This window comes from Streptomyces sp. NPDC006235, assembly GCF_040613735.1.
Taxonomy (GTDB): domain Bacteria; phylum Actinomycetota; class Actinomycetes; order Streptomycetales; family Streptomycetaceae; genus Streptomyces.
In genome coordinates, this window is the sequence record NZ_JBEXSR010000018.1 from 1 (window position 1) to 112665 (window position 112665).

The following is a 112665-nucleotide window of genomic DNA, read 5'->3' on the forward strand; positions in this document are numbered from 1 at the left end:
CGGCCGCGCTGCGGCTTGATACCGACCAGATGGGTCCACGCGGCCGGGATCCGCACCGAGCCGGCCCCGTCCGAGCCGAGCGCGGCGGGCACCAGACCGGCGGCGACCGCGGCGGCCGAGCCGCCCGAGGAACCACCCGGCGTATGGGCCGTGCTCCACGGATTGCGCGTGGCGCCGAAGGCCGGCCCCTCGGTGAAGGGCCACTGCCCGAACTCGCAGGTGTTGGTCTTGCCGACGATCACGGCCCCGGCCGCGCGCAGCCGCCGCACCGCCTCGCCGTCCTCGGCGACCGGCGGGAACTCCCCGCAGCAGCCGAAGGCGGTCGGCTCCCCGGCCACGTCCATGTCGTCCTTCACGGCGACGGGCACCCCGAGCAGCGGCAACCGCACACCCGCGGCGAGCTCCCGGTCGGCGGCCTCGGCCTCGGCGAGCGCCGCCTCGGCCCGGACGATCCGGAAGGCGTTGATGCTGCCCTGCGTCGCCTCGATCCGCGCCAGCGTCCGCTCGACCAGCGCCCGGGACGTCACATCCCCGGCGGCCAGCGCACGGGCGGTCTCCGCCAGGCCTGCGGGACGGTCGAGCGTCATACGGACACCTCCGGAAGCGACCTCTCTACCGAACGGTAACGTCCGATGGCCGGTGGCGGAACGCCGACGACAGGAGTGGAAACCCACCCACCGGCCACATGTACCTCACTGGGCTCATCCACTCCTGTTCAAACCATTGACGCCCCTCTGCCCCGCCCTTACTTTCTGATCCCTCACGCCTGATCGAGTTGCCGAACCTTGTTCGGTATATCGATCCCTGTGTCTCAGGGAGAGCCGCCCGTGACCTCACACCCCGCCGCCCCGTCCCGGCGTACGCTCCTGCGCGCCCTGGCCGTCCTGCCCGCCTCGGCGGTGCTGCTGGGCGAGGCCCCAGGACTGCTCGGCAGCGCCCTGGCCGCCGCGCCGCCGAACGGCTCGGCCACGCGCTACACGATCGTGCCGTTCCTCGACAGCAACGACGGCACGGTCAACGTCTACCAGTCGGACGACGCCACCGACTTCCGGCTGCTGCGCTCCTCCGCGTACACACCACCCGCGAACCGGATCCGCGACGCGAGCGTCATCAGACACACCGACGGCTACTACTACGTCACCTACACCACGCACACCTGGCAGGACACCAGCAGGACCATCGGCTTCGCCCGCAGCTCGGACCGCGTCAACTGGACGTTCCTGTACGACTACACCGTCCCCGTCGCGAACCTCTCCCGCGCCTGGGCACCTGAGTGGTTCGTCGACAGCGACGGCAGCGTCAGCGTCATCGTGTCCTGCTCCACCACGAACGACGAGTGGATCTTCACGCCGTATCTGCTGCGCGCCACGAACTCCTCTCTGACGGCGTGGAGTGCACCGGTCGCGCTCGCGGGCATCGGCGCCAACCACATCGACACGTTCATCGTGAAGATCGGCTCGACGTACCACGCCTTCCCGAAGAACGAGACGACGAAGTACATCGAGTACGCCACCGCCTCGAACCTCACCGGTCCGTACACGATCCGCAGGACGGGCGACTGGGCGGGCTGGGGCAGTTACCGTGAGGGCCCGGCCCTGGTGCGGCTCGACAACGGCGGCTGGCGCATCTTCTTCGACGGCTACGGCGACCACAGCTACTACTACTCCGACAGCTACGACACCTTCGCCACCTGGACGGCACCGGCCGCGCTCCCCGGCATCTCCGGCACGGCCCGGCACTTCACGGTCGTCAAGGAGACGGTCTCCGGCGGCCCGAGCCTCGCCCGCAACGCCACCCGCTCCTTCCGGTCGGCCAACTACTCGACCCGCTACTGGCAGCAGCAGTCCGCCCTCCTCAACCTGCCCGTGGTCAGCGGCTCCAGCACCACCGCCGAGAAGCAGGCCGCCACCTTCACGGTCGTCGCCGGCCTGGCCGACGCGAGTGGCTACTCCTTCCGCGACGCGGCCGGCAACTACCTGCGCCACTGGGACTTCCGCGCCCGCTTCGACCCGAACGACGGCACGAGCACGTTCGCCAAGGACGCCACGTTCGTCCTCCGGACCGGCACGGCATCGGGCGCCGTCCGCTTCGAGTCGTACAACTACCCCGGGCACTACCTGCGCCACTACGCCTACCAGCTCCGCGTGGAACGCGCCGACGGGACGGACCTGTTCCGGCAGGACAGCTCGTTCGTGCCGGTGGCTGCCTGGGCGTGACCTGCACCGCTGCTGACCTGGGCAATTGCGCTGGTGGTTTCGGAGTGCCTCTCTCCACTTCCCCGGATTCCCCAGGAGTTCCCGGCCGAGTGTGCACTAGTTGTGCACTCGCCCGGGGAGCGCAGCCCGCTTCTCGTGGGTGGGCCGACGGGACTTCGCGATGCAGGGCGGAGTCGACGGGCGTGTGTTCGTCGAGTCGCTGCTCCATCGCCACGATCGCCGCCTGTACCGGTCGGCCTCACTCGGCGACGGCGTACAACCCGTCGCCGTGCCCGGCCAGTCCCACCGCGGCCACGGCTCCCTGGTCGCGATCCGGATCACCGGCGGTGCATGGTTTCCAGAGCGGCGGCCAGTACGTGGGGATCGTGGTGGCCCTTGTAGACCGCGGGCGGTTTTCTGTCGAGGCCGAGGAGCTGGGCCACGGCTGTCCAGGCGGTGCGTACGGAATACTCGACGGTGAAGACCACGTCGTCGGGCACTTCGGTGAACTGGCCGATGAAGGCGAGGTTGACCGAGCCCTCGGGTACGACCTCGGGACGGTCGTCACGGCGGCGGGTCAGGAACTGGCTGGTGATGTACGGCATCTGGCAGGGCACGACGGTGGAGGTCTCGAGTACACGTGCCGCCACCGCGTCGTCGAAGGGCAGGTGGTGCAGGACCTCTTCGAGGATCTCCCGGCCGGAGCACATCGTCATCGGCTTGGGCGTGTGGTTGCCGGCGCGGCCGGGGCGCAGGCCGTAGCCCCACCAGACGGAGACGTCTTCGGGCTGGTCGCGGTAGACGGGCTGGCGGCCCGCGACGATGGTGAGCAGCCAGTTGGAGCCGGTGAACGTCATCGGCCCGCCCCGGCCGGTCTCCCGGCCGCTGAACTCCGCGAGCGCGTCCAGGAAGGCGGGGTCCTTGGTGGTGACGGTGAACGACTCCCAGCGGGACTCCTTGACGTGCTTGTCGAAGGCGTCGGGATTGCCGAAGTCGTCGCGGCCCCTGGCCAGCCGGTGCCAGAGCAGCCAGGCGTCCGAGTTCCGGGGAGGGGGCGGCGGAGCAGCGAAGTGGGAGCCGAGGGTGGTCGAGTCGGTCATGGAGCCGTTGGTCACCACGACCAGGTCCTCGGGGGCCACGTCGATCTGTTCGTCACGGCCTTCCCGGGTCAAGTAGATGCGCTTGACTGTCGTGGACCGGTGCCCCGGCGCGAAGTCGAGGTCGGTGACATGGCAGTGGGTGTGGACGGTGACGCCCCGTTCGTGGAGCCAGGTGGTCAGGGGGCGCACGACGGAGTCGTACTGGTTGTAGCGGGTGTGGTGGATGCCGGACAGGGTGGAGAACTCGGGGGCGAGGTGGATGAAGCGCCTGAGGTGGCGGCGGAACTCGATGGCGCTGTGCCAGGGCTGGAAGGCGAAGGTGGTGCACCACAGGAACCAGAAGTTCGTGGTGAAGAAGTGCTCGGAGAAGCAGTCGGTGATCCGCTTGCCGTCCAGGTGTCCCTCGGGTGTCACCAGGCAGCGGACCAGGTCCAGGCGGTCGCGCTCGGAGAAACCCATCGAGCTCACGTCGACGATCTTTCCGTCGCCGTCCACGAGCCGTGCGATGTCGTCCCAGGCGAAGTCCTCGTGTCCGGCGAGGATCTCCCGCGTCACGGACACCGAGGGGTCGTCGAGCGAGGGGATGCCGGACAACAGGTCGTACGTGCAGCGGTACTCGGCCTCGAACATCCTCCCGCCGCGCATGGTGTAGCCGGCGTCGGCCGTGCCGCCCGCGTCCAGGCTGCCGCCGATGTTCCGCTGCTCCTCGAAGAGGTGGATGTCCGCTCCGTCGAATCCGCCGTCGCGGATCAGGAACGTGGCCGCGGCCAGTGCCGCCATGCCGCTGCCCACCAGGTATGCCTTCGCCATCACACAACTCCTCGTTCTGGCCCGTTGAGCGGGAACCGCACGGTGTCAGCGTTTGCCGTGCCTGCGTGCGCCGTCAGTGGGCTGTTGGTCACTCACCGGGTCCGGACGGCCCCATCAGTCGTTCAGGCCGCCGGGCCGGGCAGCCACAGGTCGGGGCCGAAGACCTCGTAGCGGATGCTGCGCGCCGGGACGCCCGCGGCCAGCAACTGGCCGCGCACCTCCCGCATGAACGGCAGCGGCCCGCACAGGAACACCGTGGCGCCGTCGGGAAGTTCGATGTCGTCGAGGTTCATCAGGCCCTCGCGCGCATCGGGTTCCACCGGGCCGGGCTGCTCGTACCAGAAGACCGGGCGGGCACCCGGAAGTTGCCCGACCAGCTCGCCCGTCTCGGTGCGCAGGGCATGGTCGGCGGGGGAGCGGTCGGCGTGCAGCACCAGCACCGGCCGGGTCGAGCCGAGGGCGGCGAGATGCGCCAGGATGCTGGTCATGGGGGTGCCGCCGATGCCCGCGGAGACCAGGACGACCGGGGTGGTGGCGTCGGCCGGGTCGTCGAGGAAGACGTCTCCGAAGGGAGCCGAGAGGGTGAGTTCGTCTCCCTCGCGGACCTGGTCGTGCAACAGGTTGGAGACCTCGCCGTCCGGCGTGCCGGACGTGCCTGCGACCCGTTTGACGGTGATGCGCCGCAGATCCCCGCCCGGGTCGGACGACAGGCTGTACTGGCGCAGTTGGTGCACCCCGTCGGCCATCAGCACCCGTACGCTCACGTACTGGCCCGCCCGCGCCTGCGGTGCCGGCTGCCCGTCGGAGGGGCGGAGCAGGAAGGACACCACGTCGTCGGTTTCGCTGCGGCGCTCAACGACTGTCCACTGCCGCCAGATCTGCCCGGGCTCGACGCCCGCGTCCTGGTAGAGGCGGGCCTCCTGAGCGATCAGGGCGCCGGCCATCAGCCAGTACACCTCGTCCCACGCGGCCGCCACCTCGGGGGTGACCGCGTCGCCGAGGACCTCGGCTATCGCGCCGAACAGGTACTTGTGCACGATCGTGTACTGGTCGTCGGTGACCCCCACCGCGGCATGCTTGTGCGCGATACGGCTCAGCAGGGCGTCGGGCCGGACGTCCGGTTGCTCCAGCAACATCGTCGCGAAGGCCGCGATCGAGCCGGCCAGGGCGCGGCGCTGGGCTCCGCTGGCCTGGTTGCCACGGTTGAACATCCCGTCGAGCAGCTCCGGCCGGTCGCGGAACATGGCGCTGTAGAAGCGGGTGGTGATCTCGTCGAGGGCTCCGGCCACGGCGGGCAGGGTGGCGCGTACCACGGCGGCGGATTCTGTGGACAGCATGAAGACTCCCAGGCAGGCGGGGTGAGGTGGGATGAGCGCCGGAAGGAAAGGGCGACCGTCTTCTGTGTAGCAGGCACCGAACCGCGTTTCGGCGACGCTGGGCGAAGAAGGGCCGAACGGCCCCATCGATTCGGGCACAGCTGCCCCACGGGTCCCGCCGGGACCGGGCCGGATGGGCTGGGGACGACCTCCTGTCGGCCCTGTCCGCTGCCGCGGCGGGCGCGGTCGGCTGCGTCCGACGACGACGGCGTTCGCGGGCACTCCACAAGCGGCGGGTGGCTGAACATGGGGGCGTGGGCGGCCTACTGGTCGCGGCGCCACTCCCGGTACGCGGCTACGGCCGTCGGCAGTGTGGGGAAGATCCGCTCGGGGCCGACGGTGTCTGCGAGGCCGTACGCCGTCAGGTCGTCCAGCAGGTCCTGCTTGACGCGGGCGAGGGCGAAGACGATGCCCCGGTCGGTGAGTTCGCGGCGGAGTGCTTCGACGGCGTCCAGAGCGGTGATGTCCACCTCGACGTTGGCCTCGGTGTTGAGGACGAACCATCGGACCGGAACGGTCTGTTCGTCGACCGCGGTCAGGGCCCGGCGGTGGAAGTCCTCCGCGTTGGCGAAGAACAGCGGGGAGTCGTAGCGGTAGATCAGCAGGCCGGGGATGGTGCGGGCCTCGGGGTAATCGTCGATGTCGTGCATGCCGGCGACTCCGGGGACCAGTCCCTGGACGGCGTCGTGCGGGCGGGCGACCCTGGCGAGCAGCTCGGCCACGGACAGGCCGACGGCGACCAGTACCCCGTACAGGATGTCCAGGGCGAGGACCCCGGCGAGGCAGCCGAGTGCCAGCAGCAGTTCCCGGCGGCGGAAGGACGCCAGTCGCCGGAAGCCCGCCAGGTCGATCATGCGGATGGCCGCGTAGACGACGAGGGCGCCCAGCACGGCCTTCGGGGTGCGGGACAGCAGGGGACTGAGGAAGAGCAGCACCGCCAGGACGGCCGCGGCGGCGACGAGCGAGTACGCCTGGCTGCGGGCGCCGGAGGAGGAGGCGAGCGCGGTGCGGCTGGCGCTGCTGCTGACCGGGAAACCGTGCACCATGCCCGCCCCGACGTTGACGGCACCCATGGCCAGGAACTCCTGGTTGGTGTCCAGCGTGTCCGTGTCCGTGTCCGCGCCCGGGGACCGGTCGGCGAAGGCCCGCGCGGTGAGCGGGACCTGGCAGCGGATCCTGACCCGGCTCCAGTCCCTGGCCGACGCGAAGGGGGCGATCACGTGGGACCTGAGCGTCGACTCCACGGTGTGCCGCGCTCATCAGCATGCGGCTGGGGCCCGTAAGCAGGGCGACCTGCAGAAGGAACCGCCGGGCGGCATCTCCAACGAGCCCCATGATCACGGGCTGGGACGGTCGCGTGGCGGGTTCACCACCAAGCTGCGCCTGGCCGTCGAGCAGGGTCAGAAGCCCATGTCGATCGTGGTCACGGCAGGGCAGCGCGGGGACTCGACGCAGTTCGAACCGGTGCTGAAGAAGGTCCGCGTGCCCCGCATCGGACCGGGCCGGCCACGCGTACGCCCCGACCGCGTGCGGGCCGACAAGGCGTACGCCTCCCGTAAAAACCGCGCCTATCTGCGCCGCCGCGGAATCCGCTGCACCATCCCGGACAAGGCTGACCAGGCACGTAACCGCCGGAAGCTCGGCTCTCCCGGCGGCCGGCCCCCGCACTTCGACCTGGTCGACTACCGCGAGCGCCATGCGGTCGAGTGCGGGATCAACCGCCTCAAGAGACACCGTGCTGTCGCCACGCGATACGACAAGCTGGCGGTCCGCTACGAGGCGACCGTCCTCATAGCGGCCATCGGCGAATGGCTGTGACCAGCGCACATCAAACGCGTCCAGAACCAGCCCGCAGGCATGAAGGTGCTCTTCACTCCACGGCAGCGTTGAGGAGGATCTGCGCCAGCTCGCGCGGCTGGGAGAACATCGGCCAATGGCCGGTGTCCATCTTGGCCAGCCGCCAGTGCTTGCTGTTCAGCAGCTCGGCCACATCTTCGTCGGGCGCGGCGTCGTCGGGCTCGGCTCCCGGCATCACGCACAGGATGTATGTCGCCGGAAGTTCACCGAGCGGCCCCGCCAGGACAGCGGGCTCGGTCAGCGTGGCCCCCGGGTGAGGCGTCGAGCCACGCACGAGGCGTGCGATCTGCTCATCGGTGAGACCTTCGCCGTCGTAATGAGCAGCTGGCGCGAGCGGCCAGAACCCTCCGTTCTCGGCGATCGATGCCTCCACTGCCGCCCCGCCGTCCGGCCAGGCGGAGACAAACGACTCACCGTCAGTGGGAACGCTTGAGTCGACGAATACCACGCGGGCCAGTCGGTCGCCGATCCGCTCCGCGGCCTGACCGACCGGGATGCCCGAGTAACTATGACCCACCAGGACTACGTCACGCAGAGCCTGGCGTTCTACCTCGGCAACGATGTCCTGGACGTGAGTCGCTTGCCCTGCCGGTACACCCTGCTTGTCAGCAAGACCGGACAGCGTCAACGGATAGACGCCGTGGCCGGCCGCACGCAGATACGGCACCACCTCGCCCCACGCCCATGCCCCGAGCCGTGCACCGGCAACCAGCACGAAATTCACCATGCCCGCACCGTAGCCGGGCAGCCTGACGATCTTCTAGGAAATACTTTCGATACACGGCCTAGCCCGGCCAGGAAGTCGACCTTCACCGCGACTGGCTCCGACAAGCCCTCGCCGAACGAGGTGTCCGAGGTCTCGACGGCGTACGCCACCAGGTGGCGGGGCAGGCGGTTCACCTGCCGGGCCACCTCGACGGCCTCGCCGAGACCGTGCGGGCGCATCGTGCCGGGCCTCCAAAGTTCGACGGTGTTCAGCTCCAGTCGGTAGATGCGGCCTGGGTGGCTCGGGCGGGTGTGGGCGGGTTCCAGCACGACGGCGAGTTCGGCATGCTCCCACAGCCGTATGAGATGCCCCGGATCGATGTCGCTCTCCGCCAGGGCCGTGCCCGGAGGGAGCGGGCGGTCCGCCAGGTGCTCCCGCATTCGGGACAGCACCGCCCGGCCGATGCCGTCGTCATGCCGGTACCGGTCGCCGACGGCGACGACCGCGATGCGTGTGGAGACAGTCATGGTCCTCTCCCTCCACTGGTTTCTGTCTCCAGCGTGGGGGACGGGACCCGGGGTCGGTCAGGGCCGAACGACCGGCATGAGGCCCGGGCAGCCCGTAGTGGCAGGCGGCGGTCGGGCAGACGCTGAATCACCAGCCCCACGGTCTCCCGGAACGGTGTCCCCGGGCCGTACGTGCCCGTCGAGAGAATCCCTTGCCCGGCGCCGTCGACTCCGGATGCGTCAGCGGCCGCTGCGCCGGCTCACGCGCTTCCGTACGAGGCCTGCTGCGGGCGTTCCATCTCCACCTCTGGCAGTGGGGGCACTCAACCGGCAGCCCGTCTCTCGTCGCCCGCGGCGGCTCACGGACGTTGACCAGCGGGAAGCACATGCCGTCTCGGTCTTACGCAACCCGGGCTGGGTCTCGTGTCTCTGAGTCTCCGTTCCCGCGCGGCTGTGTTGCGCTGTCTTGCCGCGCGGCGATGACCATCCCAGCCGTCCATCCCGGCGCGCGGCCCCGCGGAGGGAGCTCGATCGCCCCCACAGGATGACCGCTGCGAGCCAGCAACCAGGAGATCAATGAGTTGGAATTCCACATGTCGCCGGTGCCCAGTTCATCGCGTCCCCAGGTCATGGTTGGGAAGGACGGAACCAGGTCCAGCACCCGCCGAACTTGATCAGCGTCTGTACTCAGGCACCGAGGGCTGGCCACGGCCTCAGCGACGTCCGGGATGCTCCCGTTGCGCCAACGCCGGACTTCATAGCGAAACAGGCGCGAGCGGCCCAGCTGCGGCAGTCCCACAGCCCCCTCGGCGACCACGCCCCGATCAGGTTCGTCCGTGCGCCACACGGGAGCCATCTCGATGGCGTAGCAGTCGGCTCCGAGTCGGACCTGCAGAGCAGAGTGATACAGGTCCAGCGATTCCCGGTGCTGGAGATGCGCGGCGATCGCCTCATACAGGCGGCCGTTCCATCGGACCAACCGCACACCGCCGGCACCCAACGGCAACCAATACAGCGTAATGAGGGCGCGGGTTCCCATTCCACTTGAGCGAAGGGCCGAGGCGGTGTTCATGACGGCCTCCGTACGGCAGCTCCCCTGGTCGTCCCACTCTCAAGTTAGGAGCCGGGGCTGGACCGTCGTAGAGGCCGAAAGGCCCGGATCGGTCACCGGATGGCCCAATAGCTCTTTGACGCCCGGTGTCACTCTTGACCGGCCTGCGCCCGGATCTTCAGGTTCGCGAACTGGCGCGTCTGCATGAACCAGTGGGCCGGTTCCCACAGCAGGAAATTGCCGATGGCTGCGAGCAGACCTGGTTTGGCGGCCGCATATCCGCTGACCACGAGCCGGCTGCGCCCGCCGTGGACTTCGTCGAGGAGAAAAGCCCACAGCGAATCGGTGTAGAGACGCGGGCGCGGTCCTTTCGTATCGAACGGACGACCCCGCAAGTCAAACGGTGCGCGCAGAGCGAAGAAACGTCCCGGCTCGAGGGCCGTCACCTCGAACCAGGTACTGCCGCTCGGCGTCGAAGCGAGATGGTCCCCCATCGAGATCTGCTGCCACTCCGGATGGATGCGCCTGGCGCTTGCGACGCCGCCGTTGTCAAGGCGGTCCCAGCTGTACCAGCCGGCACGATCGCACCCCATCTGGACGAGCCATGGCCAGACCTGCGATGGCGGTGCTTCGATTGTCACTGCCATCGTTGCCGTCCGTTTGCCGCCAGGAATGAGGTCAGCACCCGGGAAAGGTCGTCGCACTTCCTCATCCGTGGCCCCCCAACGGAGAAGCCGTGGCCGCACAAGGGATGCGTATGCAGCCACCGAGAGACCCAGAACAGCGAGGACTACGCGCGTCCCCGACCTCCCTGGCCGTTGGGCCGCGCGCCCCGCATCGCGGGCATGAGGACCTCGACGAGCCACACATCCATCATCGGCGCAACTTCGGAAGGACGCGACCCTGGCACGCATCCCTCGCGCTCGTCACGAGCCCCTTTGGACAGGAAGGGAACTACGGGTGCCGCGGCTGTTCAGGCACAACGGCGACCGGACAGGCGGAATGGGTCAGCGCCGCGTGGGTGACCCGGCCGAGGTGCAAACCGAAGTGCCCAGGGCGGCGCCGCGCACCCAGGACCAGCAGGTCGGCGTCATGAGAGGTGTCCAGGAGCACCTGACGGGCGGGACCCTCCACGGCACGCCTGTACAGCCGCACACCCGCCGGGGCTTCACGGAGCGCGGCTTCCAGGGCCTGCACCGCCCGCTCCTCACGTACGTGTGCCGGTTCTCCGACGAACCATGGGTGGTCCGTGGTCTCGTGCGCCGGGCGCCGCCAAGCGCGCACGGCCTCGAGTACGGCGCCGCGCCGCTCCGCTTCCTCAAGGGCGAATCGGATGACGTTCGCGCTTGCTGCCTCCTCGCCGACGCCGAGCGCGACACGGCCATGCGCGCCGGACCTGTCCCCGCCCTCGTGTCCGCCGCGGACCACGATCACCGGACAGTCGGCGAGGCCGGCCACGGTCAGGGTGACCGAGCCCTGCAGCAGCTCGGCGACGCCGCCGCGGTCCTGCGATCCCAGGATCAGCACGGACGCACGATGTGCCTCATGGATGAGAACGGGCACCGGCCCCTCGGGCACGACCTGGGTGTCGATCTTCATGTCTGGGACGCGCTGCCGGGCGCGATCGGCTGCGGCGAGTACGAGGACGTCGGTGAGCAGCTGCTCCCACCTCTCCTGTGCTGCGGGGAAGACGGCACGTTCGTAGCGTTCCCAGAGCGAGGCGTGCACCAGACGTAGCGGCACGCCGCGCAGGGCGGCCTCGTCGGCCGCCCAGTCCGCGGCCCGCAGGCTGGCTTCGGAGCCGTCCACGCCGACGACGATCGGCAGGTTCATCGTCCTCGTCCTTCCTCGGCGAACTGTTCGGCGCGGACGGGCACCCGCCTGCCTGGACCGCGAGCTCAGCGTTCTCCCACAGGCCCAGCAGCCTTCCCGGGTCGCCGACGAAAGTCTCCAGAACGGGGCCGGGTGGCAGCGGTCGGTCGGCCGTGCGCTCTTCGAGGCGCGCACTCACGGCCCAGCCCACGCCGTCGTCGTGACGGAGCTCGTTCCCGACCCCGATGACGACGATCCGGGAGGCGATGGACATCTTCTCGCCCCCTACTTCGGGCTACCAGATCATTGTGGGGCGCTCCGGATGGGCAGGGACATAGGCCGAACGGTCCCGGTCGGGGCCGGACAGCCCCTCCTACCCAGGCTGCCACCGGTGGGACGCTGAGAGTGGATGTGAAGGCTGCTCGTGTACGAGGCGGTGGGAACGATGACGCTGGAACTCCCCCTGGTCGTGGGCGTCGATGGATCGGACGGCAGCCTGATGGCGGTCGACTGGGCGGTGGACGAAGCCGCCCGGCACGGGCTTCCGCTGCGGCTGGTCTACGCCTCCCTCTGGGAACGCTACGAGGGCATCACACCGTCGGTCACTCTGGAACGCCCGTCGGAGCAGGTGATGGCCGACCACATTGTCGCCTCCGCGACGGAGCGCGCCATGCGGCGCAACCCTGATGCGAAGGTGACTACTGATGTCCTCCCGGCTGACGCGGTGGACGCGCTCCTGCACGAGGGGAACAACGCCACCGCCCTGGTCACGGGGTCGCGGGGCCGTAGCGAGCTGAAGGGACTGCTGCTCGGCTCCGTCGGCCTGGCCGTTGCCGCACGGGCGTACTGCCCGGTGATCGTGGTACGCGGCGACGAGGCCGGCGTGTCCGGCGGTCATGAGCGGATCCTCCTGGGCGCCGGGGACCCAACCAGCAGCGGGATCGCGGCGCGGTTCGCCGTCCGCGAGGCGGAGGTCCGCAGGTGCACGCTCGACGTGGTACGGGCATGGCGTTGCCCCGCACGTGAGACCGCCGACACGGCCGCGCCTGCCGAGGCACCGGCCCAGTACCACGAGGAGCAGGCCCGCACCCAGCTGGACGAGCTGCTGCGCGACGCGGTCGCCGATCACCCGGATGTGCGGGTGAGCCGTACGGCCACGGAGGGCCCGGCCCGCAAGGTGCTGGTACAGCGCTCGGCCGCGGCCGACCTCGTGATCATCGGGGCGCGTCGCAGGCATGGCCACTTCGGCCTGCAACTCGGCCGGGTGAGCCATACCCTGCTGCACCACGCGTACTGCCCGGTGGCGGTCGTTCCGCAGCTCGTCTAATCCTTGTCCTTGGGCCCACTCGTGAGGAGAGCAGTGATGACTGTTCGGTCCCCGGACGTGGTAGCACCTGTGCTGCGGGACGTCAGGGCGGTCGTGTTCGACACCGACGGCGTCATCATCGACTCCGCCCGGGTCCACGCGGCCGCGTGGAAGAGCGCCTTCGATGCTCATCTGGCAGACCAGGCGCCCGAGGACCCCGGACAGCGGCGCCCCTTCGACCCGCGCGACGACTACCTCCAGTACGTGGACGGCAGGTCACGGCTCGACGGCGCGGCCTCCTTCCTCACGTCACGCGGCCTCGATCCAACGGCCGCGACCGTCCGCGCCGTGGCGGAACACAAGGAGCGCCTGTTCACCGAGCGAGTGCGCGAACACGGCGTCGACGCATACCCCGGGACCGTACGGCTCGTGCGGGCCCTGCGCCGGGCCGGAGTGCCCCTCGCCGCGGCCTCCGCGTCCCGGCACGCCCGCGACCTGCTCACCCGGGCAGGCGTGCTGGACTTCTTCGACGTCCTGGTGGACGGGGGTGAGGCGGCCCGGCTGGGCCTCGCGGGCAAGCCGGCCCCTGACCTGTTCCTGGAGGCCGTCCGCCGGCTAGGCGTACCCGCTGACCGGGCTGCCGTCGTCGAGGACGCCCTGGCCGGCGTGGAGGCGGGCCGGCGCGGCGGGTTCACCCTGGTGGTCGGCGTGGACCGGGCCGCCGGTGCGGACACCGGGGCGCGGTTGCGGCGGCACGGCGCCGACATCGTCGTACGTGACCTGGCAGAGCTGCTCGAAGAGGGAGTACGGCGGTGACGTCCTGGACCTGGGAGTACGACGGCTACGAGCCCGCCGACGAACGCCTCAGGGAGTCGCTGTGCACCCTGGGCAACGGCTACCTCGCCACACGGGGGGCGCTGCCCGAGTGTGACGCCGATGACCTGCACTATCCGGGCACGTATGTGGCCGGCTGCTACAACCGGCTCACCTCCGAGGTCGCGGGCCGCCGAGTCGAGAACGAGGACATGGTCAACCTCCCCAACTGGCTGCCACTGCGCTTCCGCCTGGCGGGCGGGCGGTGGCTGACGCCGGAGACGGCTACCGTGCTCGACCACCGTCAGGTCCTCCAGCTGGACTCCGGACTGCTGGAGCGCCGCACCCGGTACGCGCTCGGCGAGGGGCGCGTGCTGTCCGTGCGGCAGCAGCGACTGGTGCACATGGCCGACCCGCACCTGGCGGCCCTGCGCACCGAGTTCACCGCCGAGGACTTCCACGGTGATCTGGAGGTCGAGGCCGCGCTCGATGGTGGTGTCATCAATGCCGGGGTGGCTCGCTACCGCGACCTGGACGGTCGCCATCTGACTCACGTGCACACTGGCACCGCCGTGCCCGGCACGGTGTGGCTGCGCTGCCGCACCCGCACCTCGGACATCCGCATCGGAATGGCCGCACGGCTCACGGCTCCGGCGCCGGTCACGGATGTGCACGAACCCCCGCGCGCCGTCCAGCGCCTCGTCCTGTCCCTGGCCCCCGGCCGTACAGCCACTGTCGACAAGACCATCGCCCTGCACACCTCCCGGGACCCGGCGATCAGCGACCCGCTGCAGGCCGCCATCGACCGGCTCGACGCGGCTCCCGGGTTCGACGACCTGCTCGCCCCGCACCTCACCGCCTGGGGCCAGCTGTGGCGCCGTGCCGAGCTCGACGTGCCCGGGGAAGCCGGCCGCATCCTGCGCCTGCACCTTTTTCACGTGCTGCAGACTCTCGCCCCGCACACGGCTGACCTGGACGTGGGTGTGCCTGCCCGCGGATTGCACGGAGAGGCCTATCGGGGGCACGTCTTCTGGGACGAACTCTTCGTGCTGCCGTATCTCAACCTGCATTTCCCCGAGGTGTCCCGCGCCCTGCTGCACTACCGGCACCGGCGCCTGGACCGCGCCCGCGCCTCGGCACGCGCGATCGGTCGCCGCGGCGCGCTGTATCCGTGGCAGAGCGGCAGCGACGGACGTGAGGAGACGCAGCGGCTGCACCTCAACCCGCGCTCGGGTCGCTGGCTGCCCGACCATTCCCATCTCCAGCATCACGTCGGGTCGGCCATCGCGTACAACGTGTGGCAGTACTACGAGTCCAGCGGGGACGCCGAGTTCCTGCACACCAAGGGTGCCGAAATGCTGCTGCAGATCGCCCGCTTCTGGGCCGACTCAGCCACCTGGGACGAGAACCTGGGACGGCACCGCATCCGGGGCGTGGTCGGGCCCGACGAGTACCACGAGGCCTACCCCGGCTCCGAGCGGCCCGGCCTGGACGACAACGCGTACACCAACGTCACGGCCGCCTGGGTGCTCACCCGCACCCTGGAGGTGCTGCGCACCCTGCCTGACCCCCGCCGCCGCGAACTCGCCGAACGCACCGGCCTGGACGACGGCGAGCTCGAACAGTGGGACCACATCTCCCGCACCCTCTACGTGCCCTTCCACGACGGCCTCATCAGCCAATTCCATGGGTACGACGATCTCGCCGAACTGGACTGGGACGACTACCGCAAGCGGTACGGCGACATCCGGCGGCTGGACCGGATCCTGGAGGCGGAGGGCGACACCGTCAATCGCTACAAGGCGTCCAAACAGGCCGACGTGCTGATGCTCGGCTATCTCTTCTCCCCCTCCGAACTCCAGGGCCTGTTCAGCCGGTTGGGTCACCGGCTGGATGAGGAGACATGGCTGCGCACCGTCGACTACTACCTGGCCCGTACCAGCCACGGCTCCACCCTCAGCGGCCTGGTCCACGGCTGGATTCTGTCCCGGGCCAGGCGCGCTGAGGCGTGGAAGTTCTGCCAGGAGGCGTTGCGTGGCGACATCGCTGATGTCCAGGGCGGCACCACCGGTGAGGGCATCCACCTCGGCGCCATGTCCGGCACCCTCGACCTTGTGCAACGCGGACTGACAGGCCTGGAGACCCGCGCCGGGGCGCTGTGGCTGAACCCGGTGCCGCTGCCGGAGCTGTCGTCGTACGGCTTCTCCATCCAGTACCAGGGCCATTGGGGCATACGGCTGCGGCTGACCAGTGGTCGGCTGGAGATCGCCGTACCGCCGTCCGATCTCCTGCCGATCGACATCCAACTGCCCGATCGCGCGGTCAGCGTCCAGCCGGGAGAGACGTGCCGGCTGCTGCTTCCCGACTGACGGCTACGCCCTCCGGCTGCCTCCCCTGCAGGGTCTCCGGAAACAATCTTGTCCTCCATTGACGTTATCGATCTTCGAGTCGAAGAGGGGAAGGTGTCGGGCCTGAAACTGTTCCACTCGACGGCCAGCGGCGTGATCGAGGCCGCGCCGCGTCTGGCTGAGGTCGAGGCGGATGTGCAGGGCCTCATCGAGGCCCACATGGAGGCGATGCTGGGGGTGCGATTTCTGGCGAGCGAGTACGTCATCGACTGTGCCGACGGCGGGCGGATCGACTCGCTGGGGATCGACGAGAACGGGCGCCGGTGGTCGTCGAGTACAAGCGCGGCACCGACGCCGGAGTGATCAACCAGATTCTCTATCAGATGTCCTGGCTGATGGCTCACAGGACGCCTTCCGGAGTCTGGTCCGTGAACGCGTCCCAGGTTCTGTGGAGCGCACCCCGGCTGATCTGTGTTGCCGGCGATTTCAACCCGCTTCGACGCTCACGCGGTACGCGAGCACCGACGCAGCATCGACCTGGTCCGCTACCGCTTCGGACTCATTGTGCACGCGCAGCGCTTTGCGTTCGCCTCGAAAGGGTGCACGCGATGTGCACGCGGCCCTGTGCGAGGCGCCTACTGCGCAGGTCAGCGCGGTGCCCAGAGAAGCCAGTACGTTCCCGGCAGGACAGTTCGTTCGTGCCGGTGGCTGTCCGGGCGCTGCTGACCTCGGCAATAATCTTCGCCCGCAGCGGCTCCAGTTTGCCGCGCACCGAGGCGTCCCGACCGCCGACCGGCGCGAGTGCCCGAAGCGCCCCGCACACGCAGGACCATGACCCGCGGTTCACGATGCACGCGTCTCAGCATCCCGCCCGGTCAACGACACCACGCAGGCTCCGTTACAGATCCCCGGCCGTAGTACGTGGACCTCGGCCGACGTAGGCGGCGGTTCCGGCGGCGGTGAGTACCGCTGCGACCACGGCCGCGGGTCGGCTGTCGGAGGCCTGTGTCTGCCAGGTCAGCGCCTCCCCCGCGGTGCCCGTGCCCGGGAACGCCGCCGCGCCGAGCGTCCACCCGAGAGGCAGGAACCACGAGCGAGCGGTGCCGACCGTGGCCGTCCCCAGGGCGGTCAGGCCCAGCAGGCCGGCCGCGTCGCGGACGACACATCCGAACGGCCCGAACCGCGTGCCGGTGAGCAGGGTGGCCGGCAGCAGCATGAGCACGCATCCCAGGGCCGCGGCCAGGTGGGACATCCGCAGCCACCCCCACGGCCTCGCCGCCGTGCGGTCCAGGGTGTCGTCGGGGCCCGAGAGCGTGGTGGTGGCGACGGCTACCAGGAGCAGGACCGTCAGGGCGAGTACGGTGCTGCTCACCTCGCCCCTGACGCTGAAGGCCGTCGCCAGCAGCCACGCGAGGGCAGTGCACGCGACGGCCGCGCCGAGCGCAGCCGGCACCTGGCGCGAGCGGACGTAGAGCGTCAGTCCTGTCATCGGGCGCCTCGGCTCAGGAGGTCGGTGGTGTCCTGGCACTTCTGGGCGGCCTGATAGACGGCGATGACCCGGGCTTCGGCCTCGGCTCGCGGCAGTGCCTGCAGTCCCTTCCAGAGCTTGACGGCGTCCGGGTCATCGAATTCGAGGCCCTCGGGACCGGCGGTCGGCTCCCGGTCGAGCAGCCAGTGGGCCGCTGCGGTGGCGACGGTGAAGTTCCGGTTGTCTCCGCAGCTGAGAGGGCCGGTGAACGCTCCGGTGAGCAGCGTCGGTTCGAGCCGTCCCGGGTGGGCGAGGTGACCGTGCTTGTCGACCGTGATACTCATCAGCGCGGTGTCGGCCCGCGACCTCGGTGACGTAGGAGGAGAGAACGTGGAGGTGTCCTCGTGTGCCTCGACGATTGATGTTTTCGTCAGGAGCTCCAATGCGTGCCGGGCCTTGGGGGTTACCTCGGGCAGCAACCCTTCGTGCGCCCGGCTGACGCAGACCCGTGGGGTGTCGTCGGTGCACACCAGTTCCTGGGCGACCGGATCGAGCGTCCCTTGGTCGTAGGCATCGCCGGTCGGCACGACCAGGGCCGTGGCCGTGGCCCCGATGGCCAGCGGCAGCAGCGCGGCGAACGCGAACTTACGGTTCTGGACGACGAAGAGCACGACGCCGGCCACCGCAACCGCGGCCATCCAGAGCGCCTGGGCGGCGCTGACTCCGCCGTCGACGGTGTCGTAGTCGCTGAACATGCTCATCCCCATGGCCGGGGAGAACGCCGCCGTGAATCCGCCGTCCGGAAGGGCGTGGGGCCCGATGATCAGTAGCGCGAAGCCGATCACGGCCAGCGCGGGTGCGGTGGCGAGCGCCGGCACCAGGCGTCCGACGGCCAACCCGAGCCAGACCGAGGCGATCATCGCGACCAGCCCGACGGCCACGACGAAAAACGCGGCCGGCGGCAGGTAGCGCGCCGTGTCGGCGATCCGTGGTGCCGCCGCGAGGAGCGTCACCAGGTAGGCGACGAGCACCGCCAGGGCCGTCGTGGCCAGGATCGGCACCACGCGCTGCGGTCTCGGGCGGGGCACGGCGGCGAGCAGTTCGGCGACGTTCGCCCGGTGCTCGCGGTAGGACTGCCAGGCGCCGGCGGCCATCGCAAGGGGCGAGAGAACCGCGAGGTATTCGCGCTGCGTCATGGCCAGCGCCATCCACCCCGTGGACCATCGCCCCGCGGTGGCGTGGAGGACGATCGCGCCGGCGACGGCGATCAGAAGCGCGGCGCCGAGGGCGGCCGAGCGCCGCAGTTCGATGCCGAGGATGCGGTTCATGCGTTGCTCCGGTGCTCGCGCAGGAGTGCGGAGTAGCCGCGCTCCGCGGGGCTGTCGCCCGCGTCGCCCCGCCCACCGCGGGCGATCAGGTCGTCGGGGGTGCCCTGGAAGAGGAGTCGGCCTTCGTTCATGAGGATGACGTCGGTGCAGGCAGCGACGACGTCCTCGACGAGGTGGGTGGAGACCAGGACACAGCTGTCGGCGCCGAGGTCACGCAGCAGGTCGCGGAAGTCGAGACGTTGTTCGGGGTCGAGTCCGACGGTGGGCTCGTCGAGCAGGAGCAGTTCGGGGTCGTTCACGATGGCCTGGGCGATGCCGGCCCGGCGCAGCATGCCGCCGGACAGCGTCTTCATCTTGGCGTCGGCCTTGGTGGTGAGACCCACCCGATCGATCGCGCGTTGTACGGCGTCGGGTATCGCCGCTTTGGGCATTTCCTTGAGCCAGGCCACGTACGCGACGAACTCGCGGACGGTGAACCGCGGGTAGAAGCCGAACTGCTGCGGCAGATACCCCAGTTTGCGACGCACCTCGCGCAGGTCGGCACGGCCGTCCACCTCCGCGCCGAGCAGCGTCAATGAGCCGCCGGCGGGCTTGACGACGGTGGACAGCGCGCGCATCAGCGTGGTCTTGCCGGCGCCGTTCGGGCCGAGCACACCGTGCACGCCGGGAGTCAGCGTCAAGTCGAGTCCGTCGACGGCCAGGTGCCGGTCGGCCCGGACACGCAGTTCTTTCGCGTGGACGAGCCAGGGATGAAGGGTGGGAGCCGTTTCGGCAGCACGCACCGCTCGCATGGGTCTCTCCTGTTGATCCTGTAGATCCTGTTGATGGGGGTCAGTTGCCACTGGTCAGGCGGCGGAAGTGCGTGGCGGCGAGCGGTGTGATCGCTGCAAGGGCCACGGTGGCCACCACCCAGCCGGCGGTGCTGCCCGGCTGCAGTACCGGGGACAGGGACTGGGCCGCCACACTCGGCAGCAGGACTGCCGCGGACCAGACCACCGCGAGTCCGATCGCCGCGCGCCGTACGCCGATGAGGGCGCCGAGCACGAGGGTGGCCCCCGTGAACGCCAGGCACGGCAGCAGGGTGAGGGCCAGCGAGGTTCCGGTGCTCACACCCGCCACCAGCAATGCCGGAACCACGACGACGAGCACCGCGAGCGTCCGCCGCAGCACCATGGCCAGGCCGGCTGCCGGTGTGGTGGCGATCAGTTCCCACGCGGGGTCGATCCGCCGGCTCCAGGCCACCGCGACGCCGGGCAGCGGAGCCACCGGGGCCAGCAGCAGCACGAGCGACGGCAGGCTCGGCTCGGCGGAGTCCAGGAGTACGCCACAACCCAGCACCGCGACGGTCACCGCGAGCCAGGGCAGCAGCGTCCACGCGAGCCAGCGTCGGTGCACGGCCGCTGCTGGTGTGCGTTGACGGGTCGGCGACGGGCTCGCTTCGATCGCCTGGCCGAGCGAGACGGCGACACGGTCGAGCAGATCCGTCGTGGCAGGGGTGGCCTTGGCGGCCAGTGACTCACGGCAGTGGGCGCACGCGTCGAGATGGACCTCGATCGACCAGAGCGCGGCGTCGTCGAGTCCGTGCCCGCCGTTCGCGTAGCCGGCCAGGATCGCGGTGGTGGGATGAGTCATGAGAGCGCCTTCCGCAACGCGATCCGAGCCCGCCGCGCGCGGGTTTTCACCGTGCCCTCCGGCATACCGAGCAGCACCGCCGTCTGACGGACCGACAGGTCATCGAGCACCGTCGCCTGCAGCACCTGCCGCAACTCCGGTGGCAGCCGCAGCAGCGCCTGTTCGAAGTTCTGGTCGACGCGGTTCGCCATCACCTCGTCCTCGGCGGCCGGCGCGGTCGTGTCGAGCAGGGCAACCGTCGGCACCCGCTCCTGCCGGGCGCGTCGGCGGAACGCGTCGACGAGACGGTTCGCGGCGATCGTCCAGAGCCAGCCGACCGCACTGCCCTCGGTCACGGAGCCCGCATAGCTGCCGGCCGCACGCCAGACCGCCAGGTAGGTCTCCTGGAGCACGTCGGCGACGACGTCGTCGTCGGCGCAGCGGCGGCGGAGCCGCACCGCCAACCAGGGCGAAGTGCGCCGGTACAACTCGTCGAACGCTGCCCGGTCACCACCGGCGACGCGACGCACGAGTTCTGCCTCGTCGAGGTCTGCCATCCCTTTCACGATCAGCGAGACGAAACGACCGTCCATTCAGGTTCTCGGACGCTTCGGCGGCTACCGCAAGCAACAGCGCTTTACGCCGAGCACGAGGTCGTCCAAGTCGCCGACCGGTCCGAATCGCACCGTGGGCAGCTGCCCTGGATCGCCTCGCGTACGCGGCCCCCGCGCTCGCCGGCGTCGTTACCGGGCGCCAAGTCGACCCTCACTGTGCAGGGGTTCGCCGAATTCACCGAAGTCGTCGGCCTCGACGACAGCGCCTCCGGCGCCGACCCGGCCGTGGTCACTGGTTACAAGGCCGCACGGCTTCGCCCACCTCGAGAACTGGCGGGTGACGGTCTCTTCGAGGCCGAGGAGCGGGCGGTCCCGGGGGCGCCGGGCGCGCCGGACGTCGCCCTGCTGATCTGCCGGCCCGCCGGGGTGACCGAGCCATGCCCGGTCGTCTGCGGCATCCACGGCGGCGGCATGGTGACCGGCACCCACCGGCTGGGGGTTCCCCTCGACTGGGCCGAGGAGTGGGCCCTGGTCGTGGCGTCCGTCGAGTACCGGCTCGCTCCCGAGCATCCGCACCCGGCTCCGGTGGAGGACTGCTACGCGGGCCTGCTGTGGACGGCCGAGCACGCGAAGGAGTTCGGCGACGACCCCGATCGCCTCATCCTCGCGGGCGGTAGCGCGGGCGGTAGCGCGGGCGGGGGCTCGCCGCCGCGGCGGCGCTGCCGGCCCGCGACCGGGGCGGCCCGCGCGCGATCGGCCGGATGCCGATGTGCCCGATGCCCGACGACCGGAACGACACCCCGTCCGCCTACCAGATGGCGGGCCTGGGCGTGTTCGACCGCACGTCCCACGAGACCGGGTGGAGCGCGCTGCTGGGCGAAGCGCGTGGCGCGGCAGACGTCTCGCCCTACGCCGCGCCCGCTCGCGCGGACGACCTGTCCGGACTTCCCCCGGCGTTCATCGACGTGGGCTCGGCGGAGACCTTCCGCGACGAGGACGTCACCTGCGCGAGCCGCATCTGACAGGCGCGTGGCATCGCCGAGTCGCATGTGTGGCCGGGCGGATTCCGCGGGTTCGACAGCCTGGTACCCGAAGCGGCCCCCGCGCGGCCGCGCTGCGCTGGCTGCGCCGGATCCTGGGAGAAACCGCACAGACCGGCTGAGGGCTCCTTGGCGTCGCGGGCCTACACCGGAGGCGGAGCGGTGGTCCGTCGCGGCACGAGAGAGGGAGAGAGCTTGACCTGTACCGATGATTTCCCGCGGTCGGCGATCCGCTCCAGGAGGAGGCGCGCGGCGTTCCCGCCGATCTCGCGGCCCGCCTGGTCGACGCTCGTGAGGGAGATCGGGCCGAAGGAGGCGAAGGTCGTGTTGTCGTAACCGGCCACCGATACGTCGCCCGGCACCGACAACCCCGCTTCGGCGAAGGCCTCCAGCACCCCCATGGCGACGATGTCCGCACCGGCGAAGACGGCCGTGGGCCGCAGAGGCCGCGCGAGCAGCTGCCTGGCGCCCTCGTAACCGCCCTGTTGGGTGTAGCTGGTGGAGACGACATCGATCTCCTCCGCGAGACCGAGGGCTCGCATGGCGCGCCGATAACCGTCCGCGCGCTGGGCGTTGGGCATCTCCTCGCTACGGGTCGGGTCGGTCTCGTGGTGCTCGATGTGGGCGATCCGGCGATGACCGAGGTCGACGAGGTGACCTACGAGCATGGACGCGCCCGCCACGTCGTCGTCCGTCACGGTGTCGTACACCGGGGAGTGCCCGTGGCGGCCGACGACCACGGTCGGTACGGCGGAGGCGATGTGCTCGAGCCGGGCACGCGACGACACGGGGGCGATCAGGATGATGCCGTCCATCCCACGGTCGATCATGGCTTCCGTGACGCGTGCCTCCGCCTGCTCGTCGTTGCAGCCGCCGGGCCCCAGGAAGACCTGGTAGTCGGTGTCCGCGAGCCGGCCGGTGATCCCGTCGAGGATCTCGGGGAAGAAGGGGTTGCGGATGTCGGGCAGCATCACGCCGATGGTGTACGTCTGGCCGCGTAGGCCGCGAGCGGCCGCGAGCGGCCGGTAGCCCAGCTCGTCGATCGCCCGGCGCACCTTCGCACGCATCTCGGGGCTGGCTCCGTAGGCGTTGCGCAGCACCTTGGAGACCGCCGTCGTGGACACCTGGGCGTGACGCGCGACGTCGACGATCGTGACGCGGCGGGGCGGTGCCGGCGGTTCCATGCCAGTGCCCTCCGGTGAATGGGGAACGTTGCCGGAGAGTGTACGGATCGAGCCACGGCCAGGTAAGGCAGCCGCGTGCTCTTCCCGTTCCGTCGTCGCGGATCGAGCACTGGTCCTACGGAACAGCTGCGCAGCGTGCGCAGCATCTTGACGTCGTGCGGGACGCTCTCTAGGGTCTGGCAGCACCCTTCGGGAAACGTTACCCACGAGCTGGTTCCAGGGCGTTCGACCCCGGCACCCCACCACATCCATCCAGACGCGGACCGGCCGGCGGCCGCACGGCGCCGAGTCGACCGAAACCCTGATCGCGCCACTGTTTGAAACGTTTCAAGGAAGAGGTCCGCCTGTGACCCTCGCCCCGCACGAGCACCTGCCGGACCACGACCGCATGCCCCGCACGGCGCAGGTGGTCAGGGTGCCGCGCAGCCCCAGCGCCAGGCCGCCCTGGTGGTTCGCCGCTCCCGCGCTGCTGCTGTTCGCCTTCGTCGTCCTGGTGCCGAGTGCTCGCGGTGTGTACTACGCCTTCACCGACTGGGACGGCCTGGACCCCGACTTCTCCTTCGTCGGTCTGGACAACTTCGCCGCCATGGTCAACGACGCCGACGCCGTGCAGGCCGTCTGGCACACCCTGCTGATCGCCGTGTCGATCACGGTCGTCCAGAACGCGCTGGGACTGCTACTGGCCCTCGGGGTCAACACGGCCATCAAGTCCCGGAACGTGCTCAGGGTGTTCCTGTTCGCGCCGGCCGTGATCACCCCGATCGTGACCGCGTACCTGTGGCGTAACCTGCTCGGCCCGCAGGGCGCGGTCAACAGCCTGCTGGGTGCCGTGGGGCTGGACGGCTGGCGGCAGGACTGGCTGGGCAGCCCGAGGCTCGCGCTGTGGGCCGTGGTCGCGGTCATCGTGTGGCAGTTCGCGGGTTACTCCATGGTCATCTTCCTGGCCGGACTCCAGTCGGTGCCCAAGGAGATCCACGAAGCGGCGGCGATCGACGGCGCCGGCCCCGTACGGCGTTTCTGGTCGGTGACCCGGCCGCTGCTGGCTCCGGCGCTCACCATCAACCTGATGCTGTCGATCATCGGGGGGATCAAGCTGTTCGACCAGGTCTACGCGCTGACCGGCGGCGGACCGGGGCACGCTACCGACACCATTTCCACGCTGATCTACAAGGACGCCTTCACCTTGGGCGAGTTCGGCTACAGCATCGCTCTCGCGGTGGTGCTGACGATCATCGTCGCGGTCGTTTCCACCGGGCAGTACCTCGTGCTGTCCCGCAACGAGAGGGCCATGTCATGAACCGCTATCGCCCCCGCACACTCGCCCTGGAACTGGCGATGATCGCCGCCGCCCTGTTCGTCGGCTTCCCGGTGTACGTCCTGGTCAACCTCGCCGTACGGCCGGCCTCGGACACCTCGTCACCCATCGCGCCGACGGCTTCGCCGACCCTGGACAACTTCACGCAGGCCTGGCAGCAGGGCGCGCTCGGCGGAGCCCTCGCCAACAGCGTGCTGGTGACGGCGTGCAGCGTCGCCGTCGTGCTGGCCGTCTCGTCCCTCGCCGCGTATCCGCTGGCCCGCGTCGCGGCCCGCTGGTCCCGGGGAACGTACCTGCTGATCCTCCTCGGTCTCGTGCTGCCCTTCCAGCTCGCCTCGCTGCCGCTTTACCAGACCATGCGCGACATGGGCCTGCTCGGCACCCCATGGGCACTGGTCCTCTTCTACTCCGGCCTCCAAGTGCCGTTCACCGTCTTCCTCTACACCGGCTTCCTGCGCGCCCTGCCCCGCGACTTCGAGGACGCCGCCCTGATCGACGGCTGCACACCTCTGCAGGGCTTCCGGTACGTGGTGCTGCCGATGCTCAAGCCGGTCACCGTGACGGCGCTGGTGCTCAACGCGGTCGCGGTGTGGAACGACTTCTTCACTCCGCTGCTGTACCTGAGCGGCAGCGCCCGGCAGACCATGCCGGTCGCGATCGCCGGGTTCGTCGGCCAGTACGTCACCGACTGGAACCTCATCTTCGCCGCACTCGTCATCAGCATCCTGCCCGTCCTGATCGTCTACTTCCTGCTGCAGCGCAGCATCATCAACGGCTTCGCGGGCGGGCTGCGGGGATGATCACGCACTTCCCGACCCTCACGTACGGCCGCGGCCGTTCCTCCCAGGGAGACATCATGAAGACACGCATACCGACGGTCCTTCTGGCCGCTGTGACGGCCGGTGCCGTTCTGACCGCCTGCGGCGGCGGCACCAAGGCCACAGGCTCCGGCGGCGGATCCAAGACGCTGACCCTGGCCTCGATCGACCAGGGCTCCGTCGAGGACGTCGTCAAGGCCTTCGAGAAGGCCAACCCGGGCGTCAAGGTCCGCTACACCACCAGCGGTGCCGACCAGTACCAGCAGCAGATCCGCACCCAGCTCTCCTCGGGCACCGCACCCGACGTGATGTCGGTCTGGCCGGGCGACGGCAACCCCGGCGCCACCCACGTCCTGGCCAAGCCCGGCTATCTGCGGGATCTCTCGGACCAGCCCTGGGCCGCCAAGATGCCCGAGGCGATCAAGACCGTCGCCCGGTACGACGGCAAGACCTACACCGCGATCTTCGGGCAGAACGGCATCGGAGCCATCTACAACCAGCAGGCCATGGACAAGGCCGGGCTCACCCCGCCCGGCACGTGGAGCGAACTGCTGGACTTCTGCAAGGCCGCGAAGGCCAAGGGAACTCCCGCCTTCGCGCTGGGCAACCAGGACAACTGGGTGACCCAGCTCGTCCTGTACGCGCTGGTCGCCACGACCGTCTACGGTCCCGACCGCGACTTCGACAAGAAGATGCAGGCCGGTCAGGCCACCTTCGCCAAGTCGCCGTGGACCACCGCCCTGGGCAAGTACCTGACGATGGAGAAGACCGGCTGCTTCCAGCAGAACCCCCTGGGCACCAACTACGAGGCCAGCCAGCAGCTCGCCGCCTCCGGCAAGACGCTCGGCATCGTCCAGGGCAACTGGGTGATCGCCCTCCTCAAGGGGAAGAACCCCAAGGGCACCTTCACCTTCAAGGCGCTGCCGGCCACCGACGACCCCTCCGCGACCCTCATCCCGGCCGCGGCGGGCGCCGGCTACGGCGTCAACGCCAAGACGAAGAACGAGGACCTGGCGCTGAAGTTCGTGAACTTCGTGATGTCGCCCGAGGGCATGAACCTGTTCGCCAAGAAGCAGGGCAGTCTTCCCTCCCTGCCCGACACGGGCTATGCGGTCGACCCGTCCCTGACCGAACTCGCCACGTTCGTCAAGGCGAACCGCACCGTGCCGTTCATGGACCAGCTGTGGCCCAACGCCAAGGTCCAGCAGACCATGCTCAGCGGCCTTCAGGAAATCTTCAGCGGCCAGTCCACCCCCGACAAGCTCCTCAAGGAAATGGACGCCGACTACCGAGCCGGCAGCTGAACAGGTGGTCGGCTGCATGGCGGGGCCGGCCGTGGCCGGGTCCCCGGTGGAGCCGGCTCACGCCCAGGAGGAGGGCGACAGGCACGGAGCGAGGCTGGTGGACCCCATGGGCGGGCCTGCCCTGGCCGTCGCAGGCGTACCCGTCGCTGGTGGTGCCGTGGGAGGACGCCTCCACCCGGGCCGAGGAACTCACCTGCACCCCCGTGCCGTTCGACCACCCCCTGTGGGTCGTGTACTCCTCGGGCCCCACCGGCCTGCCCAAGGGCATCGTCCACGGCCACGGCGGCGTCCTGCTGGAGCACCTGAAGACCCTCGGCCTGCACTCCGACCTGGGCCCCGGCGACCGCCTCCTGTGGTACACCACCACCCACTGGATGATGTGGAACCTGGTCGCCTCCACCCTCCTGACGGGCGCCACGACGTGCACCTACGACGGCAGCCCGGCGCCCTTCGCCAAGCCCGACGTCCTGTGGGAGCTGGCCGCGCGCCACCGCGTGACCGTCTTCGGCACCAGCCCCCAGTACCTGCTGGGCATGGCCAAGTTCAGCATCGACCCCTCGGCGCACGACCTGTCGTCGGTCCGGGTGGTCGGCCGCACCGGCTTAGCCCGGCCGGCCTGCGCCTACCCCTGGGTCCGACGCCACGTCGGCGACCACGTCCTGCTCGCCTCCATCAGCGGCGGCACGGACGTGGTGTCCGGCTTCGCCGGCAGCGCGCCCAACACACCTGTCTGGGCAGGAGAGTTGTCGGCGCCCCACCTGGGCGTGGCACTGGCCGCGTACGACGCCGAGGGCTTCCCGGTCGTGGACCAGGTGGGCGAGCTGGTCGTCACCCGCCCGATGCCGTCGATGCCGCTGTACTTCTGGAACGACCCCGACGGCACCCGCTACCGCGATGCCTACTTCTCCACCTACCCCGGGGTGTGGCGGCACGGCGACTGGATCACCGTCACGGGACACGGCTCCGTGATCGTCCACGGCCGCTCCGACAGCACCTTGAACCGCAACGGCGTACGCCTGGGCAGCGCCGACATCCACGACGTCGTCGAACGCCTCCCCGAGATCCCGAGGCCCTCGTCATCGGCGCGGAGGAACCCGACGGCGGCTACTGGATGCCGCTGTTCGTGGTCCTCGCCGCCGGGGTGACCCTGGACGACCCGCTCCGCGAGAAGATCAAGGAGGCGATCCGGGCCGGTGCCTCACCCCGCCACGTCCCCGACGAGATCCTCGAAGTCCCCGGCATCCCGCACACCCGCACCGGCAAGAAGCTCGAAGTCCCCGTCAAGCGCCTCCTCCAGGGCGCCCCGGCCGAGCAGGTGGTCAACGCCGCGACGGTGGACGCCGCCGACCTGATCGACCACTACGCCCGGCTGGGCGCCGAACGCCGGGGGCGGTCGGTGTGACGACCGCGCAGATCCGCGGTGCCGTTCATGCGTCAGGCGGCAGCGCACCTGGGCATGTCGCCGGGCCTCTACCGCTTCGTCGGCATCTTGGAAGTGGCCGGAGCCGCCGCCCGTGCGGGCCCTGCCCGCCGCCGTACCGGTCCTGACGGCGGTGGCGTACGCAGGGAAGGCGTGCTGCGGTCAGCCCAGCAGACGCAGGGAGATGGACTTGATGAAGCGGAAGTCCTGTCCGCTCCCGGCACGCACGGCTCCGACCAGGAGACCGACGAGCCCGGCCAGGAGGTAACAGAACACCAGGTACATCGGCAGTGGCTGGGTCTGCGGGTAGGACGGCGGCAGCCCGATCAGGGCCGAGATCGGGGCGCCGCCGAGGATCGCCAGGAACGCGGTCAGACCGAAGTTCGCCGCGTGCGTGGCGTGCTCCCGGGTCCACGGGTTCCCGGACCGCGACCGGATGGCCAGCGGGACCAGCCAGATCACGAAGATCCCGACGCATGTGAAGCCCACGAGCGCCGCACCCGGATACGACCGCACCGCTCCCGTCCGGCTGCCGGTCCGCTCCACCATGACGCCCTCCTGCTTCTCGACGGCCACTGTCCTACCGCCGACGGCCCGGGACCGGTCCCGCGAGCAGCCCGCACCACATCACGAAGATCCCCTCGGGCGGCACAGCGGGAGCGGCTGCGACCACCCCGGTCCTCCGTTACGTCATCGTCGTGGCCGTGACATCGGCACTGACGGGTGGACGACCCGCAGCCGACGGGAGGCTGAGCACCATGGTGAGGCCACCGCCCGGTGTGTCCTCGGCGTCGAGGGTGCCGCCCATCGTCTCCGCGAAGCCGCGTGCCACGGCCAGGCCGAGGCCGACGCCGGCGCCGCGCGGGGCGTCGCCGTACCGCTGGAAGGGCTCGAAGATACGGGCCTTGGCCTCGTCGGGGACGCCCGGACCACGGTCCACCACGCGGATCTCCACCCGGTCGGTGATGGCGCTCGCGGAGACCAGCACCGGCTTACCGGGCGGGCTGTACTTGACCGCGTTCTCGACGATGTTGGCGACCGATCGTTCCAGCAGCCCCGGGTCCACGGAGACCATCGGCAGCGTCTCCGGGAGATCCAGCTCCACGGTCTCCTCGGGGTCCGGTATGCCGCCAAGCGCCATCGGCACCACCTCGTCCAGGTTGATCTCCCGGATCAGAGGAGCGACGGTGCCGGTCTGCACCCGGGACATGTCGAGGAGGTTGCCCACGAGGTGGTCCAGGCGGTCTGAACCGTCTTCGATCCCGGCGAGGAGTTCGGCCTGGTCCTCCTCGGACCAGTCGACGTCGTCGGACCGGAGCGAGGTGACCGCGGCCTTGATCGCGGCCAGAGGCGTGCGCAGGTCGTGGCTGACGGCGGCCAACAGGGCGGTGCGGATGCGGTTGCCTTCGGCCAGTTCCTTGGCCTGGTCGGCCTGGTGCTGCAGGCGTTGCCGGTCCAGGACGACGGCGGCCTGGGCGGCGAATGCCGCGAGCACCCGGCGGTCCTCGGCCGGCAGGACGCGGCCGGACAGGGCGAGGGTCATGTGATCGCCGACGGGCATGTCGACGTCGGCGTCCTCAGGGCGCGTCATCGGGCGGCTGTCTCCGACGGCGGCCGTGACCGTCCACGGGGCGACATCCGATTCCCGTTCCATCAGCGCGACGGAGTCCATGCTGAAGGTCTCGCGGACTCGTTCCAGCAGTGCCTCCAGACTGGTCTCGCCGCGCAGCACACTGCCCGCCAGGAAGGAGAGGATCTCCGCCTCGGCCCGGAGCCGGGCCGCCTGGTGCGTACGACGGGCCGCCAGGTCGACGACCGAGGCGACGGAGACGCCGACCGCGAAGAACACGGCGATGGCGACGATGTTCTCCGGATCGGAGATCGTCCAGGTGTGGACTGGCGGCGTGAAGAACCAGTTGAGCAGCACCGAGCCGGCAGTCGCGGAGGCCAGGGCGGGCAGGAGCCCGCCGAGCAGGGCGGCCTCGACCGTCAGGGCCAGGAACAGCAGCACGTCGCTGGTCAGGTCCGGCCCGGTGCCGATGTGCGTGAGGGCGAAGGCGAGCAGGAGCGGGCCGAGTACGCCGACCAGCCACCCCCAGATGATGCGGGCCCGGCCCAGCCGGGCACCGCGCGCGATCGGCAGTCCGCGGCCCTTGGCCACCTCGTCGTGGGTGACGATGTGGACGTCCAGGTCCGGGCCGGACTCGCGGGCCACGAGGGCGCTCACGCCGGGGCCGAACATGTACTGCCAGGACCGGCGGCGGCTGGCGCCGAGCACTATCTGGGTCGCGTTCACCCCGCGCGCGAAGTCCAGCAGAGCGGTCGGGATGTCGTCACCGACGACATGGTGGAAGGTGCCGCCCAGGTCCTCCACCAGGGTGCGCTGGACGGCCAGCTCCTTGGGCGAGGCCGACGTCAGGCCGTCGCTGCGCGCGATGTAGACGGCCAGCACCTCGCCACCGGCGCCCTTCTCGGCCAGGCGTGCGGCGCGGCGGATCAGCGTACGCCCCTCGGGACCGCCCGTGAGACCGACCACGATCCGCTCGCGCGATCCCCAGATCTTCGAGACGCCGTGCTCGCCCCTGTACTGCTGCAGGTATTCGTCCACCCGGTCGGCCACCCACAGCAGCGCCAGCTCCCGCAGGGCGGTGAGGTTGCCGGGCCGGAAGTAGTTGGAAAGGGCCGCGTCGATCTTGTCCGGCTTGTAGATGTTGCCGTGCGCCATCCGGCGGCGCAGCGCCTCGGGTGACATGTCGACCAGTTCGATCTGGCCGGCCCGGCGTACCACCTCGTCGGGAACCGTCTCCTGCTGCCGTACGCCCGTGATCGACTCGACGACGTCGCCCAGCGACTCCAGGTGCTGGATGTTCACCGTCGAGACGACGTCGATGCCCGCCTCGAGCAGTTCCTCGACGTCCTGCCACCGCTTGCCGTTACGGGAGCCGGGGATGTTCGTGTGGGCGAGTTCGTCCACGAGCGCCACCTGCGGGCGGCGGACGAGGACGGCGTCGACGTCCATCTCCGTGAACGTCGTGCCCCGGTACTCCAGCTGCTTCCTCGGTACCTGCTCCAGGCCGTGCAGCATCACCTCGGTGCGTGGCCGGTCGTGGTGCTCGACGAAGGCGACCACGCAGTCGGTGCCCCGCTCGATACGGCGGTGGGCTTCGGAAGCATGGCGTAGGTCTTGCCGACGCCGGGTGCCGCGCCGAGGTAGATCCGAAGCTTGCCACGTGCCATGGTCTGGTCTCTGGGCTTCCTTGCGAAGGTGGATTCGGGGAGGTGGTCAGGCCTCGAAGCGGTAACCCATGCCCGGCTCGGTGATCAGGTAGTGCGGGTGGGAAGGGTCCGTTTGGAGCTTGCGCCGGAGCTGGGCCATGTACACCCGAAGATAGTTCGTCCTGTTTCCTGAGGACGGTCCCCAGACCTCCTGCAGGAGCTGCTTCTGCGTGACCAGACGGCCCGGGTTGGTCACCAGGAGCTCCAGCAGTTGCCATTCGGTCGGGGTGAGCCTGAGGTCGCTGCCGTGCCGGGTGGCCTTCTTCGCGAGCAGGCCGATGGTGAAGTCGTCCGTCTCCACCAGCGTCGTCCCGGGAGCGAGCCGGCCGTCCTCGGCGCGGCGCACGGCGGCCCGCAGACGCGCCAGGAGTTCGTCCATGCCGAACGGCTTGGTGATGTAGTCGTCGGCACCCGCGTCCAGGGCTGCGACCTTCTCCTCGGAGGCGCGGTGTGCGGCCTCCCTGTCAGGTCCCGGCCAGTTCCCTGAGCGCGATGTCGAGTTCGAGGACGTTTGCCGGCCTCCTTCGCGGCCGACGTACCGGTGTTCATCGCCACACCGACATCGGCCTGGGCGAGCGCCGGGGCGTCGTTGGTGCCGTCGCCGGTCATGGCGACCAGCTTGCCGCCCGCCTGCTCGCGTTTGATGAGGGCCATCTTGTCCTCGGGGGTGGCCTCGGCGAGGAAGTCGTCGACACCGGCCTCCTCCGCGATGGCCTTGGCGGTCAGCGGACGGTGTCGGTCTTGGCCTTGCGCAGCGTCTCGGCCTGGGCCTTGCCGGGGCCCTCGGCGACCGCCTCCGCCAGGTTGGCGAAGAGGACGGTCAGCCACAGCCAGGCGGTGATGACCCAGCCGAACCAGTCGCCCGGGTGCCTGACAGCCAGCGCCGGGCCCTTGCCGCAGGGCGGCGCCCTGGGGCGCACAGGTCAGACCTCGTTGCCGGGCCAGCCGAGCAGCCGGGCGCCGATGACGGCGGTCTGCAGGGTGTAGCGGTGGACGGGGTCGGCCGGGTTCGTGCCGGTGAGCTTGTGGATGCGTTCCAGGCGGTAGGTCAGGGCCCGCACGCTGAGGCGCAGGCGGCGTGCCGCCTCGGCCGCGACGCATCCGGAGTCGAAGTACGCGGTGAGGGTGTCGAGGAGGGGCTGGGCGCCGCCGCGCGCGGCTTGGAGCGGGCCGAGGGCGTTGTGCACGAGGTCGGCCATGGCCTGCCGGTCGCGGGTGAGGACGGGGTAGACGAGCAGGTCGGCGGAGCGCAGCACCGGCTCCTCGAGTTCCAGGCGGTCCGCCAGGTCGAGGGCGTTGAGGGCCTCCTCGTAGGAGTGGACGACCCCGCCGGCGCCGGGGTGGGCGCGGCCGAGGGCGACCCGGCCACCGTCGGTGGCCGCGTGTGCCTGCTTGGCGAAGAAGGCGAGCACGTCGTCCTGGTCACCGGGCGCGATGCAGACCAGGCGGCCGTCCTTGGTGGTGAGCAGGATGCGGCGCTCTCCGAACCGGGCGACCAGGGCGCTCTCCACGTGCCGGGTCGCCGGGTGGGTGTCGTCGACCGGCGTGGCGCCCTGGGCGACGGCGACCGCGTGGGCGCGGGAGAGGAGCAGGCCGAAGCGTTCCGCCCGTTCGGCCAGGCGTCCGAGGTCACTTCGGCCGTAGAGCAGGTCGTCGATGAACTCCCGCCGCGCGGCCTCTTCCTGTCTCACCGCGAGTTTCTGGGACCGTTCGTATCCTTCGGCGAAGGCGTCCACCGCCTGCTCCACGGCGGCGAGCACGAGGTCGGCTCCCGCGGGCGACAGGGCGGGCGAGAGCTCGCGGGCCGCGGACAGATGCCGGCGGACCAGGAGACGCAGTCCCAGGCCCGCCTCCGCGGCGCGTTCTCCCCGGGCACGCAGGGACTCCAGCTCGTTCCGGGTGAGGCGGCGGCCCGTGGCACAGACGTCGGCCAGGATCCCGGCATAGCCTTCCAGGTACTCCTCGGGTATGGCTGACCGGGTCACGCGTCCTCCTCGATGCTCGTGCTCCGCCGGCGTTCCCCACGCACAGCGGACCAGAGTGACAGACGTCCGGCCGCACCCACTTCGCATCTCGCCGAATGCCGCCCGCACGTCATGGCTGATGCCGCGGCCACCGCGGGCTGCCGTCGATCGACGTCGGGCGGCACCACGTCTCCTGGTTCGGCCGCTGAATGGACGGCAGCGCCGTCCGCGGCAATCGCTCCGGGGCGGGGCCCGGCGGCTCGATGCCGCGCGGGCCCTTGTGCCGGCTGCCTGCTCAGCCGATCTGGACCTTTCCGTTGGCCTCGGCGGCGGCCGGCGCGGTCGAGGGCTGGACGTCGCCACTGCGCTGAGTGATGCTCTTCAGCAGCTCGGCGAGGTCGACTCCCGTGGTCGAGCTGAGGAGTTCGACGCCCTGGGCCACGTTGTCGGCGACGGTGCGGGACAGCCGGCTCGCGCCGTCGGTGGAGATGATCGTCATCTTGTCCACCGCGCTGAGCGGCTCGGACGCCTTCGCGACCACCTGCGGCAGCACCTCGACGAGCATCTGCAGCACGGCCGCGTCGCCGTACTGGGAGAAGGCGTCGGCCTTCTTCCGCATCGCCTCGGCCTCGGCCTCACCCTTGGCGCCGATCGCCGCCGCCTCGGCCTCGCCCTCCAGCCGCACCGCCTCGGCGATCGCCGCACGCCGGGACCGCTCGGCCTCGCCCTGCTTGAGACCCTCGATCGCGTGCGCCTCGGCCAGCGCGCTGCGCTGCTGCTTCTCGCCCTCACCCGTGAGCCGGGACCGCTCGGCCTCCGCCTGTGCGGCGGCGATGGCGGCCAGCCGCTCCGCCTCGGCCTGCTTCACGCGGGCCACGCGCCTGGCCTCCGCCTCCTGCTCGGCGGCGTAGCGCTGGGCGTCGGCGGGCTTGCGGACCTGGGTGTCGAGCTGCCGGTCGGTCAGTTCGGCCTGCCGCTCGGCGACCTTCTCCTGCTGGGCGAGGATCTCCTGCTGGCGTGCGGCCTCCGCCAGTGGGCCGGCGGCCGCCGCCCGGGCCGCGGCCTCGTCGGTCTCGGCCTTGATCTCGGCCTGCTTGAGGTAGAACGTCCGCTGGGCGATCGCGATCTCCTCCTCGGCCTTCAGCCGCGCCTGCTCGGCCGCGCGCCGGGCCACCGCCTCGGCGATGTCGGCCTCCTGCTTGGCGCGGGCGGCCTCGGGCCGGCCGAGGTCCTCGAGGTAGGAGCCCTCGGTGGTGATGTCCTGGATCTGGAAGGCGTCCAGCACCAGGCCCTGCCCGGACAGGCTCGCCTCCGCCTCCTCCGCCACCTGTCCGGCGAACGCGGCCCGGTCGCGGATGATGTCCTCCACCGACATCCGGCCCACAATGGCGCGCAGCGCGCCGGAGAGTACCTCCTGGGTGAAGCCGACGATGCCGTCCTGCTGCATCAGGAACCGCTGCGCGGCGGCGCGGATGGCGTCCTCGGTGCCGCCGACCTTGACGATGGCGACGCCCTCCAGGTTGGCTTTCACACCGCGCAGGGTGACCGCGCCGCGCACCGCGACGGGGATGTGCCGCGAGGACAGGTCGAGGATGAACCTCTGCTGCACGAACGGCACGACGAACACGCCGCCGCCGACCACGACCTTCTGGCCGCTGTTGTCGGTGAACACCCGCCCGGTCTCCGGATCGGTGGCCTTCTTGCCGCGCCGCCCGGTGACGATGAACGCCTCGCTGGGACCGGCGACCTTGTAACGGCTGACGACGACCAGCGCGATCAGCACGAGGAGTACGAAGACTCCTCCCACCGCGATGGCAACAGAGCTCATGGTGATGTCCCCTCAGCCCTCCCTGAGGACGGCGTTCGGTAAAAGGATGTGTGGATGAGAACGGCACGGTCGTGCCGGGTGCCGGGTGCCGGGTGCCGGGTGCCGGGTGCCGGGTGCGGGAAAGGAGGACGGTGTCGCCGGGTCAGCGTTCGACGGGGCGTACGGACACCGCCGACTGCGACAGCGCCTGCTCGATCCAGATGTCGGCTCCCCGGGCCACGGCAACCGGGCTCTTGGCCGCGAACTTCATCGGCTGCCCGGCCAAGTGCACCAGGACCTCGCCGTAGCCCTCGGCGGGGATCGCGGTCACCACCGAGCCGGATGCGCCGATCAAGTCGGCGTCACGCGGAGCGGCGCCGGAAGAGTCACGCATCAGAGCCCGGCTGAGCCGGTAGGTGAACCAGCCGGTGAGGACACCGGCCGGCACCCCGATCACCGCGGCTCCCACCGGGCCCAGCCCGGTTGCCCCCATGACGATCGCCCCGGCGAAACCGAACATGGACACGAACCCGGCGACCACTGGCAGCGACAGCATCCCGTCGAGCAGGCCGTCCACCACGGCGACTCCGTCGAGCAGTCCTTCGAGTACGCCGTCGAGAACGAACGACAGGGCAAGGAGGACGACCCCCGCTATGCCGAGCCCCAGAAACCAGGCCATCCGCGCACACCGCCTCTCCTTGCCCTCCCCCGTTGTCGCAGGCATCGTCACACGCGGGCACCGGGCAGGACATTGCCTGATTCCGGCAATCTTTACGCGGTTTTGATGCCGCATCCCGAACAGTCGGGCCGTCGACCCGCGAAGCCCTGTCGACACTCTGTGACGCCGCGTCAGGAACCTGTACCGTTCCCAGCGGTGTGCCGGGAAGTCTGGTCGGCGATCTTGACGGAAGAAGGCGGAGCAGCTTCGCCGAACGGGGGTCCCGACGTGGTGCTCATGACGGTCTTCGGAGCGGTCCTAGGTGCGGTACGCGCCCCTGCGCGGCTCCTCCTCCGCCTGAGCCGGGGGAGCCGTACGGCATGATCACATTCCCTCGGCCCGCGCCTGGCGTCCCGCGTCCGGGCCACATGATCGTGTGCGGGGACGACGCGCTCGCCGAGCGGCTGGCCGCCGAACTCGCCACGGTGTACCGGGAGCGGGTCACTCTGGTCGTACCGCCCTCCCGGCGGCCCGGCGCCACCACCGGAAGGGCGCGCGCCGCCACGCTGCTCGGCCGGATACAGGCCGCCATGAACCGCACGGAGGACTCGACCGATCCCGGCGCGACCGGCACAGCCCGTATCGTCGAGACCGCCGTCCTCGACGAAGCCGCCCTGGCCGAGATGGGGGTGCGTGAGGCCGCCGCGCTGGCGCTCGTGCATGACGACGACGAGACCAACATCCACGCCGCGCTGGCCGCCCGCCGCCTCAACCCCCGGCTGCGCCTGGTCATCCGGCTCTACAACCGCAAGCTCGGCCAGCACCTGGAAGAACTGCTCGACCAGGCCGCCACCCTCGCCGTCCCCGGCCTGGACCCCGAGGCCCTGGACACCTCCACCACCGTCCTGTCGGACGCCGACACCGCGGCACCCGCACTCGCGGCCACCGCCGTCGCGGGCACCAGCAAGGTCGTCCAGGCCGCCGGTCTGCTGCTGCGCGCCGTGGAACGCACTCCACCCGGTCACGGCCGGGTCGCCGATCCAGGCCTGTGCACCCTGGCCCTGCTGTCGTCGACCACCAACGACCCGGCCGGAGCGGAAGGTTCGGACGCCAGCGGCCGGGAGGCGCCGATTCTGCTCCCGGACGACGACACGGTCGCGGGCGCCACCGGGCGCGGCACGGTGGTCCTCGAAACCGTCACCCACACCGCCGCCGGTTCCGCACCGCGACGGCTGGCGGGGCGCGGACTGCCGCTGGGCTCCCTGTTCTCGCGGCGGCTGCGCTGGTCACTGGCCGGGCTCCTGGGCTGCGTCCTGGGGGTGGCCGTCGCCACCTGGCTGACCACCGGGCACCACCCGCTGCACGCCGCCTACCTCACCTTGCTCGACCTCTTCGCGATCGGCGACCCGGCCCTCGACGAGCCCACCGCGCGTCAGGTGCTCCAACTCCTCGCCGGACTGGCCGGCCTGCTGCTGATGCCCGTCCTGCTCGCGGCCGCCCTGGAGGCGCTCGGCACGTTCCGCACGGCCTCCGCGCTGCGCCGGCCACCCCGCGGCCTGTCCGGCCACGTCGTCCTGGTCGGCCTGGGCAAGGTCGGCACCCGGGTGCTGGCCCGTCTGCGGGAGCTCGACATCCCCGTGGTGTGTGTCGAGGAGGACCCGGAAGCGCGGGGCATCCCGCTCGCCCGCCGACTGCGCGTTCCCACCGTCCTCGGCGACGCCACCCAGGAGGGCGTGCTGGAGGCCGCAAAAGTCCACCGGGCGCACTCCCTGCTGGCCCTCACCAGCCACGACACCACCAACCTCGAATCCGCCCTGTACGCACGTTCCGTCAAACCGGACCTGCGGGTGGCGCTGCGCCTGTACGACGACGCCTTCGCCACCGCTGTCTACCGCACCCTGCGCACCGCCCACCCGCGCGCCCTCACCCGCAGCCGCAGCGTCTCCACTCTCGCGGCACCCGCCTTCGCCGGGGCCATGATGGGCCGCCAGATCCTCGGGGCCATACCCGTCGAACGCCGCGTCCTGCTCTTCGCCGCCCTCGGTGTCGCCGGGCACCCGCAGTTGGAAGGGCGCACCATCGCCGAGTCGTTCCGTCCCGGTAAGTGGCGCGTTCTGGCGCTGGACACGGCCGAACCGGGCGAGCGGCTGCCGGACCTCGCCGCCACGCCGGCGCACCACGGTGCCGACCGTCCCGGCGGACTCGTATGGGACTTGCACCCCGGCTATGTCCTGCGGCCCGAAGACCGCGTGGTACTCGCCGCGACGCGCCAGGGCCTGGCCGAACTCCTGGGCCGGCAGCCACGGATGGGGGCGCGAACCGACGCCAGATGAGGGGGCCGATGTCTGCGCTAGGCAAGCCGTTGCACTCCGGGCTGCCTGGGAGGGTCTCCCGCTGCGGGCGGGGATCCTCGCGAGCCGGTGGAGGCGGAGCAGGCCGCCGGGGCGTCCCGGATCTTGAGTCTGCGGGTCCCTGGTGCACCGCGGTGAAGTCGAGTCGGCGAACGGTGCAGGATCGCCGTCAGCCGCCCCCGGCCGGGCCCCAGCGGCATCGTGCGGTCCTACCAGGAGGCCCGCAGAGTGATCCGGTCCGCCCCCGGTGGGTACAGAGTCACACATGAGCCAGTGGTCGCCGGCGCCACATGAGGGATACCTGCCGATCGAGGACCACGGCCTGATCGGCGACGGCCGGGGGTGTGCCCTGGTGGGCCGCGACGGCGCCATCAGCTTCATGTGCGTCCCCCGGTTCGACGCCCCGCCCCTGTTCTGCTCGCTGCTCGACCGGCACCGCGGCGGTTCCTTCCTGCTGGCACCAGAGGGACTGTGGCTGAGCCGCCAGCACTACATCGAGGACACCGGCGTCCTCGTGACAGAACCGCGTGCGGACACCGGAGTCGTCGAGATCACCGACGCGTTCCTCCTGCGACCAGGTGCGCGGTTGGAGGTGGACGCCCCCGTCGGCACGGGAGAGCTGGTCCGGCACGCGCGCGTCACACAAGGCTCTGTCGATCTGGCCGTGGCGGTACTGCCGCGGGGTGAAACCCACGTCGAGCGTCAGGCCGCGGGCTGGCACCTGACGTGCCCCCGGCAAGCTCTGAAGCTGCACCTGACCGCCTCGCGGCCACTGCCCGGTCCCCGGTGCACCCTGTCCCTGAACCAGGGCGAGGACCTCTGGTCCCGTATGCGCTGGAGTGAACGACGGGGAGCCGACTCGGGACGATCAGTCTCCCGGGCCGTCGCGGTGCTCTTCATGCTCGCCGTCATCAACATCATCGGCTTGTACCTCCTCGCACCGGTCGTCAAGCGGGAACTCGCCTCCTTCCTGGAGTTCGTCCGCGCCCGCAACGCCGGTGAGACCACCGATGGCGACGAAGACCAGGAGTCGGTGAAGACCACCGCCCAGACCTGAGCGCATCCGCCGCCAAGGCCTGGCGGCCGCCCTGGCCGAAGCCGCCTACACCCCCCGCTGACCCCGGCTCGACCTGGGCTAACGTATGCCCTCCCGAACTAAGGAACGGAACACGGCATGGCGCACCAGGGGTGGGGACCGCAGGGGCCGAACGGGCCGCAAGGACCGTACGGCCCGCAGGGGCCATTCGGTCCCTACGGCTGGGGCGGCTGGCAGCCGCCACCGCCCAGACCGGGCGTGATACCGCTGGCACCGCTCGGGCTCGGGGCCGTCTACAGCGGTGCCTTCTCGACGATAGGGCGGTACGCGCGGCAGTTGTTCGGCGCGATGGGCGCGGGCCTCGCCCTGCTCTTCGCCGCGGCGGCCGGCGCGTTCGGGCTGGCCTACCTCAGCGTCGAGGACGACTGGCAGGTGCTGATCCACGCCGACGAACCGACCTGGGCCATGGTCAGCCCGATCCTGATCTCCGTCGTGGTGGCGTACGTGGTGGTCATGCTGCTCACGCTGCTGGTGAACTCGTTCCTCTCCGCTGTCAGCCCGGTGGTCCTGGAACACGCCGTGCTGGGCCGGCGCACCACCTTCGGTGCGGTATGGCGCCGCGCTTGGTCCCGTACACCGTCGGTGCTCGGCGTCATGCTCCTCATGTATCTGCTGATCGCGATCCCGATCGCCCTCTTCTTCCTGGTCTGGATCAGCCTGATCGCCCTGCTGGTGGCGGCCGAGAGCCCGCTGATGGCGCCGGGGCTCGTGTTCTTGCTCGGGCTGCTGATCCTGCCCTTGGTGATGTGGCTGGTGGTGTCCTTCTCGTTCGCGCCCGCCGCCGCGGTCCTTGAGTCGGCCGGCCCGATCACCGCGCTGAAGCGCTCGTTCCGGCTGGTCCGCGGTGCCTGGTGGCGCACGTTCGGCATCCTGTTGCTCACCTGGGTCATGGTGGCCGTCGGAGGGTGGATCGTGCAGATCCCGCTGCTGTTCGCTGGTCCCCAGCCCTCGTACGACGCCTACGGCCCGTACGACCAACCGCCCGCCGACGTAGGCGAGTTCTTCACCAAGATGTACGGCGACGCGCTGCCCGGCCTGTGGACCTATCTGGTCCTCACCGTCGTCGTCACGCTGGTGGTCCAGCTGTTCGCCACCGCCTTCACACAGCTGGTCAGCACTCTGCTCTACATCGACCAGCGCATCCGCCGCGAAGGCCTCGGCGAGAGCCTGGCCCGGGCGGCCGACCACCAGTAGACCGGCACACGGAGGCCCAGGAGGTACTCGGCGGCCCCGTCGACTGCGGGCGAATGCGCGCGGGGCGAGCCGTCGGCGAAGTGCCGTCGCCAGTCTCACTGGAGCCACCCGCAGGACCAGGGTCTGCCGGCGTCCACGCGGGAGGGGCTTGGCGTAGTAGGGGCGGCCGAGCCGGGACGGGCGGAACCAGGAGGTGCCGGCCAGTCCGCCCAGGTGCGGGACGACGGCCGTCTCCTCCGTCTCGTCCGCGTGGAGGGTGATCGCCCACAGCCCTGGCGGCAGCGTACGGACCGGGAGCCGGGCGGTGAAGCCGGTGCTGTTTCCGTCCGCTGAGCAGTGCACGGGCACCTCGTACACCGAGCCGGATGCGTCTTCCGCGCGCAGGGTGATGGCTCCTGGCTGACGCGTGGCTCGGCCGGCCAGGCACCCGGTGACGATCAGTGTGCCGCGTGCGGACCTGTCCCAGACGGTCCCGGTGACATGGCACGCCTGAGGGAACTGGTTCTCGTCCGGCCGAACGTCCAGGGACAAGGCGTCGTCCGGGCTGAAGAAAGGCCGTACGACGGTGTGCCGGTGCCGGGACCTGCCGGCCACCGCTCGCCGAGCCGGGCTCGTCCTCGCGCCGCGCGCACCCTGAGGTGACTGCCGGAGTTTCACCGTCCGGCTGACTCCCTGCGCGCGTACGTCCAGGAAGAACTCCCAGACACCCGGATCCAACGGGTCGCCTCCGGCCACCGTGCCCAGGTCAGCCGAGTGTCGGGGTCGACGGTGGCGACGTGCTCGATGTAGGCGTGGCCGGCGAGACGGAGAACACCGCCGTCCCCCTGCCAGGCCGCTTCGGCCAGCTCGGTGTGGACCGGGAGCCGGTCTGTGGCGTCGAAGCAGTCGTCCGGGACTGCCCTGGCCGGGTCCCGGAAGAAGGGGTGGCACCAGTAGACGCGGCCCTTGTCGACCAAGTATCCGCGCCCGGCGTCCTCCTTCGCACAACGGGCCACGGCCATCAGGTCGTCGTACCGGTCGGTGCGCAGGAGGTGGATCAGCAGGCGGTCGGGCGGGGAGATCTGCTGGAAGACGCAGTCCGTCACGTAGGACGGTGCCCAGCGCCGGAACTCCGGGTAGAAACGCTCGCGGGCCTCCTGTTCGCCTTCCTGTGGCAGCAGGGCGCGAAGGGGGCCGCAGAGCTCCCATTCCACATGGCGGCGCATGATGCGGTCCCGCCGTGGCCGGGTTCGACACAGCGGGTGACGGTGTCGAAACACAGCCGGGTACCGTCCATGCGGTGGGTGAGGCCGGCGGCGGTGCGGGTGAGGTTGTTGCCGTTCTCCCGGTCGCGGCTGTAGTAGCAGTCGTAGTCGGCCACTACGGAAACACCGTCGGCATTGAGGTAGGCGGCGGCCGTGAAGGGCTTGTCCTCGCAGTTGCGGTACGGCGGGAACCTCAGGTGGAGGCGCTCGATGAGTGAGCGGCGGAAAAGCTTCCTGCAGCCCAGAGTGCGGTAGGCGTGGGACGAGAAGACATAGGTTCTGGGCTGGTTGTGCTGGAAGACGGCCGTGGGGACCGCCCGGCCACCCACCGACACCATCTTGCCGAGTGCGACGTCGGTGCCGTTCTCGTCCGCCATCGCGACCATGCGGCGCAGCGCGTCCGGACCCAGGCAGTCGTCCGAGTCGAGGAAGAACACGTAGTCCCCGCGGGCGATGTCCAGACCGGTGTTGCGGGGGCCTCCGGCTCCTCCGCTGTTGGGCTGGTGCACGACGCGCAGGGCAGGGCAGGTGCGCCCGAGCCTGTCCAGCTCGGGACCGGTGCCGTCGGTCGAGCCGTCGTCGACCGCGATGATCTCGATCTTGTCGAGCCCCATGGTCTGCTCCATGGCGGACGTCACGCACGTGGTCAGCTCCGGCATGGAGTTGTAGGCGGGGATGATCACGCTGACACGCGGAGGATCCGCAGGGGGCTTGGTGGCTCCGGGGCACTGGGGCACGCGCTCCTCCTCGACCACAGTGCGGAAGCGAGGAACCTCGTCCTCGGCCCACCGTAAGGTGGCAGGCCCGCGATCTCCCGTCGGTCTGGGCGCGGAAAGACGCTGCGCCAGGGGGATGGGCAGGCACTGCCCAGGTACGAGCGCCGTCGGCAGGCTGAAAGACCGTGCCCGAGCCCTGCGCTGACCGGGTGACACCCGGCCGGACGAGGGCAGGCGGTCGGCCAGAGCTGGAGAGGAGAAGGCGGTGGCGGGCGCCTTGGCTAATCTGCACGCGTGACCACCGACCTCACCCTCCTGCCGCGTGTCGCCCATCGCGGACGGGAGATCACCGCGCCCCGGCTCCGCGGCCTCCTCGCGCTGCTCGCCGGCGACCTGCGCACGGGCTGCAGCACCGAGCGCCTGGTGGCGGGGCTGTGGCCGGACCAGTTGCCCGAGCGGCCGGCGAAGGCGGTGCAGGTCCTCGTGTCCAGGGCGCGGGCACAGCTGGGCGCCGACGTCATCGCGAACACGCCGACCGGATACCGGCTCACCCTCGCCGAGGACCAGGTCGACAGCTCCGCCCTGCTGCTGCACGCCGCCGCGAGCGCGGACCGGGCCAGGGCCGGGGACCACGCCGGATCGCTGGCCGCGGCCGAGGCCGGACTCGCGCTGTGGGAGGGCACACCTGAGGAGACCGGTGACACCGAGGACCCCGTGGCCGTGTTGCGCGCCGAGCGTGCCCCCGTCCGCGGCACGCTCGTGCGCGCGCGGGCGCTCGCGCTCGCCCGCCTCGGACGGCACGCGGAGGCGGCCGGGCCGCTGGCCGTGGCAGCCGCGGAGCATCCCCGTGACGAGGAGGTACTCGTCGAGCTGCTGCGCGTCGAGGCCGCGACGGCGGGCCCGTCCGCCGCGCTGGCGCGGTACGAGGCGTACCGCCGTGAGCTGCGCGAGACGCTCGGCACGGACCCTGGCCCCGGGCTCAAGGCCGTACAGCGGGAGCTGCTGCGCGGCGAGGCGCCTGTGGTCAGGCACGGCGTACCGCACGAGCCGAACCCGCTGCTCGGCCGGGACGAGGACATCGCGGAGGTGGAGCGGCTGCTGCGGGCTTCCCGTGCCGTCACGGTCGTCGGCCCCGGTGGCCTCGGCAAGACCCGGCTCGCGCACGCCGTCAGCCGCCGGGCCGAGCAGCCGGTGGTGTACTTCGTGCCGCTCGCCGGCGTCACCGCGGACGAGGACGTGGCCACGGAGGTGGCCTCCGCGCTCGGCGCGGGCGAGAGGCGGCCCGGCGCCGTGGGCGGCCACACCCCGGCCGACCCGGTGTCCGGCATCCTCGGCGTGCTCGGCTCCGGGCCCGCTCTGCTGGCGCTGGACAACTGCGAGCAGGTCGTTCGGGGCGCCGCCGGCCTCGTACGGGCCCTGGTCTCGTCCTCGAAGGACCTGCGGGTGCTCGCCACCAGCCGGGCCCCGCTCGGCCTCACGTCGGAGGCGGTGTACGCGCTGCCGGAGCTCGGGCTCGACACCTCGGTCGAGCTGTTCACCCAGCGGGCCCGGGCCGCCAGGACCGGTGTGGAGCTGCCACCGGACGCGGTGGCCGAGCTGTGCCGCCACCTCGACGGGCTGCCGCTCGCCGTGGAGTTGGCCGCGGCCCGGGTGCGGGCGCTGTCGGTACCGGAGATCGCCCGCCGCCTCGGCGACCGGTTCGCGCTGCTGCGGGGCGGGGCACGGGACGCGCCGGAACGCCACCGCACACTGCACGCGGTCGTGGAGTGGAGCTGGAACCTCCTCGACGAGGAGGCCAGGGCGGCGATGCGCGTGCTGTCCGTGTTCCCCGGTGGCTTCTCCGGTGAGGCGGCGGAGCAGGTGCTCGGCGAGGACGCGCTGTTCCTGCTGGAGCAGTTGGCCGATCAGTCGCTGCTCACCGTCGCCGAGACTCCGGTCGGCGTGCGGTTCCGGATGCTGGAGACCGTACGGGAGTTCAGCGCGGCCCGGCGCGCGGAGGCGGGTGCGGAGGAAGAGACCATCGGCCGGTTTCTCGCCTGGGCGCGGGACTTCGGGGCCGCGCACCACGACTGGCTCTTCCGCTCGGAACCGCTGACCGCCTGGGAGCTGATCAGAGCCGAGCAGGACAACCTCGTCCTGGCCCTGCGGCACGCCCTGGCCCGTACGGACAACCCCACCACCGCCGCTCTCACGGCCGTCCTCGCCGCCCTGTGGTCCACCGGCTCCCACTACCCCCGCCTCGTCACCCTCGCCGCGGACACCGGCCCGCCGCTGTCGCACTACCACCCCGCGCCCGAATACGTCGAAGTCGCCCGCGCCGCCGCGGTGTTCTGCACGGCGAACCTGTTCATGGGCTACGGCCCGGTCGCCGTACGCCATCTCGTCACCCTCAGGCGGCTGCCCCCGGCCCCGCCGGACACGCTGGTGCGGGCCATCGCCCTGGTGCTGAGCACGGTCCCTGAGATGCTGCCGCCCGACTACGAAGCGCTGCAGAAGCTGTGCGACAGCGAGCAGCCGCTGCTCGCCGGCATCGCCGAGTGCGTCGCCACCTACGTCTGGGAGTCGGAGCAGGACATCGACCGCGCGCTCGCCTCGGCTCGCCGGATCATCGCCGAACTGACGCCGGTCGACAACCCGTTCCTCCAGCTCATGGGCCACGCCCGGCTGAGCGAGCTGTGCATGCAGACACAGCAGGGCGAGGAAGCGTACGGGCACCTCAAAGCGGCGCTCGAGGTGCTGCCGCGACTCGGCGACGAGCACGACCTCATCGGCGTCCGCTGGGGCCTCGTCCTCGCCTGCCTCCAGCGCGGCGACCCCGACGAGGCCGAGTACTGGCTGCGGCAGGCGGAGGGCGCCGGCACCACGCAGCAGGACAGCTACGGCATGGACCTTTTCGGGCGCGCCGAGATCGCGCTCGCCCGCGGACTGACGGAGGTCGGGCTCGGCTTGTGGCGCAGCGCCGTTCAGCCGCTGCCCGCGGTCGGCTCGGTACACGGCGGCGACCCCTTCTTCGACCGGTGGGTGCTGCAGATCCTGTCGGCGGCCGTGACGGCGCACGCGCACGCCGGCCGTCTCGAACTGGTCCCGGAGCCGGTCGACCGGCTCCGGCAGGGGGTGCGAGCCCTGCTCGCCGGTCCGCCCGGATCGCCCATGGAGTTCCCGGTGCTCGGGACGGTGCTGCACGCGCTCGGCATGGCGGGGCTCGCGTCCGGCGACGCCACCGCCGTACGGATGATCGCGCTGGCCGAACGGCTGCGGGTGATGCGCGACTTCCAGCCGACGATGTCGGCGGACCGCGCCCGGAAGGCGGCGGAGGAGGCCGACAGGGCGGCGTACGCCGACGCGGTGTCGGAGTACGCCGCCCTGGGGCGGGACGAGTTGCGGGAGGCGGCCCGCGCGGTCATGGCGGTTACTTCGGGTCGCGGTTGAACAGGGAGGTCGACCAGCGGTAGCCGAGCGCGGTCAGGCCGACGCACCAGACGAGCGCGATCCACCAGTTGTCGCCGATCTCGGTGCCGAGCAGCAGGCCGCGCAGGGTCTCGATGGCCGGCGTGAACGGCTGGTACTCGGCGACCGGCTGGAACCAGCCCGGGATCGCGTCGATGGGGACGAAGGCGCTGGAGATGAGCGGCAGCAGGATCAGCGGGTATGTCATGTTACTGGCCGCCTCGGGGTTCGGGCTGGCCATGCCCATCCCGACCGCGATCCAGGTGAGCGCCAGGGTGAACAGCGCGATCAGTCCGAACGCCGCCAGCCACTCCAGAGCCGTGGCGTCCCGGGACCTGAAGCCGATGGCCACGGCGATGGCACCGACCAGGACCAGGCTGGCGAGCACCTGCAGCACGCTGCCGACGACGTGCCCGACGAGCACGGACCCGCGGTAGACCGCCATCGTACGGAAGCGGGCGATGAGGCCCTCGGTCATGTCCATGGACACGGCGATCGCGGCCCCGACCACGGTGGAGCCGATGGTCATCATCAGCAGGCCCGGGACGAGATAGGCGATGTAGTCCGAGCGGTCGGCGCCGCCGCCACCGATGCCCTCGCTCATCACGCCTCCGAAGACGTAGACGAAGAGCAACAGCAGCATGATCGGCGTGAGCAGCAGGTTCAGGGTGAGGGACGGGTAGCGCCGCGCGTGCAGGAGGTTGCGGCGCAGCATCGTGGAGGAGTCGCGGACGGCGAGGGAGAGGGCGCTCATCGGACGGTCTCCTTGGGCTGGTCGGGGACGGTGGTGCCGCCGGTCAGGGCGAAGAACACGTCGTCGAGGTCGGGGGTGTGCACGGTCAGTTCGTCCGCCTCGACGCCGGCGGAGTCCAGCCAGTCGAGGATGGAGCGCAGTTCGCGCTGACTGCCGCCGCTGGGGATCTGCAGCGACAGCGCCTCGTCGTCCCTGGTGGTCTCGCGCAGGGCGACGGCGGCGGACCGGTACGCGGCCGGGTCGGTGAACCGCAGCCGCACGTGCCCGCCCGGGACGAGCCGCTTCAGCTCGTCGGCGCTCCCCTCGGCGGCGAGCTTGCCGTCGCTGAGCACCGCGATGCGGTCGGCGAGTTCGTCGGCCTCCTCCAGGTACTGGGTGGTGAGGAAGACGGTGACGCCGCCGGAGACCAGCTCGCGGATGATGCCCCACATGGTGTGGCGGCTGCGGGGGTCGAGGCCGGTGGTCGGCTCGTCGAGGAAGATGATCCGCGGGTCGCCGACCAGTGTCATGGCGATGTCGAGGCGGCGCTTCATGCCACCCGAGTACGTGGAGACGGGCTTCTTCGCCGCCTCCACCAGGTCGAAGCGCTCGAGGAGTTCGGCCGCGGTACGGCGGCCCTCGCTGCGGGAGAGGTGGTGCAGGTCCGCCATGAGGAGCATGTTCTCCTCACCGGTGATCAGCCCGTCCACGGCGGAGAACTGCCCGGTGACACCGATCGCGGCCCGGACCGCCTGCGGCGTGGTGGCCAGGTTATGGCCGCCGACGTGCAGTTCGCCGGCGTCGGCGGTGATGAGGGTGGAGAGGATCTTCACGGCGGTGGTCTTGCCGGCGCCGTTCGGACCGAGCAGGGAGAACACGGTGCCCGTCGGCACCGCCAGGTCGATGCCGTCGAGGACCGTCTTGTCCCCGTACGCCTTGCGCAGCCCCTTGGCCGCGATGGCGAGTGAGCGTGATGTCGTCGTCATGCCGCAGAGGTTGCGGCAGGGCGCATTCAGCCCGGTTTCAGGGCGCTTTCAGCCCCCTGAAACCGGGCCACGGGAGTCCGGGATCAGTAGCCGTAGATCATCTTGTAGGCGACCTCGGGGAGGAACTGACCGGCCGAGGAGCCGCCTCCGACACCGCAGTTGCCGTCGGACTCGCCCGGAACCTTGATCCACAAGAGCATCTCGGCGCCTCCGCCCAGCTGGGTGGGGGTGCCGATGCGGCGGCCCGAGGGGTTGCACCACTGGCCGTCGGAGCCGTTGCCGTTGCGGCTGGTGTCCACGACGAACGGCTTGGTGTAGCCGTAGCGGGCGCTCAGTTCACGGTTGACCGCGTTGCCGTAGGCGGTGTTCTCGGCGGTGGCGATGTAGTTGGAGATGTTGAGCGAGAAGCCGTGGGCCTGTCGGAGCCCGGCTTCGTGGAGGCGTCGGGCCATGGTCGCCGCGTCGGCCCAGCGCGGATTGCCGGCGTCCATGTAGACCCAGGTGTTGGGGGCCTGGCGGTTGAACTCGGCGAGGGCGCCGGTGAGCATGCTCTCGCGTTCGTCGATCTGGGCCTGGGTCATGCAGCCGTAGTCCCCGAGGGAGTCCGGCTCCAGGATGACGACGGCCGGGCGGTTGGCGATACCGCCGGCGAACTGGGCGATCCAGCTCCGGTAGGCGGAGGGCGAGGCGGCCCCGCCCGCGGAGTGGCCGCCGCAGTAGTCGCGGTTGTAGATGTTGTAGGCGACGAGGAGGGGGAGCTTGTCGACGCGGTCCGCCGCTCCCGCGTACCCGCCCGTGGCGGTGCCGATGGTGCCGCTCCAGGAGCCGAACCAGCGGGCCATCGGGGTGTTGGCGATGGAGGCGTTGATGGCGGCGGCTCGGCCGTCACCGGGGTTCGCGGCGGTCCACCTCTTCGCGCTGGAGTCGGGGTCCACGTAGAACCCGCTGGTCATGCTGGTCGGGTCGGCGGCGTGGGCGGACGGTGCGGCGGCGAACGCCAGCGGCAGAGCGAGCAGCGCTGCGGCCAAGGCGCGGAGTCTGCGCATGACTGAACCTCGATTTCCTGGCAGGGGGACGTCGCACGCCCTGGTCCCGAGCGTGCGACCTGAGCAGGAGCGGTGTTACGACCGGATCTTGGGAGCGCTCCCATTGGAAGCGGTCCCAGCAGCACTGGAAAGTCGTCGGGGCGTGTTCGGTATGGTGTTGCGGGGTAGTTGAGGTGTCAAGAGCTGATGCTCAATGCGATTCGTATGGCGAGAACACGCCTCAATGAAGCCGTGGACTGGAAGCGGTCCCAGCCTTCTGGAGGTCGAGGACTCTCCCTGGGGGAAGGGCTCGTGGTCCATGGCACACGACGCGCCGCGCCGGCAGCCGACGCTCGATGAGGTAGCCGAACGCGCCGGTGTCTCCCGCTCCGTGGCCTCCCGCGCCCTCAACAACGCTCCGCATGTCAGCCGTGCCAAACGGGAGGCGGTCGAACGAGCTGTCCGGCAACTCGGTTATGTGCCCAACCCGGCCGCCCGTGCCCTGGCCACGCGTCAGACGGGAGCGGCCGCCCTGGTCGTCTCCGGGGAGGATCCGTCGATCTTCGCGGATCCGTTCTACGCCCAGGTGATCGTGGGGGCGTCGACCGCTCTGGAGGAGGCCGATCTGCATCTGATGCTGTGTCTGGCCGCTTCCGACCGGGGCCGCAAGCGGGTGGAGGAGCTCTTCCGGACCAAGGGCGCCGACGGTGTCATGCTGATGGCGCTGCGCGAGGACGATCCGCTGGCCGGTATCGCCGAGGAGGCGGAAATGCCCGTCGTGTTCGGAGGGCGCCCGGTCGGTTCGACTCCCCGGTGGTACGTGGACGTCGACAACGTCGGCGGAGCGCGCGAGGCGACCGAGTACCTGGTGTCACGCGGCCGGACCCGCGTGGCCGCGATCTGCGGGCGTATGGACACCGAGGCCGGGCGTGCCCGGTACCGCGGCTACCGGGACGCCTTGCTGGCAGCCGGCCTCGATCCGCTGCCGCCGCAGGAGGGGGACTTCACCGAGCCCAGTGGAGCCGCCGCCATGGCCGTCCTGCTGGCACATCATCCCGACCTGGACGGGGTGTTCGCCGCCAACGACAACATGGCGGCGGGCGCGCTGCGCACGTTGCGCTCGGCCGGCCGGGCGGTCCCGGCCGACGTCGCTGTGGTCGGCTTCGACGACCTGACCGTCGCCCAGGTCGCCGATCCGCCCCTCACCACCGTCCACCAGCCCATAGCCGCTCTCGGGCGGGAGATGGCGCGCATGCTCGTCACGGTCGTCAACGGACACGACCCCACCCCGTTGATCCTGCCCACGCGGCTGGTCGTCCGGTCGAGCGCCTGACGAGGCGCGTGTCGTTCAGTCGTCGTAGGTGTGGAAGCCCCGGCCGCTCTTGCGGCCGAGGTGGCCCGCCGCGACCATGCGGCGCAGGAGGGCGGGCGGGGCGTACAGCGGCTCCTTGAACTCCTCGTACATCGACTCGGCCACGGCCTGGGCGGTGTCGAGGCCGATGAGGTCGAGCAGCCGCAACGGCCCCATGGGGTGGGCGCATCCGAGTTCCATGCCCCGGTCGATGTCCTCCGGCCGCGCGGCGCCCGACTCCACCATCCGTACCGCGCTGAGCAGGTAGGGCACGAGGAGGGCGTTGACGACGAAGCCGGAGCGGTCGGGCGCCTGGATGGCCTGCTTGCCCAGCTGCTCGGCGAAGCCGCGGGTGCGCCGCACGGTGTCCGCGCTGGTGGTGAGGGCGGGAATGAGCTCCACCAGCTGCTGCACGGGCACGGGGTTGAAGAAGTGCATGCCGATGACCTGTGCGGGCCGCTCGGTGACGACCGCGAGATCGACGATGGGGATGGAGGAGGTGTTGGTGGCCAGGACCGCCGCCGGGTCTTCGACCACCTTGTCGAGGGTGCGCAGGACGTCCGTCTTGATGTCACGGTTCTCGGCGACCGCCTCGACGACGAACTGGCGGTCGGCCAAGTCGCTGAGGTCGTGGGTGAAGGACAGCCTGGCGAGGGCCTGGTCCCGCTGCTCCTCGCCGAGCTTGCCGCGCCGTACACCTCGGTCGAGCGAGGCGGTGAGCCGGCGGCGGCCCGCGTCGAGCGCGTCCGGCGTGGCCTCGGCGACTCGGACGTCGATGCCGCTGCGGGCCGCGACTTCGGCGATACCGGAGCCCATGAGGCCGCATCCGACCACGCCGAGACGAGTAACGGGATCCATCTGAGGTCCTATCTGCTGGGTCGCTGCGGGGTGGCTTCCGGGGACTTACGGACACGCCCTACGGGGGCTGGGTCAGACGTTGCGGCGGTACTGGCCGCCCACCTCGAAGAAGGCCTCGGTGATCTGCTGGAGCGAGCAGACCCGCGTGGCGTCCATGAGTACGGCGAAGACGTTGTCGCCGCTCGTCGCCGCGTGCTTGAGAGCGGCCAGGGCGGCGTGGGCCCGGTCGCGGTGGCCGGTGTGGAAGTCGCGCACGCGCTCCAGCTGGGACTGCTTCTCCTCCTCGGTGGCCCGGGCGAGTTCCAGCTCCTGAGGCCGGCTGTCGCCCCCGGGGCGGAGGAAGGTGTTGACGCCGATGATGGGCAGGGAGCCGTCGTGCTTGCGCTGCTCGTACAGCATCGACTCGTCCTGGATGCGGCCCCGCTGGTAGCCGGTCTCCATCGCGCCCAGCACGCCGCCGCGCTCGCTGATCCGCTCGAACTCCTGGAGGACGGCCTCCTCCACCAGGTCGGTGAGTTCGTCGATGATGAACGATCCCTGGAGGGGGTTCTCGTTCATCGCCAGGCCCCACTCGCGGTTGATGACGAGCTGGATCGCCAGCGCCCGCCGCACCGACTCCTCGGACGGGGTGGTGACGGCCTCGTCGTAGGCGTTGGTGTGCAGCGAGTTCGCGTTGTCGTAGATGGCCGTGAGGGCCTGCAGGGTGGTGCGGATGTCGTTGAAGTCCATCTCCTGGGCGTGCAGGGAGCGTCCGGAGGTCTGGACGTGGTACTTCAGCTTCTGGCTGCGCTCGTTGGCCCCGTACTTCTCCTTCATCGCGACGGCCCAGACGCGGCGGGCGACCCGGCCGAGGACGGAGTACTCGGGGTCCATGCCGTTGGAGAAGAAGAACGACAGGTTCGGGGCGAAGTCGTCGATGTGCATACCCCGGGCGAGGTAGGCCTCGACGTAGGTGAAGCCGTTGGCGAGGGTGAAGGCGAGCTGGCTGATGGGGTTCGCGCCGGCTTCGGCGATGTGGTAGCCGGAGATGGACACGGAGTAGAAGTTGCGGACCTTGTGGGCGATGAACCACTCCTGGATGTCGGCCATCATCCGCAGCGAGAACTCGGTGGAGAACAGGCACGTGTTCTGGCCCTGGTCCTCCTTGAGGATGTCGGCCTGCACTGTGCCGCGTACGTTCGCGAGCGCGTGGGCCCGCAGCTCGGCTGCCTCCTCGGGCGACGGGTCACGGCCCTCGGCGGCTCGGAACTTCTCCGTCTGCTGGTCTATCGCGGTGTTGAGGAAGAACGCCAGGATCGTCGGCGCGGGGCCGTTGATGGTCATGGAGACCGAGGTCGTGGGTGAGGTCAGGTCGAAGCCGTCGTAGAGGGCCTTCATGTCCGCGAGCGTGGCCACCGACACCCCGGACGTGCCGACCTTGCCGTAGATGTCGGGGCGTTCGTCCGGGTCGCGGCCGTAGAGCGTGACCGAGTCGAAGGCGGTGGACAGGCGGGTGGCCGGCTGGCCCTCGGAGAGCAGCTTGAAGCGCCGGTTCGTACGGAACGGATCGCCCTCACCGGCGAACATCCGCGCCGGGTCCTCGCCGTCGCGTTTGAAGGGGAACACCCCTGCCGTGAAGGGGAAGTAGCCGGGCAGGTTCTCCCCGCGCCAGAACCGCACCAGCTCCCCGTGGTCGGTGAAGCGGGGCAGGGCGACGCGCGGGACCTTGTTGCCGGACAGGGACTCGCGGTTCAGCTTGGTGCGGATCTCCCGGTCCCGGACCTTCACCACCTGCTCGTCCCCGGAGTAGGAGGCGATGACGGCGGGCCAGTTCCCGATCTGCTCCGTGATCTGGTGCGGGAGCCGCTTGCGGGCGTCGTCGAGGAGTGAGTCCACGTTCGCGGCGTCCGAGCCGGCCTCGACGAGCTCGTCCCTGACGGCCTCCAGGCGCTGCAGCCGCCTGGCCGCCTCGGCCAGTCGCGTGGTCTCGGCGTGGTACGCGCGGACCGTGTCGGTGATCTCGGCGAGGTAGCGCACCCGGCCCGCGGGGACCACCTGCCGGATGCCGGAGGAGTGGCGTACCGCGACCGGTGCCAGCGCGCCCTCGGACAGCGGCAGGCCCTTCTCGGCCAGGCCCGTCTTCAGGTGCTGGTAGAGCGCGGTGACACCGTCGTCGTTGAACGTCGCCGCCGAGGTGCCGTACACCGGCATGTCCTCGGGCCGCTTGCCGAACGCCTCACGGTTGCGGACCAGTTGGCGGCCCACGTCGCGCAGCGCGTCCTGTGCGCCGCGCCGCTCGAACTTGTTGATCGCCACGACGTCGGCGAAGTCGAGCATGTCGATCTTCTCCAGCTGCGAGGCGGCACCGAACTCCGGTGTCATCACGTACAGCGAGGTGTCGACGAACGGCACGATCGCCGCGTCGCCCTGGCCGATGCCCGGCGTCTCCACGATCACCAGGTCGAACCCGGCGGCCTTGGCCACGTCGATGACGTCGGACAGGTGCTCGGGCAGCTCGCGACTGCCACGGGTGGCCAGGCTGCGGAAGAAGACCCGGCTGCCGTCCAGGGAGTTCATGCGGATCCGGTCACCGAGCAGTGCCCCGCCGCCGCGGCGGCGGGTCGGGTCGACCGCGATCACGGCGATCCGCAGCTTGTCCTGCTGGTCGAGGCGGAAGCGGCGCACCAGCTCGTCCGTCAGTGACGACTTGCCCGAGCCGCCCGTGCCGGTGATGCCGAGCACCGGCATGACCCGTGCCTTGGCCGTGGCCCGCAGCCGCGCCAGGAGATCCGGGGGCAGCTTGCCCAGTTCCGCGCCGGTGATGGCGCGGGCGATCGCGAACCGGTCGCCCGCCAGCACGGCGGACGCGTCGGCCGGCTTGCCGTCCCAGAGGTCGAAGTCGCAGTCCTTCACGACCGAGTTGACCATCCCGGCCAGACCCATCCGCTGCCCGTCCTCGGGGGAGAAGATGGTCACGCCGCTGGCGCGCAGCCGGGCGATCTCCTCGGGCACGATGACGCCGCCTCCGCCGCCCACCACACGGATGTGGTCGGCTCCCGCCGCGCGCAGCGACTCGACCAGGTACTCGAAGTACTCCACGTGCCCGCCCTGGTACGACGAGACGGCGACACCGTGGGCGTCCTCCTCCAGAGCGGCGTCGACGACCTCCCGCACCGACCGGTTGTGTCCGAGGTGGATCACCTCGGCGCCCTGGGACTGGAAGATGCGCCGCATGATGTTGATCGACGCGTCATGCCCGTCGAACAGAGCCGAAGCCGTGACCAGACGGACGGGGTGCACGGGTCGGTGCAGATCGCTCATGGGGGCCTTCCCGGACGGGGCGGGGGTACTGCCGACAGAAGAGATACTAGGACGTCCTAGTAAATTGCAGGGAGTGATCGCCGTCACAGATCCAGGACGAGGCGGGTCCCGCACGAGCGGGAGACGCAGATGAGCATGGTGTCGCCGGCGGCCCGCTCGTCCTCGGTCAGCAGCGAGTCGCGGTGGTCGGGCTTGCCGTCGAGCACGTCGGTCTCGCAGGTGCCGCACGTGCCTTCCCGGCAGGAGAAGTTGACCGTGACACCGGCCTGCTCCACGGTTTCGAGCACCGAGCGGTCCGCCGGCACGGTGAGGGTGAGCCCGGACCGGGCGAGCTCCACCTCGAAGGCCTCGGCCTGGCCGGCCGCGTCCGTGCGTACCGGAGCGAACCGCTCGACGCCCAGCGTGCCGGGAGGCCAGTGCGCGCACTGTTCCTGCACCGCCTGCAACAGCGGCTCGGGACCGCAGGCGTGCACCAGCGTGCCCTCCTCGGGTACGCCGAGGTGGGCCGAGAGGTCCAGCAGGCCGTACTCGTCCTGCGGACGGACGAGGACCCGGTCGCCGTGCGGGGCCAGGCGGTTCAGGAACGCCATGGAGGTACGGGTGCGTCCGCCGTACAGCAGGCGCCAGTCGGCCCCCGCGGCCTCGGCGGCCTCCACCATCGGGAGGATGGGCGTGATGCCGACGCCGCCGGCGATGAACAGGTGGCGAGCGGCGGGCCGCAGCGGGAAGTTGTTCCGCGGTCCGCGCACCCGCACGGCGGCGCCTTCGCGCAGGTGGTCGTGGACGTACGCGGAGCCTCCGCGGCCGTGCGGCTCGCGCAGCACGGCGATCTGCCAGGAGTCGCGCGCGGCCGGGTCTCCGCACAGGGAGTACTGACGGATCAGGCCCCCGTCGTCACCGTTCAGGAGTACGTCGATGTGGGCGCCCGGTGTCCAGGCGGGGAGCATCCCGCCGTCGGGGCGGCGCAGCGTGAGGGAGACGACGTCGTCGGCGGCGAGGGCACGGGCCGCCACGACAAGGGTCGTGTCGACCGAAGTCAGCTGGACGTTCATGATGATTCGGCTCCGGGTTCAGTCCTGGGTCGGCACATGCAGCAACAGCGCGTCGCCCTGGCCGCCGCCCCCGCACAGGGCCGCCGCTCCGCTGCCGCCTCCGCGCCGCCGCAGTTCGGCCGCGAGAGTCAGCACCAGCCGGGCCCCGGTCATGCCGACCGGGTGCCCGAGCGCGATCGCTCCGCCGTTGACGTTCACCTTGTCGAGAGGGAGGTCCAGCTCCCGTACGGAGGCCAGGGCCACTCCGGCGAACGCCTCGTTGATCTCGAACAGGTCCAGGTCGGCGGCCTTCAGCCGGCCGTCCCGGGACAGCGCGTCGCGGACCGCGCCGGCCGGCTGGACGAGCAGCGAGGGGTCCGGGCCGGCGACCGTGCCGTAGGCGCCGATCTCGGCGAGCGGGGTCAGGCCCTCGAACCGGGCGCGCTCCGCGCTCATCACGACGACGACCGCGGCGCCGTCGGAGAGCTGTGAGGAGTTGCCCGCGGTGATGGTGCCCTCGCCGGAGAAGGCGGGCCTCAGGCGCCCGAGGCTCTCGGCGGTGCTTCCCGGCCGCACGCCCTCGTCGGTGTCCACCACCGTCTCGCCCCGGCGTCCCGCCACGGTGACGGGGGTGATCTCCTCGGACAACGCCCCCGACTCCTGGGCGCGGGCGGCCCGTTGATGGGACAGCGCGCTGTACTCGTCCTGCTCCTCGCGGGTCAGGGCGTACGGCCGCTGGTAGCGCTCGGTGGCCGCGCCCATGGAGACGCCGTCGAAGGCGCAGACGAGGGCGTCGCGGTCGAGGGCGTCCTCCGCCGCGGCCGAGCCGTACTTCCAGCCGGTGCGCGCCCCGCGCAGCAGGTGCGGGGCGTCCGACATGGACTCCATGCCACCGGCGACGACCACCTCGTGGCGGCCGGAGGCGATCATGAGGTCGGCCAGGGCGATGGCGTGCAGACCGGACAGGCAGAGCTTGTTGACGGTGCTCGCGGGGACGGAGAACGGAATGCCGGCGCGGACCGCCGCCTGCCGTGCCGAGTTGGGGCCGGCGCCGGCCTGCACGACATGACCCATGACGACGGCTTCCACCGCCGCCGGGTCCAGACGGGCGGCGGCCAGTGCCGAGCCGATGGCGTGGGCGCCGAGGTCGACCGCGGACACGGTGCTCAGGGCACCCGCCAGCCTGCCGATGGGCGTCCTTGCTCCGGCGACGATGACGGATCCGGGCATGCCGGGACCTCCTGGGATGTGGGGCGGAGTCAGGCGACCGCGTCGACGGCGCGTTCGGCGACCATGTGGGCCGTCTCGTTCACCGAGTGCAGGACGATCCGGCCGCCGGGCATGCGCCGCACCCGGCTGACGGACGTGTAGTCGGGGTGGAACCAGAACATCGTGGGCAGGCCGAGCACCGTCGCCAGATAGGTGTTGGTGATGCCGCCGTGGCACACGACCCCGACCCGCCCTCCGGGATGGGCGTCGAGGATGGTGTCCATGGCCCGCGCGGCACGGGCGCGGAAGGCGTCCCAGTCCAGCTCGGGCACGAAGTCCTCGTAACGCCCCTCGGCGAGCGCCGCCGCCCGGGGATCGTCCGCGCCGATCTGCTCCGGCGGCATGTAGGGCTGCGTCACGTCGGTGTCCCACTCGCGCAGGTCGTCGAGGACGGTGGCGGTCATGCCGGTGAGGCGCTCCAGGGGTGCCACGGTCTCGCGGGCACGCCGGTACGGGCTGGAGTACAGGGCGTCGACGTCCTCGTGCACGAGCCAGGCGGCGAGGCGTTCGGCCTGGGCGGTGCCCTCCGGTGACAGCCGGGGGTCGAACACGCCCGCCAGGGGGAGGCCGTGCCGGATGAGGAGGAGTTCGGTCATGGGTGGTCCTTACTGGGGGAGCCCGGCTCAGCCGGCGATGGTGCGTTCGGAGCGCCAGTACGGGCGGCGCATCGCGCGTTTGTCGAGCTTGCCCATGGCGTTGCGCAGCAGCTCGGGGACGAACTCGTACGACTTCGGGCACTTGTGGGCGGCGAGGTGCTCGCGGCAGAACCGGTCCAGCTCATCGGCCGGCGGCTCGTCCGCCGCCACCACGACCAGCGCCCGCAGTGACTCACCGAAGTCCGGGTCGGGCACGCCGACGACCGCGACCTCGGCGACCGCCGGGTGCCGCCGCAGGACCGCCTCGCTCTCGGCCGGGTACAGGTTCACGCCGCCGGAGACCACCACGTCCGCGGCCCGGTCGGTGATGAAGATGTAGCCGTCGGCGTCGACGTAGCCGATGTCGCCGAGCGTGAAGACGCCGGGGGAGAGATAGGCGGACCGGGTCTTGTCCGGGTCCGCGTGATAGCGGACGCCCTGGTCGTCGGGGGCCCGGAAGGCCAGCAGTCCGCGTTCGCCGGGCGGCAGCCGCCGGCCGTCGTCATCGGTGACCAGGACCTCGAACGGGGCCCGGACGCGCCCGACCGAACCCGGGTGCGCCAGCCATTCGCTGCTGCTGATGCGGGCCACCGTCCCCGCCTCGCTGGCACCGTACGACTCGGTCAGCACCGGACCGAACCACTCGATCATGGCCCGCTTCACATCCGGCGGACACGCGGAGCCCGTGTGGGACACCTGCCGCAGGCTGGAGACGTCGTACCGGGCGCGGACCTCCTCCGGGAGGGCGAGCAGCCGCTGGAAGTGGGTGGGCACCATGACCGTCGAGGAGACCCGCCACCTCTGGACCCGGCTGAGGAACGTCTCCCCGTCGTATCTGCCGAGGACCACCACGGGCTGACCGGCCGCCAGGTGCCGCAGCGAGGTCAGCGGCGCGTTGTGCTGGAGCGGGCCGCACACCAGGTGCGGACCCGGCGGGAAGCCTGGCCGGGCGGACATCGCGGCGAGGTAAGCGGCGCTGTCGGCGACCGGGCCGCTCACCCAGCGCACCTCGGTGCCGCGCGCCCGACCGGTGGTGCCCGAGGTGTAGACGAGTGGAGGCCGGGCGGGCCGGTCCGTCGGGACGGCACGTCCGGCCGGCGCGGCCGCCAGCCACAGGTCCCAGTCGAAGGCGTGCCCGGCGGCCGGCGTTGCGTGCGTCACCAGGGGCAGGCCCAGTTCCCGGGCCGCGTCCAGCGCGGCACCCGCCCCGGCGGGGCCGGCGACGATCGCGGTCACGCCCGCGTCGATGATCTGGTCGACGAGTTCGCCCGAGGTGAGGTTCCGGGACGTGGCCACGGTCCCGACCCCGGCTCGCAGGCCGGCCAGATGGGCGACCAGTGTCGGGATCGCGTTGTCCCCGAGGACGGCGATCCGGTCGTCCGGGCCGGGCGCGAACTCCAGCAGCCGCGCCGCCGCCCGTGCCACCTGGTCGGCGAGGCCCGACCAGGACAGCACGCCCAGGTCGTCCACCAGGGCGGGCTCCTCGGGTGTCTCCTGGGCGCGACGGTCGAGTGGCAGCAGCGACATGGCTCCTCCGGCGGCTCATCGGCCCTCTCCCGATTCGAGGGGAGAGGTGATGCGGAGACTGTAGCGTTTATCAAGAAAGTACGGAACACTCTGATCCCGAGCTGAGGTGTTCCCGCATGCTCAAGGGGTCTGGCAAGGACACTTTGCCGCCACCGTTACTGAATCTTTCGTCTGGTAAGTGCTCGAGGAGGAGTCATGCCGCAGCCCGATCCGGACGCATGGCGCACGCAGGTGCGGCAGTGGCTGGCCGGTGTGCTCGAACCGGCACGGGCGCCGGAGTCCGCCGGAGAAGACGCCGATCTCGCCGTGTTCCACAACCTCCCCGAGGCCGAGGAACGCCTGCTGCTGGAGCGCTGCCGCGCCTACCAGCGGGCCCGCTTCGACGCCGGCTACCAGGCGCTGACCCTCCCCGCGGACAGGGGCGGCGCGGGCCTGACCGCCGCCCACGTGGCCGCCTTCGCCGAGGAGGAGTCCGCCTTCGAGGTGCCGCCCTCCACCGAGCTGATCAGCGTCACCGTGCGCCTGGTCGCGATGGCCGTCTCCCTCTTCGGGACGGAAGAGCAACTCCGCGACCACGCACGCGCGTTCCTGCGCACCGACCTGCTGGCCTGCCAGCTCTTCAGCGAGCCGGGTGCCGGGTCCGACCTCGCCGCCCTGCGCACCCGCGCCCGGCAGGTAGACGAGGGCGAGTGGATGATCGACGGCCAGAAGGTGTGGACCTCGGGCGCCCAGTTCGCCGACTACGGCCTGCTGCTCGCGCGCACCGACCCGGACGTCGTCAAACAGGCCGGCATCACCGCTTTCCTGGTCCCGATGGACGCCCGGGGCGTGGAGATCCGCCCCATCCGGCAGATGAGCGGCGGCGCCTCCTTCAACGAGGTGTTCCTCAGCGGCGTACGCGTCCCGGACCGGCTCCGGATCGGACGGCCGGGCCAGGGCTGGGAGGTCGCCACCACCACCCTCGCCTTCGAACGGACCGCCTCCGGGAGCGGCAACCGCCGCAAGGGCGGCACCTTTGCGGACGTGCTCGCGCTCGCCCGCTCCCTCGACCGCACCTCGGACCCGCTGGTCCGCCAGCGGCTCGCCGACCTGTACGTACGGGCCGCGCTGCGCGCGGCCACCGTGGACCGCGTCGCCAGGACGAGCGCGGCCGGCGGACGGCCGGGTCCCGAGGCATCGTTGACCAAGCTCATGGCCTCCGACCTGCTCACCCGCACGGGACAGGTCGCCGCCGAGCTGATGGGGGCGCGCATCAGCGCCGACACCGGGGAACCGGGCACCTTCGCCTGGACACAGCACCTGCTCGGCGCCCCCGGTTACCGGCTGGCCGGAGGCACCGACCAGATCCAGCGCAACCTGATCGGCGAACGCGTGCTGAAGCTGCCACCGGAGCCGCGGGCGGACCGGGCGCCGTTCTCGCAGCTTCCCGGCAACTGAGCCACCGCGACGGTTTTCGGCAATCACAAAGGAGTGACATCGATGGATCTGGGACTGACAGGCGCGAAAGCGCTGGTGACCGGCGCGAGCCGGGGCATCGGCCGGGCGATCGCCGGAACCCTCGCGGCCGAGGGCTGCGCACTGGCCCTCTGCGCCCGGGGCGAGGAAGGGCTGGCCAAGGCCGCCGCCGAACTGCGCGGCGAGGGGGCCACGGTCTTCGCCGAACCGGTCGACGTCACCGACCCCGCCGCCCTCGCGGGTTTCGTGGAGCGGGCGGCCGGTGAACTCGGCGGCCTGGACCTGCTGGTGTCCAACGTGTCGGCGGGCAATGTGAAGGGCCCCGAGTCCTGGGAGGCCAGTCTGCGCGGCGACCTGATCCCGTTCGCGGGACTCGTCGAGGCGGCTCTTCCGCATCTGGAGGCCTCCGACCGGGCCGCCGTCGTGGCCATCGGCACCACCAACGCCTCCGACACCGCGCGTCCGGCCGGAGCGAACTCCTACTCCGCGCTCAAGGCGGCCGTCGTCCAGCACGCCTCGGCCCTCGCCCACTCCGTCGCGCCGAAGGGCATCCGCGTCAACACCGTCTCGCCCGGCCCGATCGACTTCCCCGGCGGCGCCTGGGAGACCATCCGCACCAGCCGCCCGGAGGTGTACGAGGAGGTCCTCGCCAAGCTGCCGATCGGCCGCTACGGCACCGCTGAGGATGTGGCCGCGGCGGTGGCGTTCCTGCTCGGGCGGACCGGCTCCTTCTGCGTCGGGGTCAACCTCGTGGTGGACGGCGGGCTGCTCACCCGCGTCCAGTACTGAGCCGTGGCGGGCCCGGCCGGCCGTCTGGACGCCGTGCTGGTCTGCGGCGGCCGCTGGCACGACTTCGACCACGCGCGGCTGCGGCTGCTGGAACTGCTCGGCGAGCATCCGCAGGTGCGCACCACGGTGTACCAGGACTACGACTGCCTGGCCGCCCTCGACAGGGCGGACCTGCTGGTCACCTACACCTGCGACGTCCGGCCCCGCCCGGCACAACGGGCCGCGCTGGCGCGGTTCGTCGAGCGGGGCGGGCGCTGGCTCGCCCTGCACGGCACCAACGCGGTGATCGAGCCGTCGGCGGGCAAGGGCCCGCGGCTGTTCACGACTCCACGGCTGCTCGGGGAACTGGCCGAGGTGCTCGGCAGCCAGTTCCTGGCCCACCCGCCGATCGAGCCGTACGAGGTGCGGGTGACCCGGCCCGAGCACCCGCTGGTCGCCGGGATCGGACCGTTCACGGTCACCGACGAGCTGTACGTCTGCGAGCTGCACGGCGAACTGGAGGTGCTGCTGCACGCCGAGTACACGGGGCCGTGCCGCGGTTTCGCCGAGGGCGACACGGCGGCCCTCGACCGCGCGCCCCGGCCGGTGCTGTACCTCAAGCGGCACGGCCGCGGCGAGGTCTGCTACTTCACCCTCGGCCACTGCCGGGGCCGCTACGACGTGCAGGACCTCGGCGTGGACGACACCGGGCGCGTGGACGTGGGGCCCTGGAGGACGCCGGAGTTCCTGACGGTGCTCCGGCGCTGTGTGGAGCGGACGGTGGGCGGGAAAAGACCGGCCCGGTGACGCGCGGGCCGGGAGTGGCTGTCCGACCTGCGGATCGTCATGGACGGGACCTGGCAGCAGGCGTACCGTGCCTCCGCACGCGCTCTATCGCGGGCCTTTTCGTACTCCGCCCGTGGGGGGCCACCGTCATGTCTGCATCCAATGAACTCCGTCCGCGTCGCATGCTGCCGAACGGCACGCCACGCTCGGTGCGCGGCCTGCTGGCAGCGGCGTCGGTGTCGCTCGCGATCGTCGCCCTGAGCGATGTCCTCGCCGTCTTCGCCGGAGCCCGGATCTACCTGCTCATCGACGAGGACCAGGGATTCGCCGCCGCTCCCCAGCAAAGGCTGGACGCCGCGTACTCGCTGTACCAGACAGCCGGCAACGTTCAGGGCATCGTGTTCCTGCCCTGCGCGGTCCTCTTCATCGCCTGGTTCTTCTCGACGCGCCGCAACACCGGGCTGCTGGCACCCGATCGGTTCCGTAAGGGCCCGGGCTGGGCCATCGGGGGCTGGCTCATCCCCCTGGCGAACTTCTGGCTGCCGTACCGCATCGCCGTCGACATGTGGGGTGCCGCATCACCCCTGCCCGCCGACGGGGAACCGTACCGGGCAGGGATCTGGCCCGTGAACCTGTGGTGGGGCCTGCTCGTTTCCAGCTCGCTGTACGGCCTGTACGCCTCGTCGCGATACGAGAGCGCAGAGACTCCCACGCAGATCCGGGCCGCGGTGATGCAGTACATGGCAGCGGATGTCCTGGACCTGGCCGCTGCCGTGGCCGCGGTGTACTTCGCCGTCCGCCTGACGTCCATGCACTGGCTGAAGGTGACCGCGAGCAGCCCTTACAGGGCGTGAGGCGACGAGGCGTGCGGCAGTACCACCGCGCGGCCGTCGATCTCGCCGGCGTGCAGGCGCTCGTACGCCTCGGGCGCCTGTTCCAGTGTGAAGGTCTCGACGTGGGACGACACGAGACCCTGGCGTGCCAGCTCCAGGACCTCCATGAGTTCCGTCCGGCTGCCCCAGTAGGGGAAGGAGGCCGACACCTCGAACGGCAGGCCGCCCCCGAAGCCGACGGCCAGCGTGCCCCCGCCGAGGCCGACGACCGTGACATCACCCGCCACCGCCACCGACGCGGCGGCCACGGTCAGGGTCGCCTCGGCCCCGACGAAGTCCAGGACGACCTGTGCTCCCGTACCGCCGGTGAGTCCGCGGATCCGTGCGGCCGCCTCGCCGTCGGAGAGGAGCGTGTCGTGCGCGCCGACTTCGCGGGCCAGCTCCAGTTTCTCCTTGCTCACGTCGAGGGCGATCACCCGGGCCGGTGTCAGTGCGCGCAGCAGCTGCACGGCGAGATGGCCCAGGCCGCCGACGCCGATGACCACCGCCGTGCTGCCGGGCAGCAGCTTCGGCAGCGACCCGCGGAGCGCGTGATACGGGGTCAGCCCGGCGTCCGTGAGGGGCGCGGCCTGCACCGGGTCGAGTCCGTTCAGCGGCACCAGGTGCCGGGGCGAGTCCACCAGCATGTACTCCGCCAGGGCACCGGGTGAGCCGAGCCCCGGCGGCAGGATGCCGAGCCCGGCGGCGTGCGGGCAGCAGTTCTCCTTGCCCTCGGCGCACGGGTGGCAGCGCCCGCAGCCCCACGGGCCGTACACCGCCACCGCCTCGCCCTCCGTCACGTCGGTGACACCGGCGCCCAGCGCCGCCACCGTGCCGACGCCCTCATGACCGAGGGTCATCGGCAGGGAGTAGGGGAACTGCTCCTCGGGCCAGCCCATCACCGCCAGATCGGAGTGGCAGAGCCCGGCCGCCGTCACCTTCAACAGCACCTGGCCCGGGCCGGGTTCGGGTACCGGGACTTCCACGACCTCGGGAGCGTGCCCCACCTGCCGGTACTGAAGTGCCTTCATCATCAGGTCTCCTTGCTGGTGATCGGGTCGGGCCGGGTTTTCGCCCGGCGGCGCAGCACGGTGGGCAGGGCGATCCGGCCGCCCGTGAGGACCAGCGCCACGATGAGGACCGAGCCGGTGAACAGGCTCGCGGCCCACTGCGCGCTGGTGGCGAGCCCGAGTCCGGTGATGCCGGTGCCGAGCAGCAGAACGGCTAGGACCGTGCCCCAGGCGTTGAAGCGGCCCGCGCGCAACTGGGTCGCGCCGACGAAGGCGGCGGCGTAGGCCGACAGCAGGTACGGGGTGCCCGCTGTCGGTGAACCGGAGCCGACCGAGGCCGTGAAGACGACGCCGGCGAAGCCGGACAGCAGCGCGGAGGCCACCAGGGTCAGGAAGCGCAGCCGGTCGGTGCGCACCCCTTGCAGCCGGGCCGCGTCGGCGTTGAATCCGGTCGCGTACAACCGGCGCCCGGTGGCGGTGTGTTCCAGCAGGAACCAGATGGCGAGGGCGGCGAGCAGCAGATACAGCACCGGCAGGGTGACGCCGCCGGCGTCCAGCTGGGCGATGCTCGCGAACGGCTCGGCGAGCAGCCGCACACCGGTGATCGAGCTGTCGTTGGTGACCATGGTGATCAGGGACTGGATCAGCGCGCCGGTGGCCAGGGTGGCGATGAACGAGTCGACGCGCAGGACCACGACCACGATGCCGTTGACGACCCCGACCAGCAGTGCGGCGGTCATCGCCAGGGCGATGGCCGTGCCGGGTCCGAGCCCGGCGGAGACCATGAAGTGGGCGGTCAGCACGCTGGTGAGCGACATGGTGAAGGCGATGGAGAGGTCGAAGACGCGTGCGGCCAGCGGCGGTACGACGCTGAGTGCGACCAGGCCCGCCACGGCGTTGCCGTTCAGTACCTGCTTGACGGTGATCATGGTCGGGAACGTGTCCGGCGCCCACACGGTGAAGAGCACGACGATGACCAGCCACACGTACACGGCGCCGATGGTGCGGAACGACAGGGCGGCCGCCGCCCGTCGGGCCCATGTCCCCGGTACGCGCACCGCGGGTCTCTCCGGTGCGGACGGCGGGACCTCCGCCGCTCGGGTCGGGGTGGACGTCATGTCAGTCGGTTCCTTCCAGGGCTCATGTCACTCGGTTCCTTCCATGGCGTGCACGAGCGCGGGCTCGGTGATGTCCCGGCCGCTGATCTCCCGTGCGATCCGGCCGTTCCGCACCACCAGGACGCGGGTGCACAGCGCGAGCAGGTCATGCGTGTCGGAGGAGGACACGAGGACGCCCATGCCCTCGTCGGACTGACGCTCTATCAGGTCGTACAGCTGAAGGCGGGTGGCGATGTCCACGCCCGCCGTGGGTTCGCACAGCGCCAGCACCGGCGGCCGCCCGGCCAGACAGCGGGCCATGACGACCTTCTGCTGGTTGCCGCCGCTCAGCGTGGTGATCCGGGCCCCGGGCCCGGCCGTTCGCACCCCGACCCGCCGGATCCAGTCCTGCGTCAGGGCGGACTCGCGGCGTCGGCGCAACCGCCCGGACCGGGAGCGCAGCCGGTCCAGGAGCGGCAGGGTGAGGTTCTCGCCGACCGAGAAGTCGCCGATCACTCCCTCGCCCGCCCGGTCCGCCGGGACCAGGGGAAGACCCAGGCCGCTCGCGTCACGCGCCTCGGTCCACCGCTCGGAGCGTTCCGGCAGCCGCAGCCTGCCGCTCACCCGCCCGGCATGCGCCCCGCACACCGCGTACGGCACGATCTCGTGGCCGGAGCCGACCAGCCCGGTGATGCCCAGGCGCTCGCCCCCGGCCAGGTCGAAGTCGACTCCTCGCAGGGGCCCGGCCCACAGGTCGCGGACCTCCAGCACGGGGTTGGTCGGGCCGGAGCGGGATGCCGGACGGTGGGTGGTCTCCATGTCCTCGCCCGCCATCAGCTCCGCCAGCAGACGCGGAGTGAGCTCGGCGACCGGGCGGGTGGCGATCCGGCGCCCGCCGCGGATCACGGTGACCCGGTCGGCGAGCGCGAAGATCTCGTCCATCCGGTGCGAGACGTACAGGACACCGGCGCCGGCGTCGCGGACCTCCCGCACGATGTCGAAGAGGCGGGCCACCTCGCCGGGCGGGAGCACGGCGGTGGGTTCGTCGAGCACCAGGACCCCGCGGCGGCCCTCCCAGCCCTGCAGCGCGGCGGCGATGGCCACCACCGTGCGCTGGACGGGGGTCGCCGTCATCAGGGGCCTGCGTACGTCGATGCCGAGGCCGAACCTTTCGACGAGGGCGCTCGTCCGCCGCTCCATCTCCGGCCAGCGGATGTTGCCGAACGCTGTGCGGGCGAAGCCATGGCTGAGCGCGAGGTTGTCGATGGCGCTCAACTCGCCCACCAGCCCCAGCTCCTGATGGACGAAACGGAGCCGGTCGTGGCGGGACGCCGCGACCTGACCGAGGCCGAAGGGCTCGCCGTCGAGTTCGGCCACCGCACCGGGCTCGGCATGGTGGTAGCCGGCGAGGATCTTGATCAGAGTGGACTTGCCGGAGCCGTTGGGCCCGATCAGGGCGTGGATCTCGCCGGGCATGACCTCGAGGTCGACGTCCTGCAGCGCCTGGGTGCCGCCGAATCTCTTCGACAGGGCGGCCACCCGCAGCACCGGCCCGGTCAACTCAGTCCCCACAGCGCCTTGAACTGCTTCTCGTAGTCCTCGACGATCGGGAAGTCGCCGTCGGCGGAGGGCAGGTTGTCCTTGGTGACGAGCATGTTGGGCAGCGCCGCCTTCTGGTCCACGGCCATGGGCTGCCCGGTGAAGTGCCGGGCGAGCGCGTCGGCCTGGAGCCAGGCCGTCTCGTGCGAGTTCAGCGCCATCGCGCCGTCGGTGAGACCGCCCTGGATGTACTGGTAGTTCTGCGCGTCACCGACGTTGACGACGATGTGCTTGCCGGTGATCCCGGCGGTCTTCAGCGCGGCCGGCACGCCCACGTTGAGCAGGCCCAGGGAGAAGACGACATGGGTCACCTTCGGGTGCGACCGGAGGTACGACACCACGCGGTCCGGCATGTCCTTGCCCACCGCGGTGATCGGCACGTCGACGTTGTCGAGCGCGCAACCCTCGCACCACTCCTTGTACTTGGCCGCGAAGGAGTCCTTGACGGGCTTGAGGATCGTGTAGGCCGGCAGATCGAAGTAGACGGTGTCCGCCTTGGCGCCACTGTTCGACACCACCCATGAGGCGAGCATCTCGCCCTGGACACCGACGTCCTTCGGCCCGTTCTTCAGCAGGGAGATGCCGTCGCCCGCCACGTCGTCGGCGTTCGACTGGATGACGGGGATGCCGGCCGCCTTCAGCTGTGCCAGCTGCTTGGCGTAGACGGCACGGGGGAAACCGGAGGCGACGACGGCGTCCGGCTTGTCGCGCACGGCCTGTTCGTAGGCGGCCTGGACGGACTCCGGGGTGCCCTGGGTGGCGATCTGCTTGACCTGCCAGCCGAGTTCCTTCGCGGCCTCGGTGAAGAAGTCGGCGAGGTCCTTGCAGGACTGGACGCCGCAGAGGATGAAGTCGATCTTCTTGCCCTTGGGGATCGGCTTGCCCACCGGCTCGGTCACGGAGATCGTGGCCGGGCGCTCGGAGTGCTTCGCCAGGGCTGCGCGGGCCGCCGTCAGGCCGGGGGAGCCGGGCGCCCCCGCCTGTGTCGAGTCGGCGGCCGGAGTGGTCCCGGTGCCGCATGCCGCGAGGGCGAGCAGGGCGGTGACGGGGAGGGTCGCGGTGATGGCGCGGCGGACCGCGCGACGGGGTCTGGAACTCATCGTTGAGCGCTCCCGTGGTGTGACGGAGAAACTTATGAGGCACTACAGTCTCAAGTGGGTCGGAGTGTGACATGCCCCGGCGTGCTTGGGGAGAGGGTTGCCGCAACATATTCCGGAATACCGGTGCGAAACTGCGGTGACCTCGGCAGGTCCGGAGATCGTCCACCGGCACGAGTGTTGCTCCCGGTGGTATCCGGTAACTACACTCAATCTAAAGTTTCTGCCGGAGGAGAGATGATGGACGAAACGTCGGAGCCGGCCACGGCACGGTGCCCCGGGCCCAGCGTCCAGGACTACCTCGACCAGGACAGCCGCCCCGTTCCCCCCGCCCTGCGGTACGAGCGGAACGACTACCTCGGCAGCGAGGACATCGACACCGCCCGTTTCACCTCCCGCGAGTGGGCCGAACGCGAGATGCGGCAGGTCTGGCGGCGCGTCTGGCAGTTCGCCTGCCTGGAGAGCGAGATCCCCGAGGTCGGCGACCACGAGGTCTACGAGATCGGCGACGACTCCCTCATCGTCGTGCGCACGGCACCCGACGAGATCCGCGCCTACGTCAACGTCTGTCTGCACCGAGGCCGCAAACTGCGCACCGGCGGCGGCAACGTCAGCGAGTTCCGCTGCTCGTTCCACGGCTTCACCTGGAACCTCGACGGCACGATGCAGACCCCGCCCTGCGCCTGGGACTTCCCGCACGTCACCCCGGAGAAGTTCGCCCTCCCCGAGGCCCAGGTGGCGACCTGGCGCGGTTTCGTCTTCATCAACATGGACCCGTACGCCGAGTCCTTCGACAGCTACCGCGGCACCTTCGACGACTACTACATCTGGCCGCTGGAGAACCGCTACAAGTCGCTGCACATCGCCAAGGTGCTGCCCTGCAACTGGAAGGTCGCGCAGGACGCGTTCATCGAGTCCTTTCACGTGATCGCCACGCATCCGCAGATGCTGACGTGGCTCGCCGACGCCAACTCGCAGTACGACGTCATGGCGGACCAGCCGAACTGGAACCGGATGATCAACATCCAGGGCGCGCCCAGCCCGCACGTGGCGGACTCCGTCACGGAGGAGGACGTCCTGGAGACCTTCTACGACTCGCGCTCGTTCTACGCCGCCGCCCAGGGACGTGACCTGGTGATGCAGGAGGGTGACGCACTGCCGGCGATCCCGCCCGGCGGCACCGCCCGTCAGGTCCTCGCCGCGCGGATGCGCGAACAACTGGCGGCCACCTCGCAGCAGGACTTCTCGGAGACACCCGACACCGAGCTGCTGGACGCCATCAACTACCTGCTGTTCCCCAACTTCAATCCCTGGGGCGGCGCCAAGTCGAACATCATCTACCGGTTCCGGCCCCACGGCCTCGACCCGGACTCCTGCACCGCCGAGATCATCTTCATGTCGTCCCCGAAGCGGCCCGGCGAGACGCCGCCCCCGGCGAAGATCCGCTGGGTGCCTCAGGACACGCTCTTCGCAGACATCCCCGAACTCGGCGTGCTCGGGCCCGTCTTCGACCAGGACTGCGAGAACCTGCCCTACGTCCAGCAGGGCCTGAAGGCGATGCGCAAGCCGGGCATCACCCTGGCGAACTACCAGGAGAGCCGTATCCGCCACTTCAACCAGACGCTCGACCAGTGGATGAGCAAGTGACCCACCGGGTGGCGGTCATGCCCTCCGGCGTCGAGCTCGAAGTCCTCGACGGCGAGGATCTGTTCACCGCCGCCGGGCGGCTCGGCTACCGCTGGCCCACCGTCTGCGGCGGCAAGGGGACCTGCCGCACCTGCTTCGTCCAGGTCGAGGAGGGCGCCGAGAACTGTTCCCCCGTGGGCCCGCTGGAACGCGAGGGCATCGAGGCCCTGCGCAGACCGGTGGACGGCCTGACCCGGCTCGCCTGCCGGCTCCGGGTCGAGGGCCCGGTGACCGTGACCAAGCGCGGCGTACGCCGCCGAGTGCAGGAGTGAGGCCCCATGTCCAACCTCTCCAAGCAAGTGATCCACCCACTGACCGGCCATGTGTACCGGCTCACCGAGGACGGACTGGTCGAGGTGACCGATCCCAGGACAGGGGTGCGGGGCGTCTTCGACTTCCAGGCCCGGTGGCAGTCGGGCGAACTGCGCCACGCCGACCTCCAGATGGCCGGCTGGGTCGGCCGCCTCGCCCAGCGGCGCACCACCCCGCAGCCGGAGGAGTGACCTCATGACGCCCCGTACCACCCGAGTGGTCTGCCTGGCGCGCCGGCCCGACGGAGAACCGCTCCCCGGTGACTTCCTGGTCGAGGAGCGCCCGCTGCCGGCCCTGGGGGAGGGGCAGCTGCTCGTCCGCAACCTCTACATGAGCGTCGACCCGTCCATGCGCGGGCGGCTGTCGACCACCGAGAAGCACTACACGCACAACTTCACCCCCGGCTCGCCGCTCGACGGCCGTGCGCTCGGTGTCGTGGAGGAGAGCCGCTGCGTCTCGGTGCCGCCGGGCACGTACGTACGTCATCAACTCGGCTGGCGGGAGAGGGCCGTGATCGACGCGGTGTCCGTCGACGGCGCCGGCCGCATCGACCCGGACCTGGCGCCGCTGCCCACCTGGCTGGGCCTGCTCGGCCAGACCGGATTCACCGCGTACGTCGGCCTGACCCGTGTCGCGCGGCTGCGGCCGGGCGACACCGTCTTCGTGTCGGCGGCGGCCGGCGCCGTCGGCACCGCCGCTGGCCAGTTCGCCCGTCTGCTGGGCGCGGACCGCGTCGTCGGGACCGCCGGAGGGCCGGACAAGTGCGCCCTGCTGGTGAAGGAGTTCGGCTACGACGCGGCCGCGGACTACCGGACCGAGCCGGTGCGCGACGCGCTGGCGCGGCTGGCACCCGACGGCATCGACGTGTACTTCGACAACGTCGGCGGTGAGCAGCTCGCCGCCGCTCTGAACGCGCTGCGCACCGGTGGCCGGGTCGCCCTGTGCGGCATGATGTCGCAGTTCGGCGGCGCGGGACGGACCGTGGACATCAACCAGTTGATCCAGGCGGTCCTCAAGCGGCTGACGCTGTCCGGGTTCATCGTCCGTGACCACGAGGACCTGCGGCCGGAGTTCGAGCAGCGGGTCGCGGGCTGGCTCACCGAGGGCCGGATCACCGCGCGCGAGACGGTCGTCGACGGCCTGGAGAACGCCGCGGGTGCGCTGCTGTCCCTGCTGGACGGCGGCAACGTCGGGAAGATGCTGGTGCGGCTGGACGGGTCTCCCTGAAGGCGCGCTCAGCGCATGGGATGTGACGCGGCGACGGTGTGGGCCGTCAGGGAGACCCCGACCCGGGTCAGCCCCGCGACGGCCGTCCGGAAGTCCTTGATGTGCGGGGTGGTGAAGTGCTCGTCGAGGGCCTGCCGCGACGTCCAGTGCTCGTACACCCGGATACGCCGCTCGTCCTCGGGATCGGCTGTCATCGCGTAGTCCAGACAGCCGGTTTCCTCCTCGCGGGTACGCCGGCCTAGCTCCACGAGGGCCGCCAACATGGTCTCGCGGTCGCGGGGTTCGTAGTCCATCCAGCCGGAGACGATGATTTCCTCAGCCATGGTGGTCCTTCCCTGGTCGTGCCCGCGGGCCCGTCGCTCCGGTGCAGGGAAGCGACGGGCCCGCGGAGTTCTCAGATGCCGAGCGGCGCGGGAACACTGTCGACGGTGACCGTGCCCCGCTCACCGTCGACCGTGATCACCATGCCGTCCCGCAGCCGTCGCGTTCCGCCCTCGACGGAGATGACGGCCGGGATGCCCAGCTCACGGCAGACCACCACGGCGTGGCTGTTGAGCGCGCCCACGTCCACGACGGCCGCGCCGGCCACCAGGAACAGCGGGGTCCAGGCCGCGTCCGTGATCGGCGCGACCAGCACCTCGCCGGGCTCCAGTGCCTCGCAGGAAGCCGGGTCGGTGACCACGCGCACCCTGCCGGTGTACGTGCCGTGGCTGCCGCCCACACCGCCGAGCACATCGCCCTCGACGGCCGCCTCGGTCCGCTCCTCGGCGCGGCGCGGCCAGGTGTCGATCTCGGTCTGCGCGTCGTCGGCGACGAAGAACGGCGGTTCCAGCTCGTGCAGACCCGCGTACTCCTCCAGCCGCCGCGCGATGACCGGGCCGAAGGACTCCGGAGCGGTGACGTAGTCGTCGAGCTCGGTGTCCAGCAGCATCATCACGTCCTCGGGCCGGGCGAAGAGCCCCGCCTCGACACCGCGGCGGCCGAGCTCCCGTACGGCCATGCGGATCTCGTTGACGACGGTGACGCAGTTCGCCTTGGTGCGCTCGCGGGCCGGGATCCACACCTGGGAGGCGTGCATCCCGGCGTCGAACATCGGCTGCGCCTCCTCGGGCAGCACGGCCCGGATCTCCCGCGCCGTCCGCTCGCGCCCCTCGGTCAGCCGTGTGCGCCGGGCCGCCGGGGAGTCGTCGTCGGGGCTGTGCCGGATCCGGTCGACCAGGGCCAGTGCCTGGACGGGCGACGCCTCCCAGGACAGCGCGTGGATGTCCCACTCGTTGGGACCGCGGTCGCCGGACTCCGCGAGGAACGCCTCGAAGGAGTCACGGAACGTCTTCACATCGCCGGTTGCGGCGTCGAGTGCCCGCTCCACCGCGGCCGGACCCCGGTCGAAGAGCGCGCTCAGTTCGGCCGAGGCCGCCACCTGGCGGGAGAGTGCCCACAGCCCGGTCGACGGGGAGGCGGAGTCGACGTCGCCCAGACCGCCGATCAGGTCGAGCATGGCGCCGGGGCGGTCCGCGCTCGCGCACAGTGGGCCGAGGATCGCCGGCCCGACGGACGCGGGCAGCGACGACTCGACGTGCCGCTGGAACGTCGTCTCCACCTCGTCCAGCAACGACCGTACGTGCGCCACGAGTTCGGCGTCGGACAGCTTCGCCGGCTCGGGTCGCGAGCGGCGCAGGGCGCGCAGGCGCTCCCGGTCGGCGTCGGCCTCCGGGAAGGAGGTCTGGCCGAGCATCCGCTGGAGCGTCGCGCCCGCCTTGGCGGTCAGCTCCTCGTCCTGGTCGTCCGGGTGCGCCAGGTACACCGGCGTGTCGGAGCGCTGACCGACGAAGGCCGCGTCGATCTGGTCCGCCGTCTGCCCCATGCGGATACCGAACAGCCGCATGTGGGACAGGTTCAGGTAGAAGTGGCCGCCGAACATGCCGACGAACGGCGGCCGGGGGCCGGCCACCTCCTCCTCGCGGTAGATGCCGAACCCGACGAAGCCGCGACGCCAGCCCTGCAGGCCCCGTCCCCAGACCAGGGTCCAGCCCAGCGGGCTGGCGGGTTCCGGCAGGGTCTCGCCCGCGTTGGCCCGGGTGTAGTGCGGCAGCCGCTCACTGCGCTGCCAGTCCGTGATCCAGCTCTTCATGACCGAGGTCTCCCGCTGTCCGTACCCGCGCCTACCACTGCGCTGTTCCGCCGTCGACGCTGATCAGCGTGCCGGTGATACCCGCCCCCGCCTCGCTCGCGAGCAGTGAGGCGACCGCCGCGATCTGCTCCACCGTGGTGATCTTCTTGGTGGCGGCGTGCTCGGCGAAGCGGCTCAGCCAGTCCTCGTAGGAGATGCCCTCGGCCTCCGCGGCGGCGGGACCCGCGGCCCGCATGAGGTCGGTGTCGACGGCGCCGGGGCAGATGGCGTTGCAGGTGATGCCCTGGGTGCCGTACTCGAAGGCGGTCGCCTTGGTCAGGCCGTGGATGGCGTGTTTGTTGGTGATGTAGTGGCTGATCGCGGGCTTGTTGGCCTGCTTGCCCTCCACCGAGGAGATGTTGATGATGCGGCCCCAGCCGCCCTCCAGCATCTTCGGCAGGGCCCGGCGGGTGCCGTAGAAGTAGCCGTTGACGTTCAGGTTGAGGGCGTTGTGCCACGCCTCGTCGCTGAGCTGGTGGATCGGGGCGAAGCCGGAGCTGCCGCCGACGTTGTTGACCCAGATGTCGAGCCTGCCGAAGCGCTCGGCGGCGAAGTCGGCGAGGCCCTCGATGTCCTCCTGGCTGTTGGCGTCGCAGGGGTGGAAGACGGCCCGGTCCCCGGCGTCCATCTCCTCCAGGGCCTGCTTGCCCTTGACCTCGCTCCGGCCGCTGACGACGACCGTGGCGCCGTCGGCCAGGAAGGCCTCGGCGATGGCGCGGCCGATGCTGCGCGTGCTGCCCGTGATCACCGCGACACGTCCGTCGAGGCTGCCCGTAGCCACCATGGTGTTCTCCCGCGAGTCTGGTTGGTTGCTCACCTGGCGGCTCTGTGGGGTGCTGTGTCCAGGTGCTGATGGATGGTGCGGTGGAAGTGCTGGAGTCCGGGCTCGTTGCGTCCGAAGACGAAGTCGGTCCCGTCGAGGGCCTTCAGGCCCTGCTGGACTCCGTAGGTGGTCGCGTAGTCCTCGTCGCGGACCACCTCGTGGAACCACGCGCCGAACCGGTCGGCGGCCTCGCGCTCCTCCTCGGTGACCGCAGGGTCCCGCAGCAGGATGATCTGCTGGGTCACCGACTCGGTCGCCGTCCGGGGGAGCACCAGGGAGACGGCGATCTTCTGGCGCCAGCCGCCCGCGATCGCCAGGCCCGGGAAGAGCCAGTAGATGGGCCCGACACAGTCCCCGGGATCACGCTGGTCCGGCGGCAGCTCGACCGCCTGCGCGATGGGGCGCAGGGCCGGTGCGATGCGCTGGTGAGGGCCCCAGGTGTCGTGGGCCATCATGTTCGAGAGGTTCGTCTCGAACACGGTCTTCGGGTGCAGCGAGGCGAAGTGGTACGTCTCCAGGTACCCGTCGAGGGTGACCTTCCAGTTGGGACTGGTCAGCTCGCTGGTGGCGTAGTGGTGGCACTCCGCCAGCCGGAGGCCCTCCAGCAGGGGCTGCAGGTCGCCCAGCCAGGCGTCCAGGTCGGGCTCGGCCGCCGGATCCAGCGAGACGAAGACGATGCCCGCGCGCTCCCCGGCCGGGAGCCGGACGAGACTTCGGCCCTCACGCGGAACCTCCCCGAAGGTCTTCTCCGCGTACACGCCCCGCAGCTCCCCGGCGAGGTCGTACGACCACGAGTGGTACGGGCAGGTGAGCCGCTTCGACACCCCGCAGCCGGGTTCGATGAGCTTGGCTCCCCGGTGCCGGCAGGCGTTGATCATCGCGTGCACGGTGCCCTGGCGGTCACGGGTGATCAGCACGGGGATGCCGAGCACGTCGATCGCCTTGTAGGTGTTCGGCCCGGGAAGCTCGCTGGACATGGCGAGCGGCAGGGGGACGCTGCGGTGCACGGCGTCGGTCTCGCGCTGCCAGCGGCCGGCGTCGAGGTAGTTGGCGACGGGTTCCGTCCACTGGCCGTCCGCCTCGTGCGTCGTGTTGTCGCGGTAGTGCGTCATCACACGCTCGACGAGTTCGGCGGCCTCCCGCCGCATCGTCAGGGACGCCGCGTCGGTGGACCGGTCCCGGCTGATCCACGACGCGTACTCGGGAGCCGAGGGGGCCGAGGGGGCCGAGGGGCCTGAGATCGACGACCTGGGCGGCCCGGCGTCTGTCTCCCGAATCTCCGGCGAACTGGTTTGGACCACGATGTCCTCACATCCTCCCAGCCGCGAGCCGGTGACCGGCTTCTGAACGCGACAGCTGGGCTGTGTCCGAAACGACAACAGGACTTAGTGTGGTCTGTCAATAGAAAGTGCCGAAGTTGCCGCTCAGTGTCCCGTGGGGGTGGGTGCGATGGTCACGACCCTGCCGTTCGAGGTGGGCGTGGTGGTGCGGGACCTGGAGCTGATGGAGCGCTTCTACTGCGACGTGCTCGGCTGCCGCGCCGAGCGCCGCTCGGGCGTACCGCAGGCCGTCGGCGGTCCGGCAGGGCTCGGCGGCGAGCTGGTGGTCACCTGGCTGCGGGTGCCCTCCGGCGGGTGCGTCAAGTTGATCCTTCCCCGGTCGGCCCCGGTGCCGGTCCACGCGATGGCCCCGCCGGCCGGACGCCTTGGGCTGTCCTGTCTGACCTTCCATCTCGACGACATGGACCCTGTGGTGGCGGCGCTGCCGTCCGCGGGTGTCCGGCCGCTGTCGGACCCGGTCGTGGTCCTGACCCGCGGTCGGCGGATCAGCTTCTGGGCCGATCCGGAGGGCAATGTCGTGGAGTTGGTGGACGCGCGTGCCGACGACCCCGGCCCGGGTCATAGTAATTAGAGACACTGTTCAGTAAGGTGCCCCTGCTGGTTACTGTAGACCGGCACAAGTAAGTCCGATTGCTTGGCAACCTCCCTCGGACGAAGGGGCGGACGGTGGCTCAACGAGTGTCAACGGCGTCGAAGAAAACCGCGCAGGTCAGCGCGCCGGTCATCAAGGACCTGCACGAGCGCATGGTGCGCATCCGGCTGTTCGAGACCGAGGCGGGAAAACTCATGGAGGCCGGCAAACTGCCCGGCTTCCTGCACCTGTATGTCGGCCAGGAAGCCGTCGCCGCCGGTGTGATGGCGGCCCTGCGCGACGACGACCAGATCACCTCCACCCACCGCGGCCACGGGCACGCCGTGGCCAAGGGCGTCGGCTTCCGCGCGATGTACGCCGAGCTGTACGGCCGGGTCACCGGCGCCTGCCTCGGCCGCGGCGGCAGCATGCACATCAACGACCTCACCCGCGGCATGCTCGGCGCCAACGGCATCGTCGGGGCCGGTGTCCCCATCGCCGTGGGCGCGGCCTTCGCCGCCCGGTACAAGGGCGAGGACAACGTCGCCGTGACCTTCTTCGGTGACGGCGCCACCAACATCGGCGCCTGGCACGAGGGCGCCAACATGGCCGCGATCCTCGGCCTGCCCGTGGTCTTCGTCTGTGAGAACAACGGCTACGCGGAGTTCACGCCGCAGTCCGCGCACATGCTGCTCACCGATGTCGCCGACCGCGCCGCCGCCTACGGCATGCCCAGCGTGATAGTCGACGGCATGGACGCGGTCGCCGTCCACCGGGCCGCCGCCGAAGCCGTGGAGCGGGCCCGGGCGGGCGCGGGCCCGATGATGATCGAGGCCAAGACCTACCGCTTCTTCGACCACCAGGGTGTCAAGGGCTTGCGTCACCCCTACCGCTCCGACGAGGAGGTCGCGCAGTGGAAGACGCGTGACCCCATCGACCTGCTGGAGGCCCGGGCCGTCGCCGACGGCACCGCGACCCGTGCCGAGCTGGACGACGTATGGCAGCGCACGCGCGACGAGATCGCCGAGGCCATCGCGTACGCCGAGGCGAGCCCGCTGCCCGACCCCGCCGACCTGCTGCTCAACGTCTACTCGGGATGACCGCCATGACCACCACCACCGAGGCACCGGCCGTCACTCCGGTCGCCGCCCCCCGCAAGCTGTCCTACGTCAAGGCCTTCAACGAGGGGCTCGCCCAGGCCATGCGCGAGGACGAGAACGTCTTCGTCGCCGGTGAGGACGTGGCCGGATACGGCGGCGTCTTCCGCATGTTCGACAACCTGCTCGACGAGTTCGGCCCCCGCCGCATGATCGACACCCCGATCTCCGAAGCCGCCCTGGTCGGCCTCGGCGTGGGAGCCGCCGCCCGGGGCCTGCGGCCCGTCGTCGACCTGATGTTCATGGACTTCATCGGCGTCTGCCTCGACCAGATCGTCAACCAGGCCGCCAAGATGAAGTACATGTTCGGTGGCGCGCTGTCCGTGCCGCTCACCATCACCACCGCCTCCGGAGCGGGCCTCGGCGCCGCCGCCCAGCACAGCCAGAGCCTTGAGGCCTGGCTGGCCCACGTGCCCGGCCTCAAGGTGGTGATGCCGTCCGACGCGTACACCGCCAAGGGCCTGACCGTCTCGGCCATCAGGGACGACAACCCGGTCGTCATCATGCTCAACAAGGTCCTGCTCGGCAGCATCAGCGAGGTGCCCGAGGAGATCTACGGCATCCCGCTGGGCCAGGCGCACACCGCCCGGCACGGCTCCGACGTCACGGTGATCGCCTTGGGCCGCATGGTGGGGGAGGCCCTCGCGGCGGCCGAAGAACTGGCGGCCGAGGGCGTGGAGATCGAGGTGATCGACCCCCGCAGCGTGCAGCCGCTGGACACGGAGACGATGTTCGCCTCCGTCCGCCGTACCAACCGGGTGCTCGTGGTGCACGAGGCCGTCACCTTCGGCGGGCTCGGCGCGGAGATCGCCGCGCAGATCCAGGACGCCGCCTTCGACTACCTGGACGCGCCGGTCCTGCGCATCGGCGCCCCCTTCTCCCCGGTGCCCTTCTCCCCGGTCCTGGAGAAGGCGTACGTGCCCGATCGCGCCCGCATCGCCCAGGGCTGCCGGCGTCTTCTCGAAAGGGTGTGACCGGCATGGCGGTCGAGGTTCTGCTGCCGAAGATCGGTCTGACCATGCAGGAAGGCACGATCGACGAATGGCTCGTGCCGGTCGGCGCGGCCGTCGCGGAGGGCGACGCCCTGCTGAGGCTGGCGACAGACAAGGTCGACGTGGACGTCGAGGCGGAGGCCGGGGGACTGTTCCACCCGGTGGTCCCGGCGGGCGTCACCGTCCCCACCGGCGCCCTCATCGGCTGGCTGCTGGCCGAGGGCGAGCAGCCACCGGGCCCGGCGGGTACGCCGATGCCGGCCGGGTCCGGGGCTGGTGCGTCTCTGCCCGCGCTCGACGACACCGACGCCGGCGCTGCTCCCGCGGTGCCCTGCGCCAACGGCACCGCCGGCCGGCTTCTGTCCTCACCCAACGCCCGGCGGGTCGCCACCGCTACCGACGTCGAGCTCACCGCCGTACGCGGCACGGGACCCGGCGGACGGATCGTCTCCGAGGACGTGGAGGAGTTCCTCGAGGCCCTCCCCGGTGACCTCGGCACGCCGGTCCCGCCGGGCGGCACCTCCTCCTCGCCGCTGGTCCGCAAGCTGGCCAAGGAACGGGGCATCGACCTCTCCGAGGTGAACGGCACCGGCCCGGGCGGCCGGATCCGCCGCTCCGACCTCGACGCCCTCACCCCGGCACTTCCCCACAGGGACGCGGCCACTCCCCACCGGGGCGCGGCCCCCCGGCCCGGCGACGTCCTCCCGCTCACCGGCATGCGCGGCACCATCGCCCGCAGGATGCACGCCAGCCTCCAGGAGATGGCACAGCTGACGCATGGCTACGAGGTGCGGATGGACGCCGTGGTGTCCCTGCGGGACCGGCTCAAGGAGGAGTGGGCCGACAGCGATCTGCCGGTGCCGAGCATCAACGACTTCCTGCTGAAGGCCGCGGCCCTGGCCCTGCGCGAGCACCCGCTGCTCAACGCGACGGTGCGGGAGGACGGCATCCATCTGCTCGACGGCGTCCACCTGGGCTTCGCCGTGGCCGTTCCGGGCGGCCTCATGGTCCCCGTGATCGAGGATGCCGTCCAGCTGCCGTTGCCCGAGATGGCCCGCCGGTCCAGGGGCCTGGCCCAGGCCGCGCGCGACGGGCGGATCTCCCCCGCGCAACTGGAAGGGGCCACCTTCACCGTCACCTCGCTCGGCGGATACGGCGTCGACTTCTTCACCCCGGTGATCAACCCCGGCAATGTCGCGATCCTCGGGGTGGGCAGGCTCAGGGACGGCGTCGAGTGGGAGGACGACCGGCCGCTGCGGACGCGGGTGCTCACCCTGAGCCTCACCTTCGATCACCGTGCCGTCGACGGGGCACCCGCGGCCGAATACCTGCGCACGGTCGGTGACTTGCTGCGCAGGCCCCTCCGGCTGCTGGTGTGATCCGCCGGACAGCCCCTCAGGTCGCCGGGTCGGCGATCCGCTCCGCGAGGGCGCCGACCTCGCGGACGAACGAGCGGTGCCCCAGCGACCGGTACACGTCGTCGCCCCGGACCTGTGAGATCGCCGCGGTCTCCAGCAGCGCCAGCAGGCCCAGCCCGATCACCGCAGCCTCGGCGTCGGTGACGGACGTGCGGGCCTTGCGGATCAGCCGCACCAGCTCGTCCAGCAACTCGCTGCGGCTCTCCTGGCGCAGCGCTTCCGCCTCCTGGCTCATGCCGGCCGACGACACGAAGAACACCGTGGCGGCGGAACGGTGTTCGCCCAGCCAGGCCAGGAGCGTGGTGACCGCCGCGCCGATGTCCGACCCGGGTTCATGGGCCTCCGTCAGCGCCTGCAACTGCTCGCGCAGTGCGGTGGCGAACGCCCGCATCCCCTCGGCCAGGACCTGGTCCTTGGAGGAGAAGTGGTAGTACACCGCCGCCGAGGTCATCTCCGCGCGCGCGGCGATGTCGGCCACCGTCACCTCGTCCGGCGGCTGGGTGGCGAACAGCTCGGTGGCTGCTTCGATCACCCACTGCTTGCGCGACGGACGGTGAGCGGCGCGGGTTCCGGAGGTCGTCATGGTGTCAAGTATGCCGGGCGGCGAGTGTCCCGTAAGCCCACACGCAGCAGGAATTACTCTGCCGGCCGGTTGGAGTTACTGGATAGCATGGGCAGTACACAGGGCCCTCGGACGCGGGGTCACGGCAGCCGGCAGGGAGCATGATGGCCACCACGAAGAACGGCAAGCAGCCCGCCCACCGACCCTCGCGGCGGCAGCACATCATCACCGCCGCCGTGCGGGTGTTCGGCCGCAACGGCTTCGCGGAGACCAGCATCCAGGACATCGCGGACGAGGCCGAGGTGGTGCCCACGGCCGTCTACTACCACTTCGACGGCAAGGAGGAGCTGCTCGAACTCGCCATGCGTCGCGTGTTCGACCAGCTGAACGCAGTCGTGGAGGCGGCCCGTCCGGAGTCCGAGCCGGGTGACGCGGAGGGGCTGATCCGCGTCATCGACGCCGTGTGGGACTGGGTGGAGCAGAACCCGGACGAGGCCCGCCTGTACCAGGTCCAGGTCGCCTCGGCCAACGGCAGCGTCAAGGTGCTGCGGGACGAGTTCGAGCAGCGGCACATCCAGCGTGGCTACGACTATCTCCCCGAGGGCACCACCCGCAGCCCCCGGGCGGCGAAGGTACGGCACGCCTCACAGGCGCTCGCGGTCCGCACCCTGATCAGTACGACCATGCTCGTCACCGCGCTGCGGGCGGAGGGGGGACCGCTGTCCCAGTTGCCCTCCCGCTCCGTGCTGGAGGCGGTCAGGGAGCTGGCCCTGCGCATCGTCGCCACCGAGCAGAAACCGGCGAAGTCGGCGAAAGCGGCGAAGTCGGCGAAGTCCGCGAAAGCGGCGAAGTCTGCCGAGCCTGCCGCGTCCCGGACCTGAGGCGGTTCACCAGGCCAGTGGGCGGAGGGACCGCCCATGCCGCTGCGCGTCCAGCCGGGGTCGGCGGCGTTGACCAGGACGCCCGTACCGGACAGCTCGGCGGCGAACATACGGGTCAGGGCGTTGAGCGCCGTCTTGGAGATCCGGTAGGCGGGACGCCCACCCGAGTCCATCAGCGCCAGCGAACCGTACGAGCTGGTGACGTTCACGACCCGCCCGTAGCCGGCTTCCACCATGCCCGGGACGACGGCCTGCGCCACCCGCCAGGCGCCGGTGAAGTTGGTGTCCAGCGTGGCGTGCAGGACGTCCTCGTCGACGTAAGGCGGCCGCAGGTCCCCGTCCAGCGACACTCCGGCGTTGTTCACCAGCACGTCGATGCCGCCGGTCAGCTCACTCGCTTGCCGGACCGCTTCGGCGACGCTCCGCGCGGACGTCACGTCCAGGGCCAGCGGCACCGCCGCCGGGCCGATGGCACGGCACGCCTCCTCCGGCGGCCTCCGGATTCCGCGCCGCGACCAGGACCCGCAGCCCCCGGTCCGCGAGCTGCCGGCCGATCTCCAGCCCGATTCCCCGTGCCCCGCCCGTGACGAGCGCCGTTCTGCCGTCGTGCCGCATGGCGGTGTCCGCCCTTTCACACCGTGAGGACCGAGCAGGCGCTGATCCCTGGCGCCCCGTAGACATGGGTGAAGCCCACTCGGGGCGCGCCGGGCACCTGCAGACCAGGCGCCCGGCCCTGCAACTGCCGTACGACCTCGTGGAACTGACGCAGCCCGGAGGCGCCGACGGGCTCCCCGCCGGCCAGACAGCCGCCGTCGGTGTTGACCGGGATGCGGCCCGAGGGATCGGTGTCCCCCGCGGCCAGCAGTGCCTCCTGCTCGCCGTGGCCGCACAGCCCGGTCTCCGCCAGGTGGATCAGCTCCGAGCCGCTGTCGGTGTCCTGCAACTGGGCCACCTGGACGTCCGCGGGACCCAGCCCCGCCGTACGGAAGACCGCCTCCGCGGCGTCCACGCTGGGGCTGCGGTGCGGCCCCGGCGGCAGCCAGGGCGAGAACACCTCGAACGAACCGAACCGCCGGGTCCTGAAGGCCAGTGACGCGAGCCTGACCGGCCGTTCGCACAGGTCGAACGCGCGGTCGCCGAGCGCCAGCACCAGCGCGGCCGCGCCCTGTCCGGGCGAACAGAACATGTACTGCGTGAGCGGGGGACTGACCTCGGCGGAGTCCAGGATCTCCTGCTCCGTCAGCGGCTTGCGCCGCCAGGCCAGTGGGTGGTGCGAGCCGTTGCGCAAGGCCCGCGCCGCCACCGTCGCCAGCGCCCGCTCCGAGATCCCGTGTTCGTACAGGTACCGCTGAGTCTTGAGGGCGAAGAACTGGGTGGTGAGCATCATGCCGGTCTCGGCGTACCAGTCGCCCAGGCCGTAGCGGGCCGCGGAGACGTGGAACGCGCCGCGCTCGTGCTTGTCGAACCCCACCGCCAGCCCCACGCAGGCCTCGCCGGCGCGCAGCGCGTTGGCCACCGTGAGCACGGTGGATGCGCCGGTCGCGCAGCCGTTCTGCACGTTGACGAACGGCACGCCGGTCAGGCCCAGCCGGCCCACCAGGGTGTCGGGTTTGCCGGACACGTCGGAGCCGCCGGCCGCGTAGCCGATGTCCTCCCAGGCGACACCGGCGTCGGTCAGCGCCTCGCGTATCGCACGCTCGGCCATGTCCATTCCGGTGACGCTCTCGTCGCGGCCGAAGGGATGCATCCCGCAGCCGACCACGTACACGTCGTCGGGCCGTCTCATCGCTCCCCGTCCAGCTCCGCGCGGAACCCGAAGGTCAGCACGTCGGTTCCGTCCTCGTCCCGGTACGCGGGCACCGTGGTGAGCCGGACCGGCAGACCGATCCGGATCTGCGCGCGGGGCACCGCCAGCCGTGCCTCGACCAGCACCTCACCGAGGTCCACATAGCCCACGTGGTACGGCCGGTGGCCACCGGCCGGCGGCCGGTACGGCGGCTTCGGCGGAAACGCCTGGAGCGTCCACGACCACACCCGCCCGCTCACCGGCAGCACCCGCGCGGACATCGCCCCGTCCGGACACCGGGGGCACGAGTCCTGCCGGGGGAAGACGACGGTGCCGCACGCGGAGCAGCGGGCGCCCACGAGACGCGGTGGATCCCCGGCGTCGCAACCTCCGTCGAACGCCCCGCTCTCGAACAGTGACTCGTCGATGAGTCTGGTGGCCATGCCGTCCCGCCTTCCACGTCACCAGCCCAGCAGCCCGGCCAGCCGTTCCCGATGGTGTGCGGCGCCGCCCAGCAGGACCGCGTCCGACTGGGCGCGCCGGAAGTACAGGTGCGCGTCGTGCTCCCAGGTGAAGCCCATCCCGCCGTGGAACTGCACGCACTCGGCGGCGACGGAGACGAACGCCTCGCCGCACCACGCCTGCGCCACCGCCGCCGCCTCGGCCAGCGCCTGGGGCGAGCCGTCCGTCAGGACCGCGCGGACCACGGCCGACCGTGCGGCCTCCACTTGGAGCAGCATGTCGGCGCAGGCGTGCTTGACCGCCTGGAAGCCGCCGATCGCCCTGCCGAACTGGGTGCGGTCGCGCACATGGGCCACCGTCATGTCCAACGCGGCCTGTGCTCCGCCGAGTTGTTCGGCGGCCAGGGCGATCAGCGCCACGTCCAGGGCGCGGGAGACGATGTCCGTTCCCTCGCCGCCGGCGGTCAGCGCCCTGGCCCGGGCCCCGGAGAAGGTGACCACCGCCTGGCCCCGGCTGAGGTCCAGCGTGGGCACCCGGCGCACCCTGACCCCGGGCTCGCGCGGGTCGGCCAGGAAGAGGTCCACGCCGTCGGTGCCCGCCGCGGCCACCACCAGCGCCTCGGCGTCGGCGCCGTCGAGGACGAAGGGCGCGGTGCCGTCCAGCAGCGGGACACCGCCCTGCCAGGAGACGGCCACCGGCACGGCGCCGGGCCGCCACCTCCCGTCGGGCGCGGCCACCGCCAGGGCGTGCACGGTGCCCTCGGCCAGCTCGGCCAGCGCCTTGTCGGCCGTACCGCAGCCGGCCAGCACCTGCCCGGCCAACACGGTGGAGGACAGCAGCGGTACCGGTGCCAGCGTCCTGCCCAGCTCCTCGCAGACGGTGGTGATCTCGGCGAGGCCGCCGATGCCGCCCGCCGATTCGGGCAGGCCGAGGGCCGCGAGGCCGACCTGCCGGCCGAGGGTGTCCCACAACTCGGCGTCGATGCCGGGGGCTTCCTCGGACATCCGGCGGACCGCGGCGGTGCCGCCGGCGGCCGCGCACACCGACCGCACGGTCTCGCGCAGATCGTCCAGCTCGGTGTCCGACAGGGCCGTGCCCTCGGTCGCGGTGCTCGTCATCGTGCGCTCCCGCCCTCGTCCTGCCGCTGCCGCAGGGCACTGTGCGCGGCGGCCATGCGGGCCACCGGTACGCGGTGCGCGGAGCAGGAGACGTAGTCGAGGCCGACGTCGTCGCAGAAGGCGATCGACTCCGGGTCCCCGCCGTGCTCACCGCACACACCGAGCTTGATGCCGGGCCGTACGCTCCGTGCCCGTTCGGCGGCCAGGGCGACGAGCGCCCCCACCCCGTGCGGGTCGAGCCGGGCGAACGGGCTGGCGGTCAGGAACCCGCGCTCCTGGTACGAGGCGAGCACCTGGCGCTCGACGTCGTCCCGGGAGAACCCGTAGGTGAGCTGAGTGAGGTCGTTGGTGCCGAAGGAGAAGAACTCGGCGTGCTCGGCCAGTTCGCCGGCCAGCAGCGCGGCCCGCGGGGTCTCGATCATCGTGCCGAGCCGGTACGGGACCTCGACGCCGGTGCGGGCGGCGACCGCGTCGGCGGCACCGCGCACGTACGCGGCCGCGGCGGCGAGTTCCTCCGGCAGGCTGACGAGCGGGATCATCACCTCCAGCTCCGGACGCACCCCGGTGGCGGCGACATCGGCCCAGGCGGTGAAGAGCGCCTCGGCCTGCGCCGGGTAGAGCCTCTCGTGCAGCAGGGCCAGCCGCACCCCGCGCAGCCCGAGCATCGGGTTCGCCTCGCGCAGTGCGGCGGCCCGCTGATCCTCGCCCGCGTCCAGGGCCTGTCCGGGGGCGGGCAGGAACTCGTGCAGCGGGGCGTCCAGCAGGCGCACGGTCACCGGGCGGTTCCCGACGGCGGCCAGCAGCGCGCGGAAGTCCTCGTGCTGCGCGCGCTCCAGCGCCACCATGGCCTCGTCGCGGGCGGTCGGGTCGGCGGCCAGGAGCACCCGGCGGATCAGCGGCAGCCGCTCGCCGAGGAACTGGTGTTCCGTACGGCACAGTCCGACGCCCTCCGCGCCCAGGGCGAGGGCGGTGTCGACCTCGGCGGCGGTGTCGGCGTTGACCCGCACGCCCAGCCGGCGCATGCCGTCCCCCCACTCCAGCAGGGTGGACAGCTCGGGCGGCGGTCCGGCGACGCTGACGCTCAGGGTCCCGGCGTAGACGGCGCCGGTACGGCCGTCCAGTGAGACCGGGTCGCCCTCGCGCACCACCCGCTCCCCGAAGCGGACCGTCCCGGCGGCCGGGTCCACGCGCAGCCCCTCGGCGCCGCACACGGCGGGTTTGCCGGCTCCCCGCGCCACCACGGCGGCGTGCGAGGCGATCCCGCCGCTGCCGGTCAGCACGGCGGCGGAGGCCAGCATCCCGGGGACGTCCGCCGGGGTCGTCTCGGCGGCCACGAGCACGACCCGCGTCCCGTCCGCGGCCAGTTCGAGGGCACGTTCACTGGACAGCACGACCGCTCCGGTCGCCGCCCCCGGGGACGCGGGCAGCCCCGTCACCAGGAGGTCCTCGCCGCCGGTCAGCCGCAGCTGGGGGTGCAGCAGTTCCTGCACCTGCGCGGGGCTGATCCGCCGTACGGCGTCCTCGCGGCCGAGCGCCCCGTCCCGGGCCAGGTCCGCGGCCAGACAGACCGCCGCCCTGAGCGGCGGGCGCAGTTGCGCCGAGGCGGCGAGCAGGGAGATCTCGTCGTCGCGCACCTCGAAGTCGACCGACACCGGTGCCCGCAGATGACGCTCCAGGGTGAGCAGGGAGTGCTCCAGCAGCGCGGTCCCGCCCCCGAGCCGGTCCAGCGGTTCGCCGGTGTGCGGCGGCGGGGCGCTGCGGCGCACGCCCCGGAAGAAGAAGCCCCGGGGGGAGAGCCGCCCGGTCTCGGGATCGCGGCTGACCGCCGTGCCGTAGCCCGAGTGGTCGGACGGGCCGATGCGCAGCGCCTGCACATGCAGGGCCAGGGCCAGATCGGCGGGGAGCCGCTGGGCCCGGCGGGACCTCCGCGCGCGCGGCGAGTCCCACCGGGCGAGGAGGGCGCGGGCGGCCAGCGCGAGCTGCTGCGCCGGGTCGTCCGGGAAGGGCCGGGAGCCGTGCCGCGCCACCAGGGACAGCAGCGCTTCCACTCGCGCCCGTGGCTCGGGCGTGTCCAGGAGGGCGTCGTCGAGCACCGCACCGGAGACGTCGAGGGCGTACTCGGCGATCATCCGTACGGTGGCGGCCCACACCTCGTACAAGGCCTCCGCGCGCCCGATGACGGCGCACAGGTCGTCGGCGTTGCCCATGGACACGCCGAGACAGGCCAGGTCGGGCGGCAGCCCCGCGATCTCGGTCGGCGCGCTCGCCGACAGACGCAGCAGCAGCGGCCGGCCCGCGTCGCCGATCCGCCGCCCCGAGAGCTGTTCGACCAGAGCGACGGCGGCCTCGGCGGTGTCGGTTTCACCCAGCGACGCGGAGGCGCCCGCGGGCACGGTGAGCCCCGGCACGACCGGCAGTCCGAGGGCGACCAGCCGGTCCATCGCCGCGCCGTGCGCGCCCAGCTCGGCGGCGTCGAGGCCGCGGATCCGGCCCTGCCCGTAGGGCACCAGGACCCGGCCGGGGGCCTCGGAGGGTGCGAGGGAGGCGCCGGAGTGTGCGAGCGGGCCCGCTTCGCGGTCGGCGACGCTCACCCCCGGCTCCTCGTGACCAGTTCCTCTTCCAGGGTCTCGTCCTCGGCCCGGCTGATCCCCAGCACGAGCAGCAGTTCCTGGTGCAGCCGCATCCACACCGTGTGGTACGAGTCGCACAAAGGTGAGGCCAGCCACGCCGTCGCGCCGTCGTCGAAACGGTCGAGGGCCTCCTCGAGGGCCGGGAGGTACCGGTCGCTGCCCGCGAGTACTCGTTCCAGCCTGCGCAGCACGGGCTGGATGGCCTCGTGCACGTCTTCCAGCGACTCGCGCACCCCGGCGTCGTAGGCCTCGTCGGAGTGGTCGTTCGCGGTGCCGTCCGGGCGGCACTGCCAGGCCGTGCACACGTCGCGGATCTTCCGGTTGACCGGCAGGAACGCCTCATAGGCGGCGGTGATCCGCGCCTCCTGCCCGGAGCCCGCGGGAACCCGCAGGATCCGCGCGGCGGCGGCCTTGGCCCGCTCGGTCGGCAGCACCACCGGCCCCTTCACCATCGCCAGCCCGGCGTCGACCAGCGGACGGTGCTCGGACTCCGGACGGCCGCGCCACATGCCCCGCAGGACGAGATCGACGACGGCTTCGCCGAGAGGCTCGTCGGGAGCGTCCGGAAGGCCCACGGCAGCAGATTGCATCGCCACACCTTTTCCCCGGCTCTGTGGTGACCGGTTCCTCGGATCTGTGTTGCCCGGAGGTTACGCCTCGGCGAGCCTGTTAGTGAAGAGGGACTCAAGAAACACTTTCGGATGCGCCGGCCTCGGCCCGGCCGTCGCCCCCCTTCGGGCGGCCTCGCGCGGCGAGGAACGACGCCATGCGGTCCCGCGCCTCCCGGCCGTCCGCCAGGGAGGCGATCAGTCGCGCCTCTTCGGCGAGGTGGCGGGTCAGTTCGGCCGCGGTGCCGACGCGCAGCAGGCCCTTCGCGGCACGCAGCGCGTCGTCGGCGCCGGCCGCCAGACCGGCCGCGGTCCGGTGCGCCGCGTCGTCCAGTTCCTCGTCCTCCACGCAGCGGGAGGCCAGACCCCATCGTTCGGCGTCGTCGCCGGTCAGGACCCGGTTGGTGAGGATCAGGTCCGCCGCCCTGCGAGGGCCCACCAGGCGGGGCAGGAACCAGGAGGCCCCGCAGTCCGGCGTCAGCCCGATCGCCGTGTACGCCAGCCGGAACCGCGCGGACCGGGCCGCCAGGACCATGTCGCCCACCAGCGCCAGGCCGATCCCGCCACCCGCGGCCGCGCCGCGCACGGCGGTCACCAGCGGCACGGGCAGCTCGTACAGGGCCTGTACCGCCGCGTGCGCGGCACTCGCCACGGCATGGACGTAGGTGCCGGTCCCGGTGCCGCGGCCGGCGAAGGCGCGCAGGTCACCGCCCACGCAGAAGCTGCCGCCCGACGCCCGCAGCAGCACGGCGCCGCCCGGGTCCGCGGCCACCTCGCGCGCGGTGTCCCGCAAGGCCTCGGCCGTCCTCAGATCCAGGGCGTTGCCCCGTCCCGGGTCGTCGAGTCTCAGCTCGACGACCCGGTCGGGGTGGCGGACGATCCGGACCGGCTCGGTGCTCACGGCAAGGCTCATGGGTGCTTCTCCTGTCGTAGCTTCCCGTCGCCGGGTGCTTCCCGTGCCCGGCGCTTCCAGGAAAGATACTTAAGACGCTATACAGTTTCTAGATGCGACGGGACCCGATGCCCGTACGCCCGTCGGCGGGAGGTCCCGTGCCCATCCAGTTCGATGTAGACCCGACTGTCACTCAACTCGCCTCGGCCACGGCCGAGTTCGTGCGCGAGGTGGTCATTCCGGCCGAGCGCGAGTGCGGCGGGTCCGTGCACGACGCCCCCGAGGCCCTGCGGGAGACTCTGCAGAAGGCCGCCCGCGATGCGGGGATCTTCGCCCCGCACGTGCCGGCACGCTGGGGCGGACACGGGCTCGACCTGCGCGGGCAGGCGGTCGTGTTCGAAGCGGCGGGCTACTCCCTGCTCGGACCGCTGGCGCTGAACTGCGCGGCCCCGGACGAGGGCAACATGCACCTGCTGGAGAAGGTGGCCACCGAGGAGCAGAAGCAGAGGTATCTGCGTCCGCTCGCGGCGGGGGAGTCGCGGTCCTGCTTCGCCATGACCGAACCGGCTCCCGGGGCCGGCGCCGATCCGCGCTCCCTGCGGACCACCGCGACCCGGGTTCCCGGCGGCTGGCGCATCGACGGGCGCAAGTGGTTCATCACCGGCGCCGAGGGGGCCGGCTTCGCCATCGTCATGGCCCGCACCTCCGGCAGTCCCGGCGACCCGGGTGGCGCCACCATGTTCCTGGTCGACGCCGGCAACCCCGGCATGCGCCACGTCCGGACCATCGAGACCCTCGACGAGTCGCTCTTCGCCGGGCACAGCGAGATCGCGTTCGAGGATTGCGTGGTGGGGGAGGAGCAGGTGCTCGGCGCGGTGGACCACGGCTTCGAGGGCGCCCAGGTCCGGCTCGGTCCCGCCCGGATGACGCACTGCATGCGCTGGCTGGGAGCTGCCCGCCGCGCCCAGGACGTGGCGCTGGAGCGGGCGGGGAGCCGGATGGCGTTCGGCTCGGCGCTGGGAGACCTCGGCATGGTCCAGCAGATGCTGGCCGACTCCGAGATCGACATCGAGGCGAGCCGCGCCCTGATCCTGCGCACGGCCTGGGAACTGGACACCGGCTCCGCAGCCGCCTCGCAGCTCACCTCGGTGTCCAAGACCTTCGTGGCCGAGGCGGTGAACCGGGTGGTCGACCGCGCGGTGCAGATCTGCGGAGCGCTCGGCATCTCGGCCGCCGACGCCCCGCTGGCCCGCCTGTTCCGGGAGGTGCGGCCGTTCCGCATCTACGACGGCCCGTCGGAGACGCACCGGTTCGCCATAGCGCGCCGCGCGCTGCGGCCCCACCGGCAGCCGCGTACGGGCGTCGCCGACGGCTGAGGTCGGCTTCGAGCCCATGCGCAACCAAATGTTGCGCATGGCCGCCCTCTGTCGTACGCTGATACGCAACTAAAGGTTGCGAAAGGCTTCGGGCATGGAACACGGCAGCATCGAGCGCGAGATCCACGTCGACGCGTCACCGGAGGTGGTCTTCGAAGTCGTCAGCAGGCCGGAGCACATGAGGGAGTGGTGGCCGGACGACGCGCGGTTCAAGTCCGTGCCGGGCGCGCCCGGTGAGCTCTTCTGGCGGGACGAGACGACCGGCGAGACGATGACCGTCGCGCTCACCGTCGTCGAGGTCGACCCGCCGTCCCGGTTCTCGTTCAGGTGGTGCTACACCGGCGCCGAACGTGGCGGGGACTCGTTGCTGGTCACCTTCGACCTGCTGCCGACAGAGCAGGGGACCCGGGTGCGGATGACCGAGACCGGGTTCCGCGAGATGGGCTGGGAGATCGCCGTACTCGAGGAGCAGTACCGCGATCACGTGAGCGGCTGGGACCACTACATCCCCCGGCTGGACGCGTACATCGCGCGGCTGGTGTCGGCCTCATGAGCACCCCGGTCGACGACGAGCTGTGGTCGGCGATCGGTGACCCCACCCGGCGCACGCTGATCGACCTGCTCCTGGCGTCCGGGGCCGGAACGGCCACTTCGCTCAGCGCGGGCCTGCCCCTCACCCGGCAGGCCGTGTCCAAACACCTCGCCGTCCTCGACCGGGTCGGGCTGGTCCGTGCCGAGCCGGCCGGCCGCGAGCGGCGTTACCGGGTCGACGAGGCACAACTCGCCCGCGCGGCCGCGCAACTGGCCGCGGTCGGCACGTCCTGGGATGCCCGACTGCGCCGAATCAAGCACATCGCGGAGGCGATCGAACGCAGCCGCGACCACACCGAAGACCACACCGAAGGAGCATGAAGATGCCCGACATCCTGCATCGCATCGGCGCCCTCGCGCCGCTGGCCGACGTCTACCGTGCCATCGCGACGCCCGAGGGCATCGCCGGCTGGTGGACGACCGACACCACCGGCAAGAGCGAGGTCGGCGGGCAGCTCGCGTTCCGCTTCGGCGACGTCGGCGGCTTCGACATGGAGATCCTGGAGCTCGACCCGGTCGGCCGGGTGCGGTGGCGCGTCACGGACGGCCCCGCGGAGTGGATCGGGACCGAGATCGACTGGAACCTCAGCCGGCGCGACGAGTACACGATCGTCCTGTTCAAGCACGAGGGCTGGCGCGAGCCGGTCGAGTTCATGCACCACTGCAGCACCAAGTGGGCGACCTTCCTGCTGAGTCTCAAGGACTTCGTGGAGACCGGACACGGCAGGCCCGCGCCCGACGACGTCCGGATCAGCGACTGGCATTAGGCCGCTCCACTTCCACCGTCGTCGTGACCCGCGTGAGCGTGGGTTTCCGGGGCACCGAAGCGAACCCGAAGCGCACGGGTGGTTCGACCGGTGCCATGACACCGAGATCGTGTCCCTCGAAGGCCGCGGACACCGCGCCGACCGGCCGCATGTCCTGTACGCCGTACCACTCGCGGCGCCGCGCGCCGGTACGGCCGCGGGTGCGCACGTGGGTCGGCAGCAGACGGGCGGGCCCGTTCGTCAGGGCGGCCCACGCCGGGCGGGCGGCGAGCGCGCCGGGCACGGCCGCCAGGAGGACGCCCACCGGCCGTCGCCGGCCCACGGTGAAGACGAGCTCGAAAGGCCCCGCGGTGACCGTCCAGGTGTCGTCCGCGACGCTCACCTCTACCGGCACGACACGCACCGTGTCGAAGCCGTAGGTGGCACTGACGAAGTCCGCCGTCCGGTGCGAGGGGGCGAGCAGCAGCCGTTCCCCGTCGGCCCGCTCGATCATCACGTCGCTGAACGCCCCGAACGGCGACCGCTGCCAGTGCCCCAGCACGACGCGTGTCCCGGAGGAGGTGCCCACGCCCGCGATCCAGCCGTCGAAGCGCAGCCGCGAGCGCCCTCCGCGGGTGCCGCGCATGCGGCTCACGGTGCTACTCCCCGGACCGACCCGGCGACCGACCCGGAGCCGGGACACGCGGCCTCGTAACCCCCAGCCGCACGTGGCGCACTCCTTCCGAGAAGTGCACCAGGGGCTGGGCGGTGGGCGCGGGGAGGCCCGCCGCGCTGGTCAGCGTCTCCTCGAGCACGTCGACGGCGGCGTCCGCCAGCGGCCAGGGCTCGTGTTCGACCGGCGTCTCCCAGAGCACGCCGAGCCGACGGGTGTACGCCCGCCAGCGCGAGGTCAGCCACACGTCCCGCTCGGTGGGTGTGATCGGGTCGCCGGGCCGGACCACCAGGCGGTAGGAGGCCTCGCCGGCCCACCTGGACCCGGCGTACGAAACGGCGTCCCCGTCGAGGGAGACGCTCAGCGTGCCCGGGTGGTACGGCGCGCCGACGGCCCGGGCCGCGAGCATCAGCGGGCAGGCCACCTCGATGGACAGGAACCACAGCCCGTCCGTCCCGTCCCGGTGCCGGACGAAGGTCCGCAGGTTGGTCTCCGCGAACGCCGGGAGCCCCGGCACCGGGGCGGGCACCGCGGGAGGGCGCACATCCGCCATCACGAAGGGGGTGAGCCCCACCCAGGCCGCCCCCTCGTACTCGTCCACCACCAGGTCCTCGGGCAACAGCGCCTGGACCGCGTCCGGCGGAAAGGCCCAGTGGACGAACGTCTGCCTCAGCCAGCCGGCCCGAAGCGCGGGAACGCGCACCCGCTGCTCGGCTCCATACGCGACCACACACGGCGGGTTTCCCGGGGTGGCGGACGGAAACGCAAGGCCGGCCCGCCCGGCCGGTGCGTCGCAACCGGACAGCACGCGGTTTACGCGAGACGCTGCCCCTGGCACCCGCCCCTCACCCTGACCGCTCCCCCCCGGAGTCCGCCATGGAAGCACCGCCGGCCCCGTCCGCCGAGGACGGATACCGCTTCGACGACCTGCACGCCCTCTTCATCAACTGCACGCTCAAGCCGTCGCCCCAGATCAGCCACACCCAGGGACTCATCGACAAGAGCCGGGCGATCATGGAGGCGCAAGGGGTGACCACGCACCTCGTCCGCGCTGTCGACCAGGACATCGCGCCGGGCGTCTATCCCGACATGACCGAGCACGGCTTCGCCACCGACGCCTGGCCGGCGCTGTACGAACAGGTGATGGCCGCGGACATCCTGGTCCTGGCCGGACCCATCTGGCTGGGTGACAACAGCTCCGTCACCAAGCAGGTCATCGAGCGCCTGTACAGCTGCTCCAGCCTGCTCAACTCCCAGGGACAGTACGCCTACTACGGACGGGTCGGAGGGTGTCTGATCACCGGCAACGAGGACGGCGTCAAGCACTGCGCCATGAACGTCCTCTACAGCCTCCAGCACCTCGGCTACACCGTCCCGCCGCAGGCCGACGCGGGCTGGATCGGCGCCGCGGGGCCCGGCCCTTCGTACCTGGACCCCGGCTCGGGCGGCCCGGAGAACGACTTCACCAACCGCAACACCGCCTTCATGACCTGGAACCTGATGCACCTGGCGGCCCTGCTCAAACGCGCCGGAGGGATCCCGGCCCACGGCAACCAGCGCACGGAGTGGGACGCGGGCTGCCGACCAGGGGCGGACAACCCCGAGCATCGCTGAGCGGGACCGGGGGCAGGCTGTTCTCCATCCCCGTGACCGACGGCGCGGCGTAAGAATTTCGTCATCAGCTGCGGGGTGCTGCCGGGCCGCCGGAGTCCGTTGAATGGGAGAGCAACAGGAACGTCTCAGGAGACGAGTGGGGGATGGGACGCGTGCGCAAGGTATTGACCGGGCCGTTGGCCGTCGCGGTGCTGGTGGCGGTGGTCGCCGGGGTCGGCTTCGGGCTGTACTGGTTCCAGCCGTGGAAGCTGTGGCAGGACGAGACCGTCCAAGAGGCGCTGCCCGGGGTCGTGGAGAACTCCGCTCCTCCCGCCGCGGCGCCCTCGGGCGAGCCGTCGGAGCAGCCCTCCCCGGCCAGCGGCCCGCAGACGCTGGCCCGTGGCGAGCTGATCAGCCACGAGCACGCCACATCGGGCACGGTGAAGCTCGTACGGCTGGCCGACGGCTCCCATGTCCTCCGGCTGGAGAACCTCGACACCAGCAACGGACCGGACCTGCGCGTCTGGCTGACCGACGCGCCGGTGAAGCAGGGGCAGGCCGGGTGGCACGTCTTCGACGACGGGAAGTACGTCAGCCTCGGCAAACTGAAGGGCAACAAGGGAAGTCAGAACTACGCCCTGCCCCCTGACGTGGATCCGTCGGGCTACGGCAGCGTGAGCATCTGGTGCGACCGCTTCGACGTGTCATTCGGCGCCGCCGAGCTCGCCCGGGTCTGACGAATCGGCCCGGACCTCTGCCGTCAGGATTTCCTTTCCCAGGGCTATCGCGGCCGTACGATTCGGGGGTCCAATGGTAGGAGTCAGGTTCTCCGCGCCGGCGCCGTCGGAAGAGGCACGCTATGGACCCATGGCTGATCTGGTTGATCATCGCAGCCGTGTTGGCCGCGGCGGAGATCTTCACCCTTACCGCCGCACTCGGAATGCTGAGTGCGGCCGCGCTGGTCACGGCGGGCTCCGCCGCGGTCGGGCTGCCACTGCCGTTGCAATTCCTGGTGTTCACCGTCGTCGCGACAGTCACCGTGCTGTTCGTGCGCCCCATCGCACTGCGCCACGTCTTCCAGCCCCAGACGGAGCGGTTCGGCGTGGACGCACTGGTCGGCAGGGCCGCCTATGTCGTCTCCGAGGTGACGGGCCTGGGCGGCAGGGTCCGCATCGACGGCGAGGAGTGGACGGCCCGCGCCTACGACGAAACGCTGGTGATCCCTGCCGGAAAGACCGTGGACGTCATGGAGATCAGCGGCGCCACCGCGATCGTCTACCCCCGGGACTGAAACCATGGAAACCTCGGCGTTCCTGATTGCCGGCCTGATCGTCGCGCTGATCGCGGTTTTCACCGTGGTGCGGGCGGTCCGCATCGTGCCGCAGGCACGCGCGCGTAATGTCGAGCGACTCGGCCGCTACCACCGGACCCTGAATCCCGGCCTCAGCCTCGTGATCCCCTACATCGACCGTGTTCACCCGGTGATCGACCTACGGGAACAGGTCGTCTCGTTCAAACCGCAGCCGGTCATCACCGAGGACAATCTGGTCGTCGAGATCGACACCGTTCTGTATTTCCAGGTCACCGATCCGCGAGCGGCTTTCTACGAGATCGCGAATTTCCTGCAGGCGGTCGAACAGCTCACCGTCACCACCTTGCGCAACGTCGTGGGATCCATGGACCTGGAAAAGACCCTCACCTCACGGGACACCATCAACAGCCAGCTCCGCGGCGTGCTGGACGAGGCCACCGGCAAGTGGGGACTGAGGGTCAACCGCGTGGAGATCAAGGCCATCGACCCCCCGCAGTCCATCAAGGACGCGATGCAGAAGCAGATGCGAGCCGAGCGGGACAAGCGAGCCGCGATCCTCGGGGCCGAAGGACAACGCCAGTCGCAGATTCTCACCGCCGAAGGCGACAAGCAGGCCGCCGTCCTGCGCGCGGAGGGAAACCGCACGGCCGCGATCCTCCAGGCCGAGGGCCAGTCCCGGGCCATCGACGAGGTGTTCCAGGCCGTGCACCGCAACGACCCGGACCCGAAGCTGCTGGCCTGGCAGTACCTCCAGACGCTGCCCCAGCTCGCGCAGGGCCCCGGCAACAACTTCTGGGTGATCCCCAGCGAGATCACCGCCGCACTCCAGGGCATGTCCCGCGCCTTCACCGAGGTGTTGCCCCGGTCGCCGGCCACCGTCGAGAAGCCTTCGGACGACATGGCCGCCCAGGCCGCCGACGACACCGCACAGGCGGCGCAAGCCGCTGCCGCGGCCCTCGCCGACGCCGCCAAGGCCGAGGGGACCCGCCCCGACGCCCTCCCGTCCCACCCGCCTCGCTGACGGCCGGCGGCGTCTCTGCGAGAACCCGCGTCGGACCTGTGCGCCGGTCACGGGAGCGCCTCCTTGACCTGCTGGCAGCGGGCGCAATAGCGGGCCTGCGGCACGATCATCAGCCGTTGCCGGTCGACGGGGCGCCGGCACAGGTGGCAGGTGCCGTAGGAGCCCTGACGCATGCGGGTGAGGGCCGCTTCGACGTCGGCGAGGACCATACGGGCGGACGCCGCGAGCTTGACGCGGACCTCCGCCTGCGCGGCGGCCTGCCGCCGGTTGCGGTCCTCGGCACGGGAGGTGGCGGGGCCGGCGAGCTGGCGCAGTTGTTCTTGGCGGAACAGACGCTGCTCGTGCAGGTTCTCGCGCAGCGCGACGAGGTCGTCTGCCGACAGGTGGGTCGTGCTCTCGCCGATGGTCTGGTCGGTCACCACGTCACCCCTTTGAGGCAGGTCGTAGAAGGTTCGGTACGGGCGTCGGGCAGTCGGTCGGTCAGGCGGTGCGGCGGCGGCAGGCGACGCAGTAGCGGGTGTAGGGGAGGATCTCCAGGCGTTCCGCGGGGACGGGTTTGGCGCAGCCGAGGCACGTTCCGTAGGTGCCGTCATCGATGCGGGCGAACGCTTCCTCGATCTCTTGGAGGACCCGCTCCATCGCGGTCTTCTGGACGGCCAGCAGGGGGTCGTCGTCCGCGCTGGGGCCGGTCTCGTCGAGGGCCCGCAACTGCGCCAGCCGTGAGGTGCGGGCGTGCTCCAGACGTTGACGGGCGTCGTGCAGACGGGGCTCGGCCCGGGTGACATCGAGCGACATGGTCGGTCCCTTTCTCGGCGGCACAGGCGGCACGGGCGGCATACCTGGGCGGTTCGTGTCTCTTCCACCCTGGCCGGGCCGGTGGCGGATACCTATCGGGCGCGGGGCCCATTTGTGCCGGGGCGGGGGATGCACGCGGCCGCGTCGTGGGTGGTGCACGACCGGGGAAATGGGGGTCGGGCCCCATCGACGGGGCGCTCGGGACCGGGCAGGCTCTTTCGAGGGGTTCCGGGAGTTTCCGGGGTTCCGGGAGTTCCAGGGGGCCCAGCGGTTCCAGGCGTTTTCCAGGAGAGAGGCTGAGGGCGGGTGTCCTTGTTCTGGCGGATCTTCGCCCTCAACGCCGTGGTGCTGGGCACGGCCACGGCCCTGTTGCTGTGGGCCCCGGTGACCGTCTCCGTGCCCGTCCTGCTCACCGAGGCGATCATCCTCGTCGGGGGCCTGGTCGTCATGCTGGTCGCCAACGCCGCGCTGCTCAGGCTCGGCCTGGCCCCGCTGGGCCGGCTCACGAAGCTGATGACCACCGTGGACCTGCTGCGTCCCGGCCAGCGCCTGCCCGCATCCGGCGGCGGCGAGATCACCGAGGTGATCCGTACGTTCAACGCCATGCTGGAGCGGCTGGAGCACGAAAGGGCCACCAGCAGTGCCCGGGCCCTGCTGGCTCAAGAGGCCGAACGGCGCCGCATCGCGCAGGAACTGCACGACGAGGTCGGCCAGAGCATGACCGCGATCCTGCTGGAGCTCAAGCGCGCCTCGGACGAGGCACCGCCGCCGCTGCGCGAGCAGTTGCACGAGGTCCAGGAGATCACCCGGGAGAGCCTGGACGAGGTCCGCCGCCTGGCGCGCAGGCTGCGGCCCGGTGTGCTCGACGACCTGGGCCTGGTCAGCGCGCTGACCTCGCTCACCGAGGACTTCGCCACCCACACCGGGTTGCAGGTCACCCGCCGTTTCGATGCCGACCTGCCGGCCCTGGGGCCGGAGACGGAACTGGTCCTGTACCGCGTCGCCCAGGAGTCGATGACCAACGTCGCCCGGCACGCGGACGCCACACGGGTCACCGTCGCCCTGCGTCACACCGACGACCACGTGGTGCTGGCCGTCACCGACGACGGCTGCGGTGTCGAGGCCCCCCGGGAAGGCGCCGGCATCCGCGGCATGCGCGAGCGGGCCCTGCTCATCGGCGGCAGCCTCGAGATCACCCCGGCACCCGACACCGGCACCCGGGTCCAGCTCACCGCGCCCGTATCCAGGAAGCAGCCCTGACCATGCCCGAAGCGACCACGACGACCCCGACCGCCACGACCGCGACGACCGCGACGTCGGGGACGAGCACGATCCGCATCCTGCTCGCCGACGACCATGCGCTGGTGCGCCGGGGCGTACGGCTCATCCTCGACCGGGAACCGGACCTCGAAGTGGTCGCCGAAGCCGGGAACGGCGCCGAGGCCATCGAGATGGCCCGCACCCGCGAAGTCGACCTGGCTGTGCTGGACATCGCCATGCCGCGTCTGACCGGCCTCCAGGCCGCCCGGGAACTGGCCGCCCTCAAGCCGGGCCTGCGGATCATGATGCTCACGATGCACGACAACGAGCAGTACTTCTTCCAGGCCCTGAAGGCCGGGGCGAACGGGTACGTGCTGAAGTCCGTCGCCGACCGGGACCTGGTCGCCGCGTGCCGGGCCGCGATGCGGGACGAGCCCTTCCTGTATCCGGGCGCGGTCACCGCGCTGATCCGCAACTACCTCGACCGGGCCCGCCACGGCGAGGAGACGCCCGAGCAGATCCTCACACCCCGCGAGGAAGAGGTCCTCAAGCTGGTGGCCGAGGGGCACTCGTCCAAGGAGATCGCCGACCTGCTGTTCATCAGCATCAAGACCGTCCAGCGGCACCGCGCCAACCTGCTCCAGAAACTCGGCCTGCGCGACCGCCTGGAACTCACGCGGTACGCCATCCGTGCCGGCTTGATCGAGGCCTGAGCCGCGGCCCGCACCGCGCTCCACCCACCGAGCACCACGATGAAAGGGGGACGGTGCATGCACCACACCGCGCGCACCGCCCCCGCCGCCGGTGGAGCCCGGCCCCACGTCACGTTCCTGGCGGCCGTCCTCCTGGCGCTGCTGGCCACACTCGGCATCGCCGGTCCGCCACCCGGCACGACGACCGAGCCGGTGGCCACCGCCGTGGCAGCGGTCGACCGGCACGCGGGCAGCGGTCCGGGCACCGACGACGGATGCGACACCGTCTGCACCAACGCGCCGCGCGCCGACGACGGATGCGACACCCTCCGCGCCATCCGGGCGACAACCCGCCCGGACCCGCACAGCGAGCACCCCGCCCCGCGCGGGCACCTCGCCACCTGCATCCCCGGCACGGACGTCACGCCACCCGTCGCCCCGCACCTCCCGGCACCGGCCGCGCACCTCCCCTCCTCGGATCCCCACGCACTCCGTGACCGTGGGCGAGCACCCCCTGTGTCCTCCGGCATCTGACACCCCCACACCCCCCTTTTCCTCTCCTCGACAGCACCACGGCCATGCCCGCGTGGCCGTGGTCGCGCATGCCGGAGGCCCCCGTTGAACCGTTCCCTGCGCGTGAGGGCGCTGCTCGCCCTCGCCGTGATCGCCCTCTCCCTCTCCATCGCCGTCACCGTGCCGGTCCGTCTCGGACTCGACCTGCGCGGCGGTACGCAACTCGTGCTGGAGACCCGCTCCACGCCCACCACCGACGCCGGCCGTGAGGCCACCGACCGCACCCTGGAGGTGCTGCGCGGCCGTATCGACGGACTGGGCGTCGCCGAACCCACCCTCGTCCGCTCCGGTGAGAACCGGATCATCGTCGAACTGCCCGGCGTACAGGACCCGAAGCGGGCGGCCGAGGTGCTGGGCCGTACCGCGCAGCTCACCTTCCACCCGGTGCTCGGCACCGCCGACCGTACCGCCGACCGCCCCGATGAGCCCTCCCAGCCGCTGCCGGAGCAGCAGCCCCGGGAACGCGTCCTGCCCGACGAGTCCGGCACGCCGTTGCGCCTCGGGGCCGCGGCGCTGACCGGCGAGGACGTCAAGGAGGCCGCCGCCCGGTTCGACCAGCAGGGCGGAGCCGGATGGCATGTCACCGTCGGCTTCGAGGGGGACGGTCGCGCCGGCTGGGCCCGGCTGACCGGTGAGGCCGCCTGTCACCCGGCGGGCGACCCGGCGCGGCGGGTGGCCATCGTCCTCGACGACAAGGTCATCTCCTCGCCGCAGGTCGACCCGTCCGTCGCCTGCCGGACCGGAATCCGCGACGGGGCCACGCAGATCACGGGCTCCTTCACGCCGGAGGAGGCCCGTGAACTCTCCCTGCTCGTCAACGGCGGAGCCCTGCCCGTGCCCGTCGAGACCGTGGAGCAGCGCACCGTCGGCCCGACCCTGGGGGCGCAGGCCATCACCGCGAGCGCCTGGGCGGCGGCCCTCGGCACCGCGCTGACCTCGCTGTTCATCATCGGCGTCTACCGGCTGATGGGTGTCCTGGCCGCGGTCGGCCTGGTCTGCTACGGCCTCGTCTCCTACGCCGCCCTGGCCGCGCTCGGCGCCACCCTGACCCTGCCGGGCCTGGCCGGTTTCGTCCTCGCGATCGGCATGGCCGTGGACGCCAACGTGCTGGTCTTCGAACGGGCCCGCGAGGAGTACGCGGCCCGCCGGAGTTCCAGTACCCGCTCGGCGCTGGCCGCCGGTTTCCGCAACGCCTTCAGCGCGATCGCCGACTCCAACATCACCACGCTGATCGCGGCCGCTCTGCTGTTCTTCCTCGCCTCCGGGCCGGTGCGCGGCTTCGGCGTCACCCTGGGCATCGGTGTGCTCGCCTCCATGTTCAGCGCGCTGGTGATCACCCGCGTGCTCGCCGAGGTCGCCGTGAGCCGTCCCCGGGTACGCCGCCGCCCCCGCCTCACCGGCATCGCCGGCACCGGCGCGGTCCGCGACCGCCTCACCCGCCGCAACCCCCGGCTGATGCGCCGGCCGGGCCGCTGGCTGGCCGTGTCGGCCGCCGCGCTGGTCCTGGCCGGCTCGGGCATCGCGGTGCGCGGCATCGACCTCGGCGTGGAGTTCACCGGTGGCCGCCTGATCGAGTACGCCACCACCAGCCCCGTCGACCCCGACCGGGTCCGCACCGCGCTGGCCGACGCCGGGTTCCCCCGGGCCGTCGTCCGGTCGTCCGGCGAAGCGGGCCTGACCGTGCGCACCGAACCGCTGACCAACGCCGAGGAGACGGAGGTCACCGGTGCCGTGCGCGATCTCGGGGGCGGAGCGGACAAGGTCCGTGACGAACTGGTCGGCCCCAGCCTGGGGGAGGAGCTGCGCCGGGGTGCCCTGATCGCGCTCGCCGTGGCTCTGGGTGCCCAGTTCGTGTACCTCGCGGCACGTTTCCGCTGGGTGTTCGGCACCGCGGCGGTCGTCGCCCTCGCCCACGACGTGTTGATCCTCGTCGGTGTCTTCGCCTGGCTCGGCAGGCCTGTCGACGGGGTGTTCCTGGCGGCCCTGCTCACCGTCATCGGCTACTCGGTCAACGACTCCGTGGTCCTCTTCGACCGCATCAGGGAACTCGCCCGACGGACCCCCGGGGTGCCGCTGCCCGACCTCACCGACCGGGCCGTCGTGCAGACCCTGCCCCGGACCGTGAACACGGGTCTGGGCGCCGCGTTCATCCTCACCGCCCTCGCCGTGCTCGGCGGGTCTTCGCTCACCGACTTCGCGCTGGCCCTGCTCATCGGCCTCGTGGTCGGTACGTACTCCTCCGTCCTCACCGCCGCCCCGGTGGCGATCCGGCTCCACCACCGCACCCCGCCCCGGCAGCCGTCCGTCCGCACCTGACCCGGTCGGGGGGCCGGACGCGGGTGAGGCGGGTGAGCCGCTTGACGCTCACCCGCCTTCCCCCGTCCGTCCGCGCCGCCGTGTCAGTGCGGCTGCCGCTCGCCGTGGTAGCGCTGGGCGAGCCGGGCGAGGGCGACCGCGCCGAGCAGGAGGCCGAAGTCGCGCAGCGCGATGTCGTAGTAGTCCGGGATGGTCAGCAGGTTGACGATGATGCCGGCCAGCCAGCCGGCCACCAGCCAGGCCCCCAAGCGCGGGGCGAGAGCGACGGCGAGACCGGCGACGATCTCGACGGCACCGACGGCGTACATGGCGGCCTGGGCGCTGCCGGGCACGATGTCGTCGATCCACGGCGCGAGGTACGCGGGCCAGTCGACGAGCAGGTTGGTGAACTTGTCCAGCCCGAACAGGATCGGTGCCACGGTGAACCCGACGCGCAGGATGACGAACGCCTGGTAGCCGGGGTCGCCGAGCGCGGCCCGCCGGGACGCGACGGACGGGGAGGGGTGGGTTGCGGACGTCATGGCGCACCGTTCCTTCTATCGACAACTCTCACTGACAATAGAAGCGCGGGCGGCTTCTTTAGTCAATGCCCATGGGTTTTACACTGGTGTTCGTGGACCACCCGAAAGAAGCACCCCACCCGAACGTCTCCGCCGTCGCCGCCCTGGACGAGCCGACCCGCAGGCGCCTCTACGACCACGTCGTGCGCCAGCCGGGGCCGGTCAGCCGCGACGAGGCCGCCGCCGCACTCGGCCTGGCGCGCCAGACCGCGGCCTTCCACCTGGACCGCCTGGCCGACGAGGCACTCCTCGACGTCGTCTACGAACGCCGCAGCGGCCGCACCGGCCCGGGAGCGGGCAGGCCGGCCAAGCTCTACAAGCGCTCCGCCAAGCAGGTCACCGTCAGCCTGCCCGAGCGGCACTACGAGCTGGCCGGACGGCTCCTCGCGCAGGCCCTGGAGGAATCCGAGGCCACGGGCGAACCGGTCCGCGCCGTCCTGCACCGCAAGGCCCACCGTCTCGGCGGCCGGCTCGCCGCACAGGGCGGCCCAGGGGTGTTCGACCTCCTGGAGCGGTACGGGTTCGAGCCCCGCCTCGACGGCGACGCGATCGTGCTGGGCAACTGCCCCTTCCACGCGCTCGCCCGCGAACACACCCAGACGGTGTGCGGCATGAACCTCCACCTGCTCCGGGGTGTCCTCGACGGTCTCGAGGACAGCAGTCTCCACGCCCGCCTGGCGCCCAGCCCCGGTCACTGCTGCGTCCGTCTGGAGCCGGCTTCCGCACCGCCCCCGACCGCGAGTCCCTGACGCACCACTCGCCGCCCGCCAGCCCCCTTCCCCGTCACACGAGAGGCACGTCATGGATCTCGCCGGACCGATCAACAGCCACGCATCGGGCAGCCACCCATCGGGCACCGCCGACCTGCCCGCCCCCTCCGCGAGCATCCCCCGCCCGCAGACGGCGGCACCCGCCCCCACCCCCCTGCGCGTCGTTCACGACACCGACGGCATAGACCTGGCCGAAGCCGAACGCGCCGCCGCACGCTTCCTCGCCGCACTCGGCATCGACACCAGCACCGAGAGCCTGCACGGCACACCGGGCCGCATGGCCCGCGCCTACGCCGAACTGTTCAGCCCCCGCCCCTTCGACCTGACGACCTTCCCCAACGACGAGGGCTACGACGAACTCGTGCTGGCCCGCAGCATCCCGGTGCGCTCGGTCTGCGAGCACCATCTGCTGCCCTTCACCGGCACCGCCCACGTCGGCTATCTCCCCGGCCACCGCATCCTCGGCCTGTCCAAACTGGCCCGCGTGGTCGAGCACTTCGCCTGCCGGCCCCAGGTCCAGGAACGCCTGACCAAGCAGGTCGCCGACTGGCTCCAGGCCCATCTCGAACCCAAGGGCGTCGGCGTCGTCATCGAAGCCGAGCACAGCTGCATGACCCTGCGCGGTGTCCAGGCCACGGGCTCCAGCACGCTCACCTCCACCCTCCTCGGCACACTCCGCCACGACGCCCGCTCACGCGCCGAGTTCCTGTCCCTGACGGGGCTGCACTCCTGACCGGCTTGATCTAAGCGGTGCTGTCGGCGGCCGAGGTGGCGGCCGTGACGAACGCGGCGGCCGCGGGCGACAGGCTGCCGCGGCGGCCGACGAGGGCGATGTCCAAGGTGGTCTCCGGCTCGATGTCCAGGACGCGGGCGCCCAGTCGCCGGGCGACGTCCCGCCAGGAATCCGTGACCACCGCGAGCCCGACCCCGGCCAGAACCAGGGGCATGAGCGACACGCGGTGCTCGGTCTCGGCGGCGACGGTGAACTCGATGCCCTGCTCCCGCAGCGCGTCGACGTAGGCGCGCATCCCGGTACCAGGCTGCCCGACGATCAGCCGCTGTCCCGCGAGTTCCCGCCACTCCACCGCCGTCCGATCAGCGAAGGGACCGTCGCCCGGCACCACCAGCACAAAGCGCTGCCGCCCCAGCGCATGGGAGAAGACCTCCTTGTCGGAGACCGGACCGGCGGACGCCAGGAGTCCCAACTCCACGGCACCCGTGCGCACCATGTCGATCACATCACGCGACGTGAACGCCGCCTTGATGGCCACCGAGACGCCGGGGTACCGGTGGCTGAAGGCACTCACCAAGGTCGTCAGCGGCTCCACCGCCTGCGACGGCATCGACGCCACATCCAGGCGCCCCTCACGCAGCTCATGCACCGCCGCGACACTGGCCCGTGCCGTCTCCAGACTCCGCACGGCCTCCCGGGCCGGCTCGATCAGGGCCCTTCCGGCCTCCGTCAGGACTGCCCTGCGCCCGATGCGATGGAACAGCTCGGAGCCGAGATCACGCTCCAGTGCCCGCACGGCCTGCGACAGCGACGGCTGCGACACGTACAGAGCCGAGGCCGCACGGTTGAACCCCCCACGATCAACGATCGCAAGGAAGTACTCCAGCTGTCGAACGTCCATACGAGCCCTCTGCCCTCTGAAGTGCGAACCACCGATGCACCGACCGTAATCGTCAGGAACCCGGACGTACGCTCGTGTCCGCTCCGGTGCGGCGCGCCCGGGCCAGGACCAGCCGGCCTAGGACCGTGGCGCCGAGCCCCACCCCCATCGCCACATAGGCCCCGCCCAGCCCGTTGCCGGTGCCGAGACCGCCGTCGGCGGTGGCCGCGACCAGCCCGCCGAGGGCCAAGCCGATCAGCCCCGCCACCATGGCCGCCCCGGCCACGAGAGACGGATTGACGGAGCCGATACGGCCGGCCGGGCGGGCCAGGGCCAGCCCGGCGATGACGAGGCCGGCCAGCCCCAGCAGCGCGCCCGTGGTGGCTCCGAGACGCCCGAGGCCGAAGTCGAAGACGCCGGCGGCGAACAGGTGGTGAGCGGACATCGAGATGCTCCTTCTCTTCCTATGACGGGGTGTCACACGATGACGGAGTGTCACCCGAGCATGTCCGCCCGGGCCGGCCCCCGTCGTCCGGCGGACGCGGACACTTCGCGCTGCCGCCGACGCCGCAGCGGCCTACCGCGAAAGCCGCAGGAACTGCCCACGTACTGCGTGTGCGGTAGCCGGCCCCTCGCCCGCGAGGCGGACTCGCCCGGGGCGGCGGCCGGTTAGGGTGCGCGCATGAGTGCAGGTGGGACCCGCGTACGGGCCCTTGTCGGAGACTGGGTCATCGCCGTGGGCGTGGCGGGGGCGCTGCTGGTCACGGGAGTGTCCGGGCGCCCCTCGGCCACGGACCAGGACGTGCTCGGGTACGCGCTGCTGACCGCCGGCGGGCTGGCACTGGCCGCGCGCCGCCGGGCTCCGGTCGCCGTCCTGGCCGTCACCGGGGTGTGCGCGGTGGCGTATCAGGCGGCCGGCTTCGATGTGCCCGCCGTCGCCTACCTGTTCGCGGTGTACGCGGCCGTGCGGGCGGGACACCGGGGCGCCGCCGTTGCCGCGAGCCTGACCGTGCTGGCCGCTCTCCCTCTCGCGGCTCTCGCCTCCGGCCTCCACGACACGGGTGAGGCGTTCGCGCAGGCCCGGGGCGCCCTCGAGATCGCCTGGCTGATCGCCGCCGGCGCCGCGGGAGAGGCGCTGCGGCAGGCCGAGCGGCGGGCGGACGAGGCCGAACGCACCCGGGAGGAGACCGCGCGACGCCGCGCCGACGAGGAACGGCTGCGCATCGCACGGGAACTGCACGATTCCCTGACCCATCAGATCTCGGTCATCAAGGTGCAGGCCGACGCGGCCGTCCATGTGGCCGGCAGACGAGGCGAAGAGGTGTCGGAGGCCCTGCTGGCGATCCGGGAGGCCGGCCGCGAGGCGGCCCGGGAGTTGCGCGTGACGCTGGAGGCGCTGCGTGACGACGACACGACCCCGCCGCGCGGACTCGACGACGTGCCCGACCTGGTGGAACGGGCCGGCAGAACCGGTCTGAAGGCGACCCTGACGATCGAGGGGCAGCGGCACGAGGTGCCGGCCGCCGTGGGCCGGACCGTCTACCGGATCGTTCAGGAGTCGCTGACCAACATCGCCCGGCACGCGGACGCCGGCACGGCCTCGGTCCGCATCGACTGCCGTCCGGACGCCCTCGCCCTCCGCATAGACGACGACGGCAAGGCCACACCCGCTCTCGCGCCGACACCCGGCGTCGGGCTGCAGGGCATGCGCGAGCGCGTCACCGCCCTCGGCGGCCGGCTGCGGGCGGAGCCGCGCGGCGAGGGCGGTTTCACCGTCCAGGCCGAACTGCCCCTGGACGGGGCGTCATGATCCGAGTCCTGCTCGTCGACGACCAGCCGCTCATCCGCAGCGGATTCCGCGCGCTCCTCGACCTGGAGGACGACATCGAGGTGGTGGCGGAGGCCGCCGACGGCGGCGCGGGCCTGGAGCTCGCCCGGAAGCACCTGCCCGACGTCGCGCTCGTCGACATCCAGATGCCCGTCGTCGACGGCATCGAGGCGACCCGGCGCATCGCCGCGGACCCGGCCCTGGCCGGGGTGCACGTCGTCATCCTGACCAACTACGGCCTCGACGAGTACGTGTTCGACGCGCTGCGCGCCGGCGCCGCCGGATTCCTTGTCAAGGACATCGTGCCGGAGGACTTCCTGCACGCCGTACGCGTCGCGGCGCGCGGCGACGCCCTGCTCGCCCCCTCGATCACCCGCAAGCTGATCAACCGGTACGTCACCCAGCCGCTCCCCAGCCACACCGGTGGGGCGCTGGAGGAGTTGACCGGCCGCGAACGCGAGGCCGTCGTCCTGGTCGCGCGGGGCCTGTCCAACGACGAGATCGCCGACCGTCTGGTGATCAGCCCCCTCACCGCGAAAACCCACATCAACCGGGCCATGACCAAGCTCCACGCCCGTGACCGCGCCCAACTCGTGGTCCTCGCCTACGAATCCGGCCTGGTGGCCCCACGCGACTGTTGAAGGAGGGCTACTGTACGAACACGCCGCGCCGCTCTCGGTCAACCGAGGAGGAAACCTGTGTCATCGCCCTGCGACCCCGAGCACGCTCCCGCCGGAGATGTGGGCGCGGCACTCATGATGATCGACTCCCGGCTCAAGGCCGTCTACGACGGCAGGTCCGGGACCGACGCCGAACAACAAGCGCTGACCGAGCAGTTCGCCGTGTCCCTGGGGCCGCGCGGGGTCGACGACATCCTCGACGGCGCGTGCACGCTCATCTACATGTTCATGCAGTGGCTGCGGATGGCCTACGAGGACCACGACAAGGACGTCATCGAGTGCGTCGTGCCCAACCTCGTCGCCACGATGCGCATGATGCCCAGAAGCGTCCGTCCCGAGGCCATCCCCACCATGGCCGGACTGCTCGTCGCGGCCGGCACCGGCCTGAGCCCCAGCCTGTGGCGCAAGCAGTACGGGGACTGGACCATGGACGAGATGAATCCCCTGGAAGCCACCGCCTTCCTCCTCGCGGAGCACATCAACCGCCTCACCGACGACCGCGACTTCGCCACCCGCATGATCACCGAAGCCCTGACCAGGGCGGACGAGGCCTGAGGCAGTTCACAGCAGCCGGAAGCGATCCGGATGCGTCGGGTCTCGGTCGACGACCTGGATCGGTGGCGCGGTCCATTGCCACACGTTGATGCCCGGCACGCGGGAGAACCGGATCCGGCCGCGCGTGCCTGCCACGTCCACGCGCTGCCAGGATTCGGCCGTGCGCACCCGGTCCGTGCCGTGCGTGCGCAGCAGGTCGGTGAGGACGGTGATCGTGTCGTAGCCCTCGAAGGCCACGAAGGAGGGTGCTTCGGCCAGGTGTTCGCGGAGGGCCGTCTCGACTCGGGTGCCGAGTGGGCCGAGGTGCTCGGGCCGGTAGCGCAGGAACGGGATCGCGGCGCCTTCGGCGCCCAGTAGTGTCGCCCATTCCGTGAACTCCGGCTGCCCGGCCGGGGCGCCGATCATGATCCCGGCGAGGCGCTGGTCGCGGCGGACGGACCGGACGATGGGCACGGCCGGTTCCGGGTGGCCGACCAGAAGGAGGAGGGCTGTCGCGCGGTGGTCGACGAGTTCGTCGCTCAGGGCCGCGGGGGTGAGCCCGCCCGCGTCGAGCTCGATGACGGTGCCGCCGCGCGGAGTGAGGTGGTCCCGCAGAATGCGGATGCCGGACGCCCAGTAGACACTCGGCTGGGCGGCTACGGCGATGCGGCTGTGGCCCGCGCCGAGGAGGAAGTCCGCGTAGACCTGCCAGCCCCGGGACTGCGGCGGGGAGAGGCGCGCGACCCACTGCGTCGGCTGTTCGGTGAGCGCGTCGAGTACCGCTGACGAGCAGAGGAACGGCAGCCCGAGCGCGTCCGCCCGGGCGGCAGCGGCACGAGCGACGACGCTGTGATACTCCCCGGCCAGGGCGGCCACGCCCAGGCCGGCCAACTCGTCCACGGCGGCCGAAGCCCTCCGCGGATCAGCCGCGGTGTCCCGGACCACCAGCTCCAGCGGCCTTCCGGCGATCCCGCCCGCGCCGTTGACCTCGCCCACGGCAAGTTCCAGCCCGGCGAGCAGGTGCCGGCCCGCCTCGACCCACCCAGGCCGGGTCAGCGGAACGAGAGCACCGATCCGGATGGCTGATCCGTCAGTCCGCTCCGCTCCAGGGGGCCGTGGCGGCGTATGCATGGGCGGGCGCCTCCCGCGCGACGATTCCGTTGCCGAAACCTACATCACCCCAGGTCCCGAGGACCGGCCACCGCCCCGCCGACCCAGGGCCGTGCACTCCAGGACGACGGCCGCCGGAACGGGTGTCACCGAGCGATCAGCACTCGCCTCCCCACCGGTAGGAGCCGATGTTCACGGCGCCGGCGAAGTTGCCGCGCCCTTCGGCCCATCCGTAGTGCAGGCACCCGTGCATGGTGCCCGAGTAGTTGGCGTTGTTGTACACACGCACGTGATCCTGGCCGGGAGAGGCGTAGCCGTTGTTGAAGAACGAGCGGCGAGTGCCACAGCTCGAGTCGGAGATCGACGATTCCGACCTGCACCAGGAGCCGGTCCCGTCGGCGCCCGAGTAGAAGCAGACGTACCCCTGCGGACACTCCCAGGCCTGCGCCGACCGCCCGAACTGCAGGCCGGTCGACTCCTGGTGCGCCGCGCTCGACGGCGCGGTCATCAGGCCGAGAGCTGCGACGGTGGCGGCACCCCCGGCGAGCAGCATGCGTAACCTCATGCGTCCTTCCCCCTTCTTGGACGGGCCCGGACCTCGGTCGGTCCGGTCCGGGACGCCAGTGTGTCGGGACGGGGCGGACGAGGACAGGCACAAAACAGGCCTACTGGGATGAGAGGGAGGGCCAGGGGCGCCGTGCGGGCGGCCGTCCGGCCGGACAGGGCGCACACGAGTGGCCTACGCCCCGGGCTCGACCCAGGCCAGCCCGTCCTGCGACGCGACCAGACCGCCGGGGCGCAGCGGTGCCTCGGCCTCCAACGGGCCGCCGAACAGGCCCCGTTCCTGCAGGACGGTTCCCTCCTGGAACACCTGCCGGAACGTCTCGGACTCGTAGAGGGGATTGCGCAGGTCGTCGGCGTCGGGGAGGCGGCGTACGGCTCGCTCGAAGTCACCGGCGGCCGCGGTGAGCCGTTCACCCGCCGGCCCGGCTCCCGTGAGCGACGCGTCGCCGGACGCCAGGCCGCCCACCAGCTCGACGAACGCCTCGAGTTCCGTCGTGCCGACGCTGGTGACCTTGCGCGCCTTCCAGAAGTACGACCGCTCGTCCTGGTGCAGATCGTAGAAGGAGACGAGGAACTCGTGGAACAGGCCGTACTCGTGCCGGTAGCGGGCCTCGAACTCGGCGAACAGACGCGTCTCGTCCGGGTTTCCGGCGAGGCAGCCGTTGATGGACCGGGCCGCGAGCAGCCCGCCGTAGGTCGCGAGGTGGACTCCGCTGGACAGCACCGGATCGACGAAGCACGCCGCGTCCCCGACGAGTGCCATGCCGGGCCGCCACAGCCGGGCCTTCCAGTACGACCAGTCCTTGCGGACGCGGACCTGGTCGTAGGGCCGCTCCGTGGCCTGCGGGACGCCGTCGAGGAAGCCGCGTACCTCCGGGCAGGCGTCGATCATGCGGCGCCAGGCGGTCGCCGGGTCCCGCTGGACGGCCTCGGCGTTCTCGCGGGCCACCACGGCTCCGACGCTGGTCAGGTCGTCCCGGAGCGGGATGTACCAGAGCCAGCCCTCGTCGAAGGCGGCGCAGAAGATGTTGCCGTCGTTCGGCGCCGGGAGCCGCGCGCCGCCGGCGAAGTAGCCGAACACCGCGATGTTGCGGAAGAAGTCGGAGTGGATCCGCTTTCCGCCGACGTGCGCGTGGATCCTGCTGCCGTTGCCGGAGGCGTCCACGACATACCGGGCGGCGGCCTCGCGGACCTCGCCGCCGGGCCCGGTCCAGCGCACCCCGCGGACTCGCTCCTCGTCGGCGAGCACGCCGGTCACCCGGCAGCCTTCCCGTACGTCGACGCCGACGCGGCGGGCGTTGTCCAGGAGGATCGCGTCGAACCGTGACCGCTCGACCTGGTAGGCGAACGAGGTCGGGTCGGCCAGCCGGGGCGACAGCGCGAAGGAGAACTGCCAGGGGTCCGGGTTGCGGCCCCACCGGAACGTGCCGCCGCGCTTCGGCTTGAAGCCCGCACGCGCCATCTCGTCCTCGACGCCGAGGATCCGGCACACGCCGTGCACCGTGGAGGGCAGCAGGGACTCGCCGATCTGGTACCGGGGGAAGGTCTCCTTCTCGACGAGGAGGACGCGATGACCGCGCAGGGCGACGGCCGCCGAGACGGTGGCCCCGGCCGGGCCGCCGCCGACCACGATGACGTCGAAGTCCTGCGGGTGCTGGGCGGAACTCATCGGTCTCCCTTCGCCGTTCGCGCGTCGATCCAGGTGCGGATCGCCGACACGGTCGTCTCCGCCTCTTCCCGCATCATCGTCAGGTGGTTTCCGGGGACGTCCACGACGTCGTGCGCCGTTGGCCAGGACGTCCGCCAGTCGTCCGCGTCGGCGGAGGCCGCCATGGCGGGCGTGGGCCGCAGCGCGCGTACGAGGAGCGTGGGCGTGGCGACCGGCTCGGGGTCCCAGCCGAGAAAGATCCGGTTGTAGGCGCCGATCGCGGCCAGGGCGCTGTCGTCGTCCCCGGTGACGAGGGGCTGACCGGTGGTGTCCTGCACGGAGCGTTCCCGCGGCGGCGGGGCGCCGAGGGACAGCAGCCAGTCCTTGCCGCTGTTGTCGGGCGTGACGTGGTACGTGTCCAGCAGCACCAGGCCCGCCGGTGCCCGGCCCCCGTTCTCCAGTTCGTGTGCCACCACGTGCGCGACGTTGCCGCCGGCCGACCGTCCCACGATCACGAAGGGCCTGTCCCCGACGTGCCGCAGCACGCTCTCGGCCTGCGTACGCGCCAGCGCGTCACGGTCCTGCGGCACGGCCGCACCGGCGCCGATCCCGGGATGCGGGAATTCCAGGACCTCCAGGGCCTCCAGGGCCTGCAGATCGTCCTGGAAGGCGCGGTGGAAGCGAGGGAAGTCCCCGCCGTCCGACGCGAGCGACGGATGGTAGGCCGGGAAGTAGACGACCGTCGGCCCTCCGGAACCGGAGCGGCCGGGGGAGCGACGGATCGGGGGCAGCGCGTGATCGCGGCCCCGGTCGGCCGTGAAGGTGGGCAGCGCCCAGGACGCGGTGACGAGCAGATGCATCGCCGCCACCGGTTGTCCGGCGGCGCTGACCGTCCGGAAGAGCGAGGAGAGGGTGTACGCCGACCGCTCGGGCCGCGTGGGCCCCGCGCTCTCTCCGGCGTCAGCGGCCCCTGCGGCGTCGGCGGCTCCCGAGGCCTCGGGAGCGGCTGCCGCGGCCGGTTCGCCGTCCAGCAGGCCCAGCAGGTGGCGTGCCAGTTCCTCGGCCGTACGGTGCTCGAACACCACCGCGGCCGACAGCCGGAGCTTCAGCGCCATGCTCAGCCGGTTGCGGATCTGCACGGCGGTGAGGGAGTCGAACCCCAGGTCGGCGAGGGACTTGCCGGCCGGGAGCGCGTCGGCGTCCGGATAGCCGAGCACCGCGGCCACGTCGGCCCGCAGCAACTCCACGAGCACCGGCTCCCGTTCGCCGGAGGACAGCGGGGCCAGCCGCTTCCGCCAGGCCCCCGGCTTCAGCATCTGGCCGGGGGACCCGGGACAGCCGGAGGAGCCCGAGGCCGTCGCCGCGGCAGTCGGCCCGTTCTGCCGGAGGAGTCCGAACAACGGCGGTGGCAGGTGCCCCGCGCCGATCCCGTCGGACCGAAGCGCCGCCCGCTCCAGCAGGACCGGTGCCAGGACCGGCTCCGTCGAGCGCAGAGCGGCGTCGAACAGGGCCAGGCCCTGCCGCGTGGACAACGGCATCACCACCTCACGTGCCGATGGGCGCTGCGGGGGCTGCCCCGCCGCCATGCCCCCGGCGTGCTCCCACGGGCCCCACGCCAGCGAGACGGCCGGCAGCCCCTCGGCGGCGCGGCGAAGGGCGAGGGCGTCGAGGAACGAGTTCGCGGCCGCGTAATTGCCCTGTCCCGCCCGGCCCAGCAGCCCGGAGACGGAGGAGAACAGGACGAACGCGGAAAGCCCCATGACCCGGGTCAGTTCGTGCAGATGCCAGGCCGCGTCGGCCTTCGGCCGCAGCACGGCCGCCATCCGCTCGGGGGTCAGCGAGTCCAGCACGCCGTCGTCGAGAACCCCGGCGGCGTGCACCACAGCGGTCAGCGGCGGCTCGCAGCGCTTGACCACCTCGCCCAGCGCGGCACGGTCGGCCGCGTCGCAGGCGACGATGCCGACCCGGGCTCCCAACTCCTCCAGTTCGTTGCGAAGTTCTGCTGCTCCGGGTGCCTGCGGCCCACGGCGACCGGTCAGCAGCAGATGCCGTACGCCGTGTTCGGCGACCAGGTGACGAGCCAGCTCCGCGCCCAGCGCGCCGGTGCCTCCGGTGATCAGCACGGTACCGTCCGGGCCGCCGAGGGCCACCGGTGCCGATGCACCACGGGCCGCAGCCAGCCGCGGAACCGTCACCTGGCCGCCCTGCACCCGGAGTTGGGACTCACCGGTGGCGACGGCCGACGGCAGCATCCGCAGGGACTCGGGCCGCCCGTCGACATCCACCAGGACGACACGACCGGGCAGCTCCGACTGCGCAGCGCGCACCAGCCCCCAGACCGCCGCACCCGCCAGGTCCGGCACCCGACCGGTGGCGTCCTGGGTGACCACGACCAGCCGTGAGCCCGCCGTGCCCGGGTCGTCCTGCCAGTCCTGCAGCGCTTTGAGGACGCGCCTCGTCAACTCGTGCGTGGCCGACAGCGGATCGGGGCCGGTCGCGCGGGCGACGGCTGTGACGGCGACGACTTCGCAATCCGTGCCGCCGGGCAGGTGGTCGGCGAGGTTCAGCTCGTCCGGCCCCCGCACGGCCCAGGGGCGCTGTTCGGCGTCCCCGGAGACGGCGAGGACGTCCCACTCGGGGCGCAGCAGGGCCCTTCCTACGAGGCCGTCCGTCATGTCGGCCCCGTCTGCCCGGTCGGTCG

Annotated in this window: 97 protein-coding genes and 11 pseudogenes (1 of these 108 only partly in view); 47 read left to right on the top strand and 61 right to left on the bottom strand. The window is 71.3% G+C overall.

Going from position 1 to position 112665, the window contains the following annotated elements:
* Positions 1-587 (bottom strand): amidase family protein (locus ABZ192_RS21555; protein ID WP_356926056.1); only part of this gene is annotated, 587 nt, incomplete at its 3' end.
* A 240-nt stretch (positions 588-827) separates the two neighbouring features.
* On the opposite strand from ABZ192_RS21555, the gene ABZ192_RS21560 reads away from it, so the two are divergent.
* The gene (locus tag ABZ192_RS21560; RefSeq protein ID WP_356926057.1) at positions 828-2216 is read left to right on the top strand and encodes a glycoside hydrolase family 43 protein; all 1389 of its coding nucleotides are present in this window, start codon (positions 828-830) and stop codon (positions 2214-2216) included.
* 317 nt (positions 2217-2533) lie between these two features.
* Here the strand turns inward: ABZ192_RS21560 and ABZ192_RS21565 are convergent.
* From ABZ192_RS21565 to ABZ192_RS21575, 3 genes and pseudogenes are all read right to left on the bottom strand, one after another.
* Positions 2534-4120 (bottom strand): annotated as a pseudogene (locus ABZ192_RS21565) (oleate hydratase); the annotation flags it as partial.
* Positions 4121-4227: 107 nt separating this feature from the next.
* On the bottom strand, positions 4228-5442 hold the full coding sequence (locus tag ABZ192_RS21570) for a globin domain-containing protein (RefSeq protein ID WP_356926058.1): 1215 nt from the start codon (positions 5440-5442) through the stop codon (positions 4228-4230).
* A gap of 302 nt (positions 5443-5744) precedes the next feature.
* Positions 5745-6581: pseudogene (locus ABZ192_RS21575) on the bottom strand (SulP family inorganic anion transporter); the annotation flags it as partial.
* A gap of 73 nt (positions 6582-6654) precedes the next feature.
* Between ABZ192_RS21575 and ABZ192_RS21580 the strand changes: the two are divergent.
* Positions 6655-7299: pseudogene (locus ABZ192_RS21580) on the top strand (IS5 family transposase); the annotation flags it as partial.
* Between the two features lie 52 nt (positions 7300-7351).
* Here ABZ192_RS21580 and ABZ192_RS21585 read toward each other — a convergent pair.
* The 4 genes from ABZ192_RS21585 to ABZ192_RS21600 all read right to left on the bottom strand — a co-directional run bounded on the left by ABZ192_RS21585 (position 7352) and on the right by ABZ192_RS21600 (position 11434).
* Complete coding sequence (locus ABZ192_RS21585; RefSeq protein WP_356926059.1) at positions 7352-8065, bottom strand: alpha/beta hydrolase; 714 nt, start codon at positions 8063-8065, stop codon at positions 7352-7354.
* The gene (locus ABZ192_RS21590; RefSeq protein WP_356926060.1) at positions 8059-8571 is read right to left on the bottom strand and encodes a hydrogenase maturation protease; all 513 of its coding nucleotides are present in this window, start codon (positions 8569-8571) and stop codon (positions 8059-8061) included. Before ABZ192_RS21590 ends, ABZ192_RS21585 begins: the two co-directional genes overlap by 7 nt.
* Before the next feature lie 1179 nt (positions 8572-9750).
* On the bottom strand, positions 9751-10248 hold the full coding sequence (locus tag ABZ192_RS21595; RefSeq protein WP_356926061.1) for a hypothetical protein: 498 nt from the start codon (positions 10246-10248) through the stop codon (positions 9751-9753).
* A 307-nt stretch (positions 10249-10555) separates the two neighbouring features.
* Entirely contained in the window at positions 10556-11434 is an 879-nt protein-coding gene (locus ABZ192_RS21600; protein ID WP_356926062.1) for a universal stress protein, read from the bottom strand.
* 424 nt (positions 11435-11858) lie between these two features.
* Between ABZ192_RS21600 and ABZ192_RS21605 the strand changes: the two genes are divergently transcribed.
* The 4 genes and pseudogenes from ABZ192_RS21605 to ABZ192_RS21620 form a co-directional block, all read left to right on the top strand.
* Positions 11859-12740, top strand: a complete 882-nt coding sequence (locus tag ABZ192_RS21605; protein WP_356926063.1) for a universal stress protein — start codon at positions 11859-11861, stop codon at positions 12738-12740.
* Between the two features lie 36 nt (positions 12741-12776).
* Positions 12777-13535 (top strand): beta-phosphoglucomutase family hydrolase, encoded by a 759-nt coding sequence (locus ABZ192_RS21610; protein WP_356926064.1) that lies wholly within the window; start codon positions 12777-12779, stop codon positions 13533-13535.
* Complete coding sequence (locus ABZ192_RS21615) at positions 13532-15901, top strand: glycosyl hydrolase family 65 protein (RefSeq protein WP_356926065.1); 2370 nt, start codon at positions 13532-13534, stop codon at positions 15899-15901. The genes ABZ192_RS21610 and ABZ192_RS21615 overlap by 4 nt, the downstream gene beginning before the upstream one ends.
* A 93-nt stretch (positions 15902-15994) precedes the next feature.
* Positions 15995-16435: pseudogene (locus tag ABZ192_RS21620) on the top strand (transporter); the annotation flags it as partial.
* Positions 16436-16778: 343 nt separating this feature from the next.
* Here ABZ192_RS21620 and ABZ192_RS21625 read toward each other — a convergent pair.
* The 5 genes from ABZ192_RS21625 to ABZ192_RS21645 are packed head-to-tail and all read right to left on the bottom strand — an operon-like array spanning position 16779 to position 20844.
* Positions 16779-17369: a hypothetical protein gene (locus ABZ192_RS21625; RefSeq protein ID WP_356926066.1), complete on the bottom strand. Its 591-nt coding sequence runs from the start codon at positions 17367-17369 to the stop codon at positions 16779-16781.
* Entirely contained in the window at positions 17366-18676 is a 1311-nt protein-coding gene (locus ABZ192_RS21630) for a hypothetical protein (protein WP_356926067.1), read from the bottom strand. Before ABZ192_RS21630 ends, ABZ192_RS21625 begins: the two co-directional genes overlap by 4 nt.
* Positions 18673-19467: an ABC transporter ATP-binding protein gene (locus ABZ192_RS21635; RefSeq protein WP_356926068.1), complete on the bottom strand. Its 795-nt coding sequence runs from the start codon at positions 19465-19467 to the stop codon at positions 18673-18675. The genes ABZ192_RS21630 and ABZ192_RS21635 overlap by 4 nt, the downstream gene beginning before the upstream one ends.
* 40 nt (positions 19468-19507) lie before the next feature.
* On the bottom strand, positions 19508-20308 hold the full coding sequence (locus ABZ192_RS21640; RefSeq protein ID WP_356926069.1) for a hypothetical protein: 801 nt from the start codon (positions 20306-20308) through the stop codon (positions 19508-19510).
* Positions 20305-20844, bottom strand: a complete 540-nt coding sequence (locus tag ABZ192_RS21645; protein WP_356926186.1) for an RNA polymerase sigma factor — start codon at positions 20842-20844, stop codon at positions 20305-20307. Before ABZ192_RS21645 ends, ABZ192_RS21640 begins: the two co-directional genes overlap by 4 nt.
* Before the next feature lie 336 nt (positions 20845-21180).
* Between ABZ192_RS21645 and ABZ192_RS21650 the strand changes: the two are divergent.
* Positions 21181-22003, top strand: a pseudogene (locus ABZ192_RS21650) (alpha/beta hydrolase fold domain-containing protein); the annotation flags it as partial.
* A gap of 21 nt (positions 22004-22024) precedes the next feature.
* Here ABZ192_RS21650 and ABZ192_RS21655 read toward each other — a convergent pair.
* The gene (locus tag ABZ192_RS21655) at positions 22025-23065 is read right to left on the bottom strand and encodes a LacI family DNA-binding transcriptional regulator (protein ID WP_356926070.1); all 1041 of its coding nucleotides are present in this window, start codon (positions 23063-23065) and stop codon (positions 22025-22027) included.
* A gap of 346 nt (positions 23066-23411) precedes the next feature.
* Between ABZ192_RS21655 and ABZ192_RS21660 the strand changes: the two genes are divergently transcribed.
* The 4 genes and pseudogenes from ABZ192_RS21660 to ABZ192_RS21675 form a co-directional block, all read left to right on the top strand.
* A complete protein-coding gene (locus tag ABZ192_RS21660) occupies positions 23412-24362 on the top strand; it encodes a sugar ABC transporter permease (RefSeq protein WP_356926071.1) in 951 nt (316 codons plus the stop codon).
* Positions 24359-25180 carry a carbohydrate ABC transporter permease gene (locus ABZ192_RS21665; RefSeq protein WP_356926072.1) on the top strand — a complete coding sequence of 274 codons (822 nt, stop codon included), beginning with the start codon at positions 24359-24361 and terminating at the stop codon, positions 25178-25180. The genes ABZ192_RS21660 and ABZ192_RS21665 overlap by 4 nt, the downstream gene beginning before the upstream one ends.
* Before the next feature lie 56 nt (positions 25181-25236).
* Entirely contained in the window at positions 25237-26502 is a 1266-nt protein-coding gene (locus ABZ192_RS21670) for an extracellular solute-binding protein (protein ID WP_356926073.1), read from the top strand.
* Positions 26503-26615: 113 nt separating this feature from the next.
* Positions 26616-27904 (top strand): annotated as a pseudogene (locus ABZ192_RS21675) (acetoacetate--CoA ligase); the annotation flags it as partial.
* Between the two features lie 180 nt (positions 27905-28084).
* On the opposite strand, the gene ABZ192_RS21680 reads toward ABZ192_RS21675, so the two are convergent.
* The 8 genes and pseudogenes from ABZ192_RS21680 to ABZ192_RS21715 all read right to left on the bottom strand — a co-directional run bounded on the left by ABZ192_RS21680 (position 28085) and on the right by ABZ192_RS21715 (position 35648).
* Complete coding sequence (locus ABZ192_RS21680; protein ID WP_356926074.1) at positions 28085-28471, bottom strand: DUF4870 domain-containing protein; 387 nt, start codon at positions 28469-28471, stop codon at positions 28085-28087.
* Between the two features lie 136 nt (positions 28472-28607).
* Positions 28608-31159 (bottom strand): annotated as a pseudogene (locus ABZ192_RS21685) (sensor histidine kinase KdpD).
* A gap of 46 nt (positions 31160-31205) precedes the next feature.
* A pseudogene (locus tag ABZ192_RS21690) lies at positions 31206-31710 on the bottom strand (winged helix-turn-helix domain-containing protein); the annotation flags it as partial.
* A 1-nt stretch (position 31711) separates the two neighbouring features.
* Positions 31712-31927, bottom strand: a pseudogene (locus ABZ192_RS21695) (HAD-IC family P-type ATPase); the annotation flags it as partial.
* Positions 31921-32118: a hypothetical protein gene (locus ABZ192_RS21700; RefSeq protein WP_356926076.1), complete on the bottom strand. Its 198-nt coding sequence runs from the start codon at positions 32116-32118 to the stop codon at positions 31921-31923. The pseudogene ABZ192_RS21695 and the gene ABZ192_RS21700, both read right to left, overlap by 7 nt.
* A 3-nt stretch (positions 32119-32121) precedes the next feature.
* A complete protein-coding gene (locus ABZ192_RS21705) occupies positions 32122-33183 on the bottom strand; it encodes a helix-turn-helix domain-containing protein (RefSeq protein ID WP_356926077.1) in 1062 nt (353 codons plus the stop codon).
* Between the two features lie 274 nt (positions 33184-33457).
* Positions 33458-34990 (bottom strand): SPFH domain-containing protein, encoded by a 1533-nt coding sequence (locus ABZ192_RS21710; protein ID WP_356926078.1) that lies wholly within the window; start codon positions 34988-34990, stop codon positions 33458-33460.
* Positions 34991-35132: 142 nt separating this feature from the next.
* Complete coding sequence (locus ABZ192_RS21715; protein ID WP_356926079.1) at positions 35133-35648, bottom strand: hypothetical protein; 516 nt, start codon at positions 35646-35648, stop codon at positions 35133-35135.
* 359 nt (positions 35649-36007) lie between these two features.
* Between ABZ192_RS21715 and ABZ192_RS21720 the strand changes: the two genes are divergently transcribed.
* From ABZ192_RS21720 to ABZ192_RS21735, 4 genes and pseudogenes are all read left to right on the top strand, one after another.
* Positions 36008-37960: an NAD-binding protein gene (locus ABZ192_RS21720; protein ID WP_356926080.1), complete on the top strand. Its 1953-nt coding sequence runs from the start codon at positions 36008-36010 to the stop codon at positions 37958-37960.
* A gap of 171 nt (positions 37961-38131) precedes the next feature.
* Positions 38132-38272, top strand: a pseudogene (locus tag ABZ192_RS21725) (hypothetical protein); the annotation flags it as partial.
* Positions 38244-39035: a trehalase-like domain-containing protein gene (locus tag ABZ192_RS21730; RefSeq protein WP_356926081.1), complete on the top strand. Its 792-nt coding sequence runs from the start codon at positions 38244-38246 to the stop codon at positions 39033-39035. The pseudogene ABZ192_RS21725 and the gene ABZ192_RS21730, both read left to right, overlap by 29 nt.
* 117 nt (positions 39036-39152) lie before the next feature.
* Positions 39153-40268 carry a hypothetical protein gene (locus ABZ192_RS21735; protein ID WP_356926082.1) on the top strand — a complete coding sequence of 372 codons (1116 nt, stop codon included), beginning with the start codon at positions 39153-39155 and terminating at the stop codon, positions 40266-40268.
* Between the two features lie 653 nt (positions 40269-40921).
* Here the strand turns inward: ABZ192_RS21735 and ABZ192_RS21740 are convergent.
* Both ABZ192_RS21740 and ABZ192_RS21745 read right to left on the bottom strand, forming a co-directional pair.
* Positions 40922-41353, bottom strand: a complete 432-nt coding sequence (locus ABZ192_RS21740) for a hypothetical protein (RefSeq protein ID WP_356926084.1) — start codon at positions 41351-41353, stop codon at positions 40922-40924.
* Complete coding sequence (locus tag ABZ192_RS21745; protein ID WP_356926085.1) at positions 41350-42249, bottom strand: glycosyltransferase family 2 protein; 900 nt, start codon at positions 42247-42249, stop codon at positions 41350-41352. The genes ABZ192_RS21740 and ABZ192_RS21745 overlap by 4 nt, the downstream gene beginning before the upstream one ends.
* Positions 42250-42522: 273 nt before the next feature.
* On the opposite strand from ABZ192_RS21745, the gene ABZ192_RS21750 reads away from it, so the two are divergent.
* Positions 42523-45657 (top strand): BTAD domain-containing putative transcriptional regulator, encoded by a 3135-nt coding sequence (locus ABZ192_RS21750; protein WP_356926086.1) that lies wholly within the window; start codon positions 42523-42525, stop codon positions 45655-45657.
* Here ABZ192_RS21750 and ABZ192_RS21755 read toward each other — a convergent pair.
* The 3 genes from ABZ192_RS21755 to ABZ192_RS21765 form a co-directional block, all read right to left on the bottom strand.
* The gene (locus ABZ192_RS21755) at positions 45638-46429 is read right to left on the bottom strand and encodes an ABC transporter permease (protein WP_356926087.1); all 792 of its coding nucleotides are present in this window, start codon (positions 46427-46429) and stop codon (positions 45638-45640) included. The genes ABZ192_RS21750 and ABZ192_RS21755 overlap by 20 nt on opposite strands.
* On the bottom strand, positions 46426-47394 hold the full coding sequence (locus tag ABZ192_RS21760; protein ID WP_356926088.1) for an ATP-binding cassette domain-containing protein: 969 nt from the start codon (positions 47392-47394) through the stop codon (positions 46426-46428). Before ABZ192_RS21760 ends, ABZ192_RS21755 begins: the two co-directional genes overlap by 4 nt.
* Positions 47395-47477: 83 nt before the next feature.
* A complete protein-coding gene (locus ABZ192_RS21765) occupies positions 47478-48440 on the bottom strand; it encodes a glycoside hydrolase family 6 protein (RefSeq protein WP_356926089.1) in 963 nt (320 codons plus the stop codon).
* 298 nt (positions 48441-48738) lie between these two features.
* On the opposite strand from ABZ192_RS21765, the gene ABZ192_RS21770 reads away from it, so the two are divergent.
* The gene (locus tag ABZ192_RS21770; protein ID WP_356926090.1) at positions 48739-49752 is read left to right on the top strand and encodes a LacI family DNA-binding transcriptional regulator; all 1014 of its coding nucleotides are present in this window, start codon (positions 48739-48741) and stop codon (positions 49750-49752) included.
* 15 nt (positions 49753-49767) lie between these two features.
* On the opposite strand, the gene ABZ192_RS21775 is transcribed toward ABZ192_RS21770, so the two are convergent.
* The 6 genes from ABZ192_RS21775 to ABZ192_RS21800 all read right to left on the bottom strand — a co-directional run bounded on the left by ABZ192_RS21775 (position 49768) and on the right by ABZ192_RS21800 (position 58390).
* Positions 49768-50628 (bottom strand): 3-hydroxybutyryl-CoA dehydrogenase, encoded by an 861-nt coding sequence (locus tag ABZ192_RS21775; protein ID WP_356926091.1) that lies wholly within the window; start codon positions 50626-50628, stop codon positions 49768-49770.
* A 72-nt stretch (positions 50629-50700) separates the two neighbouring features.
* Complete coding sequence (gene icmF, locus ABZ192_RS21780; protein ID WP_356926092.1) at positions 50701-53928, bottom strand: fused isobutyryl-CoA mutase/GTPase IcmF; 3228 nt, start codon at positions 53926-53928, stop codon at positions 50701-50703.
* Positions 53929-54011: 83 nt separating this feature from the next.
* On the bottom strand, positions 54012-54980 hold the full coding sequence (locus ABZ192_RS21785; protein WP_356926093.1) for a PDR/VanB family oxidoreductase: 969 nt from the start codon (positions 54978-54980) through the stop codon (positions 54012-54014).
* 18 nt (positions 54981-54998) lie between these two features.
* Entirely contained in the window at positions 54999-56189 is a 1191-nt protein-coding gene (locus tag ABZ192_RS21790) for an acetyl-CoA C-acyltransferase (RefSeq protein ID WP_356926094.1), read from the bottom strand.
* Positions 56190-56218: 29 nt separating this feature from the next.
* Entirely contained in the window at positions 56219-56824 is a 606-nt protein-coding gene (locus tag ABZ192_RS21795) for a histidine phosphatase family protein (RefSeq protein ID WP_356926095.1), read from the bottom strand.
* A gap of 27 nt (positions 56825-56851) precedes the next feature.
* Positions 56852-58390 (bottom strand): AMP-binding protein, encoded by a 1539-nt coding sequence (locus tag ABZ192_RS21800; RefSeq protein WP_356926096.1) that lies wholly within the window; start codon positions 58388-58390, stop codon positions 56852-56854.
* Positions 58391-58585: 195 nt separating this feature from the next.
* Here ABZ192_RS21800 and ABZ192_RS21805 point away from each other — a divergent pair, with 195 nt between their 5' ends.
* From ABZ192_RS21805 to ABZ192_RS21820, 4 genes are all read left to right on the top strand, one after another.
* Positions 58586-59827 carry an acyl-CoA dehydrogenase family protein gene (locus tag ABZ192_RS21805; protein ID WP_356926097.1) on the top strand — a complete coding sequence of 414 codons (1242 nt, stop codon included), beginning with the start codon at positions 58586-58588 and terminating at the stop codon, positions 59825-59827.
* Positions 59828-59869: 42 nt separating this feature from the next.
* A complete protein-coding gene (locus ABZ192_RS21810) occupies positions 59870-60634 on the top strand; it encodes an SDR family oxidoreductase (RefSeq protein WP_356926098.1) in 765 nt (254 codons plus the stop codon).
* 3 nt (positions 60635-60637) lie between these two features.
* Positions 60638-61420 carry a ThuA domain-containing protein gene (locus ABZ192_RS21815; RefSeq protein ID WP_356926099.1) on the top strand — a complete coding sequence of 261 codons (783 nt, stop codon included), beginning with the start codon at positions 60638-60640 and terminating at the stop codon, positions 61418-61420.
* A 128-nt stretch (positions 61421-61548) separates the two neighbouring features.
* A complete protein-coding gene (locus ABZ192_RS21820; protein WP_356926100.1) occupies positions 61549-62253 on the top strand; it encodes a DUF4328 domain-containing protein in 705 nt (234 codons plus the stop codon).
* Here the strand turns inward: ABZ192_RS21820 and ABZ192_RS21825 are convergent.
* From ABZ192_RS21825 to ABZ192_RS21840, 4 genes are read right to left on the bottom strand one after another with little or no spacing between them, the layout of a single operon-like run.
* A complete protein-coding gene (locus tag ABZ192_RS21825; RefSeq protein ID WP_356926187.1) occupies positions 62241-63302 on the bottom strand; it encodes an NAD(P)-dependent alcohol dehydrogenase in 1062 nt (353 codons plus the stop codon). The genes ABZ192_RS21820 and ABZ192_RS21825 overlap by 13 nt on opposite strands.
* 2 nt (positions 63303-63304) lie before the next feature.
* Positions 63305-64399: an ABC transporter permease gene (locus ABZ192_RS21830; protein WP_356926101.1), complete on the bottom strand. Its 1095-nt coding sequence runs from the start codon at positions 64397-64399 to the stop codon at positions 63305-63307.
* A gap of 27 nt (positions 64400-64426) precedes the next feature.
* Positions 64427-65950 (bottom strand): sugar ABC transporter ATP-binding protein, encoded by a 1524-nt coding sequence (locus ABZ192_RS21835; RefSeq protein ID WP_356926102.1) that lies wholly within the window; start codon positions 65948-65950, stop codon positions 64427-64429.
* Positions 65935-67077: a substrate-binding domain-containing protein gene (locus ABZ192_RS21840; RefSeq protein ID WP_356926103.1), complete on the bottom strand. Its 1143-nt coding sequence runs from the start codon at positions 67075-67077 to the stop codon at positions 65935-65937. Before ABZ192_RS21840 ends, ABZ192_RS21835 begins: the two co-directional genes overlap by 16 nt.
* 237 nt (positions 67078-67314) lie before the next feature.
* Between ABZ192_RS21840 and ABZ192_RS21845 the strand changes: the two genes are divergently transcribed.
* From ABZ192_RS21845 to ABZ192_RS21860, 4 genes are read left to right on the top strand one after another with little or no spacing between them, the layout of a single operon-like run.
* The gene (locus tag ABZ192_RS21845; protein ID WP_356926105.1) at positions 67315-68721 is read left to right on the top strand and encodes an aromatic ring-hydroxylating dioxygenase subunit alpha; all 1407 of its coding nucleotides are present in this window, start codon (positions 67315-67317) and stop codon (positions 68719-68721) included.
* Entirely contained in the window at positions 68706-69032 is a 327-nt protein-coding gene (locus ABZ192_RS21850; protein WP_356926106.1) for a 2Fe-2S iron-sulfur cluster-binding protein, read from the top strand. Before ABZ192_RS21845 ends, ABZ192_RS21850 begins: the two co-directional genes overlap by 16 nt.
* 6 nt (positions 69033-69038) lie before the next feature.
* Complete coding sequence (locus tag ABZ192_RS21855; protein ID WP_356926107.1) at positions 69039-69263, top strand: transposase; 225 nt, start codon at positions 69039-69041, stop codon at positions 69261-69263.
* 4 nt (positions 69264-69267) lie between these two features.
* Positions 69268-70299 (top strand): NADP-dependent oxidoreductase, encoded by a 1032-nt coding sequence (locus tag ABZ192_RS21860; RefSeq protein WP_356926108.1) that lies wholly within the window; start codon positions 69268-69270, stop codon positions 70297-70299.
* 8 nt (positions 70300-70307) lie between these two features.
* On the opposite strand, the gene ABZ192_RS21865 is transcribed toward ABZ192_RS21860, so the two are convergent.
* From ABZ192_RS21865 to ABZ192_RS21880, 4 genes are all read right to left on the bottom strand, one after another.
* Positions 70308-70622 carry a putative quinol monooxygenase gene (locus ABZ192_RS21865; protein ID WP_356926109.1) on the bottom strand — a complete coding sequence of 105 codons (315 nt, stop codon included), beginning with the start codon at positions 70620-70622 and terminating at the stop codon, positions 70308-70310.
* A 71-nt stretch (positions 70623-70693) separates the two neighbouring features.
* Complete coding sequence (locus ABZ192_RS21870) at positions 70694-72430, bottom strand: PEP-utilizing enzyme (protein ID WP_356926110.1); 1737 nt, start codon at positions 72428-72430, stop codon at positions 70694-70696.
* Between the two features lie 31 nt (positions 72431-72461).
* A complete protein-coding gene (locus ABZ192_RS21875; RefSeq protein ID WP_356926111.1) occupies positions 72462-73286 on the bottom strand; it encodes an SDR family NAD(P)-dependent oxidoreductase in 825 nt (274 codons plus the stop codon).
* Positions 73283-74593, bottom strand: a complete 1311-nt coding sequence (locus ABZ192_RS21880; RefSeq protein WP_356926112.1) for an aromatic ring-hydroxylating dioxygenase subunit alpha — start codon at positions 74591-74593, stop codon at positions 73283-73285. The genes ABZ192_RS21875 and ABZ192_RS21880 overlap by 4 nt, the downstream gene beginning before the upstream one ends.
* Before the next feature lie 148 nt (positions 74594-74741).
* Here ABZ192_RS21880 and ABZ192_RS21885 point away from each other — a divergent pair, with 148 nt between their 5' ends.
* The 4 genes from ABZ192_RS21885 to ABZ192_RS21900 all read left to right on the top strand — a co-directional run bounded on the left by ABZ192_RS21885 (position 74742) and on the right by ABZ192_RS21900 (position 78731).
* The gene (locus ABZ192_RS21885) at positions 74742-75203 is read left to right on the top strand and encodes a VOC family protein (protein WP_356926113.1); all 462 of its coding nucleotides are present in this window, start codon (positions 74742-74744) and stop codon (positions 75201-75203) included.
* Positions 75204-75298: 95 nt separating this feature from the next.
* A complete protein-coding gene (locus ABZ192_RS21890; protein ID WP_356926114.1) occupies positions 75299-76303 on the top strand; it encodes a thiamine pyrophosphate-dependent dehydrogenase E1 component subunit alpha in 1005 nt (334 codons plus the stop codon).
* Between the two features lie 5 nt (positions 76304-76308).
* A complete protein-coding gene (locus ABZ192_RS21895; RefSeq protein ID WP_356926115.1) occupies positions 76309-77334 on the top strand; it encodes an alpha-ketoacid dehydrogenase subunit beta in 1026 nt (341 codons plus the stop codon).
* A 5-nt stretch (positions 77335-77339) separates the two neighbouring features.
* Positions 77340-78731, top strand: a complete 1392-nt coding sequence (locus ABZ192_RS21900) for a 2-oxo acid dehydrogenase subunit E2 (RefSeq protein ID WP_356926116.1) — start codon at positions 77340-77342, stop codon at positions 78729-78731.
* 16 nt (positions 78732-78747) lie between these two features.
* Here the strand turns inward: ABZ192_RS21900 and ABZ192_RS21905 are convergent, their stop codons facing one another.
* Positions 78748-79353, bottom strand: coding sequence for a TetR/AcrR family transcriptional regulator (locus tag ABZ192_RS21905; protein ID WP_150479013.1), 606 nt, complete (start codon positions 79351-79353; stop codon positions 78748-78750).
* A 143-nt stretch (positions 79354-79496) separates the two neighbouring features.
* Between ABZ192_RS21905 and ABZ192_RS21910 the strand changes: the two genes are divergently transcribed.
* Positions 79497-80213 carry a TetR/AcrR family transcriptional regulator gene (locus ABZ192_RS21910; RefSeq protein ID WP_356926117.1) on the top strand — a complete coding sequence of 239 codons (717 nt, stop codon included), beginning with the start codon at positions 79497-79499 and terminating at the stop codon, positions 80211-80213.
* Positions 80214-80242: 29 nt separating this feature from the next.
* Here the strand turns inward: ABZ192_RS21910 and ABZ192_RS21915 are convergent.
* From ABZ192_RS21915 to ABZ192_RS21950, 8 genes and pseudogenes are all read right to left on the bottom strand, one after another.
* Positions 80243-80716, bottom strand: a pseudogene (locus ABZ192_RS21915) (SDR family NAD(P)-dependent oxidoreductase); the annotation flags it as partial.
* Positions 80604-80894, bottom strand: coding sequence for an SDR family NAD(P)-dependent oxidoreductase (locus tag ABZ192_RS21920; protein ID WP_356926118.1), 291 nt, complete (start codon positions 80892-80894; stop codon positions 80604-80606). The gene ABZ192_RS21920 and the pseudogene ABZ192_RS21915, both read right to left, overlap by 113 nt.
* Positions 80845-81999 carry a thiolase family protein gene (locus ABZ192_RS21925; protein WP_356926119.1) on the bottom strand — a complete coding sequence of 385 codons (1155 nt, stop codon included), beginning with the start codon at positions 81997-81999 and terminating at the stop codon, positions 80845-80847. The genes ABZ192_RS21920 and ABZ192_RS21925 overlap by 50 nt, the downstream gene beginning before the upstream one ends.
* Complete coding sequence (locus ABZ192_RS21930) at positions 81996-82442, bottom strand: OB-fold domain-containing protein (protein WP_356926120.1); 447 nt, start codon at positions 82440-82442, stop codon at positions 81996-81998. Before ABZ192_RS21930 ends, ABZ192_RS21925 begins: the two co-directional genes overlap by 4 nt.
* Positions 82443-82460: 18 nt before the next feature.
* A complete protein-coding gene (locus tag ABZ192_RS21935; protein ID WP_356926121.1) occupies positions 82461-83579 on the bottom strand; it encodes an acyl-CoA dehydrogenase family protein in 1119 nt (372 codons plus the stop codon).
* A complete protein-coding gene (locus ABZ192_RS21940; protein WP_356926122.1) occupies positions 83576-86170 on the bottom strand; it encodes a putative PEP-binding protein in 2595 nt (864 codons plus the stop codon). Before ABZ192_RS21940 ends, ABZ192_RS21935 begins: the two co-directional genes overlap by 4 nt.
* Entirely contained in the window at positions 86167-86799 is a 633-nt protein-coding gene (locus ABZ192_RS21945; protein WP_356926123.1) for a hypothetical protein, read from the bottom strand. The genes ABZ192_RS21940 and ABZ192_RS21945 overlap by 4 nt, the downstream gene beginning before the upstream one ends.
* A gap of 94 nt (positions 86800-86893) precedes the next feature.
* Positions 86894-87730: an enoyl-CoA hydratase/isomerase family protein gene (locus tag ABZ192_RS21950; RefSeq protein ID WP_356926124.1), complete on the bottom strand. Its 837-nt coding sequence runs from the start codon at positions 87728-87730 to the stop codon at positions 86894-86896.
* Between the two features lie 137 nt (positions 87731-87867).
* On the opposite strand from ABZ192_RS21950, the gene ABZ192_RS21955 reads away from it, so the two are divergent.
* The 4 genes from ABZ192_RS21955 (at position 87868) to ABZ192_RS21970 (ending at position 90443) form a co-directional block, all read left to right on the top strand.
* On the top strand, positions 87868-89085 hold the full coding sequence (locus ABZ192_RS21955) for an acyl-CoA dehydrogenase family protein (protein ID WP_356926125.1): 1218 nt from the start codon (positions 87868-87870) through the stop codon (positions 89083-89085).
* Between the two features lie 94 nt (positions 89086-89179).
* Positions 89180-89638 carry an SRPBCC domain-containing protein gene (locus ABZ192_RS21960; protein WP_356926126.1) on the top strand — a complete coding sequence of 153 codons (459 nt, stop codon included), beginning with the start codon at positions 89180-89182 and terminating at the stop codon, positions 89636-89638.
* Positions 89635-89997 carry a metalloregulator ArsR/SmtB family transcription factor gene (locus ABZ192_RS21965; RefSeq protein ID WP_356926127.1) on the top strand — a complete coding sequence of 121 codons (363 nt, stop codon included), beginning with the start codon at positions 89635-89637 and terminating at the stop codon, positions 89995-89997. The genes ABZ192_RS21960 and ABZ192_RS21965 overlap by 4 nt, the downstream gene beginning before the upstream one ends.
* A gap of 2 nt (positions 89998-89999) precedes the next feature.
* Positions 90000-90443, top strand: coding sequence for an SRPBCC domain-containing protein (locus ABZ192_RS21970; RefSeq protein ID WP_356926128.1), 444 nt, complete (start codon positions 90000-90002; stop codon positions 90441-90443).
* Here the strand turns inward: ABZ192_RS21970 and ABZ192_RS21975 are convergent.
* Together ABZ192_RS21975 and ABZ192_RS21980 are read right to left on the bottom strand one after the other, a co-directional pair.
* Positions 90427-91068 carry a hypothetical protein gene (locus ABZ192_RS21975; RefSeq protein ID WP_356926129.1) on the bottom strand — a complete coding sequence of 214 codons (642 nt, stop codon included), beginning with the start codon at positions 91066-91068 and terminating at the stop codon, positions 90427-90429. The two genes, ABZ192_RS21970 and ABZ192_RS21975, sit on opposite strands and share 17 nt — an antisense overlap.
* 13 nt (positions 91069-91081) lie before the next feature.
* Complete coding sequence (locus tag ABZ192_RS21980; RefSeq protein ID WP_356926130.1) at positions 91082-91798, bottom strand: DUF2071 domain-containing protein; 717 nt, start codon at positions 91796-91798, stop codon at positions 91082-91084.
* A 173-nt stretch (positions 91799-91971) separates the two neighbouring features.
* Between ABZ192_RS21980 and ABZ192_RS21985 the strand changes: the two genes are divergently transcribed.
* From ABZ192_RS21985 to ABZ192_RS22000, 4 genes are all read left to right on the top strand, one after another.
* Entirely contained in the window at positions 91972-92709 is a 738-nt protein-coding gene (locus ABZ192_RS21985) for a flavodoxin family protein (protein WP_356926131.1), read from the top strand.
* Positions 92710-92852: 143 nt separating this feature from the next.
* Complete coding sequence (locus tag ABZ192_RS21990; RefSeq protein ID WP_356926132.1) at positions 92853-93425, top strand: DM13 domain-containing protein; 573 nt, start codon at positions 92853-92855, stop codon at positions 93423-93425.
* Between the two features lie 122 nt (positions 93426-93547).
* A complete protein-coding gene (locus tag ABZ192_RS21995; protein ID WP_356926133.1) occupies positions 93548-93979 on the top strand; it encodes an NfeD family protein in 432 nt (143 codons plus the stop codon).
* Between the two features lie 4 nt (positions 93980-93983).
* The gene (locus tag ABZ192_RS22000; protein ID WP_356926134.1) at positions 93984-95021 is read left to right on the top strand and encodes an SPFH domain-containing protein; all 1038 of its coding nucleotides are present in this window, start codon (positions 93984-93986) and stop codon (positions 95019-95021) included.
* A 47-nt stretch (positions 95022-95068) separates the two neighbouring features.
* Here the strand turns inward: ABZ192_RS22000 and ABZ192_RS22005 are convergent, their stop codons facing one another.
* Both ABZ192_RS22005 and ABZ192_RS22010 read right to left on the bottom strand, forming a co-directional pair.
* Entirely contained in the window at positions 95069-95443 is a 375-nt protein-coding gene (locus tag ABZ192_RS22005) for a TraR/DksA C4-type zinc finger protein (RefSeq protein WP_356926135.1), read from the bottom strand.
* Between the two features lie 58 nt (positions 95444-95501).
* Positions 95502-95816, bottom strand: coding sequence for a TraR/DksA C4-type zinc finger protein (locus tag ABZ192_RS22010; RefSeq protein ID WP_356926136.1), 315 nt, complete (start codon positions 95814-95816; stop codon positions 95502-95504).
* A gap of 306 nt (positions 95817-96122) precedes the next feature.
* Between ABZ192_RS22010 and ABZ192_RS22015 the strand changes: the two genes are divergently transcribed.
* The 4 genes from ABZ192_RS22015 (at position 96123) to secD (ending at position 100657) form a co-directional block, all read left to right on the top strand.
* Positions 96123-97076, top strand: a complete 954-nt coding sequence (locus ABZ192_RS22015) for a sensor histidine kinase (RefSeq protein WP_356926137.1) — start codon at positions 96123-96125, stop codon at positions 97074-97076.
* 2 nt (positions 97077-97078) lie between these two features.
* The gene (locus tag ABZ192_RS22020; protein WP_356926138.1) at positions 97079-97789 is read left to right on the top strand and encodes a response regulator transcription factor; all 711 of its coding nucleotides are present in this window, start codon (positions 97079-97081) and stop codon (positions 97787-97789) included.
* A 57-nt stretch (positions 97790-97846) separates the two neighbouring features.
* Positions 97847-98302: a hypothetical protein gene (locus tag ABZ192_RS22025; RefSeq protein ID WP_356926139.1), complete on the top strand. Its 456-nt coding sequence runs from the start codon at positions 97847-97849 to the stop codon at positions 98300-98302.
* A gap of 84 nt (positions 98303-98386) precedes the next feature.
* Complete coding sequence (gene secD / locus ABZ192_RS22030) at positions 98387-100657, top strand: protein translocase subunit SecD (RefSeq protein ID WP_356926140.1); 2271 nt, start codon at positions 98387-98389, stop codon at positions 100655-100657.
* Positions 100658-100740: 83 nt separating this feature from the next.
* On the opposite strand, the gene ABZ192_RS22035 is transcribed toward secD, so the two are convergent.
* Entirely contained in the window at positions 100741-101178 is a 438-nt protein-coding gene (locus tag ABZ192_RS22035) for a DoxX family membrane protein (protein ID WP_356926141.1), read from the bottom strand.
* 86 nt (positions 101179-101264) lie between these two features.
* On the opposite strand from ABZ192_RS22035, the gene ABZ192_RS22040 reads away from it, so the two are divergent.
* Positions 101265-101966: a helix-turn-helix domain-containing protein gene (locus ABZ192_RS22040; RefSeq protein WP_356926188.1), complete on the top strand. Its 702-nt coding sequence runs from the start codon at positions 101265-101267 to the stop codon at positions 101964-101966.
* Between the two features lie 52 nt (positions 101967-102018).
* Positions 102019-102720 (top strand): GTP cyclohydrolase I FolE, encoded by a 702-nt coding sequence (gene folE / locus ABZ192_RS22045; protein WP_356926142.1) that lies wholly within the window; start codon positions 102019-102021, stop codon positions 102718-102720.
* Positions 102721-102730: 10 nt separating this feature from the next.
* Here the strand turns inward: folE and ABZ192_RS22050 are convergent, their stop codons facing one another.
* Together ABZ192_RS22050 and ABZ192_RS22055 are read right to left on the bottom strand one after the other, a co-directional pair.
* Positions 102731-103621, bottom strand: a complete 891-nt coding sequence (locus ABZ192_RS22050; protein ID WP_356926143.1) for a LysR family transcriptional regulator — start codon at positions 103619-103621, stop codon at positions 102731-102733.
* Between the two features lie 52 nt (positions 103622-103673).
* Positions 103674-104045, bottom strand: a complete 372-nt coding sequence (locus ABZ192_RS22055; RefSeq protein ID WP_356926144.1) for a DUF6223 family protein — start codon at positions 104043-104045, stop codon at positions 103674-103676.
* 237 nt (positions 104046-104282) lie between these two features.
* Here ABZ192_RS22055 and ABZ192_RS22060 point away from each other — a divergent pair, with 237 nt between their 5' ends.
* Genes ABZ192_RS22060 through ABZ192_RS22070 form a run of 3 tightly spaced genes read left to right on the top strand, consistent with a single transcriptional unit; the run spans position 104283 to position 106663 of the window.
* Complete coding sequence (locus ABZ192_RS22060; protein ID WP_356926145.1) at positions 104283-105410, top strand: histidine kinase; 1128 nt, start codon at positions 104283-104285, stop codon at positions 105408-105410.
* Positions 105407-106069, top strand: a complete 663-nt coding sequence (locus ABZ192_RS22065) for a response regulator transcription factor (RefSeq protein WP_356926146.1) — start codon at positions 105407-105409, stop codon at positions 106067-106069. Before ABZ192_RS22060 ends, ABZ192_RS22065 begins: the two co-directional genes overlap by 4 nt.
* A 57-nt stretch (positions 106070-106126) precedes the next feature.
* On the top strand, positions 106127-106663 hold the full coding sequence (locus tag ABZ192_RS22070) for a hypothetical protein (protein ID WP_356926147.1): 537 nt from the start codon (positions 106127-106129) through the stop codon (positions 106661-106663).
* Between the two features lie 6 nt (positions 106664-106669).
* On the opposite strand, the gene ABZ192_RS22075 is transcribed toward ABZ192_RS22070, so the two are convergent.
* From ABZ192_RS22075 to ABZ192_RS22090, 4 genes are all read right to left on the bottom strand, one after another.
* Positions 106670-107773, bottom strand: a complete 1104-nt coding sequence (locus ABZ192_RS22075; RefSeq protein WP_356926148.1) for an ABC transporter substrate-binding protein — start codon at positions 107771-107773, stop codon at positions 106670-106672.
* Between the two features lie 136 nt (positions 107774-107909).
* Complete coding sequence (locus tag ABZ192_RS22080) at positions 107910-108317, bottom strand: peptidase inhibitor family I36 protein (protein WP_356926149.1); 408 nt, start codon at positions 108315-108317, stop codon at positions 107910-107912.
* A 174-nt stretch (positions 108318-108491) separates the two neighbouring features.
* Entirely contained in the window at positions 108492-109985 is a 1494-nt protein-coding gene (locus ABZ192_RS22085) for a tryptophan 7-halogenase (RefSeq protein WP_356926150.1), read from the bottom strand.
* Positions 109982-112665, bottom strand: the final stretch of a protein-coding gene (locus ABZ192_RS22090; RefSeq protein ID WP_356926151.1) for a type I polyketide synthase. 5437 nt of this gene lie beyond the right edge of the window; 2684 of the gene's 8121 nt are visible here — the last part of the coding sequence; its start codon lies off the right edge, out of view — the gene reads right to left on this strand; it ends in the stop codon at positions 109982-109984. Before ABZ192_RS22090 ends, ABZ192_RS22085 begins: the two co-directional genes overlap by 4 nt.

Excerpts from the sequence above, each read along its gene's own strand:
- ABZ192_RS21825 (WP_356926187.1), bottom strand. The coding sequence starts at position 63,302 with ATGAAGGCACTTCAGTACCGGCAGGTGGGGCACGCTCCCGAGGTCGTG.
- ABZ192_RS21970 (WP_356926128.1), top strand. The coding sequence starts at position 90,000 with ATGCCCGACATCCTGCATCGCATCGGCGCCCTCGCGCCGCTGGCCGAC.
- ABZ192_RS21585 (WP_356926059.1), bottom strand. The coding sequence starts at position 8,065 with ATGGTGAATTTCGTGCTGGTTGCCGGTGCACGGCTCGGGGCATGGGCG.
- folE (WP_356926142.1), top strand. The coding sequence starts at position 102,019 with ATGGATCTCGCCGGACCGATCAACAGCCACGCATCGGGCAGCCACCCA.
- icmF (WP_356926092.1), bottom strand. The coding sequence starts at position 53,928 with ATGAGCGATCTGCACCGACCCGTGCACCCCGTCCGTCTGGTCACGGCT.
- ABZ192_RS22000 (WP_356926134.1), top strand. The coding sequence starts at position 93,984 with ATGGAAACCTCGGCGTTCCTGATTGCCGGCCTGATCGTCGCGCTGATC.
- ABZ192_RS21865 (WP_356926109.1), bottom strand. The coding sequence starts at position 70,622 with ATGGCTGAGGAAATCATCGTCTCCGGCTGGATGGACTACGAACCCCGC.
- ABZ192_RS21965 (WP_356926127.1), top strand. The coding sequence starts at position 89,635 with ATGAGCACCCCGGTCGACGACGAGCTGTGGTCGGCGATCGGTGACCCC.
- ABZ192_RS21595 (WP_356926061.1), bottom strand. The coding sequence starts at position 10,248 with ATGGCAGTGACAATCGAAGCACCGCCATCGCAGGTCTGGCCATGGCTC.
- ABZ192_RS21960 (WP_356926126.1), top strand. The coding sequence starts at position 89,180 with ATGGAACACGGCAGCATCGAGCGCGAGATCCACGTCGACGCGTCACCG.
- ABZ192_RS21800 (WP_356926096.1), bottom strand. The coding sequence starts at position 58,390 with ATGTCGCTGCTGCCACTCGACCGTCGCGCCCAGGAGACACCCGAGGAG.
- ABZ192_RS21895 (WP_356926115.1), top strand. The coding sequence starts at position 76,309 with ATGACCACCACCACCGAGGCACCGGCCGTCACTCCGGTCGCCGCCCCC.
- ABZ192_RS21930 (WP_356926120.1), bottom strand. The coding sequence starts at position 82,442 with ATGGCCACCAGACTCATCGACGAGTCACTGTTCGAGAGCGGGGCGTTC.
- ABZ192_RS21715 (WP_356926079.1), bottom strand. The coding sequence starts at position 35,648 with ATGGCCTGGTTTCTGGGGCTCGGCATAGCGGGGGTCGTCCTCCTTGCC.
- ABZ192_RS21855 (WP_356926107.1), top strand. The coding sequence starts at position 69,039 with ATGTCCAACCTCTCCAAGCAAGTGATCCACCCACTGACCGGCCATGTG.
- ABZ192_RS22050 (WP_356926143.1), bottom strand. The coding sequence starts at position 103,621 with ATGGACGTTCGACAGCTGGAGTACTTCCTTGCGATCGTTGATCGTGGG.
- ABZ192_RS21985 (WP_356926131.1), top strand. The coding sequence starts at position 91,972 with ATGGAAGCACCGCCGGCCCCGTCCGCCGAGGACGGATACCGCTTCGAC.
- ABZ192_RS21755 (WP_356926087.1), bottom strand. The coding sequence starts at position 46,429 with ATGAGCGCCCTCTCCCTCGCCGTCCGCGACTCCTCCACGATGCTGCGC.
- ABZ192_RS22025 (WP_356926139.1), top strand. The coding sequence starts at position 97,847 with ATGCACCACACCGCGCGCACCGCCCCCGCCGCCGGTGGAGCCCGGCCC.
- ABZ192_RS21720 (WP_356926080.1), top strand. The coding sequence starts at position 36,008 with ATGATCACATTCCCTCGGCCCGCGCCTGGCGTCCCGCGTCCGGGCCAC.
- ABZ192_RS21995 (WP_356926133.1), top strand. The coding sequence starts at position 93,548 with ATGGACCCATGGCTGATCTGGTTGATCATCGCAGCCGTGTTGGCCGCG.
- ABZ192_RS21920 (WP_356926118.1), bottom strand. The coding sequence starts at position 80,894 with ATGTCTACGGGGCGCCAGGGATCAGCGCCTGCTCGGTCCTCACGGTGT.
- ABZ192_RS21590 (WP_356926060.1), bottom strand. The coding sequence starts at position 8,571 with ATGACTGTCTCCACACGCATCGCGGTCGTCGCCGTCGGCGACCGGTAC.
- ABZ192_RS22085 (WP_356926150.1), bottom strand. The coding sequence starts at position 109,985 with ATGAGTTCCGCCCAGCACCCGCAGGACTTCGACGTCATCGTGGTCGGC.
- ABZ192_RS21820 (WP_356926100.1), top strand. The coding sequence starts at position 61,549 with ATGTCTGCATCCAATGAACTCCGTCCGCGTCGCATGCTGCCGAACGGC.
- ABZ192_RS21770 (WP_356926090.1), top strand. The coding sequence starts at position 48,739 with ATGGCACACGACGCGCCGCGCCGGCAGCCGACGCTCGATGAGGTAGCC.
- ABZ192_RS21945 (WP_356926123.1), bottom strand. The coding sequence starts at position 86,799 with ATGCAATCTGCTGCCGTGGGCCTTCCGGACGCTCCCGACGAGCCTCTC.
- ABZ192_RS21670 (WP_356926073.1), top strand. The coding sequence starts at position 25,237 with ATGAAGACACGCATACCGACGGTCCTTCTGGCCGCTGTGACGGCCGGT.
- ABZ192_RS22020 (WP_356926138.1), top strand. The coding sequence starts at position 97,079 with ATGCCCGAAGCGACCACGACGACCCCGACCGCCACGACCGCGACGACC.
- ABZ192_RS21765 (WP_356926089.1), bottom strand. The coding sequence starts at position 48,440 with ATGCGCAGACTCCGCGCCTTGGCCGCAGCGCTGCTCGCTCTGCCGCTG.
- ABZ192_RS22055 (WP_356926144.1), bottom strand. The coding sequence starts at position 104,045 with ATGTCCGCTCACCACCTGTTCGCCGCCGGCGTCTTCGACTTCGGCCTC.
- ABZ192_RS21840 (WP_356926103.1), bottom strand. The coding sequence starts at position 67,077 with ATGAGTTCCAGACCCCGTCGCGCGGTCCGCCGCGCCATCACCGCGACC.
- ABZ192_RS21710 (WP_356926078.1), bottom strand. The coding sequence starts at position 34,990 with ATGAGCTCTGTTGCCATCGCGGTGGGAGGAGTCTTCGTACTCCTCGTG.
- ABZ192_RS22035 (WP_356926141.1), bottom strand. The coding sequence starts at position 101,178 with ATGACGTCCGCAACCCACCCCTCCCCGTCCGTCGCGTCCCGGCGGGCC.
- ABZ192_RS21730 (WP_356926081.1), top strand. The coding sequence starts at position 38,244 with ATGAGCCAGTGGTCGCCGGCGCCACATGAGGGATACCTGCCGATCGAG.
- ABZ192_RS21655 (WP_356926070.1), bottom strand. The coding sequence starts at position 23,065 with ATGGAACCGCCGGCACCGCCCCGCCGCGTCACGATCGTCGACGTCGCG.
- ABZ192_RS21625 (WP_356926066.1), bottom strand. The coding sequence starts at position 17,369 with ATGACAGGACTGACGCTCTACGTCCGCTCGCGCCAGGTGCCGGCTGCG.
- ABZ192_RS21790 (WP_356926094.1), bottom strand. The coding sequence starts at position 56,189 with ATGCCCGGATCCGTCATCGTCGCCGGAGCAAGGACGCCCATCGGCAGG.
- ABZ192_RS21610 (WP_356926064.1), top strand. The coding sequence starts at position 12,777 with ATGACTGTTCGGTCCCCGGACGTGGTAGCACCTGTGCTGCGGGACGTC.
- ABZ192_RS21935 (WP_356926121.1), bottom strand. The coding sequence starts at position 83,579 with ATGACGAGCACCGCGACCGAGGGCACGGCCCTGTCGGACACCGAGCTG.
- ABZ192_RS21885 (WP_356926113.1), top strand. The coding sequence starts at position 74,742 with ATGGTCACGACCCTGCCGTTCGAGGTGGGCGTGGTGGTGCGGGACCTG.
- ABZ192_RS21570 (WP_356926058.1), bottom strand. The coding sequence starts at position 5,442 with ATGCTGTCCACAGAATCCGCCGCCGTGGTACGCGCCACCCTGCCCGCC.
- ABZ192_RS21810 (WP_356926098.1), top strand. The coding sequence starts at position 59,870 with ATGGATCTGGGACTGACAGGCGCGAAAGCGCTGGTGACCGGCGCGAGC.
- ABZ192_RS21735 (WP_356926082.1), top strand. The coding sequence starts at position 39,153 with ATGGCGCACCAGGGGTGGGGACCGCAGGGGCCGAACGGGCCGCAAGGA.
- ABZ192_RS21910 (WP_356926117.1), top strand. The coding sequence starts at position 79,497 with ATGGCCACCACGAAGAACGGCAAGCAGCCCGCCCACCGACCCTCGCGG.
- ABZ192_RS21925 (WP_356926119.1), bottom strand. The coding sequence starts at position 81,999 with ATGAGACGGCCCGACGACGTGTACGTGGTCGGCTGCGGGATGCATCCC.
- ABZ192_RS21975 (WP_356926129.1), bottom strand. The coding sequence starts at position 91,068 with ATGCGCGGCACCCGCGGAGGGCGCTCGCGGCTGCGCTTCGACGGCTGG.
- ABZ192_RS21635 (WP_356926068.1), bottom strand. The coding sequence starts at position 19,467 with ATGCGAGCGGTGCGTGCTGCCGAAACGGCTCCCACCCTTCATCCCTGG.
- ABZ192_RS22060 (WP_356926145.1), top strand. The coding sequence starts at position 104,283 with ATGAGTGCAGGTGGGACCCGCGTACGGGCCCTTGTCGGAGACTGGGTC.
- ABZ192_RS21605 (WP_356926063.1), top strand. The coding sequence starts at position 11,859 with ATGACGCTGGAACTCCCCCTGGTCGTGGGCGTCGATGGATCGGACGGC.
- ABZ192_RS21680 (WP_356926074.1), bottom strand. The coding sequence starts at position 28,471 with ATGGTGGAGCGGACCGGCAGCCGGACGGGAGCGGTGCGGTCGTATCCG.
- ABZ192_RS21900 (WP_356926116.1), top strand. The coding sequence starts at position 77,340 with ATGGCGGTCGAGGTTCTGCTGCCGAAGATCGGTCTGACCATGCAGGAA.
- ABZ192_RS21760 (WP_356926088.1), bottom strand. The coding sequence starts at position 47,394 with ATGACGACGACATCACGCTCACTCGCCATCGCGGCCAAGGGGCTGCGC.
- ABZ192_RS22010 (WP_356926136.1), bottom strand. The coding sequence starts at position 95,816 with ATGTCGCTCGATGTCACCCGGGCCGAGCCCCGTCTGCACGACGCCCGT.
- ABZ192_RS21860 (WP_356926108.1), top strand. The coding sequence starts at position 69,268 with ATGACGCCCCGTACCACCCGAGTGGTCTGCCTGGCGCGCCGGCCCGAC.
- ABZ192_RS21785 (WP_356926093.1), bottom strand. The coding sequence starts at position 54,980 with ATGAACGTCCAGCTGACTTCGGTCGACACGACCCTTGTCGTGGCGGCC.
- ABZ192_RS21640 (WP_356926069.1), bottom strand. The coding sequence starts at position 20,308 with ATGACTCATCCCACCACCGCGATCCTGGCCGGCTACGCGAACGGCGGG.
- ABZ192_RS22080 (WP_356926149.1), bottom strand. The coding sequence starts at position 108,317 with ATGAGGTTACGCATGCTGCTCGCCGGGGGTGCCGCCACCGTCGCAGCT.
- ABZ192_RS21600 (WP_356926062.1), bottom strand. The coding sequence starts at position 11,434 with ATGAACCTGCCGATCGTCGTCGGCGTGGACGGCTCCGAAGCCAGCCTG.
- ABZ192_RS21870 (WP_356926110.1), bottom strand. The coding sequence starts at position 72,430 with ATGAAGAGCTGGATCACGGACTGGCAGCGCAGTGAGCGGCTGCCGCAC.
- ABZ192_RS21845 (WP_356926105.1), top strand. The coding sequence starts at position 67,315 with ATGGACGAAACGTCGGAGCCGGCCACGGCACGGTGCCCCGGGCCCAGC.
- ABZ192_RS21630 (WP_356926067.1), bottom strand. The coding sequence starts at position 18,676 with ATGAACCGCATCCTCGGCATCGAACTGCGGCGCTCGGCCGCCCTCGGC.
- ABZ192_RS22075 (WP_356926148.1), bottom strand. The coding sequence starts at position 107,773 with ATGCATACGCCGCCACGGCCCCCTGGAGCGGAGCGGACTGACGGATCA.
- ABZ192_RS22065 (WP_356926146.1), top strand. The coding sequence starts at position 105,407 with ATGATCCGAGTCCTGCTCGTCGACGACCAGCCGCTCATCCGCAGCGGA.
- ABZ192_RS21905 (WP_150479013.1), bottom strand. The coding sequence starts at position 79,353 with ATGACGACCTCCGGAACCCGCGCCGCTCACCGTCCGTCGCGCAAGCAG.
- ABZ192_RS21645 (WP_356926186.1), bottom strand. The coding sequence starts at position 20,844 with ATGGCAGACCTCGACGAGGCAGAACTCGTGCGTCGCGTCGCCGGTGGT.
- ABZ192_RS21795 (WP_356926095.1), bottom strand. The coding sequence starts at position 56,824 with ATGACCGAACTCCTCCTCATCCGGCACGGCCTCCCCCTGGCGGGCGTG.
- ABZ192_RS21990 (WP_356926132.1), top strand. The coding sequence starts at position 92,853 with ATGGGACGCGTGCGCAAGGTATTGACCGGGCCGTTGGCCGTCGCGGTG.
- ABZ192_RS21830 (WP_356926101.1), bottom strand. The coding sequence starts at position 64,399 with ATGACGTCCACCCCGACCCGAGCGGCGGAGGTCCCGCCGTCCGCACCG.
- ABZ192_RS21665 (WP_356926072.1), top strand. The coding sequence starts at position 24,359 with ATGAACCGCTATCGCCCCCGCACACTCGCCCTGGAACTGGCGATGATC.
- ABZ192_RS21775 (WP_356926091.1), bottom strand. The coding sequence starts at position 50,628 with ATGGATCCCGTTACTCGTCTCGGCGTGGTCGGATGCGGCCTCATGGGC.
- ABZ192_RS21805 (WP_356926097.1), top strand. The coding sequence starts at position 58,586 with ATGCCGCAGCCCGATCCGGACGCATGGCGCACGCAGGTGCGGCAGTGG.
- ABZ192_RS21950 (WP_356926124.1), bottom strand. The coding sequence starts at position 87,730 with ATGAGCCTTGCCGTGAGCACCGAGCCGGTCCGGATCGTCCGCCACCCC.